Annotated in this window: 109 protein-coding genes, 2 tRNA genes and 2 pseudogenes; 60 read left to right on the forward strand and 53 right to left on the reverse strand. The window is 69.3% G+C overall.

Annotated elements, in window-relative coordinates; translation table 11 throughout:
* Positions 1 to 148: 148 nt before the first annotated feature.
* The gene (locus tag ABD401_RS00635) at positions 149 to 1,654 is read right to left on the reverse strand and encodes an ABC transporter substrate-binding protein (RefSeq protein WP_344600497.1); all 1,506 of its coding nucleotides are present in this window, start codon (positions 1,652 to 1,654) and stop codon (positions 149 to 151) included.
* 348 nt (positions 1,655 to 2,002) lie between these two features.
* On the opposite strand from ABD401_RS00635, the gene ABD401_RS00640 reads away from it, so the two are divergent.
* From ABD401_RS00640 to ABD401_RS00665, 6 genes are all read left to right on the forward strand, one after another.
* Positions 2,003 to 3,295 (forward strand): hypothetical protein, encoded by a 1,293-nt coding sequence (locus ABD401_RS00640; protein ID WP_344600499.1) that lies wholly within the window; start codon positions 2,003 to 2,005, stop codon positions 3,293 to 3,295.
* 42 nt (positions 3,296 to 3,337) lie between these two features.
* Positions 3,338 to 3,691: a hypothetical protein gene (locus ABD401_RS00645; RefSeq protein WP_344600501.1), complete on the forward strand. Its 354-nt coding sequence runs from the start codon at positions 3,338 to 3,340 to the stop codon at positions 3,689 to 3,691.
* A 110-nt stretch (positions 3,692 to 3,801) separates the two neighbouring features.
* Entirely contained in the window at positions 3,802 to 4,215 is a 414-nt protein-coding gene (locus ABD401_RS00650) for a hypothetical protein (protein ID WP_344600503.1), read from the forward strand.
* Positions 4,212 to 6,146: a branched-chain amino acid ABC transporter permease gene (locus ABD401_RS00655; RefSeq protein ID WP_344600505.1), complete on the forward strand. Its 1,935-nt coding sequence runs from the start codon at positions 4,212 to 4,214 to the stop codon at positions 6,144 to 6,146. The genes ABD401_RS00650 and ABD401_RS00655 overlap by 4 nt, the downstream gene beginning before the upstream one ends.
* Positions 6,143 to 6,961, forward strand: coding sequence for an ABC transporter ATP-binding protein (locus tag ABD401_RS00660; RefSeq protein WP_344600507.1), 819 nt, complete (start codon positions 6,143 to 6,145; stop codon positions 6,959 to 6,961). The genes ABD401_RS00655 and ABD401_RS00660 overlap by 4 nt, the downstream gene beginning before the upstream one ends.
* A complete protein-coding gene (locus ABD401_RS00665; protein ID WP_344600509.1) occupies positions 6,958 to 7,665 on the forward strand; it encodes an ABC transporter ATP-binding protein in 708 nt (235 codons plus the stop codon). The genes ABD401_RS00660 and ABD401_RS00665 overlap by 4 nt, the downstream gene beginning before the upstream one ends.
* A 10-nt stretch (positions 7,666 to 7,675) precedes the next feature.
* Here ABD401_RS00665 and ABD401_RS00670 read toward each other — a convergent pair whose 3' ends face one another.
* Genes ABD401_RS00670 through ABD401_RS00700 form a run of 7 tightly spaced genes read right to left on the reverse strand, consistent with a single transcriptional unit; the run spans position 7,676 to position 14,813 of the window.
* The gene (locus ABD401_RS00670; RefSeq protein WP_344600511.1) at positions 7,676 to 8,875 is read right to left on the reverse strand and encodes a DUF445 domain-containing protein; all 1,200 of its coding nucleotides are present in this window, start codon (positions 8,873 to 8,875) and stop codon (positions 7,676 to 7,678) included.
* A 43-nt stretch (positions 8,876 to 8,918) separates the two neighbouring features.
* Positions 8,919 to 10,064, reverse strand: coding sequence for an acyl-CoA dehydrogenase family protein (locus ABD401_RS00675; RefSeq protein ID WP_344600513.1), 1,146 nt, complete (start codon positions 10,062 to 10,064; stop codon positions 8,919 to 8,921).
* 56 nt (positions 10,065 to 10,120) lie between these two features.
* Positions 10,121 to 11,629 (reverse strand): AMP-binding protein, encoded by a 1,509-nt coding sequence (locus tag ABD401_RS00680; protein WP_344600515.1) that lies wholly within the window; start codon positions 11,627 to 11,629, stop codon positions 10,121 to 10,123.
* Positions 11,626 to 12,666 carry an alpha/beta hydrolase gene (locus ABD401_RS00685; RefSeq protein WP_344600517.1) on the reverse strand — a complete coding sequence of 347 codons (1,041 nt, stop codon included), beginning with the start codon at positions 12,664 to 12,666 and terminating at the stop codon, positions 11,626 to 11,628. Before ABD401_RS00685 ends, ABD401_RS00680 begins: the two co-directional genes overlap by 4 nt.
* Positions 12,663 to 13,436, reverse strand: coding sequence for an alpha/beta fold hydrolase (locus ABD401_RS00690; RefSeq protein WP_344600731.1), 774 nt, complete (start codon positions 13,434 to 13,436; stop codon positions 12,663 to 12,665). The genes ABD401_RS00685 and ABD401_RS00690 overlap by 4 nt, the downstream gene beginning before the upstream one ends.
* Before the next feature lie 12 nt (positions 13,437 to 13,448).
* Complete coding sequence (locus ABD401_RS00695) at positions 13,449 to 13,673, reverse strand: hypothetical protein (protein WP_344600519.1); 225 nt, start codon at positions 13,671 to 13,673, stop codon at positions 13,449 to 13,451.
* Positions 13,674 to 13,709: 36 nt separating this feature from the next.
* Positions 13,710 to 14,813 carry an LLM class flavin-dependent oxidoreductase gene (locus ABD401_RS00700; RefSeq protein WP_344600521.1) on the reverse strand — a complete coding sequence of 368 codons (1,104 nt, stop codon included), beginning with the start codon at positions 14,811 to 14,813 and terminating at the stop codon, positions 13,710 to 13,712.
* Positions 14,814 to 14,948: 135 nt separating this feature from the next.
* Between ABD401_RS00700 and ABD401_RS00705 the strand changes: the two genes are divergently transcribed.
* Positions 14,949 to 15,800, forward strand: coding sequence for a MaoC/PaaZ C-terminal domain-containing protein (locus ABD401_RS00705; RefSeq protein ID WP_344600523.1), 852 nt, complete (start codon positions 14,949 to 14,951; stop codon positions 15,798 to 15,800).
* On the opposite strand, the gene ABD401_RS00710 is transcribed toward ABD401_RS00705, so the two are convergent.
* Genes ABD401_RS00710 through ABD401_RS00730 form a run of 5 tightly spaced genes read right to left on the reverse strand, consistent with a single transcriptional unit; the run spans position 15,797 to position 18,900 of the window.
* On the reverse strand, positions 15,797 to 16,513 hold the full coding sequence (locus ABD401_RS00710) for a FadR/GntR family transcriptional regulator (RefSeq protein ID WP_344600525.1): 717 nt from the start codon (positions 16,511 to 16,513) through the stop codon (positions 15,797 to 15,799). The two genes, ABD401_RS00705 and ABD401_RS00710, sit on opposite strands and share 4 nt — an antisense overlap.
* Positions 16,513 to 17,295, reverse strand: a complete 783-nt coding sequence (locus ABD401_RS00715; RefSeq protein ID WP_344600527.1) for an SDR family NAD(P)-dependent oxidoreductase — start codon at positions 17,293 to 17,295, stop codon at positions 16,513 to 16,515. The genes ABD401_RS00710 and ABD401_RS00715 overlap by 1 nt, the downstream gene beginning before the upstream one ends.
* The gene (locus tag ABD401_RS00720; RefSeq protein WP_344600529.1) at positions 17,292 to 17,633 is read right to left on the reverse strand and encodes a carboxymuconolactone decarboxylase family protein; all 342 of its coding nucleotides are present in this window, start codon (positions 17,631 to 17,633) and stop codon (positions 17,292 to 17,294) included. The genes ABD401_RS00715 and ABD401_RS00720 overlap by 4 nt, the downstream gene beginning before the upstream one ends.
* 4 nt (positions 17,634 to 17,637) lie before the next feature.
* The gene (locus ABD401_RS00725; RefSeq protein WP_344600531.1) at positions 17,638 to 18,462 is read right to left on the reverse strand and encodes a mycofactocin-coupled SDR family oxidoreductase; all 825 of its coding nucleotides are present in this window, start codon (positions 18,460 to 18,462) and stop codon (positions 17,638 to 17,640) included.
* 3 nt (positions 18,463 to 18,465) lie between these two features.
* A complete protein-coding gene (locus ABD401_RS00730) occupies positions 18,466 to 18,900 on the reverse strand; it encodes an SRPBCC family protein (RefSeq protein ID WP_344600533.1) in 435 nt (144 codons plus the stop codon).
* Between the two features lie 197 nt (positions 18,901 to 19,097).
* Between ABD401_RS00730 and ABD401_RS00735 the strand changes: the two genes are divergently transcribed.
* Positions 19,098 to 19,709 (forward strand): TetR/AcrR family transcriptional regulator, encoded by a 612-nt coding sequence (locus ABD401_RS00735; RefSeq protein ID WP_344600535.1) that lies wholly within the window; start codon positions 19,098 to 19,100, stop codon positions 19,707 to 19,709.
* Positions 19,710 to 19,732: 23 nt separating this feature from the next.
* Here ABD401_RS00735 and ABD401_RS00740 read toward each other — a convergent pair whose 3' ends face one another.
* The 3 genes from ABD401_RS00740 to ABD401_RS00750 are packed head-to-tail and all read right to left on the reverse strand — an operon-like array spanning position 19,733 to position 23,358.
* Positions 19,733 to 21,217, reverse strand: a complete 1,485-nt coding sequence (locus ABD401_RS00740; protein WP_344600537.1) for an aldehyde dehydrogenase family protein — start codon at positions 21,215 to 21,217, stop codon at positions 19,733 to 19,735.
* An 11-nt stretch (positions 21,218 to 21,228) separates the two neighbouring features.
* Entirely contained in the window at positions 21,229 to 22,449 is a 1,221-nt protein-coding gene (locus ABD401_RS00745; protein ID WP_344600539.1) for a CaiB/BaiF CoA transferase family protein, read from the reverse strand.
* Positions 22,450 to 22,452: 3 nt separating this feature from the next.
* The gene (locus ABD401_RS00750; protein ID WP_344600541.1) at positions 22,453 to 23,358 is read right to left on the reverse strand and encodes an SDR family NAD(P)-dependent oxidoreductase; all 906 of its coding nucleotides are present in this window, start codon (positions 23,356 to 23,358) and stop codon (positions 22,453 to 22,455) included.
* A gap of 140 nt (positions 23,359 to 23,498) precedes the next feature.
* Here ABD401_RS00750 and ABD401_RS00755 point away from each other — a divergent pair, with 140 nt between their 5' ends.
* The 24 genes from ABD401_RS00755 to fabG all read left to right on the forward strand — a co-directional run bounded on the left by ABD401_RS00755 (position 23,499) and on the right by fabG (position 50,199).
* The gene (locus ABD401_RS00755) at positions 23,499 to 24,641 is read left to right on the forward strand and encodes an amidohydrolase family protein (protein WP_344600543.1); all 1,143 of its coding nucleotides are present in this window, start codon (positions 23,499 to 23,501) and stop codon (positions 24,639 to 24,641) included.
* Positions 24,642 to 24,650: 9 nt separating this feature from the next.
* Positions 24,651 to 24,851 carry a hypothetical protein gene (locus ABD401_RS00760; RefSeq protein WP_344600545.1) on the forward strand — a complete coding sequence of 67 codons (201 nt, stop codon included), beginning with the start codon at positions 24,651 to 24,653 and terminating at the stop codon, positions 24,849 to 24,851.
* A gap of 7 nt (positions 24,852 to 24,858) precedes the next feature.
* A complete protein-coding gene (locus ABD401_RS00765) occupies positions 24,859 to 25,833 on the forward strand; it encodes a phosphotriesterase family protein (protein WP_344600547.1) in 975 nt (324 codons plus the stop codon).
* Positions 25,823 to 26,452, forward strand: coding sequence for an SDR family NAD(P)-dependent oxidoreductase (locus tag ABD401_RS00770; RefSeq protein ID WP_344600549.1), 630 nt, complete (start codon positions 25,823 to 25,825; stop codon positions 26,450 to 26,452). Before ABD401_RS00765 ends, ABD401_RS00770 begins: the two co-directional genes overlap by 11 nt.
* Positions 26,453 to 26,619: 167 nt before the next feature.
* Positions 26,620 to 27,819: a cytochrome P450 gene (locus ABD401_RS00775; RefSeq protein WP_344600551.1), complete on the forward strand. Its 1,200-nt coding sequence runs from the start codon at positions 26,620 to 26,622 to the stop codon at positions 27,817 to 27,819.
* A 7-nt stretch (positions 27,820 to 27,826) separates the two neighbouring features.
* Positions 27,827 to 29,032, forward strand: a complete 1,206-nt coding sequence (locus tag ABD401_RS00780; protein WP_344600553.1) for a cytochrome P450 — start codon at positions 27,827 to 27,829, stop codon at positions 29,030 to 29,032.
* Positions 29,029 to 30,435 (forward strand): amidohydrolase family protein, encoded by a 1,407-nt coding sequence (locus ABD401_RS00785; RefSeq protein ID WP_344600555.1) that lies wholly within the window; start codon positions 29,029 to 29,031, stop codon positions 30,433 to 30,435. Before ABD401_RS00780 ends, ABD401_RS00785 begins: the two co-directional genes overlap by 4 nt.
* Positions 30,432 to 31,622 (forward strand): FAS1-like dehydratase domain-containing protein, encoded by a 1,191-nt coding sequence (locus tag ABD401_RS00790; RefSeq protein WP_344600557.1) that lies wholly within the window; start codon positions 30,432 to 30,434, stop codon positions 31,620 to 31,622. Before ABD401_RS00785 ends, ABD401_RS00790 begins: the two co-directional genes overlap by 4 nt.
* A gap of 2 nt (positions 31,623 to 31,624) precedes the next feature.
* Positions 31,625 to 33,799: an acetate--CoA ligase family protein gene (locus tag ABD401_RS00795; protein WP_344600559.1), complete on the forward strand. Its 2,175-nt coding sequence runs from the start codon at positions 31,625 to 31,627 to the stop codon at positions 33,797 to 33,799.
* Complete coding sequence (locus ABD401_RS00800; protein ID WP_344600561.1) at positions 33,799 to 34,782, forward strand: SDR family NAD(P)-dependent oxidoreductase; 984 nt, start codon at positions 33,799 to 33,801, stop codon at positions 34,780 to 34,782. Before ABD401_RS00795 ends, ABD401_RS00800 begins: the two co-directional genes overlap by 1 nt.
* A complete protein-coding gene (locus tag ABD401_RS00805; RefSeq protein ID WP_344600563.1) occupies positions 34,779 to 34,982 on the forward strand; it encodes a ferredoxin in 204 nt (67 codons plus the stop codon). Before ABD401_RS00800 ends, ABD401_RS00805 begins: the two co-directional genes overlap by 4 nt.
* On the forward strand, positions 34,979 to 36,640 hold the full coding sequence (locus ABD401_RS00810) for an AMP-dependent synthetase/ligase (protein ID WP_344600565.1): 1,662 nt from the start codon (positions 34,979 to 34,981) through the stop codon (positions 36,638 to 36,640). The genes ABD401_RS00805 and ABD401_RS00810 overlap by 4 nt, the downstream gene beginning before the upstream one ends.
* Positions 36,637 to 37,398 carry a hypothetical protein gene (locus ABD401_RS00815; RefSeq protein WP_344600567.1) on the forward strand — a complete coding sequence of 254 codons (762 nt, stop codon included), beginning with the start codon at positions 36,637 to 36,639 and terminating at the stop codon, positions 37,396 to 37,398. The genes ABD401_RS00810 and ABD401_RS00815 overlap by 4 nt, the downstream gene beginning before the upstream one ends.
* Positions 37,395 to 38,909: a flavin-containing monooxygenase gene (locus ABD401_RS00820; RefSeq protein WP_344600569.1), complete on the forward strand. Its 1,515-nt coding sequence runs from the start codon at positions 37,395 to 37,397 to the stop codon at positions 38,907 to 38,909. The genes ABD401_RS00815 and ABD401_RS00820 overlap by 4 nt, the downstream gene beginning before the upstream one ends.
* Positions 38,906 to 39,790 carry an HpcH/HpaI aldolase/citrate lyase family protein gene (locus ABD401_RS00825; protein WP_344600571.1) on the forward strand — a complete coding sequence of 295 codons (885 nt, stop codon included), beginning with the start codon at positions 38,906 to 38,908 and terminating at the stop codon, positions 39,788 to 39,790. Before ABD401_RS00820 ends, ABD401_RS00825 begins: the two co-directional genes overlap by 4 nt.
* A complete protein-coding gene (locus tag ABD401_RS00830) occupies positions 39,790 to 40,230 on the forward strand; it encodes a Zn-ribbon domain-containing OB-fold protein (protein WP_344600573.1) in 441 nt (146 codons plus the stop codon). The genes ABD401_RS00825 and ABD401_RS00830 overlap by 1 nt, the downstream gene beginning before the upstream one ends.
* Positions 40,231 to 40,295: 65 nt before the next feature.
* Positions 40,296 to 41,387: a thiolase C-terminal domain-containing protein gene (locus ABD401_RS00835; protein WP_344600733.1), complete on the forward strand. Its 1,092-nt coding sequence runs from the start codon at positions 40,296 to 40,298 to the stop codon at positions 41,385 to 41,387.
* 35 nt (positions 41,388 to 41,422) lie between these two features.
* The gene (locus tag ABD401_RS00840) at positions 41,423 to 43,066 is read left to right on the forward strand and encodes an AMP-binding protein (protein ID WP_344600575.1); all 1,644 of its coding nucleotides are present in this window, start codon (positions 41,423 to 41,425) and stop codon (positions 43,064 to 43,066) included.
* A gap of 19 nt (positions 43,067 to 43,085) precedes the next feature.
* The gene (locus ABD401_RS00845; protein ID WP_344600577.1) at positions 43,086 to 45,188 is read left to right on the forward strand and encodes an acyl-CoA dehydrogenase family protein; all 2,103 of its coding nucleotides are present in this window, start codon (positions 43,086 to 43,088) and stop codon (positions 45,186 to 45,188) included.
* Positions 45,188 to 46,144 carry an alpha/beta hydrolase gene (locus ABD401_RS00850; protein WP_344600579.1) on the forward strand — a complete coding sequence of 319 codons (957 nt, stop codon included), beginning with the start codon at positions 45,188 to 45,190 and terminating at the stop codon, positions 46,142 to 46,144. Before ABD401_RS00845 ends, ABD401_RS00850 begins: the two co-directional genes overlap by 1 nt.
* A 137-nt stretch (positions 46,145 to 46,281) precedes the next feature.
* Positions 46,282 to 47,412 carry a cytochrome P450 gene (locus ABD401_RS00855; RefSeq protein WP_344600581.1) on the forward strand — a complete coding sequence of 377 codons (1,131 nt, stop codon included), beginning with the start codon at positions 46,282 to 46,284 and terminating at the stop codon, positions 47,410 to 47,412.
* Positions 47,409 to 48,341, forward strand: coding sequence for an LLM class flavin-dependent oxidoreductase (locus tag ABD401_RS00860; RefSeq protein WP_344600583.1), 933 nt, complete (start codon positions 47,409 to 47,411; stop codon positions 48,339 to 48,341). The genes ABD401_RS00855 and ABD401_RS00860 overlap by 4 nt, the downstream gene beginning before the upstream one ends.
* Complete coding sequence (locus ABD401_RS00865; protein ID WP_344600585.1) at positions 48,338 to 49,465, forward strand: CaiB/BaiF CoA transferase family protein; 1,128 nt, start codon at positions 48,338 to 48,340, stop codon at positions 49,463 to 49,465. Before ABD401_RS00860 ends, ABD401_RS00865 begins: the two co-directional genes overlap by 4 nt.
* Positions 49,462 to 50,199 carry a 3-oxoacyl-ACP reductase FabG gene (gene fabG / locus ABD401_RS00870; protein WP_344600587.1) on the forward strand — a complete coding sequence of 246 codons (738 nt, stop codon included), beginning with the start codon at positions 49,462 to 49,464 and terminating at the stop codon, positions 50,197 to 50,199. The genes ABD401_RS00865 and fabG overlap by 4 nt, the downstream gene beginning before the upstream one ends.
* A gap of 668 nt (positions 50,200 to 50,867) precedes the next feature.
* Here the strand turns inward: fabG and ABD401_RS00875 are convergent.
* The 3 genes from ABD401_RS00875 to ABD401_RS00885 all read right to left on the reverse strand — a co-directional run bounded on the left by ABD401_RS00875 (position 50,868) and on the right by ABD401_RS00885 (position 53,797).
* Positions 50,868 to 51,989, reverse strand: a complete 1,122-nt coding sequence (locus ABD401_RS00875; RefSeq protein WP_344600589.1) for a tyrosine-type recombinase/integrase — start codon at positions 51,987 to 51,989, stop codon at positions 50,868 to 50,870.
* A 162-nt stretch (positions 51,990 to 52,151) separates the two neighbouring features.
* Positions 52,152 to 53,633, reverse strand: a complete 1,482-nt coding sequence (locus ABD401_RS00880; protein ID WP_344600591.1) for a tyrosine-type recombinase/integrase — start codon at positions 53,631 to 53,633, stop codon at positions 52,152 to 52,154.
* A gap of 91 nt (positions 53,634 to 53,724) precedes the next feature.
* Positions 53,725 to 53,797, reverse strand: a tRNA-Arg gene (locus ABD401_RS00885).
* Between the two features lie 84 nt (positions 53,798 to 53,881).
* Here ABD401_RS00885 and ABD401_RS00890 point away from each other — a divergent pair.
* Positions 53,882 to 54,319: a nitroreductase family deazaflavin-dependent oxidoreductase gene (locus tag ABD401_RS00890; protein ID WP_344600593.1), complete on the forward strand. Its 438-nt coding sequence runs from the start codon at positions 53,882 to 53,884 to the stop codon at positions 54,317 to 54,319.
* A 36-nt stretch (positions 54,320 to 54,355) separates the two neighbouring features.
* Here ABD401_RS00890 and ABD401_RS00895 read toward each other — a convergent pair whose 3' ends face one another.
* From ABD401_RS00895 to ABD401_RS00925, 7 genes are all read right to left on the reverse strand, one after another.
* Entirely contained in the window at positions 54,356 to 54,736 is a 381-nt protein-coding gene (locus tag ABD401_RS00895) for a response regulator (protein ID WP_019873327.1), read from the reverse strand.
* 27 nt (positions 54,737 to 54,763) lie between these two features.
* A complete protein-coding gene (locus tag ABD401_RS00900) occupies positions 54,764 to 56,986 on the reverse strand; it encodes a PAS domain-containing sensor histidine kinase (RefSeq protein WP_344600598.1) in 2,223 nt (740 codons plus the stop codon).
* 156 nt (positions 56,987 to 57,142) lie between these two features.
* Positions 57,143 to 57,307 carry a GPGG-motif small membrane protein gene (locus tag ABD401_RS00905; protein WP_019873325.1) on the reverse strand — a complete coding sequence of 55 codons (165 nt, stop codon included), beginning with the start codon at positions 57,305 to 57,307 and terminating at the stop codon, positions 57,143 to 57,145.
* A gap of 124 nt (positions 57,308 to 57,431) precedes the next feature.
* Entirely contained in the window at positions 57,432 to 58,268 is an 837-nt protein-coding gene (locus tag ABD401_RS00910) for an oxygenase MpaB family protein (protein WP_344600600.1), read from the reverse strand.
* Between the two features lie 14 nt (positions 58,269 to 58,282).
* Complete coding sequence (locus ABD401_RS00915) at positions 58,283 to 59,155, reverse strand: SIMPL domain-containing protein (protein ID WP_344600602.1); 873 nt, start codon at positions 59,153 to 59,155, stop codon at positions 58,283 to 58,285.
* Positions 59,156 to 59,246: 91 nt separating this feature from the next.
* Positions 59,247 to 59,675 carry a PPOX class F420-dependent oxidoreductase gene (locus tag ABD401_RS00920; RefSeq protein ID WP_344600604.1) on the reverse strand — a complete coding sequence of 143 codons (429 nt, stop codon included), beginning with the start codon at positions 59,673 to 59,675 and terminating at the stop codon, positions 59,247 to 59,249.
* A gap of 30 nt (positions 59,676 to 59,705) precedes the next feature.
* Complete coding sequence (locus ABD401_RS00925) at positions 59,706 to 60,614, reverse strand: NAD(P)/FAD-dependent oxidoreductase (protein ID WP_344600606.1); 909 nt, start codon at positions 60,612 to 60,614, stop codon at positions 59,706 to 59,708.
* Positions 60,615 to 60,698: 84 nt separating this feature from the next.
* On the opposite strand from ABD401_RS00925, the gene ABD401_RS00930 reads away from it, so the two are divergent.
* The 4 genes from ABD401_RS00930 (at position 60,699) to ABD401_RS00945 (ending at position 62,656) form a co-directional block, all read left to right on the forward strand.
* Positions 60,699 to 61,298 (forward strand): helix-turn-helix domain-containing protein, encoded by a 600-nt coding sequence (locus tag ABD401_RS00930; RefSeq protein WP_344600608.1) that lies wholly within the window; start codon positions 60,699 to 60,701, stop codon positions 61,296 to 61,298.
* The gene (locus tag ABD401_RS00935; protein ID WP_344600610.1) at positions 61,298 to 61,912 is read left to right on the forward strand and encodes a hypothetical protein; all 615 of its coding nucleotides are present in this window, start codon (positions 61,298 to 61,300) and stop codon (positions 61,910 to 61,912) included. The genes ABD401_RS00930 and ABD401_RS00935 overlap by 1 nt, the downstream gene beginning before the upstream one ends.
* A 199-nt stretch (positions 61,913 to 62,111) precedes the next feature.
* Positions 62,112 to 62,504 carry an STAS domain-containing protein gene (locus ABD401_RS00940; protein WP_344600612.1) on the forward strand — a complete coding sequence of 131 codons (393 nt, stop codon included), beginning with the start codon at positions 62,112 to 62,114 and terminating at the stop codon, positions 62,502 to 62,504.
* Positions 62,501 to 62,656: a hypothetical protein gene (locus tag ABD401_RS00945; RefSeq protein WP_344600614.1), complete on the forward strand. Its 156-nt coding sequence runs from the start codon at positions 62,501 to 62,503 to the stop codon at positions 62,654 to 62,656. The genes ABD401_RS00940 and ABD401_RS00945 overlap by 4 nt, the downstream gene beginning before the upstream one ends.
* A gap of 16 nt (positions 62,657 to 62,672) precedes the next feature.
* Here ABD401_RS00945 and mscL read toward each other — a convergent pair whose 3' ends face one another.
* From mscL to ABD401_RS00975, 6 genes are all read right to left on the reverse strand, one after another.
* Positions 62,673 to 63,083, reverse strand: a complete 411-nt coding sequence (gene mscL / locus ABD401_RS00950) for a large conductance mechanosensitive channel protein MscL (RefSeq protein WP_344600616.1) — start codon at positions 63,081 to 63,083, stop codon at positions 62,673 to 62,675.
* Positions 63,084 to 63,122: 39 nt separating this feature from the next.
* Positions 63,123 to 63,791, reverse strand: a complete 669-nt coding sequence (gene cpaB / locus ABD401_RS00955; RefSeq protein WP_344600618.1) for a Flp pilus assembly protein CpaB — start codon at positions 63,789 to 63,791, stop codon at positions 63,123 to 63,125.
* Entirely contained in the window at positions 63,788 to 64,633 is an 846-nt protein-coding gene (locus ABD401_RS00960) for an S-methyl-5'-thioadenosine phosphorylase (protein ID WP_344600620.1), read from the reverse strand. The genes cpaB and ABD401_RS00960 overlap by 4 nt, the downstream gene beginning before the upstream one ends.
* Positions 64,634 to 64,708: 75 nt before the next feature.
* On the reverse strand, positions 64,709 to 65,023 hold the full coding sequence (locus ABD401_RS00965) for an FmdB family zinc ribbon protein (RefSeq protein WP_344600622.1): 315 nt from the start codon (positions 65,021 to 65,023) through the stop codon (positions 64,709 to 64,711).
* A 47-nt stretch (positions 65,024 to 65,070) separates the two neighbouring features.
* Positions 65,071 to 66,603: a potassium/proton antiporter gene (locus tag ABD401_RS00970; protein WP_344600624.1), complete on the reverse strand. Its 1,533-nt coding sequence runs from the start codon at positions 66,601 to 66,603 to the stop codon at positions 65,071 to 65,073.
* On the reverse strand, positions 66,600 to 67,238 hold the full coding sequence (locus ABD401_RS00975) for a 5-formyltetrahydrofolate cyclo-ligase (RefSeq protein ID WP_344600626.1): 639 nt from the start codon (positions 67,236 to 67,238) through the stop codon (positions 66,600 to 66,602). The genes ABD401_RS00970 and ABD401_RS00975 overlap by 4 nt, the downstream gene beginning before the upstream one ends.
* Positions 67,239 to 67,334: 96 nt before the next feature.
* Between ABD401_RS00975 and galU the strand changes: the two genes are divergently transcribed.
* The 7 genes from galU (at position 67,335) to ABD401_RS01010 (ending at position 72,215) form a co-directional block, all read left to right on the forward strand.
* Positions 67,335 to 68,231, forward strand: a complete 897-nt coding sequence (gene galU / locus ABD401_RS00980; protein ID WP_344600628.1) for a UTP--glucose-1-phosphate uridylyltransferase GalU — start codon at positions 67,335 to 67,337, stop codon at positions 68,229 to 68,231.
* Positions 68,228 to 69,469: a molybdotransferase-like divisome protein Glp gene (glp, locus tag ABD401_RS00985; RefSeq protein WP_344600630.1), complete on the forward strand. Its 1,242-nt coding sequence runs from the start codon at positions 68,228 to 68,230 to the stop codon at positions 69,467 to 69,469. Before galU ends, glp begins: the two co-directional genes overlap by 4 nt.
* The gene (gene moaC, locus ABD401_RS00990) at positions 69,466 to 69,954 is read left to right on the forward strand and encodes a cyclic pyranopterin monophosphate synthase MoaC (protein WP_344600632.1); all 489 of its coding nucleotides are present in this window, start codon (positions 69,466 to 69,468) and stop codon (positions 69,952 to 69,954) included. The genes glp and moaC overlap by 4 nt, the downstream gene beginning before the upstream one ends.
* Positions 69,951 to 70,427 (forward strand): MogA/MoaB family molybdenum cofactor biosynthesis protein, encoded by a 477-nt coding sequence (locus ABD401_RS00995; RefSeq protein WP_344600634.1) that lies wholly within the window; start codon positions 69,951 to 69,953, stop codon positions 70,425 to 70,427. The genes moaC and ABD401_RS00995 overlap by 4 nt, the downstream gene beginning before the upstream one ends.
* Positions 70,423 to 71,043, forward strand: coding sequence for a GNAT family N-acetyltransferase (locus tag ABD401_RS01000; protein ID WP_425566031.1), 621 nt, complete (start codon positions 70,423 to 70,425; stop codon positions 71,041 to 71,043). The genes ABD401_RS00995 and ABD401_RS01000 overlap by 5 nt, the downstream gene beginning before the upstream one ends.
* A 113-nt stretch (positions 71,044 to 71,156) precedes the next feature.
* A complete protein-coding gene (locus tag ABD401_RS01005; protein WP_344600636.1) occupies positions 71,157 to 72,005 on the forward strand; it encodes a hypothetical protein in 849 nt (282 codons plus the stop codon).
* A 136-nt stretch (positions 72,006 to 72,141) separates the two neighbouring features.
* Positions 72,142 to 72,215 (forward strand) — tRNA-Ala (locus ABD401_RS01010).
* Between the two features lie 15 nt (positions 72,216 to 72,230).
* Here ABD401_RS01010 and ABD401_RS01015 read toward each other — a convergent pair.
* The 3 genes from ABD401_RS01015 to ABD401_RS01025 are packed head-to-tail and all read right to left on the reverse strand — an operon-like array spanning position 72,231 to position 75,014.
* Complete coding sequence (locus ABD401_RS01015; protein WP_344600638.1) at positions 72,231 to 73,133, reverse strand: enoyl-CoA hydratase; 903 nt, start codon at positions 73,131 to 73,133, stop codon at positions 72,231 to 72,233.
* A gap of 2 nt (positions 73,134 to 73,135) precedes the next feature.
* Positions 73,136 to 74,212 carry an LLM class flavin-dependent oxidoreductase gene (locus ABD401_RS01020; protein ID WP_344600640.1) on the reverse strand — a complete coding sequence of 359 codons (1,077 nt, stop codon included), beginning with the start codon at positions 74,210 to 74,212 and terminating at the stop codon, positions 73,136 to 73,138.
* A gap of 25 nt (positions 74,213 to 74,237) precedes the next feature.
* Positions 74,238 to 75,014 (reverse strand): SDR family NAD(P)-dependent oxidoreductase, encoded by a 777-nt coding sequence (locus ABD401_RS01025; protein ID WP_344600642.1) that lies wholly within the window; start codon positions 75,012 to 75,014, stop codon positions 74,238 to 74,240.
* A 270-nt stretch (positions 75,015 to 75,284) separates the two neighbouring features.
* On the opposite strand from ABD401_RS01025, the gene ABD401_RS01030 reads away from it, so the two are divergent.
* Together ABD401_RS01030 and ABD401_RS01035 are read left to right on the forward strand one after the other, a co-directional pair.
* A complete protein-coding gene (locus ABD401_RS01030) occupies positions 75,285 to 75,671 on the forward strand; it encodes a nuclear transport factor 2 family protein (RefSeq protein WP_344600644.1) in 387 nt (128 codons plus the stop codon).
* 90 nt (positions 75,672 to 75,761) lie between these two features.
* On the forward strand, positions 75,762 to 77,012 hold the full coding sequence (locus tag ABD401_RS01035; protein WP_344600646.1) for a PucR family transcriptional regulator: 1,251 nt from the start codon (positions 75,762 to 75,764) through the stop codon (positions 77,010 to 77,012).
* A 16-nt stretch (positions 77,013 to 77,028) separates the two neighbouring features.
* Here the strand turns inward: ABD401_RS01035 and ABD401_RS01040 are convergent, their stop codons facing one another.
* From ABD401_RS01040 to ABD401_RS01080, 9 genes and pseudogenes are all read right to left on the reverse strand, one after another.
* On the reverse strand, positions 77,029 to 77,808 hold the full coding sequence (locus ABD401_RS01040) for an enoyl-CoA hydratase/isomerase family protein (protein WP_344600648.1): 780 nt from the start codon (positions 77,806 to 77,808) through the stop codon (positions 77,029 to 77,031).
* Positions 77,809 to 77,810: 2 nt separating this feature from the next.
* On the reverse strand, positions 77,811 to 78,560 hold the full coding sequence (locus ABD401_RS01045) for an SDR family NAD(P)-dependent oxidoreductase (protein ID WP_344600650.1): 750 nt from the start codon (positions 78,558 to 78,560) through the stop codon (positions 77,811 to 77,813).
* Positions 78,561 to 78,563: 3 nt separating this feature from the next.
* The gene (locus ABD401_RS01050) at positions 78,564 to 79,373 is read right to left on the reverse strand and encodes an enoyl-CoA hydratase/isomerase family protein (RefSeq protein ID WP_344600652.1); all 810 of its coding nucleotides are present in this window, start codon (positions 79,371 to 79,373) and stop codon (positions 78,564 to 78,566) included.
* A gap of 40 nt (positions 79,374 to 79,413) precedes the next feature.
* Positions 79,414 to 80,561: pseudogene (locus ABD401_RS01055) on the reverse strand (acyl-CoA dehydrogenase family protein).
* Positions 80,548 to 81,798, reverse strand: coding sequence for a CaiB/BaiF CoA transferase family protein (locus ABD401_RS01060; RefSeq protein WP_344600654.1), 1,251 nt, complete (start codon positions 81,796 to 81,798; stop codon positions 80,548 to 80,550). Before ABD401_RS01060 ends, ABD401_RS01055 begins: the two are co-directional and overlap by 14 nt.
* On the reverse strand, positions 81,788 to 82,615 hold the full coding sequence (locus ABD401_RS01065) for an SDR family NAD(P)-dependent oxidoreductase (protein ID WP_344600656.1): 828 nt from the start codon (positions 82,613 to 82,615) through the stop codon (positions 81,788 to 81,790). Before ABD401_RS01065 ends, ABD401_RS01060 begins: the two co-directional genes overlap by 11 nt.
* 28 nt (positions 82,616 to 82,643) lie before the next feature.
* Positions 82,644 to 83,057 carry a MaoC/PaaZ C-terminal domain-containing protein gene (locus ABD401_RS01070; protein WP_344600658.1) on the reverse strand — a complete coding sequence of 138 codons (414 nt, stop codon included), beginning with the start codon at positions 83,055 to 83,057 and terminating at the stop codon, positions 82,644 to 82,646.
* Positions 83,054 to 83,512: a MaoC family dehydratase N-terminal domain-containing protein gene (locus ABD401_RS01075; protein WP_344600660.1), complete on the reverse strand. Its 459-nt coding sequence runs from the start codon at positions 83,510 to 83,512 to the stop codon at positions 83,054 to 83,056. Before ABD401_RS01075 ends, ABD401_RS01070 begins: the two co-directional genes overlap by 4 nt.
* Complete coding sequence (locus ABD401_RS01080) at positions 83,512 to 84,693, reverse strand: lipid-transfer protein (RefSeq protein ID WP_344600662.1); 1,182 nt, start codon at positions 84,691 to 84,693, stop codon at positions 83,512 to 83,514. Before ABD401_RS01080 ends, ABD401_RS01075 begins: the two co-directional genes overlap by 1 nt.
* Before the next feature lie 98 nt (positions 84,694 to 84,791).
* On the opposite strand from ABD401_RS01080, the gene ABD401_RS01085 reads away from it, so the two are divergent.
* The 4 genes from ABD401_RS01085 to ABD401_RS01100 are packed head-to-tail and all read left to right on the forward strand — an operon-like array spanning position 84,792 to position 89,869.
* Positions 84,792 to 85,898, forward strand: coding sequence for an NDMA-dependent alcohol dehydrogenase (locus ABD401_RS01085; RefSeq protein ID WP_344600664.1), 1,107 nt, complete (start codon positions 84,792 to 84,794; stop codon positions 85,896 to 85,898).
* Positions 85,899 to 85,926: 28 nt separating this feature from the next.
* Positions 85,927 to 87,474: a long-chain-fatty-acid--CoA ligase gene (locus ABD401_RS01090; RefSeq protein WP_344600737.1), complete on the forward strand. Its 1,548-nt coding sequence runs from the start codon at positions 85,927 to 85,929 to the stop codon at positions 87,472 to 87,474.
* Between the two features lie 57 nt (positions 87,475 to 87,531).
* Positions 87,532 to 88,707 carry a TetR/AcrR family transcriptional regulator gene (locus ABD401_RS01095; RefSeq protein WP_344600666.1) on the forward strand — a complete coding sequence of 392 codons (1,176 nt, stop codon included), beginning with the start codon at positions 87,532 to 87,534 and terminating at the stop codon, positions 88,705 to 88,707.
* Between the two features lie 52 nt (positions 88,708 to 88,759).
* Complete coding sequence (locus ABD401_RS01100; RefSeq protein WP_344600668.1) at positions 88,760 to 89,869, forward strand: LuxR C-terminal-related transcriptional regulator; 1,110 nt, start codon at positions 88,760 to 88,762, stop codon at positions 89,867 to 89,869.
* On the opposite strand, the gene ABD401_RS01105 is transcribed toward ABD401_RS01100, so the two are convergent.
* Positions 89,866 to 91,152 carry a cytochrome P450 gene (locus tag ABD401_RS01105; RefSeq protein WP_344600670.1) on the reverse strand — a complete coding sequence of 429 codons (1,287 nt, stop codon included), beginning with the start codon at positions 91,150 to 91,152 and terminating at the stop codon, positions 89,866 to 89,868. The two genes, ABD401_RS01100 and ABD401_RS01105, sit on opposite strands and share 4 nt — an antisense overlap.
* A gap of 41 nt (positions 91,153 to 91,193) precedes the next feature.
* Complete coding sequence (locus ABD401_RS01110; protein ID WP_344600672.1) at positions 91,194 to 91,418, reverse strand: ferredoxin; 225 nt, start codon at positions 91,416 to 91,418, stop codon at positions 91,194 to 91,196.
* Positions 91,419 to 91,909: 491 nt separating this feature from the next.
* Between ABD401_RS01110 and ABD401_RS01115 the strand changes: the two genes are divergently transcribed.
* From ABD401_RS01115 to ABD401_RS01145, 7 genes are all read left to right on the forward strand, one after another.
* A complete protein-coding gene (locus tag ABD401_RS01115; protein WP_344600674.1) occupies positions 91,910 to 93,481 on the forward strand; it encodes an ABC transporter substrate-binding protein in 1,572 nt (523 codons plus the stop codon).
* Between the two features lie 151 nt (positions 93,482 to 93,632).
* Complete coding sequence (locus ABD401_RS01120) at positions 93,633 to 93,965, forward strand: hypothetical protein (RefSeq protein ID WP_344600676.1); 333 nt, start codon at positions 93,633 to 93,635, stop codon at positions 93,963 to 93,965.
* A gap of 88 nt (positions 93,966 to 94,053) precedes the next feature.
* A complete protein-coding gene (locus ABD401_RS01125; RefSeq protein WP_344600678.1) occupies positions 94,054 to 94,458 on the forward strand; it encodes a hypothetical protein in 405 nt (134 codons plus the stop codon).
* Complete coding sequence (locus ABD401_RS01130; protein WP_344600680.1) at positions 94,455 to 96,563, forward strand: branched-chain amino acid ABC transporter permease; 2,109 nt, start codon at positions 94,455 to 94,457, stop codon at positions 96,561 to 96,563. The genes ABD401_RS01125 and ABD401_RS01130 overlap by 4 nt, the downstream gene beginning before the upstream one ends.
* The gene (locus tag ABD401_RS01135; protein ID WP_344600682.1) at positions 96,560 to 97,342 is read left to right on the forward strand and encodes an ABC transporter ATP-binding protein; all 783 of its coding nucleotides are present in this window, start codon (positions 96,560 to 96,562) and stop codon (positions 97,340 to 97,342) included. The genes ABD401_RS01130 and ABD401_RS01135 overlap by 4 nt, the downstream gene beginning before the upstream one ends.
* Entirely contained in the window at positions 97,335 to 98,033 is a 699-nt protein-coding gene (locus ABD401_RS01140; RefSeq protein ID WP_344600684.1) for an ABC transporter ATP-binding protein, read from the forward strand. Before ABD401_RS01135 ends, ABD401_RS01140 begins: the two co-directional genes overlap by 8 nt.
* Positions 98,030 to 99,388 carry a hypothetical protein gene (locus ABD401_RS01145; RefSeq protein ID WP_344600686.1) on the forward strand — a complete coding sequence of 453 codons (1,359 nt, stop codon included), beginning with the start codon at positions 98,030 to 98,032 and terminating at the stop codon, positions 99,386 to 99,388. Before ABD401_RS01140 ends, ABD401_RS01145 begins: the two co-directional genes overlap by 4 nt.
* A 65-nt stretch (positions 99,389 to 99,453) precedes the next feature.
* Here the strand turns inward: ABD401_RS01145 and ABD401_RS01150 are convergent, their stop codons facing one another.
* The 3 genes from ABD401_RS01150 to ABD401_RS01160 all read right to left on the reverse strand — a co-directional run bounded on the left by ABD401_RS01150 (position 99,454) and on the right by ABD401_RS01160 (position 102,202).
* On the reverse strand, positions 99,454 to 100,137 hold the full coding sequence (locus ABD401_RS01150; protein WP_344600688.1) for a hypothetical protein: 684 nt from the start codon (positions 100,135 to 100,137) through the stop codon (positions 99,454 to 99,456).
* A 149-nt stretch (positions 100,138 to 100,286) separates the two neighbouring features.
* On the reverse strand, positions 100,287 to 100,961 hold the full coding sequence (locus tag ABD401_RS01155) for a LuxR C-terminal-related transcriptional regulator (RefSeq protein WP_344600690.1): 675 nt from the start codon (positions 100,959 to 100,961) through the stop codon (positions 100,287 to 100,289).
* A complete protein-coding gene (locus ABD401_RS01160; RefSeq protein ID WP_344600692.1) occupies positions 100,958 to 102,202 on the reverse strand; it encodes a sensor histidine kinase in 1,245 nt (414 codons plus the stop codon). The genes ABD401_RS01155 and ABD401_RS01160 overlap by 4 nt, the downstream gene beginning before the upstream one ends.
* Positions 102,203 to 102,309: 107 nt before the next feature.
* Here ABD401_RS01160 and ABD401_RS01165 point away from each other — a divergent pair, with 107 nt between their 5' ends.
* Entirely contained in the window at positions 102,310 to 103,089 is a 780-nt protein-coding gene (locus ABD401_RS01165; protein WP_344600694.1) for an ABC transporter ATP-binding protein, read from the forward strand.
* Complete coding sequence (locus ABD401_RS01170; protein ID WP_344600696.1) at positions 103,086 to 105,047, forward strand: FtsX-like permease family protein; 1,962 nt, start codon at positions 103,086 to 103,088, stop codon at positions 105,045 to 105,047. Before ABD401_RS01165 ends, ABD401_RS01170 begins: the two co-directional genes overlap by 4 nt.
* Positions 105,048 to 105,190: 143 nt before the next feature.
* On the opposite strand, the gene ABD401_RS01175 is transcribed toward ABD401_RS01170, so the two are convergent.
* From ABD401_RS01175 to ABD401_RS01190, 4 genes are all read right to left on the reverse strand, one after another.
* Entirely contained in the window at positions 105,191 to 105,649 is a 459-nt protein-coding gene (locus ABD401_RS01175) for a hypothetical protein (RefSeq protein WP_344600698.1), read from the reverse strand.
* Between the two features lie 77 nt (positions 105,650 to 105,726).
* Complete coding sequence (locus ABD401_RS01180; protein WP_344600700.1) at positions 105,727 to 106,086, reverse strand: cupin domain-containing protein; 360 nt, start codon at positions 106,084 to 106,086, stop codon at positions 105,727 to 105,729.
* A gap of 26 nt (positions 106,087 to 106,112) precedes the next feature.
* Entirely contained in the window at positions 106,113 to 106,649 is a 537-nt protein-coding gene (locus ABD401_RS01185; protein WP_344600702.1) for a DUF488 domain-containing protein, read from the reverse strand.
* A complete protein-coding gene (locus tag ABD401_RS01190) occupies positions 106,646 to 107,269 on the reverse strand; it encodes a TetR/AcrR family transcriptional regulator (RefSeq protein ID WP_344600704.1) in 624 nt (207 codons plus the stop codon). The genes ABD401_RS01185 and ABD401_RS01190 overlap by 4 nt, the downstream gene beginning before the upstream one ends.
* A 76-nt stretch (positions 107,270 to 107,345) precedes the next feature.
* Here ABD401_RS01190 and ABD401_RS01195 point away from each other — a divergent pair.
* Positions 107,346 to 107,717 (forward strand): annotated as a pseudogene (locus tag ABD401_RS01195) (PEP-utilizing enzyme); the annotation flags it as partial.

The following is a 107,717-nucleotide window of genomic DNA, read 5'->3' on the forward strand; positions in this document are numbered from 1 at the left end:
CGCAACTCCAGCGCCCGCGGCATGCTCTTCTACCGCCTGCTCCAGCAGGCCGTCGCCACTGACCCACATCCGTTGAGCGAACTGATCGTCAGTTCCCCGGACTGGTAAGGCTTACTGCACTCAAGCAGATATGCAGACCGCCCGATCGTTACGAGGCTCGGGGGGCCGCGCAGTTGCGCTTGAAGTTGTCAGGACTGATGAACTTCCCGCCCTTGATCTGAACCGACCAGTAACACAGGCGCTTCGCGGCGATCTGGTCCTTCTTGAAGGTCAGCGGCGCGGTCGTGCCGTTGAAATCGTCATCCTTGATCTTCCAGAGCCCTTCCAGCAGTGCCTGACTGGCCTGCTGCTGGGTCAGGTTCGTCGTCGGCGCGCCGCTCAGTCCCTTCGCGAACACCTGAGCGGCGACCCACCCCATGATCGAGGCGGCGCTCGGCGCAATCCCTGGGGCATAGCGGGCCAAGGTGTCCTGGTAGCGCTTGACCTCGGGGTTCTGGGTGGCGAACCAGGGGATCACCGACTGACTGACGATGAGGCCCTCCATGGTGGCGTCCTTCACCAGGTACGGCGCGCCGACCACGTGGGTGGTTGCGAAGACCGGCTTGTAGCCGATGCTCTGGCACGATCGGCCGACCCGTTGCAGGGATGCCGTGTCGGTGCCGACGTAGAAGACCTCAGCACCGGAGGTCTTCGCGTTCTGGCAGCTAGCCGTGTAGTCCGGCTGTGTGATCGAGACCTGGCCGCGGTAGGTCAGTTCCAGTCCGTGGCGCTCGGTGAACTGTTCCGCCAGGGCATAGACGCCGGAGCACAGCGCAGCCTCGATGCAGCTGATAGTGGCGATCTTCTTCTTGGGTGCGGCCACGCCGGCGACCGACGCGAAGGTCGCCTCGAAGATGTCGGGTCCCGACGTCGCTTGCGGGAAGTACATGGGGCTCTCGTAGAACCAGGACTCCGTGGTGGTGCTGCCGATCGTCGGGATCCGCTTCTTCGTCAGGTAGTCCTTGGATGCGCCACCGGTGATCGGAGCAACCGTGTAGACGAAGGCGCTCACCCCTTGCTGCTCGACGAGTTGCTGGACCAGTGCCTGATGCTTGGCCGGGTCGCCACCGTCGTCGGCGATCGTGTACTTGATCGGGTGGCAGTTCAGGCCGCCGTTGGCGTTGATCATCGCGGCCCAGGCAGCCACGGTGCGGGGGCCGTCCTGCACCACCGCGCCGATGACGCCCGACTGCTGTCCGATCGAGGCGATATGGATGGTGGACGACGACCCCGTGCAGGCGGCCGGGCTGGTGGCTCCGGAGGTCCCGCCGCCCTTGTTCTGACCCGGCTTGCCGCCACCAGGGTTGGTGGTTCCGGGGTTGGTAGTACCGGCGCCGCTCGCCGGCATGCCGGCGGACCCGGCACCAGGTGCCGTCGTCGCCGCGGGAGCGGCACCGGCGGCCGCGTTACTGGTGCCCGTCGGCGTGTCCACCGCGCCGGGAACCGCGCCCGCGACCACGCCGCCGGTCTGATCGGAACCCGCGTTGGCGACGGCGCCGGCCACCTCCCCGCGCTGGGCCTGCATCAGCTCGGTCTCCTCGAGCCGGTTACCGCACGCAGTCATCAGAAGGGTCGTGGCGGTCAGGGCCGCTACGAACTTCGCCGTCGAAGTCATGTGGTCGCCAAATCGTCGAGGCTCGCAAAAATTGGTCGGTCCAATAGACCAATAGTGAGGTCGATGCTACGTCTCGGGGCTGAGGTGTCAAGCGCCGCAACCCCCGTCGAGCTCCGATCGGCCCCGCAGGATCCTCCCCTACAAGGAAGTAATAATCTCCTCCCAGCAACCTATTTGTGACCTCGGCCACCAGATTTCGGGTTCAATGGTGCTCAGTTGCGGGCGGCGAGGGCTCGGTCGACTCCGAGAGGGGCGACGCGGCCCGTTGCCACGTCGCATCGACCCGCGTACGCTTCCGAGTACCAAGTGGTCCAACCAATGGTCCTGTTGGTGGTGAGGAGAAATCCCGTGTCCGAATCGAATCGCGCGCGTGGGCGCCGCACGCTGATGCGACGCACCGCGGTCGCTGGTGTCATCCCGGTCAGCATCGGGGCGTTCCTCTCGGCCACCGCTCCGGCTGCAGATGCGGCCAACCCGGCCTTCAACGCGGCCGCTGCCGCCACCGGGGTGCAGATTACGGAGACCTTGCCCGGCTTCATCGGCACCTCGACGCCCTTCGACGGCGGTGGGCCGACGGCGCAGGCGGTACTGAGTTCCTTCGAAGGCGGGCGCGGGTACGCGACCTTCCCGGACCCGGGTGGATTCCTCCCCACTCTGCCGGGCCTGGGAGCTGGTCTCTTCTCGGCCGGCGCTGCCGGGCTCCCACCGATCCCCGTCCCGTTCGAGGTACCGGCGTACCCCTTGGCGGTCACGACCAATTCCTCCACTCCTGAGCAGGAGATCGGCGCCGGTCCCTACAAGCTGACCTCCAGCACCGACTCCACCTCCAGCGAGTCCTTCGCCTCGGCCGGCTTTCAACCCGCCGGTCTGGGCAACGTCGCGCTGGTGACGTCGCGCGCCGCCGTGAACAAGCAGTTGGACGGCAGTGTGGTCTCGACCTCGACGGTCGTCATCCAGGGCCTGGCCGTAGGTCCGATCAGCTTCGGGGAGATCCGGTCGGTCGCCAGCCAGAAACTCGATCCGAGCGGTCTGGTCACGCCGAGCAGCTCGATGGAGATGTCCGGGGTCAAGATCGGTGGACTGCCCGTCGGGCTCACCGACCGCGGTTTCACCGGGACACCGGGCCAGGGCCCGCAGCAGATCAATGAAGCCTTCGCCGCGTTCATGGCCGGCACCGGTCATCAGGTGACGGTCGTCGCCGCGCAGAAGACTCCGACCTCGATCACCGCGCCGACGATCCAGATCACCGGGCCGCTGGAGCTGCCCGGCGTGACCACGGGGCCCGGAACGTACACGATCAACCTCGGTCTGGCGACGGCGTCTCTGCAGGGAACCCAGCCCACGGGGGCCGGGAGCGGCGACGCTGGAGCAGGTGCGGTCCCGGTCGGGGTCGACGGCTCCGCTGCGCCGGGTTCGACCCTGCCGGTCCCCGGGCTCGACGCGGCAGCCGGCTTCCTCCCGTCCGCGTCGCTGCCCGATGCTGCGGCGCTGCCGGCGCAGGTGCCGACGCAGAACTTCGTCCCGGCCGTCGCCGGAGGTGACCTGAGCAGCGCTTGGGACATCAACGGGCTGTACCTGATGGTGGTCTTCGGTGCCGCGGTCGCCGGCGCGAGTGCCGTCGTCATCCGCCGCTGGGGATAAGCCGTCCTCGGTCATTGCACCGTCCGATCAGATGGGAACACCATGAACGACCTCGTTCGCTGGCTCCGGCACCAATGGGACCGCGCCGCTGCGGTCGCCTTGGTCGTGATCGCCGGTGTCCTGTTCCTCCTCGGATGGGTGGGGATCAGCGACTCGGCGCTGGCCACGCAACAGATCCCGTACCTGGCCTCGGGTGGACTTTTCGGACTGATGGCGTTGGGTGTCGGTGCGACCCTGTGGCTCTCGGCCGATCTGCGGGACGAGTGGCGGAAGCTGGATGAGATCAGCGAGCAACTGGGCGATGCCGTCGCGGCGCTGGCGGGTGTGGACGGGGTCGAGGTGTCGGCGGGCCGACCCGCCCCGGCAACCCGGGCCGGCGCTCACTCATCAATCTGATGGCGACTCACGTCGTGGCGCAAACCGGAGCTCGGAGCGCGCGGTCGCGGGCTGCACGGGTCACGGCCACCACCAAGGACCCGCTGTGGAGTCCCCGACATCTGGCGGTCGTGGTCGCGCTGAATGCGCTCGGAGGCGTGGTCATCGGGTTCTCCTGGTATCAAGGCAGCGGTGAGGCGCACACGGGAGACATGCTCGACTGGCTCAACGTCGGCATAGCCGGGCTGATCGTGCTCGGGGCCGCGAACGCGCTGCACGTTCTCCGTGGCCGCCGGACCGTCGCCGCGGTGCGGGTCGATCTGCTCGGGCAGGTTCCGCGGTTCACCGGAACGCGGCCTCTCGCACCGGAGCTCCGGCCTGAGGAGGGGGTGTCCCTTCCGGTGGGCGTCGTCGTCGCCGCCGAGGGTATGAGCCACTACCACCTGCCGGGCTGTCCGCTCGCCGTCGGCAAACCCACGGTGCGCGGCTCGCAGGGGGAATTCGCCCAGGCCGACCTCACCGCGTGCGAGGTGTGCGAACCATGAGTGAACTCGCTCCCTACATCGTCCTCGGCCTGGTGTCCGGGTCCCTCTACGGCTTGGCCGGTATCGGGCTCGTCCTCACCTACCGGACCTCAGGCGTCTTCAACTTCGGCCACGGCGCCATCGCAGCGGCCGCCACCTACAGCTTCTACAGCCTGCACGTGAACCACGGCTGGTCGTGGCCGCTCGCGGCTCTTGTCACCGTGGGTCTCTTCGGCGTGGTCGGTGGTCTGGTGCTGGACCGGCTGACCATGCGTTTTGCGGGCCTGCCCCAGATCATCTCCGTTGCGTTGACCGTCGGGGTCTTCCTCGGCGTCACCGGCTTCCTGTTCGTCCAGTACGGCGCGACGCAGCGGCTCTTCCCGCAGTTCCTGCCGCAGAAGAGCTACGAGATCTCCGGCGTGCTCGTGACGCAGGCCCAGCTGATCTCGGCCGGCATCGCGCTGGCCGCCGCCATCGGCCTCTACGTGTTCATGCGGACAACACGGTTCGGCATCTCGATGCGCGCGGTCGTCGACAATCCGACCCTGATCTCGCTGTCCGGGGATCGGCCCTCGCGTATCCGCTACGTGTCCTGGATGATCGGATCCTCGTTCGCTGCTGTGTCCGGCATCCTGCTCGCGCCGACCCTGGGCCTGGACGCGGCGCTGCTCACCTTCCTGGTCGTGCAAGCCTTCGGTGCGTGCGCGATCGGTGGATTCAGCAGCCTGCCGCTCACCTTCGCCGGCGGGCTCGTGGTCGGGGTCGCGTCCAGCGTCTCGACCAAGTACTTCAACTCCGCGCCCTGGAGCGGTCTGCCCTCCTCGATGCCGTTCGTCATCCTGATCATCGCGCTACTGGTGATCCCGGCGCGCAAGCTGCCCCAGCAGAAGCTGTCCTTCCAGCAGCTCGCATCGGCTCCCAAGCGGTACAGCCGTAACACCAACCTTGCGGTGATCGCGGTGGCGGCGGCTCTCCTGATCGCCCTGCCGCAGTTCGTGGGCAGTTACCTGCCCGTCTGGATCAATGCGCTGACCTACGCGGTGCTGTTCAGTTCGCTGGCCCTGCTCGTCTGGCTGTCCGGGCAGATCTCGCTGTGCCAGCTCTCGTTCGCCGCGCTCGGCGCCACCACGATGGCGCACCTGGTCGGCCGCGACGTGCCGTGGCTGCTGGCCCTCCTCATCGCCGGCCTGGCCTCGGTTCCCGTCGGCGCGCTGATCGCGATCCCGGCAATCCGACTGTCCGGCATCTACCTCGCACTGGTGACCCTCGGCTTCGGCATCCTCATGCAGAGCGTCGTCTTCCAAAGCGAGCTGATGTTCGGTCGCGATCCGACGATCAGCTCACCCCGGCCGGACTGGGCCTTCCTGGACGGCTCGAACGACAAGGAGTTGTACTACCTGTACCTGGCTATCGCGGCCGTGGCATTCGGCATCACGTATGCGGTCTCGCGCGGCCGCCTGGGCCGGGTGCTGCGGGCGATGGCGCAGGCCCCGACGATGCTCAACACCCACGGGTTGTCCACTCCGGTCACCCGCCTGATCGTGTTCTGCCTCTCGGCGTTCATCGCGAGCATCGCGGGCGCCATGATGGTCACTCAGTACGGCTCGGTGTCGGGTACCACGTTCCCGCCGATCAACTCGTTGCTGTTGCTGACGGTCCTGGTTCTGTGTGGCACCTCAGTGCTGATCTCGCCGATCCTGGCGGCGCTGTTGCTCGCCGTCCTGCCGGGCTACGTCAACGAACTCACCCAGGACAAGCAGTCCCTGATGTTCGGTCTGCTTGCGATGGGCGCCGCGCTCGTGTTGGCGCGCCGCCCCCAGCTGGTCAGTTGGTTCGGTTCGGCGGCGCGGGAGACCGAACATCGCGCTGCTCGGAGCCCGGTGCGGGACCGCGCGCAAGTGCCCCGGCCGGCGCGCGAGCCGGCGCGTGAGTTGACGGGGAGCCGATCATGACTGTTGCTGCGGAGAGTGTCGGCGTCGCCGCGGACAAGCACGGGTTGCCTGAGGGACTGGCCGTTCGCGACGTCCGGGTTGTCTACGGCGGTCATGTGGCCGTGTCCAAGGTCGACCTCGACGCTCCGCTCGGGCGCGTCACCGGCCTGATCGGACCGAACGGCGCGGGCAAGACGACGACCTTCAACGCATGCAGTGGCCTGCTCAAGCCCACGAACGGGACCTTTTCGTTGCTCGGGTCGGATGTGTCGCGCATCGGTGCCAGTGGACGCGCGCGACGGGGCCTCGGACGCACCTTCCAGCGTGTGGAGGTGTGCGAGGCGATGGACGTCCTGACCAATGTCGCGCTCGGTCTCGAAGCGCGCACGATCGGCCGCAACCCGCTCCGTCAGTTCGGTGGTGCGCGAGCGCAGCAGCGCCAGATCATCGAGACCGCCGAGCAGGCGCTGCACCGGTGCGGCATCGCCGACATCGCCGACCGCCCGGTGGGGATGCTCTCCATCGGGCAGAAGCGGTTGGTCGAGCTGGCCCGCGTACTCACGGGCGGCTTCCAGGTGATGTTGCTCGACGAACCGTCCTCCGGTCTGGACGAGGAGGAGACCAAACGCTTCGGTGAGGTGCTCCGCTCGGTGATGAACGAGCGGACCGGGATTCTGCTCGTCGAGCACGACATGAGCCTGGTCATGCAGCTGTGCGAGTACATCTACGTGCTCGATTTCGGGAACCTCATCTTCACTGGCTCGCCCGGAGAGGTCCGCGACTCCGAAACCGTTCGCACCGCGTACCTCGGGGAAAGCGCGGAGGCAACGTCGTGAGGCTCGAACTGTCGGGAATCACCACCGCCTACGGCAACACCGTCGCGCTGCGCGATGTCGACCTGGTCGTGCCCAGTGGGCGCGTGGTCGCGTTGCTCGGTCCGAACGGAGCGGGCAAGACCACACTGCTCTCGACGGCGTCCGGCCTGCTGACACCCCGCTCCGGTCAGGTCTACCTCGACCGCGCCGAGGTGACTGGCCGATCGCCGGACTGGCGCGTGCGCCATGGCATGTGCCACATCACCGAGGGTCGCTCGGTCTTCCCCGGGATGACAGTGCGGGACAACCTTCGACTGTTCCAGCGGCCGGGGGACGACTCCGATGCCATCGAGCGTGCGATCTCGGCGTTTCCTCGGCTCGGACAGCGGTTGAACCAGATCGCGGGAACGATGAGCGGCGGCGAACAGCAGATGCTCGCGACCTCGAGGGCGTACGCCCAGAAGGCGCCGCTGGTGCTCCTCGATGAGGTCTCGATGGGCCTTGCCCCGGTCATCGTCGACGAGATCTTCCACTTCCTGAAGATGCTCGTGGCCGAGGGCACCAGCCTGCTGATCGTCGAGCAGTACGTGGCCCGGGCGTTGGCGCTGGCGGATTATGTCTACCTGCTTGCGAAGGGCCGGGTCATGTTCGCCGGAGATCCGTCGGAGTTGCAGGGGACGGACATCTTCGAGCGTTACCTCGGCGAGGAGATGGTCGGGGCCTGATCGCCCCGAATCACTTCAGGAGCAGTTGCACCTGGAGTTCACCGATCAGGAAACCGAGAAGCCCGCCGACAGCGACGAGTTTCCACTCGGCTTGGCGAAACGCTGGACGGAGCAGGTTCTCGTACTCCTCGTCGGTCATCTGACTCATCTTGGATTTGATCACTCCGCTGATGTCGAGGGCTTCCGCTGCGTACGCACCGACCTCGTCGAAGGCGCCGCGCATACGCGCGACGGCGGAGTGGACGATGTCCTCGCGCATCTGCTGGTAGTGACGTCCGCCGACGGCCAGGACGACCAGCGGCTTCGCGAGGCCCATCTGAGCGTTGACGGCGGAGTCGACCTCGCGTTCGATCAGCGAAAGAAGACGGTCCGCCTGCGGCCCGGTAAGCATGGCGTCGATGAGGTTGGCGGGCGTGAGGATCTCCTCGGCGAGTAGTCGCGAGTAGTCGTTGATGACGTGCACGCGCCGGCGGTGGAAGACCCCCTGCAGCCGTACCGGGCCGATCCGCCTCGGCTGCACGGGCCGGAAGATCATCTGCAGCGCCAGCCAGTCGCTGGCCAGGCCGACGAACGCACCGAAGATCGGAACGATCCACGTGTTGTGCGTGTAGTACCAGACCCCGGCCTGGACGGCGCCGAGGACCAGACCGAACGGTGCTCCGATCCGGATCATGAACGTGAACTCGTTCGTCCCGATCTGGCGGAGCAACTTCACCAACGTGGCGGGGTTACGGGTGAGGGCGTCCACCGCGACCGCGCGCAGGTCGATGATCTTGTCCGGGTCGCGCTGCAGGTCGAGGACCAGGCGCTCGACCATCTTCGGTGCTTGCCGCTGGACGGACCAGATCACGGCCTTGCGCCCGACTTCGGGCATCGACTCCCAGACGAGTGGCTGATGTCGCGTCATGAACTCGCGCGTCAGTTCGTCGATGGTCCGGCGCATCGGCTCCTGCAGCTGCGCCGTGAGGTGCTTCGCATCGACGCGTTCGAACAGTTCCCGGGTGGTGAGCAGGCGGGAGAGCATGATGTCGGTGAGCGTGGTCGCCATTCGGGGGGCGTACCGGGGGATGACCCCCTGCCAGCCGAGGGCCGGGGGGATCCCCACGAAGGTGAGCGGCCGGAACATCATCTCGACCGCGACCCGTTTGGTGATGTAGCCGATCGCAGCGGCGATCAGGGGCATGGAGGTATAGATCACCCACGCGGGCACGGGGACCTCCGCGACGTGGGGATTCGCCTACGGGTGAACGGGGTCATAGCCCGAGCCGACGACCGATCAGTTCTTTCATGATCTCGTTGGAACCGGCCCAGATCTTGGTGACTCTGGCGTCCGTCCACGCGCGCGCGACGCGGTACTCGTCCATGTACCCGTATCCGCCGTGCAGTTGGACGCACGTGTCCAGCACATCGTTCTGGACCTGTGCCGTCCACCACTTGGCCCTGGCTGCGTCGAGGGGATCGAGCGCATGGGTGGAGCGGGCCGTGAGACACGAGTCGACGAAGGCCTGCGTGACCTCGACCTTGGTGTCCAGTTCTGCGAGAACGAACTTGTTGTGCTGGAAGGAGCCGATGGGCTGGCCGAACGCGGAGCGTTCGCGGGCGTAGGTGACCGTTTCGCTCAGGATCTGGGCCGCGTTGGCGATGTTCATCACCGCGCACCCGAGTCTTTCCTGCGGGAGTCGGTTCATCATGGCCGTGAATCCGGCCCCGACCTCGCCGATCCGGTTGCTGTCGGGTACCCGCACGTCGGCGAAGAACAGTTCAGCGGTGTCGGCCTCGTGTTGTCCGACCTTGTCGAGCTTGCGTCCACGGTCGAAGCCCGGCATCCCGGACTCGACGCCGAACAGCGTGATGCCCCGCGCACCCGGTTCGGGTCCGGTCCTCGCGGCGACGACGACCAGGTCGGCACCGACGCCGTTGGTGATGAAGGTTTTCGCGCCGTTGAGGATCCAGTCACCGCCGTCGCGGACCGCGGAGGTCCGTAGGGCCGCCAGGTCCGTACCTCCGGACGGCTCCGTCATGGCGATGGCGGTGATGAGCTCGCCGGTGCAGAAGCGCGGTAGCCACCGCTGCTTCTGCTCGTCCGTGCCCAGTTCGACCAGATAGGGCGCAACGATCCCGGCGTGGATGTCGAGCGAGGACGCGTACGCGACGGCCTGCTTGGCCAGTTCCTCGATGAGCACGGCGTTGAAGCGATAGTCCGTGCTCCCGCCGCCCCCGAACTGCTCCGGAACGGCCAGCCCGAGGAAGCCTTGTCGTCCTGCCTCGCGCCAGACCTCGCGGGGGATCAGACGCTCGCTGCGGATCTTGTCCGCCTGGCCACGGATCGTACGGTCGACGAACTCGGCGACGCTGGCCCGGAACGCCTCGTGGTCCGGGTCGAAGACAGTCCTGTGCATGGGTGCTCCCTGTTGCCCTCGGCATGAGGTTCGCGGCGGATCGGAGGTCCTGGTCGCTAGTCGGTGGACGCGAACAGTTCGCGAGTCAGTTCGTGCCGGCGGACCTTGCCGTTCGGGTCGCGCGGGATCGCGTCGACGTGGACGAACTCGCGAGGGCATTTGAAATCGGCAAGTCCAGCGCGGCAGTGGCGGGTCAGCTCGTCGTCCGGCGTGGGCTCCCGAAGCTCGACGACGGCCACCGGGATCTCGCCCTCCCGTTCGCTCGGGCGGCCCACCACGACGCAGTCCACCACCGCGGGGTGGCTTTCGAGGACCAGTTCGATCTCGCGCGGATAGATGTTCGTCCCGTTCCAGAGCAGAAGGTCCGCGGAACGCCCGGTCAGATAGAGATAGCCGTCGGCGTCGAGGTGACCGATGTCGCCGAGAGTGAACGCGTCGGCATGCCAGGCCGTCGCCGTCCTGTCGGCATCGCGGTGGTAGTGGAAACGCGTGGGCGCCGGAGTCCTCAGATAGACAAGGCCGTCCTGGCCAACGGGCCGGGACCGACCGGCCTCATCCAGGATGCGGATCTCGCTGCCCGGCCAGGCCGTCCCGACGCTGCCCTCGTGGGCGAGCCAGTCCTGGGAGTAGATCCGGGTGCCGCCGCCCTCGCTGCCCCCGTACACCTCGGCAACCTCGCCGGGAACAAGGTCGATGATCTGACGCTTGACGGCGGGCGGGCACGGCGCGCCGCCGTGAACGATCAGGCGGAGACTGGTCAGGTCCGCGCGGCGCCAGCACGACCCAGGGAGGTCCAGCAACCGGATGAAATGCGCGGGCGTCAGGAACGACACCGTGATCCGGTGCTCCCCGACGAGTCGCAACGCCTCGGCCGCGTCCCACTGCGGCATCACCACGACGGTGCCGCCGACGTACAGAGTCGTCCCGGCGTACCCGCCCGGCCCGGCGTGATAGGCGGGTCCGGCGAGCAGGTAGCTGTCGGCGGCGGTCAGGTCCCACAGGTCGGCGATCGCATTCTCGAACGCGGCCATCAGCTTGGGGTCGAAGCCGCCGTGCACGACCCCTTTGGGCCGGCCCGTGGTCCCGGATGTGTAGTACATCCAGCGCGCGACCGGCCACCCCGCCAGCGGCGTCGTGGTCTCGCCGGCCAGAACATCCGGCAGGTCGTCGGTGGTCATGACGGTGCAGTGCGGCACCTCGGTCAGGGCCGATCGAACGAGAGGGACCAGGTCCGGGGTCGTGACCAGGACCGCGGCCCCGGAGTCCCGCAGGATGTAGGCGACCTCGTCAGCCTTGAGGTGCCAGTTGACCGGCACGTAGGGCGCGCCCGCGTTCGCGGCTGCCTGCGCAGCGACGAAGAACTCGATCGAGTTCGGGAGCATCACCGCCACGGGGGCGTCCGTACGCACTCCCAGGCGCAGGTAGGCGTGGGCCAGCCGGGTTGATTCCTCGTGCAGCTCGACGAACGTACTGTTCCGACCCGTGGCCGGCTCGGCGAGGGCGAGGCGATGCGGCGTCGCCGCCGCGTGGGCAGCCAGACCACGAACGCCGACCGACGCGTTCATCGCACCCCCCCGTCGGCTTCGACGTAGGAGCGCGCCCAGTCGATCACCGCGCGCTGATACTGCCGCGTGCCGGGCGCCGTCGTCAGGCTGTGACCCGCCCCGGGGAGGACGAAGACCTGGAGCCGGGCCGCGGCCGAGAACCAAGGAGCCTCGGCGGACCGGACGGTCGCGGCGCTCGAGCAGTCGGTGCCGGTCGGCGGCGTCCCGCACATGATGCGATCGGCCTCGCCGACCGCCAGCAGGACCGGAACGTCGATGAGCCCCGTCGTGGGCAGCAACTCGATGAGGACACCCGCATCGGGAACATCGGTCGCGGGAAAGACCCCGCGGGTCAGTTCCTCGGCAGCGAGCACGTCGGGCTCGGTCGTGAGCGCGTTGAAGAACCGGGCGCGGGCACCGGGAACCGTTGTCAGGTAGCCCGGGTCAAGGCCGCGATCGGCGAACTTGGGGTCGGACGCGGCCGGCGCGAATCCGCGGGTGAACAACGCAACTGTGTCGACGGGATCGAAGCGGTGGAGGAGCCCGGTCAGCACCACACCGTCGATGCCGTCGTACCGCGCGGCGGTCAGGGCGACGATCGTGGACCCGAGCGAGTGCCCCACGAGCACCACACGCGAGTACGCCCGGCCCACGCGTCCTTCACGCAGCGCGCTGACCACCTGATGAAGCGCAGCGGCCTCGACCGATGCGTTGAGGCGAGGGCTCAGCGGGGCCGAACTGTCGGCGTTCCCGAACGGATCGAGGGCGAGGGTAGCGAAGCCCGCCTGTGTGAGCGAACGAACCTGCGAGTACGTGCGCGGCCGGACCGGGAAGTCCCAATAGCTGCTGTCGTAGGAGGCGCCGGGAAACAGAACGAGAACCGTTCCTGCGTCCCCGGGGTCGCAGAGAGTGGCGGACAACTGCTCCTGAGTGCCCGTCACCTGGACCGGCACCTGGGTCTGCCGGCACTGCGTTGTCGGCGTCGAAGCCTGGGCCGCCGTTGGCGCCAGCGACGCGGTCAGGGCCGTCACCACGGTGAGGGCGAGGCCACGGATCATCGCACGCTGTCCAGTACCAGCCGCGCGATCGCCCGGGCATCGTCGAACGGGGTGAGATGGCCGGCGCCGGGGATGACCGACAGCCGGACGTCGCTGATGCCCTCGGTCAACGTCGAGCTCGTGGCCAGGTGAAAGTCCGATTCGCCCATCGCAAGGTGCGTGGGGCATCGAATGTGCTCGAGGCGTGGGACGGGGTCGAACGCGGCCATGGCCCACCAGGAGCTCAGGAACCAGCGACCGCAACGCTGCAGGTCCTCCATCCGGCGGGCGGCGACCTCGGCGCTGGGTGGGCGGGCCGTGCCGGCCAGACCGAAGTCCGGGCCGGGCCGGCCGGACGGTCCCAGGCGCTCCGCGATCGAGATCAGGCGCTCGGTGCGCTGCGACTCCAGGTGCCATCCCGGGCAGCCGTTGAGGACCAGCGATGACACCAACCCGGGACGACGGGCCGCCACGTCCAGCGCGATCAGTGCGCCGAGTGAACAACCGGTGAGGGTGACCGGGTCGATCCCCAGGTGCTCGACCAGTCCCGCGACTGCGTCGGCGTGCTCCGGAATGGTCAGATCTCGGCGCGGGTCGGAGGAGGCCCCGTGACCGAGCAGGTCGATCGCGACCACGTCGACCTCGGCGGCGAGGATCGGAATGACGCCGTCCCACAGGTGCGTGGATGTACCGACAGCGTGGATCAGAACGACCGATGGCCGGGCAGGGTCGCCCTCCCGTCGATAGGAGAGTTCGCCTAGCCCGGCCGTCCAGCTGCCGGTCGCGTGCACCAACGACCTGTGCTACTCGCCGGCGTGCAGGTCGTGGAGATCGAAGACCTGGTTGGCGAGCGCCAGGATCTCGTCGGACAGCGGCAGCTCGCTGTAGTCCCCGGTGCGGACCGCGCGAGCCTCCGCCTCGTCGAGTTCGTATTCCCGGATGACCTTCTCCGGGAACCAGACCATCTTGCCGCGGAACCCCGGTTCCTGGGATGCCCGCGTGACCACCTCACCGAAACGGTTCGACACCTGCGTCTCGCTCCTACTCTCCGAGTTGATGGCGGATCAGACGCCGGTGTAGCGATCGCCGCGGTTGACGAAGACCTCCGCATTGGCGGCGCGCTCCTCCGGGGTGCTGACGCGCGGCTTGATGCTCTCCATCTCCGGCATGAGCTCCTCGGTGAAGAGCTTCATCGAGCGCTGGACGACGTCGTGCGGAACGCCACCGAAGTCGAACAGGGCGTTGATGTAGCTGATGCCCACCTCGGCGTGCGCGCGGATGATCTCCAGACACTCCTCGGGGGTGCCGACGATGAGACGCTGCTTCCAGATCTCGTCGTTGGGCTCGCCCTTGAACGGGGGAGCAGGGTTCCGGCCGCCGGGCGGGTTGGTGCCGCTGGTCAGGTCACGCGACACCCGGATCTGCCACTTCGACTCGCGGATCGCCAGGTCCACCTCGGACGGGTCGTTCGTGCAGAGGATGAACTTGTTCACCGAGCGGTGGATGCCTTCGGATGACCGGCCGAGCTCGTCGAAGCAGGCGTCGATGAATGCATTGCGCTGCTCGAGTTCGTCCAGCAGGGCCCCGGTACCGGTGCACAGGTGGTAGCCCATCTCGACGGCGCCCCGGATCGAGGGCGGAGTCGTGGCCGCCATCCAGAACGGAATCGGGTTCTGGACAGGACGCGGGAAGACCGTGGTCTCCGGGATCTGCCAGTGCTTGCCCTCGAAGGACCAGTCGTCCTCCGTCCAGCACTTCTTCATGATCTTCAGGGACTCGGCGAACATGCCGCGGTTGTTGGCCAGATCCGCCCCGAACACCGCGAACTCCAGCGGCTGGTAACCACGACCGATGCCGATATCGACGCGTCCCCCGCTCACGCAGTCGAGGAACGCGATGTCCTCGGCGAGCCGGACCGGGTGCCAGAGGGGGAGGACCGCCACCGCGGCGCCCAGGCGAATATCCGGAGCCCGCCGGGCGGCCTCGGCCATCATCATCAGCGGGTTCGGGCTGTAGCCGTAGTCCGAGAAGTGGTGCTCGGTGAACCACACGCATTCCATCTGTGCTTCGTTCGCGTACTCGACGAGGCGGTAGATCTCCTCGTAGCGCTCGACGAAGGACTTGGTCGGGTCCGGCGTAGGAGCGAGGAACAGCGGGGCGATCTTCACGGCGGACTCCTTGGTTGGACCGGTGTTGCTTCATTGGTTGTGTGGACCACTGGTCCAACCAATCTATTGAAGTAGCGCTATCTTGTCAACGAGAGTAGGACTCTCCCCGCGACCCCGACAGAAGGAGAACCACGCATGCCGATCGACCCCGAGAAGGCGCTGGGGGCCGAGGCCGCTCCGGTCCGGACGACGTGGCAGGCCACCGACGTGATCCTGTATCAACTCGGGCTCGGGGCCGGCCGGGAGCGACCGACCGACCCGGCGGAGTTGCGGTACGTGTACGAGCAGGGCCTCACCGTCCTGCCGACCTTTGCGGTGGTGCCGGGGCTCAAGGCGATCGGCGACCCGAACGACTTCCCCGGTATCGACTTCGACCTGAGCCGGCTGCTGCACGCCGAGCACGAAGTACGCGTGAACGGCCCCATCGCCAAACGCGGGTCAGTGACGTCGACGACGCGGGTAGCCGAGGTGTGGGACAAGGGCAAGAACGCGCTCGTGGTCCTCGAGGTCAACTCGGCGGACGAGGACGGGCAGGTGCAGTTCATCAACCGGCTCACGATGTTTCTTCGAGGTGAGGGCGGGTTCGGCGGGGAGCCCGGGCCCGACACGACGGTTGCGGTCCCCGACCGGTCCCCGGATCACACGCTGCGCTCATCCACCGACCCGGCGCAGGCGCTGCTCTACCGGCTCTCCGGTGATCTCAACCCGCTGCACGCCGATCCCGAGTTCGCCCGGAAGGCCGGGTTCGAGGCCCCGATCCTGCACGGACTGTGCAGCTACGGCGTCGTCGGCAAGGCCGTTGTCGACGCAGCGCTCGGCGGCGCGGTCGAGCGTGTCCGCGCCTACCGCGCCCGCTTCAGCGGCATCGTCACCCCGGGCGACGTCCTCACCACTTCGGTGTGGGAGGACGGTGACCGGTTGTTGTTCACGTCGAGCGTCGGCGACAGGCCGGTGCTGACCAACGGGGTCCTCGAGGTGGTGGTCTAGCGACCGACCCAGGAGCGGGTGATCGCCCCGCCGAGATGCGTGGCCATCGCGGCGGCGGCGCGCTCCGGGTCCTGGGCCTCGAGCGCTGCCAGAAGCTCCCGGTGCTCCGTCTGCGAGGCCTTGCCCTCCCAGGCCGGGTCGGCGTGGCGGGTCTGGCTCATGAGGTCGACCACCGGGCGTAACGCCATGAGGAAGAACGGGTTGTGCGTGGCCGTGGCCACGAGCAGATGGAACTCGTCCGCGAGCTTGAGGTAGGTGTCCCCGCTGTCAGGATGCTCCATCGCCTCGATCAACTCGCGCATGCGTGCGAGCTCGACGTCGGTGCGTCCCGTCGCGGCGTGGTAGGCCACCGCGGGTTCGAAGGCCCGCCGCACCTCGAGGATCTGGTCGACCGCAAGGTCGGAGAGCTCGAAGTGCAGGGCAATGGCTACATCGATGCTGCTGGCATCGAGTTGGACGTACCAGCCCGATCCTGCGCGTGACTCCAGGACGCCGCGGGCGGCGAGACCCCGCAGCGCGTCCCGCAGGGTGGTGCGGGACACCCGCAGCGCACTGGCCAGTTCCCGCTCGGCCGGCAGTCGGTCGCCGGGTAGCAGTTTGCGGTCCGACAGCAGCGAGAGGATCTTGTGCTGAATCTCGTCGGGCACCGACTTCACGACGATGGGCTCCGAGAAGTTCAGACGCGCCTCACTCGTCGTGTTGCCGCGCGCCATCAGTGCAACCCTTCTCCCGCCAGTCGTCGCCCTGCCAGCAGAGCGCCGTCCACCAGCAACTCGGTGCCTGAACAGTAGGCGCTGTCGTCGGACGCCAGGAAGGCGACCGCAGCGGCGATGTCCGACACCGAGCCGACACGGCCCAAGGGTATTTGCTGGGCGCAGCGATCGAGGGAAGCCGCGTCGAGACCGGCCTCGGAGAGCATGGGGGTGTCTATGTAGCCCGGATGTACCGAGTTCACCCGAATCCGGTGTGGGGCGAGTTCCAGCGCCGCCACCTTGGTCAGCCCGCGCATCGCGAACTTGCTCGAGATGTACGCGCTGATGCCCGGGACACCGACGAAGCCGTCCATCGAGGAGATGTTGACGATCGAGCCGCCGCCGCTCCGGGACATCGCGGGAACAACGGCCTGGATCCCCAGGAAGGGGCCGGTCTGGTTGACGGCCACCACCTGGGCATACGCAGATGCGGACGTCGTCGGGTCGTCGTCGGCCAGTGGTGTTCTCAGGCAGATCCCGGCGTTGTTGACGAGGATGTCGAGCCGGCCCCACTCCTCGACCGCCGCGGTGACCGTGACCGCCCACCCGCCGGGGTCGGTGACGTCGAGGTGGTGCGGGAGCGCCCGACCACCGAGTGACGCGGTGACCTTGGTGGCCTCCTCGTCCCGGAGGTCGGCTACCACCACCCGGACACCCTCCTCGATCAGGCGCTCCGCGATCGCGCGACCCATACCCCGGGCCCCGCCGGTCACGATCGCAACCTTGCCGTCCAGACCTCTCATGCGCCCTCCCGATACCTGACGAGCGATCGGATGCCATGCATCAGGACGGGAGCTCCGCCGGGCACGAATGCCGCCTGCAGTCCCTCCACCAGCTCCGCCTCGGACAGGCCGGCCCCCAGGGCCCGGCCGATGTGGTTGGCGATCGCGTCCTCGGGAGCACGCAACAGCGCCAGCATGCAGATGACAATCAGCTCGCGGTACTTGTGGGGGAGCGCGAGGCCCTCGTCCCCGTCGAGAGCGAGGGCCATCCGCACGACGGCGTCGTAGCGCTCGAAGAACTCCGGTGCCGCCTCCGCCAGATAGGAGTGCGAGGGGTGTCGGAACTCCTCGTCGGACACGGCGTCAGCGAATCGTGAAACCGGCGTCGACCGGCATCGTGATGCCGGTGACGTACTGCGCCTCGTCGGAGACGAGCCAGGCGATGGCGTTGCTGATGTCCTCGGGTTCGACCATGGCGACCGGGATCAAGTTCTGCATGCCCTCGGCCTCCTTCGGGTGCTCCATGACGAAATTGAGGAAGGCTTCGTTGGCGACCATCGGAGTGTTCACCCCGGTCGGGTGCACCGTGTTCACCCGGATGAAGTGGGGCGCGAGGTCGATCGCCAGGGCCTTCATCAGCCCGACGACGCCGTGCTTGGACGCGGTGTAGCCCAGTGAGCCGGCAGTGCCGGTTCCCATCCCCTTCAATCCGGCGGTGGAGCTGGTGATCACGATCGCGCCGCCTTGGCCGCGCTCGATCATGTGCGGGATCGCCGCCCGGCACGTGTTGTAGACGCCGGTGAGCATGACGTCGATCGAGTCGAGCCACGCCATGTCGTCGTCGGCGTGCTCGCCGACCATCGTGGCGATCCCCGCGTTCGCCAACACGATGTCGACGTGGCCGAACTCTGCGAGCCCGCGCGCCAACACTCGCTGCACGGCGACCGTGTCTCGGACGTCCGCCTGCTCGGCGACGATCCGGCGGTCCAGCGCCTCGACGGCCTTGATGGTCTGTTCGAGGTCCTCCGGGGTGGCCAGGGGATAGGCGCAGCTCTCCAGTTGGGCGCAGATGTCGAAGCCGATGATGTCGGCGCCTTCCTCGGCCAGGCGGATCGCGTGACTGCGGCCCTGGCCGCGAGCGATGCCCGAGATGAAGGCGACCTTGTTCTTCAGGCGTGGACGCGCCACGGCTCAGACCTCGGCCTGGGACTTGATGCCCTTGATGTAGTCGTTGACGGCCTTCTGGATCATCTGGTCGATCATGAACTCGGGCAGCTTCCACTTCACCCCGAGCAGCATCTCGACGTTCAGGTTCGTGCTGCCGTCCCCGTTGTCGGTCAGGGTGTAGGTCGCGTCGTTGGCGGTGATCATGTCGCCGTCGACGAGCTTCCACTCGAACACGTTCTCCGCGGGGTAGCGGTAGTCGAGGGTGTAGTTCGCCTTCATCCCCATCGCGGTGACGTTGACGCGCACCGTCTGAGGACGCCCCTGCTCGTCGGTGGCGAGGAGCTCGACTTCGTCGACCTCCTTCTGCCACTGGGGGTAGGCCTTGACGTCCGTCAGAACCTTCAGGATCGCGCTCGGCGAGGCGTCGACGGTGGCTGTCCGGCTGACGGGCTGGCTCATGCCGCTCCTTGGAATTTCGGCGCCCTCGCGCCGTCGCAAGCGGTCTACCTGCGTGTTCTTCCCCGCGCGGACCAATGGGGCGGGCTGTCTCGATAAAGTAGACCGCTTGCTCTACCTGGTCAAGAGAGGAACACTATCTAACCGCGATGGCGACCCGAATCCGAGCGACGGCGACGACCGCGGCGGGGACGCCGCGGTTGCGGCGGTCGACGTCCGAGGTCCGCGAACTGCTGTTGAAGGCGGCGCACGACTGTTTCCAGGACAAGGGCTACCACGCGACGAGCACCCGGGAGATCGCGCAGCGAGCCGGTGTCACCGAGCCGATGCTGTTCCGGCACTTCGGCAGCAAGAGCGCGCTGTTCGAACGCGCGGTCTTCGACCCGTTCGTCGAGTTCATCGCCGACTTCATCGTCCGCGCTTCCGATCTCGACGCCGCCGCCGCGAAGGCGCCGCAATTGGCGCGACACTTCGTGGGCGGCTTTTTCCGGATCTTCGTCGACCATCGAGACCTGATCGTCACGATGCTCGGCCAGCAGGACGAGGGGGGTCAGCCCCGCCTGGCGGCGAGTGTCGCGCTCGATGCGCAGTTCGACGCCTTCGCCGAGGTGGTCGACAGCTTCGTGTCCGTCGAAGGTGAACAGATCATGGACGCCGGACTGGCGATCCGCTTCACCTTGTCATTCCTGCTGGGCACAGCTCTGGCCGACGGTCACCTCTTCTCGCTCTCCGAAGGCGACCGGAGCCCTGACGAGGTGGTTCAGGAGATGACCGACTTCGTGCTTCGGGCGATCGGGCACCGCATCGTGTAGCAGCCGGTATCGCAGAGCAGCCGTCACTGCGGGCCGATGTACACGTTCTTGGTCCGCAGGAACTCCTTGAGGCCTTCGTGCCCGCCTTCACGACCGAAGCCGCTGGCCCCGACCCCGCCGTAGGGAGTGTTCGGGGTCAGGAAGCCCATCATCGCGTTGATCGAGACAGTGCCGGAGCGGAGCTGGGCGGCCATCTCGTGAGCTCGCGTCAGATCGTTGGTCCAGACGTAGCTGACGAGGCCGTAGCGGGTGCCGTTGGCGAGCTTCACGGCATGGTCGTCGTCGCGGAACCTGGTGATCGACAGCACCGGGCCGAAGATCTCCTCCTGCGCCAGTGGGGAGGAGTGGTCGACGTCGGCGAAGACCGTCGGGGTGAGGAAGAACCCGTCGGGATTGGCATCCGGCCGCGAGCCGCCGTACAGCAACCGTCCGTTTCCCTCGGCGCGGGCCCGCTCGATGATCGCCTCGACCCGTTCGCGGTGGGCGGCGTTGATCATCGGCCCGACCATGGTCTCGGAGTCGAACGGATCCCCGAGGGCGATGCACTGCGCCGTGGCCTCGGCCATCGCGACGGCTTCGTCGTAGATGTCGGTGTGCACGAGCAGTCGTGACGGGCAGGCGCAGAACTGACCGGACAGCATGGCCGAGGTGATGACGGCCTGAGGGATCACAGCCGCCAGCGTCACGTCCGGGAACACGACGTTCGCCGCCTTGCCCCCGAGCTCCATCACGGTCGGCACGACGTTCTGGGCCGCCGTCGCGAGAATCTTCTGACCCGTCGCCGTCCCGCCCGTGAAGCTGATCTTGTCGATGCCGGGGTGCCGCACGAGTGCGTCGCCCGCATCTGCGCCACCGACCACGACGTTGATCACGCCCGGCGGGAAGCCGGCCTCGATGGCGAGCTCGGCGAAGCGAAGCGTCGTGAAGGGTGCGAACTCCGACGGCTTGAGCACCACGCAGTTGCCGGCGGCCAGGGCGGGTGCGACCTTCATGCCCAGCGTGGTCACCGGGCCGTTCCAGGGGATCACGACCGCGATGACGCCGAACGGCTCCGGAACGGTGTAGTCGAAGCCGCCGTAGCCGAGCGGTCGCAGGCTGGTGCCCTCGATCTTGTCGGCCCACCCGGCGTAGTAGGTGAACCAGTCGGCCGGCCCGTAACCGGCGAGGAGGCCGCTGAACGCGGAGGGGACCGCGTTCTCCAGCGTCGCGATCGTCGCCATCTCGTCCGCGTGCTCGCGCAGCAGATCGGCGAGCTTCAACAGCATCGTGCGTCGCCGGTCCGGACCGAGAGTGCCCCAGGTCCGGAAGGCCGCGCGGGCGTCACGAACTGCGTGGTCGACGTCGTCGGCCGTGCCCAGTGGCACGACCTGCTGCAGACGACCGGTGGTCTGGTCGTGGTGCGCGTACTCGCCACCCGCCGTCCGGTCCACCCAGTCGCCACCGATGAACAGACCGGCCCGGAGCAGCCGGGCTGCCTCGTCGGCGCTGGGCCGGCCGGTATGAGTCACGGTTGTCGGTGTCACGGCTGGCTCCCGTCGTCGGCGGCGAACACGGCACCTGCGGCGATGAGCCCCGCCCGGGCGTTCTCGTCGAAGCCCAGGCCGTCGAGCACGTCGTGGGTGTGGGCGCCGAAGGCCGGGGGCGCGATCGTGATCGCGAACTCGGACTCCGGCAGGCGTACCGGGGGCCGCACGTAGTGCACGTCTCCCGCTGTGACGACCATGTGGCGGGCGTGGACGTGCGGATGGGTCGGAAGCTGGTCGGGGTCGCTGACCGGGGCCGCCGGCACCCCGGCCGCGAGAAAGGCCTCCATCCACTCGGCCAGGGTCCGGGTACGCATTACGGTCTCGATGTCGGCGCGCAGCGCCTCGTCGGCCTCGGCGTCCGTGTCGCCGAAGTCCATCGTCTGCGACCAGGTACCGCGTTCGGCCCACTCCGGGCGCTCGACCACGGCGCAGAACCGCTGCCAGAGGTGCTTCTCGACCGGGAAGATCAGAAGCACCTGGTCGTCGCGGGTGCCGTAGACATTCGAGCGGGCGCCCATGCCGCCGGTCGTGGAAGCGCCGATCGCGGCGTCGGCGCTGCCCAGATTCAAGGCGGCGAGAAAGCGCTGGTTCGAGGCGAGGCCGGCGTCCCAGCCGGCGACGTCCAGATACTGCCCCTGTCCGGTACGGCCGCGCTGGACGAGGGCCGCTGTGATCGCGGTGGCCGCCTCCAGGCCACCGAGTTCCATGCTGTGTCCCACGGTCGAGTACGCCGTGATCTCGGGTCTTCCGGTCGGGCCCCGCATGATGCGGATCTCGCCCGCCGCGGCGTCGACATTCATACTGTGCGAGGGCAGGGGCGCGTAGGGCCCGTCCTGCCCGTATGCGGTCACCGAGCAGTACACCAGGTCCGGCTTGATCTGACGTAGCGTCGGATAGTCGAGGCCGAGCTTCACCTGTGCGTTCGGGGGAGAGTTCTCCACCACGACATCAGCGGTGGCGACCAGCTTGTGCAGCACCTCCCGCCCGGCGTCGGTGCGCAGATCCAGGCCGATGCTGCGCTTGTTCCGGTTCAAGGTGAGGTAGGCCATCGAACCGGCGTTGCCGACGAACGGGGGCAGGCCGCGGAGGTAGTCGCCGGCCGGGGGCGCCTCGACCTTGATGACGTCGGCACCGAGGTCGGCCAGGCGGCTGGTCGTGAGCGAGTACAGCTTGGTCAGGTCGACGACGCGGATCCCCGCGAGCAGCGGCAGCACCACCTAGTCCCGGCCCCCGGCGCGCTCGATGAGCGGCAGGATCGCAGCGGCGTCGGTCAGGACCTGGTACCCGTCCTGGTTGCGGATCGCGGCCATGTTGTCCCGGACCTCCTCGACGCTCGGGTAGCTGCCCAGGCCCGGCGACCAACCGGGTGCGACGCCGACGAAGACCTGGGCGAACCACCCGTTCCCAGCGGTGTAGACCTCGTGGGTCGCCGTGCACTCCTCGGAAACCAGGTAGAGCGAGAGCGGTGCGATCTGCTCCGGCGCGTACGGGCCCATGCTCTCCGGCATGTCCTCGGTCAGCCGGGTCCGCGCCAACGGTGCGATCACGTTCGAGGTGATGCCGTGGCGGGCACCTTCGATGGCGACGACGCTAGACAGCCCGACCAGGCCCATCTTGGCCGCGGAGTAGTTCGCCTGGCCGAAGTTGCCGAACAGGCCGGCCCCGGACGCCGTGAACAGCATCCGTCCGTATCCCTGTTCCTTCATGGCGGCGAAGGCGCGCTGAGCCACATGGAAGGAACCGGCCAGATGGACGTCGAGCACCAGATCGAAGTCCTCGGCCGGCATCTTCGCGAGGCTCTTGTCGCGGAGCACGCCGGCGTTGTTGATCACGATGTCGACCTTGCCGAAGTGCTCCAGCGCCAGCTCGACCACCCCGGCGCCGGCGGCCGGAGTTCCGATCGGCTCGCTGTGCGCGACCGCCTCGCCACCGGCGGCCACGATCTCCTTGGCCACGAGTTCGGCGACGCTGGCCGAGCCCCCCCTGCCGTCCTGCTCGGCCCCGGCGTCGTTGACGACGACCTTGGCGCCACGGCGGGCAAGTTCGGTGGCGTACGCCTTCCCGAGACCTCGTCCTGCGCCGGTGACGACCGCTACCCGGTCCTGAAACGAGATCTCCGCCATGGCCGAGCCGCCCTTCGGTTGTGAGCACGCGGTTGTGCACGCGGGCCTGGAATTCCTTGACTCCTCGTAAGGTAGTAGCACTATCCTCAGGGGTGCAACTGGTCGACCCCCCAGCCCGCCCACTCTCCTCGGAGGCCCAGATGCCGCTGCAGCCGCACATGAAGTTGCTGTCCGTCGACGATCACCTGATCGAGCACCCGAACGTCTGGCAGGACCGTCTCCCGGCGAAGTACCGGGACATCGGCCCGAAGATCCGAGAGCTGCCGCGGGAGGGTAAGGCTCCGACGCAGTGCTGGTTCTACGAGGACCGGCCCTACCCCTACATCGGCCTCAATGCGGTCGCGGGCAAGCGGCTCGAGGAGTACGGCCTGGAGCCGTACCGGTACGACGAGATGATCCAGGGCTGCTGGGACCCCAAGGCGCGGGTGGCGGACATGGACATCGACGGCGTGCACGCCATGGCGTGCTTCCCCTCGTTCCCGCGCTTCGCCGGAACGGTGTTCCTCGAGGCCCAGGACAAGGAACTGGCGCTGCTGTGCGTCCAGGCCTACAACGACTTCGTCCTGGACGAATGGTGCGCCGCCGCCCCCGACCGGTTCATCCCCGTCGTCATGATCCCCTTGTTCGACCCCGAGTTGGCGGCGGCCGAGATCCGGCGCTGCGCGGCCAAGGGCGCGAAGGCGATCACGTTCCCGGACAGCACCGCCGCCCTCGGGCTGCCCTCGATCTACTCGGGACACTGGGACCCCGTCTTCGGCGCCGCCGAGGAGACCGGGATGCCTATCTGCGTGCACTTCGGCAGCGGCGGGCTCCCGCCGATCGTGGCCAAGGACGCGCCTCTCGCCGTGATGATCTCGGTGATGGCGACCAACTCCATGCACGCGACCAGCGAATACCTGTTCTCGCCGGTGTTCCACAAGTTCCCGAACCTCAAGGTGGGACTGTCGGAAGGTGGCGTCGGTTGGATCCCGTATCTGCTGGAGCGGGTCGACGGCACCTGGGAGAAGCACCGGCACTACCAGAACATCAACAAGGACGTCCGGCCGTCGGAGCTGTTCCACAAGCATTTCCACGGGTGCTTCATCGACGACGCGACCGGGGTGAAGAACCGGCACGACATCGGCATCGAGAACATCACGTGGGAGTGCGACTACCCGCACTCGGACTCCTGGTGGCCGAAGAGCCGGCAGCGGGCCGAAGAGGTGTTCGCCGACGTCCCGGACGACGAGGTCCACGCGATCGTCGAACTGAACACCCGTCGGCTCTACAACTTCTCGGGCTGAGAGCCCGCCGTGCCTGACGACGACCCCCGCAGCGACTGGCACGAGCAGGATCTGCTGACCAACAGCGAGGCCGACGAGCGTCTCGTCGCCGAGGGTGCGGAGTCCCGCGATCAGCTCGCCGGGATGGCCGCCGACGACCCGCGCCGGCCCTTGCTGGAGCGGCGGATCGAGGCGATCGACGAGGCGCTCCGGCAGATCCGTGCCCGGTGACGGCCCGGTGCTGGTCCCGACCGTCACCGGGCCGGTCCCACTCTCGGAGCTGGGGCGGGTCCTCATGCACGAGCATGTTTTCGTGCACACGGCGGAGATCGCACGCGACTACCCCGACCTGACCTGGACCGATCGGGATGCGGTCCGGGAAGCGGCAGTCGAGCGATTGACCGAGCTCTCCGGTCTCGGTATCGACACCATGCTCGACCTCACCGTGCTCGGCTGCGACCGGTCGATCCCGGACATCGCCTGGGTGGCCGAACGCGTCGCCGTCCGCATCGTCGTCGCCACCGGGCTCTACACCCTCGACGATCTGCCCCGGTTCGTCGCGGCCCGGCCGCCGGAGCCGGGGCAGCGTGACGTCCTCACGGAGATGTTCGTCCGTGACATCACGGTCGGCATCGGCGACACCGGCGTGCGGGCAGGTGTGCTCAAGTGCTGTATCGACAAGCCGGGACTGACGCCGGGCGTCGAGCGGGTGCTGAGGGCCACCGCCCACGCGCACCGGGAGACGGGTGTGCTGATCTCGACGCATACGGATGCGTCGAGCCGGAGCGGACTGGTCCAGCAGCAGGTCTTCACCGAGGAAGGCGTCGATCTCGCTCGGGTCGTCATCGGGCATTCCGGGGACAGCACGGATCTCGACTACCTGATGCGACTGATGGATGCCGGCTCGACGATCGGATGTGACCGGTTCGGGCTGTACCGGGCGGGGATGCCCACCCTCGGCGAGCGGCTCGATGCGATCGCGTCACTGTGCGCTCGCGGTTACGCGGACCGCATCGTGCTCTCGCACGACGCCCACTGCCACAGCGACTGGGTGCCACCGGACATTCGCGAAGTCCTGCCGGACTGGAACTATGCGCACATTCCGGCCGCCGTGCTCCCGGGCCTGCAGGAGCGTGGAGTGACGGATACTCAGATCGATCAGATGCTGCGCCTGACGCCCCGGCGGCTGCTCCCGGCGTCCGATGCCTACTGACCTCGATCTGGCCGGCCACACCGCCGTCGTCACCGGGGCCGGACGCGGTCTCGGGCGGGCCTATGCGCTGCGCCTTGCCGAACGCGGAGCCGCAATCGTGGTGAACTCGCTGACGGACCGGTGCCGAGTCGTGGCCGAGGAAATCCGTGCCGCCGGGTGGCGGGCGGTCGCGGTTGAAGGGGACGTGGCGGAACCGGAGACGGGCCGGCGACTGAGCGAGGCCGCGCTCGACGAGTTCGGCTCGCTGGAGATCGTGGTCAACAACGCGGGGCGGATCTCACCGGGGCGCTTCGAAGACCTGTCGGTCGGGCAGTGGGACGACCTGATGGGCGTCCATCTGCGGGGCGCCTTCTTGGTGACGCAACCCGCATGGCGGGTGATGCGGGCGGCGGGTTACGGCCGCGTGATCCTGACGAGCTCGTCCTCCGGGTTGTTCTCGCACCAGGGGATGGCCAACTACGCGACGGTGAAAGCCGGTCTGTACGGCATGACCAAGGCGCTCGCGTTCGAGGGGGCGGAGTTCGGGATCAGGACGAATGTGCTGCTGTCGCTACGCGCGGGTGTTCGTGGCGGTGGCCGACGGCTGGTTGCCCGACGACCCCGAGCGGGTGTCCGCTGAGTCGGTCGCGGCGAACCTCGATGTGATCCGGGGTGTCGAGCGGCATTCGATACCGGCGTCCCTGTTCGACGAGGTCGCCGCCGTGCTGGACCGCATTCCCTCGTGGCGCTTGTGGGAGCTAGGAAGTAGCACTATCTTATGACCAGGCGAGGGGAACAGGAGTCACGATGACGACGACGGCGCACGATGGGTGCCCGCTCTGGGACGCGCCGATGGAGCGCGGCACCGCAAACGCCGCGTTCGACGCCTACTCCGAGATCGGGAACCAGCAGGTGCTGGGCCCCGTGCTCCGGGCGACCGAGGGCGATGGCTACTACATCCTTACGCGTCACGACGACATCGTGACCGCGTTCCAGCGACCGGAGCTGTACTCGAGCCGCCGCCTGCAGCCGGGCCCTCCCATCCCGTTCCAGATGATCCCGATCATGCTCGACCCGCCCGAGCACACGAAGTGGCGTCGGGCGCTCGGCTCCTACTTCACACCGAAGCGGGCCGAGGAGTTGCGCCCACGGGTCCGCGCCGTCGCCAACGAGTTGATCGACGCCGTGGCGGAGCGCGGCGAGTGTGACTTCGTGGAGGCCTTCGCGAGTCGGCTCCCGACGATCATCTTCCTGGAGTTCATGGGGTTGCCGGCCGACGAGCTCGAGAAGTTCCTCGCGTGGAACGCGCGAGCAATGACGGGTGCGTCGCCCGAGGACCCCACCGGGTCCGAGCAGATCACCGCGGTGCTCGATGTGATCGAGTACCTGTGGCAGGTCGTCACGAATCGCCGCGCCAATCCCGAGAGTGGCGGCGACGACCTCCTCAGCCAGTCCGCCCACTGGCTCGTCGACGGTGAACCGCCGAACGACCAGGACCTGCTCATGTGCTGCCTCAGCATCTACATGGCCGGCCTGGACACCGTGAAGAGCATGCTCTCCTACTTCTTTTTCCACCTGGCGACCAATCCGGTGGACCGTCAGCGCATCAGCTCCGATCCCACGGTGATCCCGGCAGCCATGGAGGAGATGCTGCGGGCCTTCCCGATCATCAAGGTCGGTCGGGAAGTGACCACCGACCACGAGATCGGCGGCTGCCCGGTCCGGGCCGGCGAGGTCGTCATGCTGCCGACGATGGCGGCCGGTCGCGACCCCGAGCGCTACCCCGACGCCGCCAAGATCGACTTCGATCGGGACGACGTCCGGCACGCGACCTTCGGAGCGGGACCGCACCGCTGCATCGGATCGCACCTGGCCCGCGTCGAGCTTGCCGTCGCACTGGAGGAGTGGCACCGGCGGATCCCGGACTACAAGATCTCCGACGTCGCGTTGGTGCGTGAGAAGGTCGGCCAGGCCGTCGGCCTCGAGACGCTCCCGCTGGTGTGGTGATGCGGCCGTGACCTCCCCGACGACGCCCCGGTTCGGCGATCCGGTCGACGACCCGAACCGCTATCACGCGCAGCTCCGTTCCTGCCCGGTGCAGGTCCTGGAGGGCTTCGATCACCCCATCTACATGGTGAGTCGGCACGCTGAGGTGCACGGCGTGCTGCGCGACCCCGCGGTGTGGTCGAGCAAGTTCGGAAACTTCCCCCGCTTCGTGGACCAAGCCGGTCTGCGCGGCGACCCGCCGGAGTCGGCGATGCTGCGGCGACTCGTCGTTCCGATCTTCAACGCGAAACACATCAAGACCCTGCAGGAGGAGGCCGAGGCGACCTGCCATCGCCTCATCGATGATTTCGCCTCGTCCGGCCGTGCCGAACTCTCCGCTGTGTACGCCTCAATCCTTCCGATGAACCTGATGTGCCGATTGCTCGGCGTGGAGCGCGAGCGGATCGAGGAGTTCAAGCAATGGATGGAGGCCTGGCTCTCCGCCCTGGAGGTCAACGACCTGCAGGCCGAGGAGCAGGCTCGGCTGAAGGCGTTCGGCTACTTCGTCGAGCGGATGGCGGCGCGGCGCAAGGAGCTCGAGTGCGAGCCCGAGGAGGCGCCGACCGATGCCATGGGCATCTTCGTCACCGCCCAGCACCCGGAGGGTCGGCCCTACCGCGACGAGGAAATCCTCCCGCTGACCCTTCTCCTGCTCTCGGGGGGAAGTGACACCACCAAGTATCTGATCCTCAACACGCTCAATCGGTTGCTCGAGGACCGGTCGCGGTGGGAGTCCGTGCTCGCCGACCCCGCTTTGGTGGAGGTGGCGATCGAGGAGACGCTTCGGTTCGACGCCCCCGTCGCCAGCGTGTTCCGGGCCAACCTGGCCGAGCAGAACCTCGCCGGAGTGGACATCCCGATCAAGAGCAAGGCCCAGTGCATGATCGGTGCAGCGAATCGTGACCCCGAGGTCTTCGAGGACCCCGACTCCTACCGCCTCGACCGCGACCTGCGTCACCTGCGGGCCAAGACCCTGGCCTTCGGCCACGGGCCCCACACGTGCGTCGGTGCGTCGCTCGGACGCCTCGGGGCGACCACGGCCGTCCGCGTCCTGACGGAGCGTCTGCCCGGGCTGCGACTCGCCGCCCCGGCTCCCGCGGCCAAGCCCTACGTCATTCCCCAGAGCATCCCGGCCGGACTCCTGAGCCTGCATGTCGAATGGGAGCGCGCATGACCATCGAGGTGCGCCCGCCCAACTTCCTGCGTCGACTCGGAACCGACGAGTACGCCCCGCAGCCCTTCACGCCCAGGGACCGGCAGGTCGTCGCCGCGACCATCGAGCGCCTGACCCTCGCCGCGGAGCGGCACCACGTGCCGGGACCGTTGTATGCCCAGGGTCGCACCGCAACCGCGGCCGGACTCCTGGAGCTCAACCGCTCGGCGGGCACGTCCTTCTTCGATGTTCCGGCTGAAGCGGTGGACGAACACGAGGCGGCGATGGCCGCCTTCGCCAAGCCGTTTCCTGTCATCGACGTCCAGACGCACTACCTGGCCCCGCACGCGTCCACGGACGCGTGGAAGACCGGTGCGCTGCACCGCATGTACTCGGCGCTGATGCCGGGGTGGTGGACCGAACTCGACGACATCGTCGCCTTCACCGCGGCCGACTACATCCGCAACGTGTTCGTCGAGTGTGAGAACGCGGTAGCCGTCCTGACCAGCGGGCCTGGGCTCACGCCCCAGGATCGGGCGCTGTTCAACGACGAGATCTTCGCGACCAAGGCGCTGGTCGAGGAGTTCGCGGGCCCGGGTCGGCTGCTCAACCACGTCGTCGTGCACGCCGATGTCGCCGCCGAGATCGAGGCGATGGAGTGGTGGGCCAAGGAGTACGACCCTGTGGGCTGGAAGGTCTACACCCCGGGGCGCATGACCGCCGAGGGTTGGGCCGGTGGCTGGATGCTCGACGATGAGCAGTACGGTCTCCCCTTCCTGCAGCGGGCGCACGATCTCGGGGTCAAGCTGGTCTGCGCCCACAAGGGCATCTCGGCGTTGGCCGACAACGGCTCTCCCCGTGACATCGGTCCGGCTGCCGCGGCGTTCCCCGACATGAACTTCGTCATCTACCACTCTGGGTTCGAGTTCGGCCCGCCGATCGACGATTCGCCGGCGGAGGGGCCGTACACGGAAGCGACGGCCCACCTCGGTGCGAACCGGCTCATCACCACGGCGCTGGAGAACGGGATCGGCCGCGGCGGCAACATCTACGCCGAACTCGGCACGACCTGGTTCTCGCTGCTGCGCCGGCCCCGCGAGGCCGCGCACCTGCTCGGCAAGCTGATCGCCCACTTCGGCGCGGACAATGTGATCTGGGGGACGGACAGCATCTGGTACGGCTCGGCGCAACCGCTCATCGACGCCTTCCGCTGCTTCCAGATCCCGGACGACATGTGCGCGGAGTTCGGCTACGAGCGCCTGACCGACGAAGTAAAGGCGAAGATCCTCGCGGGCAACGCGAGCCGGATCTATGGCATCGACCTGGACTTCGCCGCGGACATCGCCGCGCGGGACGACCACGCCTGGGCGAGAGCCCTGCTCGAGGAGCAGACGATCGCCACCTTCCCGGGGAGTGCTTCATGACCGCCGGCGAGATCGAGTTCGAGCCGCTCGACACCTCCGACCTCGACCGATGGGTGGGGCAGCCGATCGGCGGCCCGCGTCTCAAGGAACCCATGACCGCGATGGACATCCGGCGGTGGGTTCAGGCGATGGAGAACCCGAACCGGCTCCACTTCGACGAGGCGTTCGCGGCGGAGAGCACCTTCGGCCGACTTGTGGCCCCGCAGTCGTTCACGATGTGGTGGTGCCGGGGCCAGGGTGGATTCTCGGCCGCGTTCGGCGAGATTCCCGGGGCGCACCTGTCCGAGGTGGCCGACGAATGGTGGTTCTACGGTCCCCGGTTGTATCCCGGTGACCGCGTCCGCTGCGATCGGATGCATTTCGACTACCGCGTGACGACAACGGGCTTCGCGGGGCCGTCGGTGTTTCAGCGCGGCGATACCACCTACATCAACGACCGCGGCGAGATCGTCGCCAAGCAGCGGAACACCATGCTGCGATTCCTCCCCGCGAATGCCCGGAAGATCGCTGAGGCGGCCCGCGCCGCCGGCGGAGCCGGCAGCCCGGATGTTGTGGCGGACCGTGCGAAGGTCGGCGAGGAGAAGCTCGCGTACTACCGCACGTTCGCCGACCACGTGCAACGCTGTGGCAAGGGCGTGAGTGTGGGCGATGAGCTGCCGCTGGGCGTGATCGGCCCGCACAGCGTCGCATCATTCACGACGCAGTGGCGGGCCCGCCCGGACAACGTCTGGGGCGTGCTCACCGACGACATCGCGCTGCCCCTGGGCTACCCCACCGCGACGTCGTCGCCGGACATGGTGGTCGATCCCGCGGTCGCGGCGATCGACCCGGGCCGGGCCGACGGGCTGTACTACGGACCGGCGTCCACCCACGTGGACCTGGAGAAGGCCCGCGCCATCGGGATGCCGCGCGAGTTCGGCTACGGCTACGCCATCTCCGCCTGGACGATGGACTACATCGGGAACTGGGCCGGAGAGCTCGGTGCCATCACGCACAGCAAGTTCCGTAACCAGGCCCCCGCGCTGGCGGGCGACGCGACGTACCTGCGCGGAACGGTCAAGGCCGTGAGTGACGATCCGCTGGTGGCGGGTGCTGCCCGGGTCACGGTCGACGTCTCCCTGCGATCCCAGAACGAGGTCGGCATCGGCGTTGCGACGTTCGAGGTTCGGCTGCCGTGGTCGATCTGACGATGCCTACGTCCATCGCCCGCCTCCGGGCGGCCGCCGCGCCTTTGCCGGACTCCGAGCGGTGGTTGGTTCCGGAGTCCGTCGTGAAGGATGTGCTCGAGGAATCGGGCGTCGCGGTCCCGCGGCGACTCACTCTGCCCGCGACCGCTGCGCCCGACGCGTTCCGTGCCGGCCTGCCTGAGGTCGGCGAGCCGGCCGTTCTCAAGGCGTGGGGTGCGGGGGTCGTCCACAAGACCGAACTCGGGGCAGTTGACGTCGGCGTGGACGCGGACACGATCGACGCGGCCGTTCTCCGGATGCGTCAGCGTCTGTCGCAGCACGCACTCGAACCGGACGGGTTCCTGCTGGAGCAGCTCGTCCCGGCGGGCGTCGAGGTCCTGGTAGGCATCGTCGACGCGGCGGCGTTCGGGCAGGTCGTCGCGCTCGGGCTCGGTGGCACCGCCGTCGAGGTCCTCGACGAGGTCGTCACCCGGCTCTGCCCGATCACCCGCGAGGATGCCGCCGCGATGGTGGCGTCGTTCCGTGGATCTGCGCTGCTGCGTGGCCACCGGGGCCAGGCCCCCGTTGACGTCGACGCGCTCATCGACTTGCTGTACGCCCTCGCCGGCCCCGACGGCGTCGCTGCCCGACTCGGCCCGGCCCTGGCCGAGCTCGAGTGCAACCCGGTGCTGGTCAGCGACCGGGGCGCGTTCGCTGCCGATGCGAGGCTGATCCTTCACGCCGAGACCGAGGCGGCCGAGGAACCGATCAAGCCGTTCGGCCTGGAGGGGCTGTTCGCTCCGCGATCGGTCGCCATCGTGGGTGCGTCCACGTCCAAGACCACCGTGGCCAATCGCACCCTGCGCAATTACCGGGCCCGCGGGTGGACCAGATCCCTCTACGCGATCCACCCCACCGCCGCGGAGATCGAGGGAGTGCCGGCGTACGCGTCGGTGGCGCAGATTCCGGAACCGGTCGACTATCTCGCCCTCATGGTCCCCGCCGCTGCTTGTCCCGAGATCGTGCGCGCCGCGAAGGGCCGCGCGCGGTTCGTGCACGTTCTCAGTTCCGGTTTTGGAGAGACCGGGGGCGAGGGAGCGCGCCTGCAGGACGATCTCCTCGACGCCGTGCGGGACTCCGCCGTCCGGTTGATCGGCCCGAACAGTCTCGGCGTATTCTCCGCCGGCTCCGGACAGACGTGGGGTGGCGGCCTTCCGCGCGAGTCCGGGCGGATCGGCGGCGCGTTCCAGAGCGGCGGCGTCTCCACATCCGTGCTTCAGATGGGACCGGCCGCCGGCGTGCACTTCGGCAAGGCCGTGTCGACCGGTAATGGCATCGACGTCACGGTGGGCGAGGTTGCGTCCTACTTCCTTGACGACCCCGACACGGACGTCATCGCCCTGTATGTCGAAGGCGGCGCCGACCGGCAGCTGGTCGATACGCTCCGTCGCGCGCGTGGCCGCAAACCGGTCGTGGTCCTGGCGCCCGGCCTGACCGACGCCGGCGCCCGAGCCGCCGCGTCCCACACGGGAGCACTTACCGGGGGCCGGCGCGCCTGGGCTGCCGTCGAGACCTCGACGGGTGCCGTGATCGTCGAGACCATCGAGAGCTTCCTCGCGGTCCTCGGACAGGTCGTGGCGCATCAGGCCATCGACATCTCTGCCGAACCGTCGACCCTGATCGTCGGTAACGGCGGCGGCGCCTCGGTCATGGCGGTCGACGCCTGCGACGCGGCCGGCCTCCCGGTCCCCCCGTGCGTCGAGGCCGCCGAAGCGCTCGGCACGCTCGGCCTGACCAGCGGTGTCAGTTTCGCCAACCCGGTCGACGTCCCCATCTTCCAGGGCACCGCGCCGGAGCTTCTTGCCGACGTCGTGCGCGCGGCACTCGGTGCCCAATCGTTCTCCGACGTGTTGCTGCACGTCGACGTGGCCCCGTACTACGCCCTCGGGAACTATCGCGACGACCTTCCCGGATCGACGCATCTCCTGCAGGTCGCCGCGGCGCTGACGCCGCTCGCGCGATCGGGGCGGCTCAGTGTGGTGGTCCGCAACCTCGACTGCGCCCCGGCGGCCGATGCCGATCAGGTCCGCTCGGCCTTTCGCGCGGCAGGCGTTCCCGTGCACCGGACCTTCGCCGAGGCGGCGGGGGCGATCGCCGCAGTTCAGCGTCTGAGCGCCGACCGGAAGGGAGTGAGCTGATGGGCATGCTCGAGGGAAAGGTTGTCTTGATCACCGGGGCGGGCCGCGGGATCGGGCGTGGGCATGCTCTGACCCTGGCCGCCCACGGCGCGAAGGTGATCGTCAACGATCTCGGAACGAGCCTGACCGGAGAGGGCGCGGACAAGGGACCCGCTCAGGAGGTCGTGGACCTCATCGCAAGCCGTGGCGGCGAGGCCGTGGCCGACGTCGAGGACATCTCGACCTGGGACGGTGCCGCGAACGCGGTCGCTCACGCGGTGGAGCACTTCGGTCGTCTCGACGGGCTGGTGAACAACGCGGGTATCGCGCGTCCGTCGGACATCGCCGACCTGACCGAGGCCGACTTCGACGCCTTGATGGGCGTTCATCTGAAGGGCACTTTCGGTTGCACGGTCCATGCCTGTAAACACTGGCGCGGGCGCGCGGATGCGGGGGAGCGGGTGCGTGCTTCGGTGGTGAACACGGCCTCCGACTCGGCCTTCTTCTCGACCCCGAGCGACTCGGCCTATGCCGCCATGAAGGCGGGCATCCAGCAGCTCACGATGTGTGCCGGGCGGGAGACCGGTGCGTACGGAGTACGGATGAACGCGGTGGCGCCGCGGGCGTACACGCGCATGGCTCGCTACCTGATTCCCGGATTCGAGATCCGCGAGGCCGACTCCTACACCGGGGAGGAATCGCCGTTCGACCCTTCGAACGCCTCGCCCCTCGTCGCGTGGCTGCTCTCCGACGACTCGGCCCATGTGACCGGTCTGCTGTTCCGGACCCTGGGGGGCGGGTTCGCCCGCGTCTCGGGGTGGCAGATGGAGCCGATCATCTTCCCGAAGGATGGAAGCAGCCACTTCGCCGTGGAGGAGATCGGTCGAGTCCTCAACACCGAGGTGTTCGGCTGCGCCGTCCGCGACATTCCGATCGACTTCGCCCCAGGGGATCCGCGGGCCGCCGCCGGTACCAAGGATTCCGCGGCCGGTAGGCGTTCATGAGTCCACGGGTCACGGTGGATCTGTCGAAGTGCGCCGGGCACGCGCTGTGCCTCGCGGCGGCGCCCGACGCGTTCGACTACGACGAGACGGAGGGCAAGGCGATCGTCCTGCCCGAAGCAGCCGACGCCGACGAGGAGTCCCTGGAGCAGGCTGCCCGCGGCTGCCCCGAGCGCGCAATCACCGTCGCGGGCTCGCCATGACCGACCGCCATGTCCTGCCGGTCGAGGACCCGGTCGAAGCGGCGGCGATCGTCGCCGAGATCCGCGATTGCACCCTGACGGACGTCCTCGCGCGTACCGCTGCGCGGTGGAGCGACCGTCCGGCGCTGACCTGGACCGGACACGACGGCCTGGAGGTCACACGCACCTGGGCGGAGGTCCGCTCGGAGATCACCGACCTGGCCGCCGGTCTGATCGCGCTGGGCCTGCCGGCCGGTCGAACGGTGGCATTGATGGCGCCCAACTGCGGCGAGCACGTGCTGCTCGACCAGGCGGTCGTGCATGCCGGCGGCCTTCCGTTCACCGTGTACGCCACTTCCTCGCCCGAGCAGGTTGCCTGGTTGGCTCAGCATTCCGACACGGACATCGCGTTGCTGCACGGACAGGACCAGCTGACGCGGTGGGCCGGTGCCCGGCCACGCCGGACGGTCGTCGTTGACCCGGTCACCGCCGGCGGCCACCCGACCTACGACGAGCTGCGAGCCATGGGACGCGAACTCCTGGCCTCCGACCCGGGTGTGGTCGACCGGCGCCGCAACGCTCTCGCGGCCGAGGACCCGGTCGCGCTGGTCTACACCTCCGGGACCACGGGCCGACCGAAGGGTGTCGTGCTCAGCCACCGCAATGTGCTCTACAAGGCGGAGGCCTGGCGGCGCAGCACCGGCGTCGGGCCGAATCCGGTCTCGATCTCCTACCTGCCGTACGCCCACGTGTCCGAACGGGTCAACGGGTTGTACGTCCCGTTCCTGCTCGGCGGGCACGTGCACTTCTGCGGTTCCCTCGAGGAGTTCCCCGAGCTCCTCGCGCGCGTGCGACCTCATAGCCTGACCGCGGTGCCGCGGATCTGGGAAAAGGTGATCGCTCGGGCGGAGTGCATCGGCGCGGCATCGCCCGAGCGGATGCTCGCGGTCACCGGACTCGACCGCGCGGTCTGCATCGCCAGTACCGCCGCTCCGGCGTCGCCCGCGGTCGGGGAGTTCTTCGAGCGACTCGGCCTACCCGTCGCCTCGGTGTACGGCATGACGGAAACCACCGGAGGCATCACGGCCAATCGGCCCGCGGCACATCGGCCGGGGACCGTGGGGCGGCTGGTCGCCGGTTGTGAGGCACGGATCGCAGGCGACGGCGAGCTGCTGGTCCGCGGGCCGCTCGTGACTTCCGGCTATCTGGGCGACCCGGACGCCACCGCAGAGTTCCTCGACAGCGACGGGTGGGCACACACGGGCGATCTCGCGGCCGTCGAGGACGGGTACCTGCGGATCGTCGGCCGCAAGAAGGACCTCTTGGTGACCGCCGGCGGGGAGAACGTGGCGCCGTTGTTGGTGGAGAATCTGCTCCAGCAGCATCCGGCCGTCGCCCAGGCGATGGCGTGCGGCGACGGGCGGCGCTACGTCACCGCGTTGATCGTCCCCTCCGCCGGTGCGTCCGAGGAGGATCTGGCCGCAGCGGTTGCGGCGGCCAACGAACGACTCGCCCGGGTGCAGCAGATCAAGACCTGGCGGACGGTGGACCGCCCGTGGACCGTCGAGTCCGGCGAACTCACCCCCACGCTGAAGCTGCGTCGCCAGGTCGTGGCCGCTCGCTGCGCCCACCTGGTCGAGGACATGTACGCGACGGAATCCATGGCGGTGACGCAATGAGCAGGTACGAGGTCAGGCTCGGCAGTGCGCTCATGACCTTGACCGACCCCGACCGGGGCGCGGAGATCGCGTTCAACCGCTGGTACGAGCGGGACCACTTCTACGGTGGCGCCGTCCTGGGCCCGGGCGTGCTCGCCGGCGCCCGGTTCCTCGCCCGCGACACCGAGAAGATGATGCGCATCGTCCCCGAAGGGGACGATCCCGACCGCGGCACGATGCTCGCCCTGTACTGGCTGGCCGACAACGGCGGTGACTACTGGCGGTGGTGCACGGGCAACGTCAACCTGCTCGCGGTCCAAGGACGGATGACCGCTCCCGGACAGGTCCGCGACATGCGCTGGCTGCCCGCCCCGTGGGCGGAATCCGCGGCCGTGGACGGCGTCCCCGCCGCGCTCGCCCTCGATCGGCGGTTTCCCGCCGTGGTCGTGTCGATCGTCGAGAGTGAGGCGCGCACGGCCGAGGACCTCGACACGGCCTACCGCGAAGAATGTGCCCGCAGTCTCTGCTCCGAGCCGGGAGTCGCGCTGGTGATCGGTGCGAGTCCACAGGTCATCGATCTCCGGACCGGTCCGACGCCGGGCGCCAGGGCCGAAACGGCCGCCGTCTGGTTCTTCGAGGACCAGCTACGGCTGGCAGCCTTCATCGACGCGCACGAGAAGGCGGTCGCCGACCTGGGTGAAGCGCGGACCGTCTGGCTCTCGCCGTTCGTCGCAACCGTCCCCGGCACCGACACCCACCTGGACCGACTGTGGCTGTGACCGGGGTGAAAGGGCGCACGGCGCCCAGCGTCATCGTCATCGGTGCCGGCCTGGGCGGCATCGCGGCCGGCGTGTTCGCGCGCAAGGCCGGCGTCACCGATCTGACGATCTTGGAGAAGTCGTCCGGGCCGGGAGGGACCTGGCTGGACACCCGGTACCCGGGCGCCGCCTGCGACGTGATGTCACACCTGTACTCGTACTCGTTCGCGCAGAAGAAGGACTGGTCGCGCACGTGCGCGCCGCGTGACGAGATCCTCGCCTACATCGAGGACGTCGTCGACCGGTTCGACCTCCGACGGTTCTGTCGTTTCGACACCGGCGTCCGGAGTGCCGTCTGGTCGACGGACTCAGCTCGGTGGACGGTCACGACGCAGGCCGGGGAGGAGCTCAGCGCCGATGTGCTCGTCACCGCCGTCGGGCTGTTGAACGAGCCCAAGTACCCGGACTGGCCCGGCTTGGAGTCGTTCACGGGCCCGGTCATGCACACCGCGCGTTGGCGTCGCGAGCTGAGTCTGGACGGTTGCCGAGTCGCCGTGGTCGGTACCGGGTCGTCGGCGGCTCAGGTGGTGCCCGCGCTCGCCCCGCAGGTGAAGCACCTGACGGTCTTTCAGCGTGAGCCGGGCTGGGTGCTCCCCAAGGACGACCGGCCGTTCACCGAGGAAGAGCTGCAGGAGTTCCGGACGTCGCGCTGGGCGGCGCAGCGCCGGCGGTGGAAGCTCTACTGGCTGAACGAACGCGGCGTCCTCGCCCTGGACCCGAAGACCAAGCGGCACGCCATCGCCACACAGATGGCCGTGGACTGGCTGAACAAGACCGTCAAGGACCCGGCCACCCGGGAGAAGCTCCTGCCCGCCTACCCGTTCGGGTGCAAGCGCCCGGTCGCCGACCGGATCTACTACGACACCTTCAACCGACCGAACGTCGATCTCGTACCCCTGCCGGTGACAGCCGTCCGACCCCACGCTCTGGTCACCGACGACGGAGCCGAGCACGAGGTGGACGCCGTTGTTCTCGCGACCGGCTTCCAGGCCACGGAGTTCCTGCACACCGTCGAAATCATCGGTGAGGACGGCGTGCGTCTTCAGGAGGTCTGGGACAAGGCAGGGGGAGCGGAAGCCTTCCTCGGCATCAGCGTGAACGGCTTCCCAAACCTGTTCATGCTCTACGGGCCCAACACCAACTCGGCCAGCAACTCGGTCATCTTCAACCTGGAGTGCCAGGCCCGGTACATCGCGTCGGCGATCGGCTCGATCGCCCGGCGCCGCGGGGCGATCGAGGTCAGGTCCGGCGTTCAGGATCGGTACAACCGGTGGCTGCAGTCGCGCGTGCCGGCCAAGACCTGGGAGTCCGGCTGCCAGAACTACTACCACTCGGAGACGGGCAAGCTCGTCACGAACTGGCCCGGAAGCTCCGTCCTCTACTGGGCGATGACGAAGCTCCTGCGCCCCACCGTGCCGGGGCTCTACCGCACCCGGCGAGCGCACCGGCGGAACCGGGTGACCGCACCATGACCAGGACACCCTTCGCGGTCACCCGCAGCACGCTCTTCGTGCCGGCAACCCGTCCCGACCTCGTCGAGAAGGTTGGCCGGTCCGGTGCCGACGTCGTGGTGCTGGACCTTGAGGACACCGTCCCGCCCCCGGCCAAGGCAGGGGCTCGCTCCGCGCTGCCCGCCTTGATCGACCTGCTCACGAGCCTGGCGACCGGGACCCGGATGGTCCGGGTGAATGCGCCCGACAGTCCCTGGATCGGAGCGGACCTCGACGCCCTCGCCGCCGGGGCGCTGGCGGGCCTCGACGGTCTGGTCGTGCCCAAGGTCGACGGCCCGGGATCGCTGGATCAGCTGACCAAGCTCGCGGATCGCGCGGGATTGCCGGAGCTGCCGATCCTGGCCGGTATCGAGAGCGCACAGGGGGTGTCCCAGGTTGAGGCGATCGCACCGAGGGTCGCAGCGGTCTATTTCGGCGCCGAGGATTTCGCCGCCGACATGCGCGGTCGGCGGACCTCGCACAACACCGAGGTGCTCTACGCCAGGTCTCGGGTGGCGCTGGCCGCTCGCGTCGCTGAGATCCCGGCGCTCGATCAGGTGTTCTTCGACGTCGGCGACGAGGCCGGCTTCCGTCGCGAGGCCGGGGCGGCTCGCGACCTCGGCTATTCCGGAAAGATGTGTCTCAATCCGCGCCAGGTGCGCTGGTCGAACGAGATGTGGACGCCCACGCCGGCCGAGACCGACTGGGCGGTGCGCGCCATCGCTGCCTACGACGAGGTGACCACTCGGGGCGAGGGCGTGGCCTTCGTCGACGGCCGACTGATCGACCTGCCGGTGATCCGGCTGGCCCGGGCGGTGCTGGCCGCGGCGCCACGGGTAACCACTGAGGAGCAAGGAGCCTGATGCCCGCCGAGACCGCGCAGCCGCACAAGGACCACAAGGCCGTGCCGAAGCCGACCCCCGAGACCAAACCGTTCTGGGACGCGTGTGCCGAGGGCGAACTGCGGCTGCAGTACTGCACCGCGTGTGAGGGTCACTACTTCCCGCCGCGGTTCTTCTGCCCGACGTGCCTCTCACGAGACGTCGAGTGGCGCGCCGTCAGCGGGCGGGGGCGCCTCTACTCCTATGTGATCAACCAGTCCTTCGCCCCGCCGGGTTGGGAGACGCCGTATGCGATCGCGCTCGTCGAACTCGAGGAGGGCCCCCGGCTGATGTCGAACATCCTCGATGTCCCGCAGACGCCGGAGGCCCTGGTGCTGGACATGGAACTGGAGGTCACCTTCGAGGTTCGGGGCGGCGTCGCAATCCCGCAGTTCCGCCCGGTGGCGGGGGGTGCCGCGTGAGCATCAAGAACAAGGTGGCGATCGTCGGCGCGGCCGAGAGCACCGAGATCGGAAAGGTCCCGGGCATGTCCGCGATGCAATTGCACGCGGACGCTGCCATCAACGCGATTGCGGACTGCGGCATCGACCCCCGGGACATCGACGGACTTGCCTGCACGCGAGTCGAGTACTTCGCCCCCATCACGCTCGGCAGCTATCTCGGTCTCACCCCGCGGTGGGTCGACTCGACCTTCATCGGCGGGTCGTCGTTCATGGCGTTGGTGGGTCACGCCTCGGCCGCCCTGGCCACGGGTCAGGCCAACGTCGTGCTCATCACGCATGGGGAATCCGGGCGCTCGAACGTCGTGAACACCCCTTACCCGTTCCACGAGGACATGTGGGAGGCGCAGTTCGAGCGTCCTTACGGGACGCACACCGCGCACACCATGTTTCCGCTCGGGGTGCTCCGTTACATGAAGGACCACGGCCTCACGCCCGAGCAGATGGCGTCGGTCGCGGTCAGCACGCGGGCGTGGGCGACACGGAATCCGCGGGCCTGGCTGCGGGACCCCATCACCGTCGAGGAGATCCTCGCGTCGCCCTACGTCGCCTACCCGGTCCACAAGGCCGAGTCGTGCGTGATCACCGATGGTGGTGGGGCGCTGATCCTGACGACGGCGGAGCGGGCCCGGGACCTCGACCTACCCCACCCACCGGTGTACGTCGTGGGGGCGGGTCAGTCGACCGAGAGCCCGATGATCTCGCAGATGGCCGACCTCACGACCTCGCGCGCGTTCCGAGTCTCGGGGGCGGCGGCGTTCGCGGAGGCCGGCATCACTCCCGCCGATGTCGATCACCTCATGGCCTACGACCCCTTCGCCTTCGTGCCGTTGTACGCGCTCGAAGACCTTGGCTTCGTCGCCCGGGGGGAGGCCGGGAAGTTCGTCGAGGCAGGAGGTACCGCTCCCGGTGGAACCCTCCCGATGAACACCAACGGGGGCGGCCTGTCCTACACCCACACCGGCATGTACGGGATGTTCGCGATCCAGGAGTCGGTTCGGCAACTTCGCGGGACGGCGCCCGCGCAGGTCGAAGGCGTCGAGGTGAGCGTCTGCCACGGCGTCGGGGGCATGTACTCATCCGGCGCGACCCTGGTGCTGAGCAATCGCCTGCCCTGACTTCCCCCACCCACGAACGCGAGAGAGGAACTGCGGTGCCTCATATTGACGGCGGCTGGAACAGCGCACCCATCGGCGGCTGGATGCTCGGTGAGGAGGACGCGATCGTTCCCTTGCTGCAACGGCGACTCGACACGCACGGGGACAAGCTGTTCCTCGACTTCTCGGGCGAGCAGTACACCTACGCGCAGGTCTACGCCGAAAGCGCGCGGCTCGCGCGCGGCCTTCGAGCGCAGGGAGTCGGGCGCGGCGACACGGTGGCCTCGCTCCTCGACAACGGGCCGGACGCCGCCTTCCTGATGATCGCGGTGCACCAGTTGGGCGCGATCTACGCTCCGATCAACACGGCTTTCAAGGGTGAATACCTCCGCCACCAGGTGGCTGACTGCTCGACGCGCATCCTCGTCACGGAGAGCGATTACGCGGAGCGGGTCTTCGCCATCGTCGACCAGATTCCCGACGTCGAGCTGCTGCTCCACCGGGGCGATGTCCCCCAGGGCGATCCGGGCAAACTTCGGGTGGAGTCGATCGATGCCCACCGCCTCGACGGTGCCGAGGACCCGAGCGTCGAGGTGCTGCCGTCCGACACGGCCTTCATCATCTACACCGGCGGGACCACCGGCCCGTCCAAGGGCTGCGAACTCAGCCATGCGTACGCGATCCGGATGTCCGCGGCCGCCAACTGGGTCTCCCAACGCCAGGAGGACGAGCTCAACTGGAACCCGGCGCCGCTGTTCCACATGAACGCCGTGACCTCGATCATCGGCAGCGCGCTCGTCGGTGGCGCCGCCTCCATCGCTCCCCGCTTCTCGGTGTCCGGGTTCTGGCGGGAGATCGAACGCACGGGCGCGCGCGTGGTGAACCTGCTCGGCGTCATGATCCCGCTCATCGCCGGGATGGACGACACCGAGGAGATGGCTCGCTGCAAAGGACAGATCCGTGCGGTGGCGGGCGCACCGTTCAACCCGAAGACCGAAGCCGTCTGGCGTGAGCGGTACGGCGTCGCCCTGGTCGGGAACCCGTTCTACGGCCTCACCGAATGCGCGCCGCTGACCGTGATGTCGCTGAGCGAGAACAAGCCCGGTGCGTGCGGGCGTCCCGCGGACGACCTGGACGTCCGCATCTTCGGCGACGAGGACCAGGAACTACCGCCGGGCGAGGTCGGCGAGATCGTATGCCGCGCCCTTCGCCCGAACACCTTGTTCAAGGGCTACTGGCGCCGGCCCCAGGCAACTGTCGACGTCATGGGTAATCAGTGGTTCCACACCGGCGATCTCGGCAAGTTCGACGACGAGGGGTGGCTGTACTTCGTCGACCGGAAGAAGGACTATCTGCGCCGCGGCGGCGAAAACATCTCCAGCGTCGAACTGGAGATCTCCTTCATGCAGCACCCGGCGGTCGCCGAGGTCGCCGTGCACGCCGTGAAGTCCGAGCTGTCCGAGGACGAGGTCAAGGTGACCGTTGTGCGCAAGTCCGACGCAGCGGTGACCGAAGAGGAGCTGTGCCTGTGGAGCGTCGATCGGCTGCCCTACTTCGCCGTTCCGCGCTACATCGAGTTCCGTGACGCGCTGCCGAAGAACGGCGTCGGCCGCATCACCAAGTACCAGCTCCGCGACGAGGGCGTCACGGCCGCGACGTGGGATCGCGTCGCCGCCGGCGTGACGTTCGAGCGTCGCTGAGTAGCTGTCAGGAGATTTCATGTCGATCGCTCTCACCGACGATCACCGCGATCTCGCGGGCGTCGTCCGGAAGCTTCTCGCCGACCGGGGCGCCGCTGCAGCGGCGCGCGCTCTGTTGGACGCGGACGTCGACGCGCAGGCGCCGTTCTGGTCCGAACTCGCCGGTCTCGACCTGCTCGGGCTGCACGTCGACGCCGAGAACGGCGGAGCCGGGTACTCGTTGCTGGAAACGGCGATCGTGGTCGAGGAAGCCGGCCGGGCGATCGCACCAGGCTCGCTGCTGCCGACCGTGTGGGCGTCGGCCGTACTGGCAGCTGCGGGCGGCTCAGCGGTCCTGCCGGATCTCGCGACGGGCAAGACGGTCGGCGCCGTGGGGATTCCCGGGCGCGACGGGAGCTGGCTGGTGCTCGGTGGCGAACTCGCCGAGGTCTTCTTGCTGCCGGTCGACGGCGACATCGTCGTCGCGGACCGCGACTCGGTCTCCGTGACGCCGTCGCCGAGTCTCGACCGGACACGGCGGACCGGCCGGCTCCGCCTGCACCGCGACGTGGGGGAGTTGCCGCGTTTGGCGGGTGCCGCCGCCGCCGCCGTCGCCCTGGGACGGGCTTTGGCCGCAGCGGAAGCCTCGGGTATCGCGACCGCCTGCCTCCAGATGGCCACGGAGTACGTCAAGATCCGCGAACAGTTCGGTCGGCCGGTCGGCACCTACCAGGCGGTGAAGCACCACGCCGCGAACATGCTCGTCGATGTCGAACTCGCGACGGCTGCGGCCTGGAACGCCGCGCGGTCTCTCCAGGGCATCGACCGGCCCGCCGAACTTGCGGCGGCGATCGCGAGCACGCTGGCGCTGCCGGCGGCTGTCCGGTGCGCACAGGTCAACATCCAACTGCACGGCGGCATCGGTTTCACCTGGGAGCACGACGCTCATCTGTATCTCCGTCGCGCCGCCACTCTGGTCGCCTTGTTCGGGCCGGCCGAGACGCTGGCGGCGGAGGTCACCCACGCGATGGCTGCCGGCGTCACGCTCCGGACCGACGTGGAACTTCCGCCCGAGGCCGAGCAGATCCGTGAGACGGTTCGGGCGTTCCGTCGCGAGGTGGAGGAGTTGCCGGCCGAACAGCGGCATGACCTCTGCGTCGCTCGCGGGTTCGCCGTGCCGTCCTGGCCGGAGCCCTGGGGACGCGGGGCCGGCCCCGTCGAGCAGATCGTCATCAATCAGGAGCTCGCCGGCCTGGACCGCCACGACTACGAGATTGGAGGTTGGCTGCTCCGGACCATCCTCGCGGCCGGAACCGAGGAGCAGATCCAGCGCTTCCTGCCTCGGGGCTTGTCGCGCGAGGACCGGTGGTGCCAGCTGTTCAGCGAGCCGGGCGCGGGTTCGGACGTCGCCGCTGCCAGCACCCGGGCAGTGCGGACCGCGGGTGGCTGGATTCTCAACGGCCAGAAGGTGTGGACCACCTTCGGCACGGTGGCCGACCGCGGCCTGGCCACGGTCCGGACGGATCCCGACGCACCGAAGCGCAAGGGCATCACGATCATGCTCATCGACATGCACGCTCCCGGTGTCGATGTCCGCCCGCTGCGTGAAGCCACCGGTGACGCCATGTTCGCCGAAGTGTTCCTCACTGACGTCTTCGTCCCGGATGCCGACGTTCTCGGCGCCGTGAACGAGGGCTGGAAGGTCGTGATCTCGGCCCTGGCCAATGAACGGTCCGACATCGGTGGGAGGACCACCGACGGGCCAGTCGCGCTGCTGGACCTCCACCGCCGGTACGGCGACCAGCCCGGGGCCGCCGCCGGCATCGGGGCGTTGCTGGCGGAGCAGGAAGGCATTGCCCTACTCAACCTCCGCGTCGCGGAGCGAGCGGTGGCCGGATCTGCCCCCGGTTCCGAGGGCAACGTCTCGAAGTTGCTCTTCACCGAGCACCACCAACGCGTCGCCGATCTCGGACTCGCCCTCGCCGGCCCCGAGGCCGCCCTGTCGGACGGGTGCGCCGGGGACATCGCGCACGCCCTGATGTGGACGCGCCTGCTCACGATCGGAGGCGGCACGGCCGAGATCGTGCGGAACACCATCGCCGAGCGGATTCTCGGCCTGCCCCGCGACCCGTTGATGGACTGATGATGACCGCGTTCACCTACGGCGACGGTGTCGTGGCAGCGCTCGCGCAGATCGCTCTGATTGCCGAGGAATCACCACCCGCAGACGTCGCCGGCTCGCGTGCGTTCTACCGGAAGATGGCGCGCCTGGGCGGCGCGCCGCCGCACCTGGACGAGGTCCGGGACCACAGCGTCGAGACCCCGGGCGGTCCGCTCGGGCTCCGCGTCTACCGTCCAGGACCTGGGCCCCTGCCCGCCCTGATCTTTCTTCACGGCGGGTGGTTCTTCCTCGGCGACCTGGAAACCCACGACACCCTCTGTCGGCAACTCGCGGCCGCGGCGCGCTGTGTCGTCATCGCCGTCGACTACCGGCGGGCACCCGAGCACCCTTGCCCCGCGGCCCCTGACGACTGCTTCGACGCCGCCCGCTGGGTCGTCGATCACGCGAACGACCTCGGCGTCGACGCGGCGGCGCTGGCGATCGGCGGCGACAGCGCCGGCGGCGCGCTTGCCCTCGTGACCGCCCGCCGTGCCCGGGACGGCGGCGGACCCACGTTCTGCGCCCAGCTTCTGTTCTATCCGGTGATCAGCTCCGGTCAGAACAGTGCGTCCTGGCGGGAGTTGCCCGATGCGCCGATCGTCAACGCGGACCGGGCCCGGTTCGCCTGGTCGATGTACCTGCCTCCCGGTCATGGTGCGCCACCTGCCGACGTCGCACCGGAGGCGATCCAGGACCTCACCGGTCTGCCGCCGACGACGGTGATCACGGCCGAGTACGACCCGCTGCGAGCCGAGGCGGAGGAGTTCGGGGCGCGTCTGCGCGACGCGGGCGTCGAGGTGGCGGTGCGACGCTACCCGGGGATGATCCACGGCTTCGTCGGTCTGGCCGGGGTGATCCCGGCCGGGCGCGAAGCGATCGACGAGGTGGCGACCACGCTACGAGCCGCCTTTGCCGCAACGACGGGAGCAACGACATGAGGATGCATCAGGATTCGTCTGCGGTCACCGACGAGGACGATCCCTTCGCGGCGTTCGACCTGGCGGTGGGTGTCGGAAAGGTCCAGAACCCCTACCCGCACTTCGCGCAGATGCGGGAGCAAGCCGCGGTTCACCGCGTGGCGCTGCGGGCGCGCGAGGCGGTCATCGGCGGAGCGGCCAAAGGCGGCTCACCCGACGCCGAGCTCTACGGTTACACCGTCGTCCGCTATCCCGAAGCGCTGGGTGTGTTGCGGGACGACGCCACCTTCTCCTCGGCGGGGTATCAGGCGTCGATGGGCGTGATGCTCGGCCACAGCATCGTCAGCATGGACCGACCGGAGCACACCCACTACCGGGGGCTCATCCAACAGGCGTTCAGCCGGGGCGCCATGCACCGGTGGGAGAGCGAGCTGGTCCGCGAGATCGTGGACCGACTGCTGGACCCGATTGTCGAGGCCGGCGGCGGGGACATCGTCAAGGCGGTGACCTTCCCCCTCCCCATGCAGGTGATCGGCGGGATGTTCGGCCTTCCCGATGCCGATCTCAACTCCTTCCACCGCGAGGCCATCGCGATGGTGAACATGGGACACGACTGGGACCGTGCCCTCCAGGGATCCCGGTGGCTGCACGACTACTTCCTTCAACTCATCCAGCAGCGACGGGCGGAGCCGGGCGGCGGGGACATCATCAGCGTCCTGATCGCGGCCGAGGAGGACGGCCAACGCCTCGACGACGAGGAGATCATCGCGTTCCTCCGCAACATGCTGCCGGCGGCCGCCGACACGACCTACCGGGCCACCAGCAATTTGCTCCAGGGGCTGTTGCGCCGGCCGGAACAACTCGAAGCGCTGCGGACGGACCGCTCGCTCATCCCGAAGGCGATTGAGGAAGGCCTGCGCTGGGAGTCTCCCATCACCGCCATCGCCCGTACCGCGACCAGGGACGTTGAGGTCGGCGGCACCGACATTCCCGCGGGTTCGATGGTGACCGTCAGCATCGGGGCCGCCAACCACGATCAGGAAAGGTGGGGTCCGACGGCCGAGGACCTCGACATCCGTCGCCCGAGCATGGCGCACCTCAGCTTCGCGAACGGCCCCCACGTCTGCCTCGGCATCCAGCTGGCGCGGATGGAATCCCGTGTCTTCTTGGAGCGGGTTCTCGACCGGATGCCCCGCCTGCGGATGGATCCTGACGTCGATCCGGCCCGCAGTGAGATCTCCGGTCTTGTGTTCCGCAGTCCGGCGGAACTCCGGGTGGTCTTCGGGTGACCCGAGCGGGGCTCTATTACGACCTGCGCACTGTCACCGCCGCCGACCTGGTCGATCGCTACGCGCTCGCGTTGACTCAGATCGAACGATCGGACCGCGTCGGGTTCGACCTCGTCCGCCTGCCGGAGCACCACGGATCGGATGATTCCTATCTCCCCGCGTCGCGGGTCTTCGCCGCGGCGGTCGCCGCCCGCACAACCAGGGTGCGGATCCAGTTGTACGCCGTGCTGCTGCCGCTGCATCACCCCGTCGCGCTGGCGGAGGAGATCGCGGTGCTGGACCTCCTGAGTGCCGGACGCCTGGAGGTTGTCGGAGCCGCGGGATACCGGCCCAGTGAGTACGAGATGTTCGGCGTCGATTTCACGCGCAGGGGCGAACTGGTCGAGGCCGGTATCGAGGTGCTGCGACGGGCGTGGACCGGTGAGCCCTTCGAGTTCGGAGGTGCGCACGTGCAGGTGCTTCCCCGGCCCGCCCGGCCCGGTGGTCCTCCGATCCTGCTCGGCGGGACGTCCCCAGCCGCGGCTCGCCGCGCCGCGCGCTGTGCGGACGGATTCCTCCCCAACGCGGCCGTCTACGACGCCTACCTCGATGCGTGCCGCGCCATGGGAAAGTCGCCGGGACCACGACCGCCCCGCCAATCCCCGTTCCTCTTCGTCTCCGACCGGCCGGAGCGAACCTCGGCCGCAGTGCAGCCGTACATCGATCACGAGGTGCAGACCTACAAGTCCTGGCACGCGGCCATGGACCTCGATCGCGCCGCCGGGCAGTACCGGGTGGTCACGCCGGACGAGGCGATCGAGCTCGCGCGTCAGGTGGACCTGCTGATGCTGCATCCGATGGTCGGCGGGCTGCCGGCGCAGCTATCGGAAGAGTGCTTCGACGCGTTTCTGCGCCGGGTGTGGCCGGCAATTCTGGAGGAGCAGCAATGACGGGACCTCTGAGCGGGCTCCGAGTGGTCGAACTGGGCGGAATCGGGCCGGGCCCGCATGCCGCGATGATGCTCGCCGACCTCGGTGCGGACGTGGTCCGGATCGAGCGCGGCGACCCGTCCGGCCCCCGCGCCCCGCAGCCGTGGGACGGCGTGCTCCGCGGCCAGCGCCTGGTGGTCGCGGACCTGAAGAGCGACGCGGGTCGGGAGACGGTCCTCCGCTTCGCCGACGCCGCGGACGTCCTAATCGAGGGGTTCCGCCCCGGAGTGGCGGAACGCCTGGGGCTCGGCCCGAACGACATGTCGGCCCGGAACCCCCGGCTCGTCTACGCCCGGATGACCGGGTGGGGGCAGGACGGACCCCTCGCCCAAGCCGCCGGTCACGACATCAACTACATCGGGCTCACCGGAGGGCTGGACGCGTTCCGGGTCGACGGGGGCCGACCAGTCCCGCCCCTGAATATGTTCGGCGACTACGGGGGCGGTTCGGCGTTCTTGGTGGTCGGGGTCATGTCCGCGTTGTGGGAGCGGGAACGGTCCGGGCAGGGCCAGGTGGTCGACGCCGCGATCCTGGATGGCAGCAGCGTCCTGCTCCAAGCCATCTGGGCACTGCGGGACGGTGGAATGTGGAGCGATCGGCCGGGCACGAATGTGCTCGACACCGGTGCACCGTTCTACGACACCTACGTGTGCAAGGACGGCAAATACGTTGCCGTGGGTGCCCTCGAGCCGCAGTTCTTCGCGGCGCTGGTCGAGGGACTCGATCTCGCCGGTGAGCAGTTGCCCGCTCAGTACGACCCGGCGGGGTGGCCGACGCTGCGTGAGCGCTTCGCCGCCACCTTCGCCACCCGCACGCGCGACGAGTGGGCCGACCTGTTCGCCGGACGCGACGCCTGCGTCACCCCGGTGCTGACCTTTGCGGAGGTCGCGCACCACCCGCACGTACGGGCGCGCGGTTCCGTGGTCGAGGTCGACGGCACGACGCAAGCCGCGCCGGCACCGCGGTTCTCCCGATCAAAGGTTTCAGCCCCTCCGGGCCCGCCGCTGGTGACCGAACCGGCGACGATCCTGGCGGACTGGCGGCACGACTCAGCTGGCGAGCGGACGAGGAGCAGCACAGCATGAGTGTTCACTTCGACTTCACCGGCCGCGTGGTGCTGATCAGCGGGGGCGGCCGGGGTATCGGCGCCGCCCTGTCACGCGCGTTCGTCAACGCCGGCGCGACCGTGGCGATCGTCGACCTGTCCCTCCACAACCTCGACTCAGATCTGGCGCAGGCGAGAAATGTGCGCATGTTCGCCGGCGACGTTGCCAGCGCTGGGGACGTCATCCGGATCGTCGACGCCGTGGTCACCGAGTTCGGTGCCCTCGACGTCCTCGTCAACAACGCCGGGATTACCCGTGACACCGTCGTGTGGAAGATGTCGGATCAGCAATGGGCGGACGTGCTAGCCGTGCACTTGACCGGGTCGTTCAACCTGTCCCGGGCCGCGATCCCGCACATGCGCGCGCGGTCATACGGTCGGATCCTCAACGTCACCTCCTATACCGGACTGCACGGCAACGTCGGTCAGGCGAACTACGCCGCTGCCAAGGCGGGGCTCATCGGCTTCACCAAGACCGTCGCGAAGGAGGTCGCGCGCTTCGGCATCACGGTCAACGCCATCTCGCCGAATGCGGCGACGGACATGGTTACGGCCATCCCGGCGGAGAAGTTGGCGGAGCTGACCCGGGCCGTGCCCCAGGGTCGCTTCGCCGAGCCGGCCGAGATGGCCGCCGCGGTTCAGTTCCTCGCGTCCGAGCAGGCGGGATACATCACCGGTGTCGTCCTCCCCGTCGACGGCGGACTTTCGATGTAAGCATCGGGTCGCGCGACCCACAGAACGCCATCCGACAGGCGGGGTGGCTTCTGCGGAGCCGGCGAGAAGAGGTTCCGTGAGCCCTAGCGTCGCGGTGACCGAGTGGCTGGAGTGCTCATCATCGATCCGCTGACGACGATCATGAGCGTATGACGGGCTGAGTGCCAACTGCGTGCCCTCGCAGAAGGCGGTCCCGTTCGCGGGATTGTCGGGGCGTGGCGCTCGTTTGGCGGGATCTGACGCTAGGTCAGGCTGGTGGCGTCCGTGATCCTGCTGTCTGGCTGTGCGCGGTAGTTCCCGGCTGTGTAGGGCTAGCCGTGTCCTATACGTGTCCAAGTCGCGGGTCGCGGCGGGAAACGTGCAGGTCATCGGGGGTTCGGGAGCGTTCTGTAAATCCGTCGCCAGAGCTAGCCAACTAGTGCGGAACTGAACGACCCGATCCGGCCGCCCTCCGATGCCGCTGTTCCGGGCCTCCGCTGGGCAGCAGCGGAGTCGGGCTCATGCCCAACCCTGCGTTCGGTGCGGCGCTCTAGTAGCAGTTCTAGTAGCAGTTCGTCTGCGTGCGCGCCGATCCGTGGGCGTCCGGGTGGTGCGCTGGCCAGCACTAGCGGACCTCGATGGACGGCTATGGACGGGGAGCGGCGACCTTGCACCTCGCTGCGAGGGGCTCATGTCCCGCGACGCCCGCGCGTGCGTCGGAACGCTTCAAGCGCGCGGTCGTCGGCGTCGGGCAGGGTGTGCAGGTATTTCTGGGTCGTCTGAATCTGGCTATGGCCCATCCGCTCCATAACGGTCTTGAGGTCCGCGCCGCCGGCGAGGAGCCAGGACGCGTGCGCGTGGCGGAGATCGTGCATTCGGACGTGGTGACCAAGTTGCGCTTCCTCCAGCGCGGGTAGCCAGACCCTGGTGCGGAACGTATTGCGCGATACAGGGTTGCCGCCGGCCATTTCGGTCGACGGGAAGAGTAGGTGATCACGGTCGATGCCGAGATGCTTGATCCTGGCGGCGAGTACATCGAGCAGGTCTTGGCTGACTCTGATTGTGCGAGGTTCGTCGTCCTTGGGGTAGGGCTTGACGATCATGCGTTCGCCGGTGGGGGAGGTCTTCTTCGACACCTCGACGATGGTCTCCTCAACGGTCAGGGTTCGTCGGAGGAAGTCGAGGTGTCGGGGGCGGAGAGCAACGAGTTCGCCCCACCGCAGGCCGGTCTCGATCGCGGTGAGGACGAGCGGTTGCCATCGTGCAGGGACCGCGGAGAGCAGATGCTCGAACTCCTCCGGGGTGACCGTGGGCATCCTGCGGGCGACAACCTTGGGCAGCTCGGTCTCGGAGCACGGGTTGAACGAGATGATTCGGTCTCGGACGGCCCGCTTGAAGATGCTGTGCAGCATGACGTGGTACTTCACCACGCTACGGGGTGACAACCCGTCAGCTACGGCTTTGGTGACCCAGCCCTGCACAGTGGAGGGCAGGATCTTCGCCATCGGCAGGTCGCCGAAGTAGGGCAGGAAGTGCTTGTCCAGGTACGAGCGGTAGCCCGCCTTGGTGCTGACCTCCAGGTGCCGGCTCGGCCACCAGGTCTGTTCCACGTAGTTGCGGAAGGTGACCTTGCCCGCCGTGCGGTCGTACCAGGCGCCCGATTCGACACTGCTCTCTGCGCGTCGGGCAGCCGCACGGGCGTCGCGTTCCGAGCGGAAGGTGCCCGCCGAACGTTTCCGTCCGGTGGGGTCGCGATAGATGGCTTGGAAGCGCGGGCCGCTGTCGCTCCGCCGCTTCATCACCCACGGCATGCCCACACCCCCCTCGCGCCGGTGTAGGCAGAATGTAGGCAAACGTAGGCAGACTCAAACGGATCTCGGCGGACTCGGGCGGACGGCGAATATGCCCCTGACCTGCATGGATAGCTGACTTTTATGCTGAGCTGTGTGCGCGATCAGCGCCAGAAACTCGGCTCACAACCCAGAGGTCGGGACCCTTCCCTGGTCCGATGTGCCAGGCGAAAATGACGTGGCATCAGGTCTCGTCCGAGGCTCCTCGGTGGCAAGAACCACCGCCCTCCGGCCTCGCTCTGCGGACAGCAGACCCTCGTCTTTGAGCATGGCGATGGCTCGTGCGACCGTGTTTGGTGCCATGTTGTGCTCGGCCGCCAACTCGGCGAGGGTCGGCAGCTGAGTACCGGCCGGCAGGGCGCCAGACAGAATCGAGTTTCGAAGGTCCGCGGCGAGTTGCTCGTACGGTGACTGCGGTCGGCGGAGCGCGGGCTCGGGTCGCGGAATCAGAGCCGCGATTTTCTCCGCCGCCCGACGGTCCGCGTCGGCGCTCCACCCGGCGTAGGTCCGCAACGTGGTGGTGCCGCCGCTGCCATGGCCGAGCCGACCGGCGACGGTACGCACGTCCACGTTGGCGGCGATCAGTTCGGTGGCGGAGTAATGCCGAAGCGAGTGAAGTCGGGTGCTGCGCAGCCCCAGCTTTCGGGCGAGCTTGCGGTATCGCTGGGTGACACTCGAGGGCGTGAGCGGCGAGCTCCCGTCGGGGGCGCGGGAGAAGACGAAGGAGTCGCGGGACCACGCGACACCGATCGACGCGCACGCAGCCTGCCGGCGCGCGCGAAGGTCCTGCAGTTGTTCGATCGAGTTCTGATCCAGCGCGACTCGACGCGTCTGGTTCGTCTTCGTCCGCTTCTCGACGTTTCCCCAATGGCTTCGTTCGATCGTGATGAGGCCGTCGTCCAGGTTGATGTCGGTCCATCGCAGGGCGCAGAGCTCTCCACGGCGCCAGCCCAGCAGCATGGTCAGGAACAGCAGGAGCGCCCAATCCGGGTCCCGCGACGCTTCGGCGAGTAGCGCTCGGGCCTCCTCGGCGGACGGGGGGTCCGGTTCGTTCCGGTGGAAGGCGGGCGGCTCGGCCAGCTCTGCCTCGTTGATGGACAGGAACTTCCAGCGCACGGCGCGGTCGAGGACGGAGCGGATGATGAAGTGCACCTTGCGGACGGTGTTGGGAGCCAAAGGCTCGCACGTGTGACCGGCCTGTGGTCGGTCGCTGCACAGGGAGCGGCACCTCAGAAGGCGCGAGTACAGGATCTCCAGCCCCTCGGCGGTGATCTTGTGCACCGGCTTCTTGCCGAGCGTCGGCAAGATGTAGAGCCGGATCAGCTGTTCGTTCCGCTCCCGGGTGCTGGCCTCGTGGCGGACCACTCCGAGCCATTGGTCGATCGCCTGCGCCATGGTGATCGCCGCCCGGGGCTGGCGTCGCTCATGGAGCTGGTTGAGCAGACGAGCCAGCTCTGCCTTCGCTTCGGGCTTGGTGCGGGCTGTCGCCCGCAGGTACATCTGCCGACCGGTCAGGGCGTCGCGGCCGGCGTAGACGCGCACGCGATACCGGCCTGAGGGGAGCAGCTCAATGCTCCCCTCCGCACGCCCCCGGACCACTGCCACCTCTGCAGGTTACGACAGTTCATGCCACGTTTCATGCCACGCGACCCGGCTTGGTGAACTCTACTGGAGTGAAACTGCAGGTCAGAGGCCGTGCCCCCGGGCAGATTCGAACTGCCGACACCCGCTTTAGGAGAGCGGTGCTCTATCCCCTGAGCTACGAGGGCGGGGACGGCCAATCCTGCCACGGGCGGGTGCGGGCTCGCCGCAGCGGCGGGAATGTGGGGGTGGGGGTTCGTGTTTCTCCGCGCATGAGCAACTCGACGGCGGCTGAACTCAGCCCGACCCCGTGGGTCCGGGACCAGACGGAACAGATCCTTCGGACCGGCACGACCGACGGGGTGACGGTGATGGACCGCCCGGTCGTCCTGATCACGACGACGGGGGCGAAGAGCGGGAAGCAGCGCTACGTCCCGCTGATGCGGGTCGAGCACGAGGGCCGGTACGCGATGGTGGCGAGCAAGGGCGGGGCGCCGGAGCACCCGGCCTGGTACGCGAACGTGCAGGCGAACCCCGAGGTGGCGCTGCAGGACGGCACGACCGTCGGGACCTACCGCGCCCGGGAGGTCAGCGGCGAGGAGCGCGCGCAGTGGTGGGAGCGCGCCGTCGCGGCGTACCCGCCCTACGCGGAGTACCAGGAGAAGACCGACCGGCTGATCCCGGTCCTGGTCCTCGACCCGGTTCGCTGACCGACCGGTCCAAATTCGCGCAGGCGTTCAGACGGTCTACCAGCCGTCCCCGTCGTCGGTGGGCAGCGCCCGGTCGATGGCGGTCAGCAACGCGGAGGCGACGAACGGCTTGGTCAGGTAGGTCGCCCCGAGCTCGCGGCCGGCGTCGATGCTCTCCTGCTGGACGCGGGCGCTGAGGAAGATGGCCGGGAGGTCGGTCATGCCCTCGCGCTTGCGGAGCTCGGTGAGCAGTTCGAAGCCGGTCATCATCGGCAGCCCGACGTCGAGGATCGCGACGTCCGGGGGAGTCTCGCCGAGGACCTCGAGGGCCTGCTGCCCGGAGGTCGCGGTCAGCACCTTGTGGCCGGCGTTGCGGCACCGGGCGGTGACAAGGGCGAGGATGTCGGGGTCGTCGTCGACGACGAGAAGGCGTGCCATGTCAGATCTCCTTGGAATGGATGTCGCTCAGGCCAGAACAACGTCGGCGGGGACGGGCAGCAACGGCAGTTCGACGGTGACGGTGGTCCCGACCCCGACCAGGGACGCGACCGAGATCGAACCCCCGTGGGCCTCGACGATCGACTTCACGATCACCAGGCCCAGACCCGTTCCCTGAATCGCGTTCTCCCGCGCCGCCGACGACCGGAAGAACCGCGTGAACAACTGCTCCTGCTCCTCCTCCGGGATGCCGATCCCGGAGTCGGAGACACTCAGCCGCGCCAGCCCGTCGACCGCGGCGCCCACGATCGACACGCGGCCGCCGTCGGGGGTGAACTTCACCGCGTTCGTCACCAGGTTGAACAGAACGCGCTCCAGCTGACCCGCATCGCCGAGCACCGACCCGATGTCCTCCGGGACGTCGACGACGACCTCGAGTTCCCGCGCCCCGAGGATCGGCACCACCGTGCGCTGCACGTCGGCCACGACGGTCGCCAGGTCCACCGGTTCCGTCACGGGTTCCGTCTGCCCCGCCTCGATGTGAGAGAGCGTCAGAAGATCCTCGATCAGCGCCAGCAACCGCCGCGAGTTCCGCTCGACTACCTCGGCCAGCTGCAGCTGCTCGACGTTCAGCGGCCCGCCGTCGCCCTCCACCAGCATCTCGAGGTACCCGATGATGCTCGTCAGCGGCGTCCGCAGCTCGTGCGAGACCGACGAGACGAAGTCCGACTTCGCCTGGTCGAGCTCCCGCAGCCGCCGGATGATCTCCAGCTCCTGCTGATACGTCTGCGCCTGCAACAACGCGGCGCCTACCGTCCGCGCGATCGCCGACACGATCGCCACCTCGTTGCCCGTCCAGTTCCGCGGCCGCGTCGTGTTCACGACCAGCCACCCGACGAGCCGCGACCCCACCCACATCGGGCAGCCGAGGTAGCCGCGGATCCCGAGCACCTCGCTGAGCTCCGCCGCCTCACCCGGCCGCAGCCGCGCGTCGTCCTCGACGTCGAAGACCACTAGCGCCGTGTCGTCCCCGTGCGTCCGTCGCGACAACCTCGCGATGCCCGCCGGTGGCGCCACCGAGTGCGTCAGTGCCGGCAGTCCCTCGCGCACCCAGGACTGCGCGATCACGCCGACGGGGTCGTCCTCGCTCGCCAACCGGATCACGACCCGGTCCGCGTCGAGCCGCTCGCCCAGCGCCGTCACCGCACGCTGCTGCACCGACTCCGGGTCCAGGTCCTGCCGGATCGCGTGCGTCAGCTCGTTGATCAGACCGGCGCGCTGCGCCTGCTCGCGCACCTTCGTCTCGTTACGCCGCTCGTCGGTGACGTCGCACGCGATCGCGATGAACCCGACCGGCACCGCGTCCGGCCCGCGCACGGCCGACACCGTCACCGACACCGTGATCCGCTCACCCGTGCTGCGCACGTAGGTCCAGTCACGGACGTCCGCCTCACCGACCCGCGCCGCCGCCACCAGCACCTCGAAACCCGCCGGGACGTCGAGCTCGGCCGCCCGCGCCGCGAGCTCCGCCGGGTCGTGCAAGAACGTCGGCACGCGCCCGAGAACGTCCTCCGGCTCGTAGGCCAGCATCCGCGCCGCACCCTCGTTGAAGACGGTGATCGCGCCGTGCGCGTCGGTCGCGATGATCGAGAACTGCGTCGCCGCCTCGACGAGACCGACGAACTGGTCCCGCGCCTCGCGCGCCCGCCCCTCGGCCTCGCCGTGCCCGCGCGCACTCTCGCGCAGCCGGCTCACCACCGCGCTCACGTTCAGTCCGATGAATCCCGCGATCGCGGTGTTCAGCGCCATGCGCTGCCACTCCGACGCGGTCCCGCTCCCGACCAGGGGGACGGCCAGCACCACGCCGATGCCGGCGATGCACGCCATCACCTCGCGCCGGGTTCCGTGCATCGCGAACAGCATCAGCGGCAGGAAGATCAACGCCGTGAACGGGGACCGCAGGTCCCCGGTCGCCTCACGCAGCACTCCCACCAGCGGCAGGGTGGCCATGGCGAGCAGTGACTGCGTCCACCGCGGCAACCGGTCCCACGGGAGCAGGAACGCCCCCAGCACCAGGAGCAGATAGCTCAGCGCGACGCCGGCGTAGAGCCAGGCGTCCTCGCTCCGCACGTTGAAGGCACCCACGAACAGCGCGCCCGACGCGACCACCGAATACGGCACGATGCGCGGCACGAGGCCGCGCTGACTGAAGGGCCCGCGCTCACGCGCGTCGCCGAGTGGGGTGGCCACGTCCTGAATTTCGGCCGAGCGCGGACGAAGCTGAAGGAAACCCGATACCGGGCACAAAGAAGGACCCCGGCACTCGGGCGGGAGTGCCGGGGTCAGCCGGATTACCTGACGGTTCGTCTGATCCTGTCCCGTTCCGTCCGGAACGGGGATGTGCAGTTACACGCTGGCGCTGCTGCGCGACCGGAAGATCGAGTACCCACCCGGGCCGATCGCGAGACCCACGACGATGAGGAGCACCCCGAACAGGATCTGGCCCTGAAGCAGGTTGACCACGCCGCCGACCACCAGGAGAACCGCAAGGATCCACAGTAGAAATGCCATGCCAGGAGGATTCCCGCGCCGCAAAGCGTGAAACGGCCTCAGATGTTGACCAGCGTCACGGTTGAACCGCGGGATCGGGACGATCCGGACATCGGCGCCGGCCGGCGGGCCGGGAAAGCCCAGCTCAGCGCGTCGCCCAGCGGATCCCGCGCACCAGCGCGTGCCCGCCGAGCGGCACCGCGGTGGCCTCCGCGAGCGGCAGCCGAGGCAGCCACAGCTCCCGGCTCGCCCACCCGGGCAGCAGCGCGACCGCGTTCGCCGCGAGCACCGCGTACGGGGGTCGCGCCACCCAGGGCAGCGGGGGAGTCAGCAGCAGGAACCGGGCCGCGTCCCGGGCCTCCTTCGTCCCGGTCAGCTCTGCCCGGTACGAGTCCAGGCAGGCCGTCAACTCGGCGACCGTCTCCGGCGGCGCCGGCACCCCCAGCTTGCGCGCGATGAGCGCCGTGTCCGCGACGTACCCGTCCGCCTCCGCCGCCGTCAGCGGCTGGGAGCCGAACCGCTGATGGGCCGTCAGGAAGCTGTCGATCTCCGCCACGTGCACCCACTGCAGCAGGTGCGGGTCGCTCGCCGCGTAGGGCCGGCCGTCCGGTGCGGTGCCGCGCACCCGCTCGTGGATCGACCGCACCTGGTCCACCGCGGCCTGCGCGTCCTCGACCGCGCCGAACGTCGTCGTCGCGAGGAACGCGCTCGTCCGGTGCAGCCGCCCCCACGGGTCACCGCGGTAGCCCGAGTGCCCGGCCACGCCGGCCATCGCCAACGGGTGCAGCGACTGCAGCAGCAGGGCTCGCAGACCACCGACGAACATTGCCGCGTCGCCGTGCACCCGCCGGATCGGCCGGTCCTCGGCGAACCAGCGTGGCCCGGGCGTGCCGAGGATGCGCTCGCGGCGGGCCGGGCCCTCCGGCCCGGCCACGCGCGCGAAGATCAGGCCGCCGACGCGGCTACGCAGATCCGTCCCCACGCCTCGACGGTAACTCAGCTCAGTTCCCACACCACCGTGGTCGTCACGCCCACCTGCTGGCTGCCCGGCGCCAGCGGCACCGACGACACGCCGCCCGCGTCCCGCGCGGCCGCCACCGGGTACGGGTACCCGCCGCCACCGTCGTACCCCTCGCTCACCGAGACCACCCGACCGAGGCGGCCGTCCGCCAGGCGCGCGTACTGCTCGGCCTTCTCCTTCGCCGCCGCGAACGCCTGGTCCCGCGCGTCCTTCGTCAGCTTCTCGGTGTCGGAGAACTCGAACCAAACGCCGTTGATCCGCGTCGCGTTCCCGCCCGCGGCCGCCGCCTCGGAGATCACCTTGCCGGCGGTCTCGAGGTTGCGGAGCTTCACCGACAGCGACTGGTTCACCTCGAACCCGTTCGGCGCCGGCGGCATCGGCATCACGGCCCGGCCGGACTCCGGCACCGCGATCGAGGGAGCCGGCGCCACCGGGTCGGCGGCCACCGCGGGCGCGTCGCTCATCGGCGCGGGCATCGGCTTCGAGTCCGCGTACGGCTCGATCGGCCCGTAGTGCTGGTTGATCGAGAGCTGCGAGGTCTGCATGTCGGCGTCCTTCACCCCGTGCTTGGCGAGGACGTCCTTGATCCGGCGGATGTCGGAGTTCGCGGCGTCGAGGGCGGCGTTGACGTCGTGTCCCGAGCGCTGCACCCCGAGGTCGAGGCGGACGACGTCGGGCGTCCCGCTCGCGTACCCGGCCCCGGAGACGGTGACGGTCCGCGCGTCGGACTCCCCGCCGGTCGCGGCGACCGACCCGGAGCTCCCGGACACGACCGCCCCGGCGGCGACGGCGGCAACGACGACGGCGGCAGCCGCACTGAGCGATGCGCGGCGGAACGAAACGGACATCTCGGCTCCCTGATCGGCGGGCGGGACGCGCCGGTGGCACCCGGCGTCAGGACACGGACGCAGGAGGAGCCGAAAACGTTCGCCGAGCGAGCTAGCCCGGCAGCTGCCCGTACGCGTGGGTGATCGCGAACGAGAGGACCTGCCGCCGCTCGGAGACCATCGCTGCGCGGTACTCGTCCCAGTTCGGGTGCTCGCCGGACAGTCCGCGGTACAGCGCGACCAGCGCCTCGACGGTCGGGTCGTCCGGCGCGGTCGCGACCGGGCTCAGCGCGGCCTCACCCTCGACCACGACCCACGACCAGAAGTCCTTCGACGCGACGTGCAGGCTCACCCGCGGGTCCCGCTCGGCGTTGCGGGTCTTCGCCCGGTCCGCGGTGACGGAGATCTGCACCCGCCCGACCTCGGCGTCGTAGCGGTAGATGATGTTCGACAGCTGCGGACGACCGTCCCGCTTCAGCGTGACGAGCACGCCCATCCGGTGCGCGGTGAGGAAGTCCAGCTGGGGCTGCGAGATCGCCATGCGCCCATCCTTCCCCCGATCAGCGACGACTCAAGCCGCCACCGCGTCCGCGACCTCCTCCGCCACCAGGTCCGCGTTCAGCATCGCCGCCGCCGCAACGCCCTCACCCGCGGCCACGATCACCTGCGCCCGCGGGTTCGCGACGTTGCCCGCGACCCAGACGCCGGGCACCGTCGTCTGCCCGGTCGCGTCCGTGACGACCCACCCGTCGGCGTCGACCTCGCATCCGAGGTCGCGGAGCAAGGCGTCGTTCGGCTCGAACCGCGGCGCGGCGAAGACGGCGTCGACCGGCACCACGCGCCCGTCGACCTCCAGCCCCACCAACCGGTCGTCCGCGACAACGGTCCGCGTCACCGCGCCCTCGACGACCTCGATCCCGCGCGCCGCGTACCCGGCGGCGTCCGCGGGCGGGACCGACCCGGCCGGCGCGAACAGCACGACGTCGGCCGACCACTGCCGGATCAGCTGCGTGTAGTGCGCGGTCATCGGGCCACCGCCGAGAACGCCGAGTCGCTGGTCCCGCACCTCGTAGCCGTGGCAGTAGGGGCAATGCAGGACGTCGCGGGCCCACCGCTCCCGCAGCCCCGGGATCTCGGGCAGGACGTCCCGCAGCCCGGTTGCCACCAGGAGCCGCCGCCCCCACACCGAACGGTCGCCCTCAAGCGTCACCCGGAACCGCTTGTCCTCGCGCTCGATGCCGGCGACCACGGCCGTCGTGATCTCCCCGCCGTAGCTCTTCACCTCCGCGCGCCCGAGTTCCAGCAGCTCCGCGGGGGACTCACCGTCCCGCGAGAGGAACCCGTACATGTGCGCGGCCGGCGCGTTGCGCGGCGCCCCGCCGTCCACCACGAGGACGGTCCGGCGCGCCCGGCCCAACGTCAGCGCCGCCGACAGCCCGGCCGCTCCGCCACCGATGATCACCACGTCGTATTCGCTCATGATCCGACGGTGCCCCCACCCGTCGCCAGAACGACAACCCTTGTTGCTGTTTCCGGGAAGCGCCCGGTGGGCAAGGATGACCCCATGACCGACCCGAACCAGGCGATCGCCACCGCCCTCGAGCAGGTCGGTTCCCGCCTCAAGCTCCTGCGCACCCAGCGGGGGATCACCCTCACCAGCCTCGAGGCGACCACCGGCATCTCCAAGAGCACCCTGTCGCGGCTGGAGTCCGGCCAGCGCAAGCCCAGCCTCGAACTGCTGCTCCCGCTCGCCTCGGCCTACGGTGTCCCGCTCGACGACCTCGTCGGCGCCCCCGAGGTCGGCGACCCGCGCCTGCGTCTGAAGCCGGTGAAGGTGCACGGCCGCACCGTCGTCCCGCTGACGCGGATGCCCGGCTCGATGCAGGCCTGGAAGATGATCATCCCGGCCGCCCAGTCCAAGCCGGGGGAGCTGCGCACCCACGACGGCCACGAGTGGATGTACGTCCTGTCGGGCCGGGTGCGGCTGCTGCTCGGCGACCAGGACCTGGTGCTCACCACCGGCGAGGTGGCGGAGTTCGACTGCCGCGTCCCGCACTGGTTCGGCAGCGCCGGCAGCGGCCCGGCCGAGATCCTCAGCCTCTTCGGCCGGGAGGGCGAGCGAATCCACGTCCGCGCCCGCACCCGCCGCACGAGCGCTGACTGATGGCCCGTCACGAACGACTGGTCTTCGACGGCTGGATCGCCGGCCTCGGGACCGCGTCGGGAACCCGGCTGGTGATCGGCCGGTGGCCGCGCAGCCCGTTCGGGGGCTTCACCGACGTCATGATCGAGGACGCGGCCGGCCACCGGCGCCTCCTCGCCCCGCGGCCGGAGATCGCGGACTTCGTCGCCGCCACCTACACCTTCGACGCCGTCGAGATCGCCCATGTCGGGGTCACCCGGACCCGCTCCGAATGGGCGCTGACCGCCGGGCCGCTGAACGTCGCGTTCGAGATCGGCCGCCGGACCCCGCTCGGCTACCTGCTCCGCGCCGTCCCGCCCCCGCTCGCCCGGCGCCCGGCCTGGATCTCCGCGATCGACCGCCCGGCCCGGCGTCTGTTGCCCGGCGTCCGGACCGTCGGCAGCGCCGGCAACGGGCGCCGCGAGTACTACGGCGCCCAGGACCTGCGCCCGATCACCGCCGCGGTCGCCTGGCTCGACGGCACCGGCCTCGGGCCGCTCGCCCCGATCGACCCGCCGGTCCGGTTCGGTTTCGGGTCGGTCCCGCCCGCTCCCGCGCTCGTCCGCGTGACCACCACCGTGACGATCCCGCGGTAGCGAGTACCAACCGCACCGGCTTCGTCGCGCTCAGTGAGCGTCAATGCCGGGTTTGCCCGCTTTGGTTCCGGCGTCCGTCACGCCGAGCAAAGCGCCGTCCAAGGCGGTGAGAAAGCCCGAACCCGCTTCGGCGTGTCGCCACATCATGAAGACCTGTCTTGCTCCTTGCCCGCCAGTTCCCGCCCAGAAATGAGGAGCCGTGGACGCCAACTTCGCGGTCCGCCGCGCTGGTGGTGTGGTCGTCGTGGCGCTGTTCGGCGACTACGACCTCAGCCGTGCCGCCACCCTGCACACCCAGTTGCTCGACGTGCTCCGCGCGCGTCCGACGGGCATCGTTATCGACTGTTCCGAGGTCACCTTCTGCGACCTGGCCTGCCTGCGCACGATGGCCAACCTCGGCCGTCGCTCGATCGCGGTCGGCACGTGGATGCGGATGGCCGGCCCGTCGCCGATCGTGCGCCGCCTGCTGGAGATCACCGGCCTGTGCACGTCGCTGCCGTGCTACACCGACGTCGAGGCCGCCCTGCGCGGCAAGGGCCGCGCCGCGGTTCCGGCCGGTCGTGGGGCCGAGGCTACGGCGGTTGCGTCGTGAGCGTCGCCTTCGCCGTCGTCATGCCGTTCCTGATGCTGGCGCTCGTGTTCTTCCTCGCGGACATCGAGTCCCGGCACCTCACCCAGCGCACGCGGATCGCCGACCGGCCCGCGACGGACTCCGCCGAGGGCCAGGCGCCGGCGACCGCGTGAACGCCGGGGGAGTCGGCTAGCGGATCGAACCCGACCCGGGAGCGCGGTTCGCGAGCAGGTCGCGGATCTCCTGCAGCAGCAGGATGTCGTCCGGGATCGCGGCCGGCTCCGGCTCGGCGACCTCGCCGCGCTGGCGCTTCTCGTTCAGCGTCTTCAGTGGCAGCACGAAGATGAAGTAGACGACTGCCGCAGTGATGACGAACGTGATCAGCGCGTTCGCGAAGTCGCCGAAGAGCAGACGGTTCTCGTCGTCGAGCTTGACCGTGCCGCCGGTCAGGCCGCCACCCATCACCACCTTGATGATCGGCTCGATGAACGACGTGGTGAACGCGGTCACGAGCGCGGTGAAGGCGGTGCCGATGACCACAGCGACCGCGAGGTCGGCGACGTTTCCGCGCATCAGGAAGTCACGAAAACCCTTGATCACAGCTGCTCCCGGCGTCTTGAGGGGGATTCTGTCGGCCCGTCAGGGCGAACCCACGCTATCGGTACGGAGCGCGATGGAAAGGTGACGCGTCGCGCCGGCGGCGGCCAATCGTGAGGCCTGCGCCTCATTCGCGGCCACGAGAACGAGTGCACCGTCGAGACTCGCGCGGCGGGAGTTCGGCACCGCGAGCACGCGCACCCCGCTCGCGACGACCTCGGCCGTGCCCAGCCCGACCGGGCGGTCGAAGCCCTCGTCCCGCGCGGCCGCGAGGACGTCCACGACCGCGCCCGCACGCAGCACGGAGGCCATGCCGGCGTCCGCGATCCGCACGCCGACCGCGAGCAGGCCCGGTTCCACCGTCGCCGGCCCGACGACGCGGACGTCGGTGATCGCCTCACCCCGTCGCACGGGTGAGGTGAGCAGTCGCCCGCGGGCCGCGGACATCTCGGTCAATGCCCCGTCCGGCACGGACTCAACCGGCAGGTCGGCGAGCACGACGTCGTCGGCGCCGAGCGGGACGCCCCAGCGCAGGTCCCGCGCCGCGACCAGCACCGGCACCGTCGGCTCCGGCCCGGGCGCGAGCACCGGCAGCGCCGCGAGCACCGCCACCCCGGCGCACGACCCGGCGAGCAGTCCCCGGTGCCGCGCGAGCAGCATCCGCGGCGTCGACGACAACGGCCCCCCGGCCGCCGGCCGCTGCCACGTCACGGCAGCTCGATCCCAAGGTTCAACCCGTCGAGCGCCGAGCCGCACGCGCAGGTCCGCTCGGTCGGCAGCGCAGCGACGACGTCCATCAGCACCGTCCGCAGGCGGCCGACGTTCTCCTTGAAGACCGCGAAGACCTCGGCCATCGTCACGCCCTCGCCGGTCTCGATCCCGGCGTCGAGGTCGGTCACCAGCGCCATCGGCGTGTAGCAGAGCGCGAGCTCCCGGGCGAGCGCCGCCTCGGGCATGCCCGTCATGCCGATGATCCGCGCGCCGGCCGCCGCGTACCACTGCGACTCGGCCCGGCTGGAGAATCGCGGCCCGTCGATCACGACCAGCGTCGCGCCGTCGACCGCCGGCCAGCCCGACGCCGCCGACGCCTGAAGCGCGGCCGCCCGCCCGGCCGGGCAGTACGGGTCCGCGAACCCGACGTGGACGACCCCGGCCGGCGGTCCGTCGTAGTAGGTCCGGTCGCGGCCGGAGGTCCGGTCGAGAACCTGGTCGGGCACGACGAGCGTCCCGATCGGCAGCTCGTGCGTCAGCGACCCGACCGCCGCGGGCGCCAGCACCTGCCGCACCCCGACCGCACGCAGCGCCCACAGGTTCGCCCGGTACGGGATGCGGTGCGGCGGCCACCGGTGGTCCGCGCCGTGCCGGGGCAGGAACGCCACCCGACGGCCGGCGATCTCCCCGACGACGAGCGGATCGCTCGGCGGCCCGTACGGGGTTGCGACGTCGACGGTGACGGCGTCGTCGAGGAACTCGTAGAGCCCCGACCCGCCGATGACGCCGATCTCGGCGCGGACGTCGGACGGGCCCGAGGGGGACATGCTCGTGTCGGTCATGGGCGAGGAGATTAGCCCCGCCCGCCGGTCAGACCCCGGAGTTGTCCACAGGCCTCGATCCGGCGTCGAGTCGGGTCAGGCCGCGGACTCGCTCTTCGGCGAGGACGAGCCGGCGGACGACGAACTCGACGAGTCGCTCGACGACGAGCTCGAGGAGTCGCTCGACGAGCTGCCGGACGAGTTCGACGACGCGGGCGTGGACGAGCTGGTGGAGGACCGGGAGTCGGTCCGGTAGAAGCCCGAGCCCTTGAAGACGACGCCCACCGCGGAGAAGACCTTGCGGAGCTTGCCGGTGCAGTTCGGGCACTCGGTCAGAGCGCTGTCGCTGAAACTCTGCACGGCCTCGAACTCGTGCCCGCACTCCGTGCACGCGTACTGGTAGGTCGGCACCGACGTTCCTCCTGGCACTCTCCGGCTGAGACTGCTAATTGTGCACGCTAGGAGCGGTTCCGGTCCACCCACCCGGCCAGGCGACCGTGCTCACTCACCGCGCGCAGGCGCTCCTCGGTGGCCCGCCGGATCGCCGTCGGGGTGACGACGAGCAGCTCGTCGCCCCGCTGGATGCGGGTCGTCCCGCCCGGGACCAGGGAATTTCCGCCCCGCACGATCAGCGACACGCTCGCCCCCTGGGGCAGCCGCAGCTCGAAGACCTCGACGCCGTGCATCTTCGACTCGGGAGGCACGCGCATCTGCAGGACCTGGGCGCCGAGGCGCTCCAGGGGCGCGGCCTCCAGGTCCAGGTCGACCGGTTCGGCCTCGGCGACCACCCCGAGCCGCCGCGCGGCCAACGGCAGGGTCGGGCCCTGCAGCAGGGTGTAAATCACGGCCAGGACGAAGACGATGTTGAACAGGCGTTCGTTGTCCGGCACGCCCTCCACGACCGGGATCGTCGCGACGACGATCGGCACCGCCCCGCGCAGGCCGGCCCAGGACAGGAAAGCCTGCTCCCGCCACGGCCACCGGAACCAGACCGTCGAGGCGAACACTGCCGCCGGCCGGGCGACGAACAGCAGCACGAACCCGACCGCGATCGCGGGCAGGACGTCCGACCCGAGCTCGTCGGGGGAGACGAGCAGGCCGAGCAGGACGAACAGCCCGATCTGCGCCAGCCAGGCGAGACCCTCGACGAACCCGCGCGTCGCGGGCCGGTGCGGCAGCCGCGAGTTCCCGAGGATCACGGCCGCGATGTAGACCGCGAGGAAGCCGCTGGCGTGGATCATCGAGGCGCCGCTGTAGGCGAGCACCGCCAGCGCGAGCACCGCGATCGGGTACAGACCCGAGGACGGCAGCGCGAGCCGGCGCAGACCGGCAGCGCCGAGGAACCCGGCGGCGAGCCCGACGACGAGGCCGACGCTGAGCTCGTAGACGAGCAGCCCGACCAGGTGGGGCAGGTCGCCCGCCCCGAACGCGTCGGTGGTCGAGAGGGCCACGGTGAGGATGACGACGGGGGCGTCGTTGAACCCGGACTCGGCCTCGAGCACGCCGACGAGCTTGTGGCGGACCGTCAGCAGGCGGAGCACGGAGAAGACCGCCGCCGCGTCGGTCGAGGACACGATCGCGGCGAGCAGGAACGAGACCTGCCAGTTCAGGTCCAGCAGGTAGTGCGCCGCGGCCCCCGTGATCAGGACGGACACCCCGACGCCGACCGTGGCGAGCAGCGCCGCCACCGGCACCGCCGGGCGCATGTTGGCCCAGTTCGTCGTGATGCCGCCCTCGGCCAGGATGATCACCAGCGCGGCGTAGCCGAGGGTTCGGGTGAGGACGTCGTCGCTGAACTCGATCCCGATGACGTCCTGCCCGAGCAGCACGCCGAGCCCGAGGTAGAGCAGGAGGCTGGGGAGCGACGTCCGGCTCGCGAGCCGGACCGCGATGATCGCGACGATCAGCACCGAGGAGCCGACGAGCAGGCCGATGTTGAGTTCGTCCAGGGTCAGGGCGCCCTCGCCCCCGCCGCCCGAGCCGAGGATCACGGCGCCTCCCCGGCCGCGCCGACGCGGGTCCAGCCCGCGGGGGTGAGGACGGCGTCGACCGGCGCGTCGTGCTCCGCGGCCGGCACCGAGTCGAGCAGCTCGCCGGTGTGCAGGACGACCGCGACCCGCGCCGCCGGGTGAACGGCGCGCAGGGCCCGGTCGTAGGAGCCCCCGCCGCGGCCGAGCCGGTGCCCGGCCCGGTCGGCGGCGAGGCCGGGGACGAGGACGAGGTCCGCCTCGGCAAGGTCCGCGGTGTTCGGGCCGGCGGGCTCGACGGTGCCCCGCGGGCCGGGGACCAGCGCCTCCGGACCGGCGTAGGTGCCCCAGTCCAGGTCGAGGTCCGCCCGCAGGGCGGGGAGCAGGACGCGGGTGCCGGCCGTCCGCAGGGCCTCCAACAGGGGCCGGGTGCCGGGCTCGGTGCCGGTCGAGACGTAGAGGGCCACGGTGCGCGCCGGTCCGCCGACCTGCACCGGAAGCGCGGCGAGGGTGCTCATCGCGTGGTCGCGGATCGCGTCGGCCGCGGCCGCGAGGGTCGCTGGGTCGAGGGCGCGGCGGTCGGCGAGGATCTTGGTGCGCAGGGCAGACTTGGCGGCATCGACGTCATCCCGAGACCCGGTTGCACCGCCAACCGCCATCTCGCCTCCGTCCCCCGGGCCGCTCCGGGCGCCGATCAAATCCTTCCGTACGAGCGGTGCCCGCGTCATACCGGTCCTGCTCGGTAGCCTGCGGGCATGACCTCCCGCATGACCAAGGCCGTCATCCCGGCCGCCGGCCTGGGCACGCGGTTCCTCCCCGCGACCAAGGCGACTCCCAAGGAGATGCTCCCGGTCGTCGACAAGCCCGCGATCGAGTACGTGGTCGAAGAGGCGGTCTCCGCCGGCCTGCGTGACGTCCTCATGATCACCGGCCGCAGCAAGCGTGCCCTCGAGGACCACTTCGACCGCAACTACGAGCTCGAGACCAAGCTCGCGGAGAAGGGGGACACCGCGACGCTCGCCCGCGTCCAGGCCTCCAACGACCTCGCGACCATGCACTACGTCCGCCAGGGCGAGCCGAAGGGGCTCGGGCACGCGATCCTCTGCGCGGCCGAGCACGTCGGCGACGAGCCGTTCGCGGTGCTCCTCGGCGACGACCTGATCGACCCCCGCGACCCGCTCCTGACGCGGATGATCGAGGCGCAGGCCCGCTACGGCGGCTCCGTCATCGCGCTGATGGAGGTCGCGCCCGAGCAGATCCACCTCTACGGCTGCGCCGCGATCGAGCCGACCGACTCCGAGGACGTCGTCCGCGTCACCGACCTGGTCGAGAAGCCGCCGCGCGAGGAGGCCCCGAGCAACCTCGCGATCATCGGCCGCTACGTCATCGAGCCCGCCGTGTTCGACGTCCTGCGGCGGACCCCGCCGGGCCGCGGCGGCGAGATCCAGATCACCGACGCGCTCCGATCGCTCGCCCTCGGCGACGGTGGCGGGCCGGTGCACGCGGTCGTGTTCCGCGGCCGCCGCTACGACACCGGCGACCGGCAGGACTACCTGCGCACGATCGTCCGGCTCGCCTGCGAGCGGGAGGACCTCGGCCCCGAGTTCCGGTCCTGGCTCGCCGACTTCGTGGCCAAGGAGATGGCGCAGTGAGGTCCGTCGAGGAGTACCTCGTCCACGTCCTGGGACAGCTGACGCCGATGCCGGTGCTCGACGTCCCGCTCACCGAGGCGCACGGGTGCCTGCTGGCGAACGACGTCCACGCGCCGCTCGACCTGCCGCCGTGGGACAACTCGGCGATGGACGGCTACGCGGTCCGCATGGCCGACGTCACCGGCGCCTCGCCGGAGTTCCCGGCCGAGCTCGACGTCATCGACGACATCGCCGCCGGCGCCGTCTCCAGCCGGGTGATCAAGCCCGGCACCTGCGCGCGGATCATGACCGGCGCTCCGATCCCCGAGGGCGCCGAGGCGATCGTCCCCGTCGAGCAGACCGACCGCGGCACCACCCGCGTCGCGATCCGGGCGGAGCCGGGGGAGGGCCAGTTCATCCGCGTCCGCGGCAGTGACGTCGCGGTGGGGCAGGCCCTGCTCGCCGCCGGCACCGAGCTCGGGTCCGCGCAGATCGGACTGCTCGCCGCGATCGGGGTCGCCCGCGTCGAGGTGCACCCGCGGCCGCGCGTCGTCGTCATCTCGACCGGCAGCGAACTGGTCGAGGCGGGCAACGCCCTCGGTCCGGGTCAGATCTACGAGTCGAACAGCTACATGCTCGCCGCCGCCGCGCGCGAGGCGGGCGCCGTCGCCTACCGCGTCGGGATGGTCCACGACGACGAGGACGCCGTCCTCGCCACGATCGAGGAGCAGACCACCCGCGCCGACCTGATCATCACCTCGGGCGGCGTCAGCGCCGGTGCGTACGACGTCGTGAAGGGTGTGCTCTCGCAGCTGGGCACCGTCGACTTCGAGGGCATCAAGATGAACCCCGGCAAGCCGCAGGGCTTCGGGTTCATCGGCGGCGACGGCCGGTTCGGCACCGGGACGCCGATCTTCACGCTCCCCGGCAACCCGGTCTCCTCGTACGTCTCGTTCGAGGTCTTCGTGCGCCCGGCCATCCGCCGGCTGCGCGGCCTGACGCCCGAGCGGCGCCCGATGACGCAGGCGACGCTGACGGTCGACCTCACCTCGCCCGCCGGCAAGACACAGTTCATGCGCGGCTGGGTCGTCCCCTCCGGCGCCTACGGGCTGCCCGAGGTCCGGCCGGTCGGTGGCCCGGGCTCGCACCTGCTCGCGGGGCTCGCCCAGTCGAACTGCTTCATCGTCGTGCCGGAGGACGTGACCGAGGTCAAGGCCGGCGAACAGGTCAACATCCTTCGGTTCGGAGCCCCCGCATGAGTGACCGCTTGACGCACGTCGACGCCAAGGGCGAGGCCCGCATGGTCGACGTCTCCGCCAAGGACGTGACGGTCCGTCAGGCGACGGCGACGGGCCGGGTGTTCGTGTCGCCGACCGTCGTCGGGCTGCTTCGTGGCGAGGGCGTGCCGAAGGGCGACGCGCTGGCGGTCGCGCGCATCGCCGGCATCCAGGCCGCGAAGAAGACCCCCGACCTCGTGCCGCTGTGCCACCCGCTCGCGATCCACGGCGTGACCGTCGACCTCTCGGTCTCCGACGACGCGGTAGAGATCTCCGCGACCGTCCGCACCGCCGACCGCACCGGCGTCGAGATGGAGGCGCTCACCTGCGTCGCGGTCGCCGGCCTCACGGTGGTCGACATGGTGAAGGCCGTCGACAAGGGCGCGGTGATCACCGACATTCGGATCGAGGAGAAGACCGGCGGGAAGTCTGGCACTTACAGGCGCGTCGAGCAGGGCGACTCGTGAGCTCGCCCCGGGCGCTGGTGATCACCTGCTCGAACCGGGCGGCGGCCGGGGTGTACGAGGACCGCGGCGGGCCGATCCTGTCCGCGGGGCTGACCGAGCTCGGGTTCGCCGTCGACGGCCCGCAGGTCGTGCCCGACGGGGAGCCGGTGTTCGAGGCGCTGACCGCGGGGGTCGCGGCCGGGTACGACGTCATCCTCACCACCGGCGGCACCGGCCTGACGCCCGGCGACCACACGCCGGAGGTCACCCGCCGGGTGATCGAGCGCGAGGTGCCGGGGATCGCGGATGCGATCCGTCGGCATTCCCAGGACAAGGTGCCGACGTCCATGCTCAGCCGTGGACTCGCGGGCGTCGCCGGGCAAACCCTGATCGTGAACCTGCCCGGCTCGCCGGGTGGCTGCAAGGACGGGATCGCGGTGCTCTCGCCGATCCTGCGGCACGCGGTGGATCAGATCGGGGGAGGTGACCATTAACAAGACCTGGCCGGTGCGACTCGTCGAGGGTCCGGTCGCCCTGCGCCCCCTGCGGATGCGCGACGGCCAGCCCTGGCACGAGCTCCGCCGCGCCAACCACGCCTGGCTCGCGCCGTGGGAGGCGAGCCGTCCGGTCGACGAGGCGCCGGAGATGACGTTCGCCCACATGGTCCGCCGCCTGCGGGCCGAGGCGCGGGCCGGCCGGACGATGCCGTTCGCGGTGACCTACGCGGGGAACTTCGTCGGGCAGCTGACGGTCTCGGGCATCACGTGGGGTTCGCTGTGCGCGGCCCACATCGGCTACTGGATCGACAAGGGCCACGCGGGCCGGGGCATCATGCCGACCGCCGTCGCGTTGGCCACCGACCACTGCCTGCTGACGATGGGCCTGCACCGGATCGAAATCTGCATCCGGCCCGAGAACGCGAACAGCCGCCGCGTCGTCGAGAAGCTCGGCTTCCGCGAGGAGGGCCTGCGCCCGGCCTACCTCCACATCGACGGCGCGTGGCGCGACCACCTCGTCTTCGTCGTCACCGCGGAGGAGGTTCCGGGCGGTCTGCTGCCGCGCTGGCGGGCGTCGATGGTGTCCGGCCGCCCGTCGCCGAGAGAGCAGTAGATCCGTTTTCGGACGTTCCGTCAGGCCCGAAACCTCTCTAGTCACATCTGTCCCGCGCGACACGCGGCGAGCTTCCCGGATCGCAGCCCTTTGCGGCCCTAACTTTGGGGGTCATGAGCGGAAGCGGCCTTCTCTACGCAGCGGTGCTCGGCGCCTGGGCCGTGTTTCTTCTGACGCGGTGTCTGAAAGTGACGCCGACCGACATCGACTGCGGAGTTCCGGAGGGGACTGTGCTGCGACGCCGCGGCGAGCCGGACCCGGCCGCCGGTACCTACTCGATGCTGCGCCCGGCCGTCCCACCCGCGGCCGAGCCCGTCGTGAAGTCCGGCGTCCGTCCCGTCGAGGTCGTCACGCGACCGCGTGTCAGCGCCGCGACCGCGCGCCGGCGTCGTCGGGTGCTCGGCACCCTCGTCTCCGTGTTCGTCCCGCTGCTGACCGCGAACCTGCTCGGCCTGATGCCGCTGTGGCCGGCCGCGATCCCCGCCGCCCTGTTCGTCGCGTACCTCTACGAGGTACGGGTCCGGGCGAAGAAGGCGCGCGTGACCCGCGTGGCCGTCGCGCCCGTCGCCGCCCCCGCCGGCCCGGCGCGGATCCCCGCGCAGCGCGGCACCCGGAGCCGCCCCGCCGACACCGACATGACGTGGGACCCCTGGCCCTCGGTCGAGGTCGAGGAGACCAAGCCCGGCCCCGTCGCCGACATTGCCGACGGCTGGGAGCCCCGCCCCGTCCCGCTCCCGACGTACGTCACCGCCCCCAAGGCCCCCCACGTCGCCCGCCGGATCGACGTCTCCGCCGGCCGCCCCTGGGCCGTCGCCGACGAGGACGACGAGGCCACCCAGGAGTTCCCCGCCCTCACCGACGAGCTGATCGCCGAGATCGAGGCCGAGATGGCCGACCAGGCCGCCGGCGAGACCTCCGCCGACGAGGACGAGATCGAGATCCCCCGCGCCGTCGGGGAGTGACCCGACTTCTCCTGCCTGGCGCGCCCATCCCGGGCTCGGGATACCCGCGCCGCGCCGGAGAAGATGAGGTCCGCGCCCCGGGGTCCGGCCCGCGTCGAGCACTCCAGGGCCAGTGATAATCTTTCTCCGCACTTCGGGGGCTGTGGCGCAGTCCGGTAGCGCACCTCGTTCGCAACGAGGGGGCCAGGGGTTCAAATCCCCTCAGCTCCACCGCGTTAGTGCAGGTCAGGGGCCAGTTTCGGAATCTCCGAGCTGGTCCCTGACTCGTTGGTGCCCGGGCGGCACGATTCGCGATGCGTCGGTGGCGAACGGCCCGAGACCCGCGGGGTCGAGGAGCGAGCCGAAGCGCTGCATGTTGTGGGAGTGCGCCAGCTGGTGGAGCCCGAACGCGGTCTGGAGCGCGGTCCACTGGCCCTGGGCGTCGAGTGCCTGGTTGACGGCCTGCTTGGCGAGTTTCAGGCCCATGGACGGTTTGGATGCGATCGCGCGAGCCAGGTCGAGAGTGAACTCGTCGAGTTCGGGCCGGGGGACGACGTGGTTCACCATGCCGAGGCGGTGGGCCTCGTCGGCGGTGACAGCGGCGCCGGTGAACAGCATTTCCTTGGCCTTGCGGGGCCCCAGCTCCCAGGGGTGGGCGAAGTACTCGACGCCACCGACTCCGAACGCGACCACCGGATCGGAGAACTGAGCGTTGTCGGCCGCCACCACCAGGTCGCAGACCCAGACCAGCATGAGGGCGCCGGCGATCGCCTTGCCCTGCACCGACGCGATGGTCGGCTTCGGGAAGTTGCGCCACCGCCGGCACAGTCCGAGATAGATCTCCTCCTCGACGGCCATCCAGCCCTCGGCGCCGGGAAGCTCGAACCCACCCCAGCAGCTCACCGGCTCGAACGGCGTCATCGGCGAACCCGCGTCGCGCAGGTCGTGGCCGGAGGAGAAGTGGGGCCCGTCGGCCGCGAGCACGACCACCTTCACGTCGTCGTCCGCGCCCGCCTCGTCGAAGGCGTCGTTCAACGCATAGAGCATGGCCTTGTCCTGCGCGTTGCGGGTCTCGGGGCGGTCGAGGACGATGCGGACCACACCGTCCTTGAGGTCCTCGTAGCGAACGCCGTCGCGTGCGGTGTCCATGACTAGAGGTGAGCCACGCGCGGCATGACCTCGTTCGCCATCAACTCCATCGACCGGAACCAGGGGCCGGGGTCATCGAGGTAGTCGTAGCCGAGCTGCAGCAGCGTTCCGAAGCCCCCGGTGGTGGCCGCCAGCCGCTCGATCCGAGACACGACCGTGTCCGGAGTCCCGACCAGCCAGCAGTTCCGCGCGAGGTAGTCGCCGTTGACATCCTCATCGGGTACGTCCGGGTCGTGCTTGACCAGCGAGATCATCCCGAAGGACCGAAGGACCGGCAGGACGTACTCGTCGGCCATCCGACCCATGCTCGCGGCCGCCCAGCCGATAGCTTCCTCATCGGTGTCGGCGACGAAGACGTCCCGCACGACCCGCCAGTCGGATCGCTGTGCGACCCGACCGGCCTCGGTCGCTCCCGCTTCGACCATGGGCCAGTGGCCGGCCACGTAGGCGTCACCGAGGTTGAGGCTGAGCGGCATGAAGCCACGCTGCCCGCAGACCCGCAGGGTGTCGGACTTGGGGCTCAGCGCGGCGATCCCGATCGGGGGGTGCGGCGTCTGGAACGGGCGGATGTGTGACTGCATCAGCCCGTCCAGCATCGGCTCCGGGCGGGTCACGGTCCAGAAATCCCCCTTGAACACGAAGGGGTCCGGGTCGGTCCAGAACTTGAGGAGAATGTCGAGGGCCTCCCACATCATCTTCCGGTTCACCCCGGCCATGCCGTCCACCTGGAACAGCGCCCAGTCGGACGGGATCCCGCCCGCGCCGACACCGAGCATGAGACGGCCCTGCGCGAGGTGATCGAGGTAGGCGACGCGATGGGCCAGCTCGGCCGGATGGTGGTACGGCAGCAGGTGCGCTCCGGGCGCCAGGACGATCCGGCTCGTCTCCATCAGTGCCTGAGCGATCATCAGATCGGGGGCCGGGCACGGCTCCCAGGCCACCGTGAAGTGTTCGCCGACCCAGGCCTCGGTGTAGCCGAGTTCGTCGGCCCGGCGGATGACGTCGAGATCCCAGCGCGTCCCGTCGGCCAACGGCCGCTCCGGCGGGTGCGACGGCATGAGGAACATCCCGAGTTTCATGACTATCTCCCGGCTCGTTCGAAATTCAGGACAGGCAGGCGCTGGTGCCACCGTCGATGACGAAGGTGGTTCCGGTGGTCAGGCTCGCGTCGTCGGAGGCGAGGAAGGCGATCGTTCCGGTGACGTCGGACGGTTGACCCATCCGGCCCTGCATCCGCTCGATCATCGGTATTGACGCACCGTCAGCTCCGAGCATCTGGTCGAACACGCTCATTGCCCGGCGCTGCATCGGGGTGTCGATGAACGCCGGGCAGACGACGTTCACCCGGATGCTGGCCGCCCGAAGCTCGATGGAGGCGGTCTTCGTCACCATGATGACGCCGGCCTTGGAGGCGCAGTAGGCGGTGAGACCCGGAAAGCCCACCACTCCGGCGAGTGAGGACATGTTGATGATGCTGCCGCCCCCGGTCATGGCGGCGGCGGCGTACTTGGTGCCGAGCCAGGTGCCCAGCAGATTGATGCGGAGCACCCGTTCGAAGTCGGCTTCGAGCATCTCCGTCACCGCGGCGAAGTGCTCGACCCCGGCGATGTTGACCATCACGTCGAGCTTCCCGAAGCGGGTCACCGCCGCGGTCACGGCCTGCTCGACGTCGTCGGCCGACGAGACGTCTGCCCCCTGGGCGTCGGCGGTGCCGCCGGCGGCCGTGATCTCGTCCACCGTGGCGAGTGCACCTTTGTCGTCGATGTCGACGCAGAAGACCTTCGCCCCGTCGGCGGCCAGGCGGTGGGCCGTCTCCCGGCCGATCCCGCCGGCGGCCCCGGTCACGACGGCGACCTTGTTCCGCAAGCTCTCGTAAGGCATGTCCGAACCTCCCTCGATCCTCGGCCAACCATCGGGGCCCGAGCGGTCGCTGTCATTGGCTCGGTCGGTGCATTGCGCTGATGCCGCTTGTCCCGATGGGAGCGGGGTCGGAACCGCGCGGTGCGTGATGCGTCGATCGGGCTTTGGGCCGACGCGACAAACGCCGCCGGCGATTACTCCCGAACAGGCAAAAGACGGGCCCGCGCGCAGGTGGTAGCAATTCGAACGACGGCCGGACGAGGACCGTCAACCGTCGATCTGGGAGGAACTTTGACAACCAACGAGCAGGTCGTCCGAGGCTTCTGTGAGGCCTGGCTGCGCCGCGATCTCGACGAGATTCTCTCCTACGTGACCGACGACATGATCTACCACAACATCCCGGTCCCGGTGGTCGAGGGACGGGAGAACGTCGCCCTGGTGTTCAAGTACTTCCTGGAGCTGATGCCCCACATCGACCTGGAGATCACCAACCTCATGGTCGAGGGCAACAAGGTATTCACCGAGCGGATCGACCGGATGACCGCCGTCGCGGGCGGGCACACCGACCTTCCGGTGGGCGGCTACTTCGAGATTCGCGACGGGAAGATCGCCGTGATGCACGAGTACTTCAACCTGGCCACGTTCGAGGACGAGGTCGGGTTCAAGCTCACCGGCTGATCCGCGGATCTCGGGGCGGAGGGGCGGTCCGTGTGTGGTCCATGGGCCGTCCCGTCCGTATCATCGGGGACAACAGATGGGATCCTCGACGTGGTACGTGATCTGACCCGCAGTCACCCGAGGTGCAAGGACGAACTCGACCGCCTTGCCAAGATTCTGGTCTCCGACCTCGACCGGGTCTCGGCGGCCGTCGTCACCCGCGTGCTGACCGAGATCCCCGAACTCGGGAGCCCCGACAGCGAGACGTCGTGGGAGACCACGATGGCCAGCGGGATCGGCAACATCGGCGCCCTGATGTCGATGATGACCTACGGCGTCCCGGCCAACGCCGGGATCGAGCCGCCCGAGGGCGCGCTCGAGTTCTTCCGGGCGATGATCGGCCGGGGTGCGGACATCACCGCCATCCTGCGTGCCTACCGGATCGGCCACGCCGAACTGTGGAACCAGTGGATGCGGGTCGTCTCGGAGGGGATCGAGAACCTCGAGGACCTGCCCGAGATTCTGACGGTGTCGTCAGCCCACATGTTCAGCTACATGGACTCGGTCTGTGAGCGGCTCGTGGCGGAGTACGAGCCCGAGCGTCGCCGTCAGCTCACCAGCGCCGCCGCGCAACGAGTGGCCACCGCCCAGGCGATCGTCGCCGGTGAGGACGTCGACGTCGACTCCGCCGGCGCGCGGCTCAACTATCGGCTCCGTCGTCACCATGTCGCCCTCGTCCTGTGGCCCGCGTCCCGGCGCGTCGAAGCTCAAGGCACCGAGGGCCTGGAGCGCTACGCCTTCGCACTCGCCGAGGAACTCGGGACAGAGTGCCCGCTGCTCGTTCCCGCCTCGCGAGGTTGTGTGTGGGCCTGGCTCGGCGCAGCCGATGCCCGCCGGCTGGCCCCGGTGATCGCCGCCGAGCCGCCGCCCGCCGGTGTGGCCGTGGCCGCGGGCGCCGTCGGTCACGGGCTCGAGGGCTTCCGGGAGAGCCACCGTCAGGCCGTCGAGGCCCGCCGTGTGTGCGGGCTGCGGGAACGCCCTCCGACCGATGTCGTTCACTACCGCTCGGTCTCCCTTCTCGCCGCCCTGTGCACCGATCCCGCGTCCGCGCAACGATTCCTGGTGTCGGAACTCGGCGAGCTGAACGGCCCCGACGAGGCCACCCGACGGCTGCGGACGACGCTGGGCACGTTCCTGGAGGTCGGCAGCAGCCACGCCCGGGCGGCCCGCGTACTCGGCATCCATCAGAAGACGGTCGCCTATCGCGTGCACCGGGCCGAGGACCTGCTGGGCTACCGCATCACCGACCGGCGGGCCCCGCTGGAGGCGGCGCTGCTGCTGTCGGCGTTCCTGGAGGGATGACGGACCTCGGCGCACGTCACCGACCGGTGAAGTCCGGGCGGCGCCGGGCGAGGAACGCCGCGAACCCCTCACGTCCGTCCGCGGACGCGAACAGCGCGGTGGAGGCCCGGCGCTCCGCGACGATGCCGTCGGCGAGGTTCATGGTGGCGGTCGACGCCAGGAGTTCCTTCGCCGCGGCGTGCACCAGCGGTGCCCCGGCGGCGAGTTCGTCCGCCAGAACGGCGACGTCGGTGAGCAGGGCGTCCTCGGCGACGATGCGGTTGACCAACCCGAGCGCGAGGGCGCGTTCGGCCTCGATCAGGTTGCCGAGCATGAGCAGCTCCGCCACGACGCCGGGCGGCACGAGGCGCGGGAGACGCTGCGTACCGCCGGCGCCCGGCAGGACGCCGAGCTTCGCCTCGGGGAGGCCCAGGCGCGACCCCGGCGCGGCGACCCGGACGTCGCAGGCCAGAGCGAGTTCGAGACCGCCGCCGAGCGCGAGGCCGTGGATTGCGGCCACCACGGGCAGGCGGCTGGCGGCCAGCCGATCGAGCGCCGCCGCGAACACGGTGATGAAGGTTTCGAACTCGGAGGCATCGGCGAAGCCGCCGAGCTCTGCGATGTCGGCGCCGGCGCAGAACCCCCGTCCCGCGCCGGAGATGACCAGCGCCCGGACGGTCGGGTCCGGTTCGATCTCGTCGAGGTGCGCCACCAGGTCGGCGCAGGTGCCGGTACCGATCGCGTTGAGCTGGTCGGCACCCTCGAGCCGGATCCAGGCGACGGCGCCCTTGCGGGTCAGCGATGTCGTGGTGGCCATCGCTACCCGGCCATCGTCAGGCCGCCGCTGACCGACAGCGTCTGGCCGGTGATGAAGGATGCGCCGGGTCCGGCGAAGAAGGCCACAGCCGGGGCGACGTCCTCCGGGGCGCCGATGCGCCTCATGGGAACGGCCTTCGCAAGGGCGTCGTACATCTTCTGGTTGTGATCGGCCACCTGTTGCAGCAGCGCTGTGTCGGTCGGTCCGGGGCAGACGGTGTTGACGGTGATCCCCTTGGACGCGACCTCGCGGGCGAGCGCCTTGCCGAACGCGATGATGGCCCCCTTGGTACCGGAGTAGACGACCTCGCCCGAGGAGCCGACCCGTCCGGCGTCGGAGCCGATGTTGATGATGCGCCCGAAACCCTGCTCGAGCATCGCGTCGAGGACGGCGCGCGTGACGATCACGGTGCCGAGGTAGTTGACGTCGACGATCGTCCGCCACGTGGCCTCGGTGGAGTCGACGAAGCGCTCGATCTTGTCGATGCCGGCGTTGTTCACCAGGATCCCGATGGGGCCCAGCTCGCGCGTGGCGCGGGCCACGAGGTCGGCGACGGCGGTGCTGTCGGAGATGTCGGCGGAGTAGGCGCCGTGACCGTCGCCGAGGTCCTTTGCCGTTGCCGCGGCGGCCTCGCCGTCGAGGTCGCACACGGCGACCGTGGCCCCCGCCGCCGCGAGAGCGCGGCAGACGGCTCGGCCGATCCCGCCGGCGCCACCGGTCACCAGGGCCACCCGGCCGCTGAGGTCACCCATGGCTCAGGCCCCCGCCGTCGCCGTGGCGAACACGGGCGCACGCTTCTCGAGGTGCGCCGCCAGGCCCTCGCGCACCTCCGGCCCGCCGAAGCCGAGGAACTCCAGGCCCAGTGACGCCTCGAAGGCCGGCCCCAGCATGCGGTACCAGTGGTTGAGGCTGTGCTTCGTCCACCGGATGGCGGTTGGTGCACCCTCCGCGAGCTGCGTCGCGATGCGCGTCGCCGTCTCGACGACCACGTCGTCGTCGACGCACTTCGAGACCAGGCCGATGCGCTCGGCCTCCTCGCCGCGCAGGGGTTCACAGGTCAACAGGTAGTACTTCGCCTTGGCCATGCCGGCGAGCAACGGCCAGCAGATCGCAGCGTGATCACCGGCGGCGACCCCCAAGCGCGTGTGCCCGTCGATGATCCGGGCCGTCCGTCCGACCACCGAGATGTCGGCGAGCACCGCCACGACCAGACCCGCGCCCACCGCCGGGCCGCACACGGCGGAGACGATCGGCTTGGAGCAGTTGAGAACGTTGAAGACCAGGTCGCGGGCCTCGCGCATGATTCGCATCCGGCTGGCGTAGTCGTTGATCATGTTGTCCAGCAGCTCGAAGTTCCCGCCCGACGAGAACGCCGTACCGGCGCCACGAACCACGACGGCGCGGACGTCGTCGTCACTTTCGACAGCCGGCCAGACGTCGGCGAGGTCGCGGTGCATCTGGGGCCCGACGGAGTTGAGTCCCGGCGCCTCGAGCACGATCTCCAGCACCCCCGCCTCGCTGCGGGAGAACTGCAGACTGGGGAACTCGGAGTACCAGTGCGACATGTGGCTGCCTTTCGCTGAGCGTGCTGAAGAAGGGGCCGGCTCAGGACCGGGCGGCCCGGACCATCTGGCCGGCGATGACCAGTTGCTGGATCTGAGAGGTGCCCTCGTAGATGCGGAACAGCCGTGCGTCGCGGTACAGCCGCTCCACCGCGACACCGCGCATGTATCCGGCCCCGCCGTGGATCTGGACCGCGCGGTCGGCGACCCGGCCGACCGCCTCGCTCGCGAAGTACTTGCTCGCCGCCGGGCCGAGCTTCACGTCGACGCCGTCGTCGAAACGGCGTGCTGTGTCGAGCACCAGCGCTCGCGCCGCCATCGTGTCGGTCTGGGAGTCGGCCAGCATCGCCTGCACCAGTTGGAACTCGGCGATGGCCTTGCCGCCCTGCTGCCGAGCCAGGGCGTAGCTCAACGACTCGTTCACGAGTCGCTCGGCCATGCCGACGCAGAGAGCCGCGATGTGCAACCGGCCGTGCGCCAAAGCGCGCATCGCCGTGACGTAGCCGGCCCCTCCTCGCCCCCGATCATCGCCTCGTGGGGCACTCGGACGTCGTCGAGCATCACGTCGGCACACCACGCGCCGGCCTGGCCCATCTTGCGGTCCTTCGGGCCGATGCTCACTCCGGGCGTGAGCCGCGGCACCAGGAAGACCGAGACGCTACGACTCGGCGGGCCCGTGGGCGAGGTCCGCGCGAAAACCAGAATCACGTCGGCCACCGGCGCGTTGGTGATGTAACGCTTGGAGCCGTTGATCACCCAGGAGTCGCCGTCGCGCACGGCGCGGGTGGTGAGACTGCCGGGGTCCGACCCCGCTTCGGGCTCGGTGAGGCCGAAGGAGGCAACCCACTCGCCGCTCGCGAGCCTGGGCAGGTAGGTCTCCCGCTGCGCCGGCGTCCCACCTTCGAGCAGCGTGTGGCCGGCAATGCCGTTGTTGGTGCCGAACAGTGACCGGAACGCCGGCGTCGTCCAGCCGAGCTCCATGACGAGTTGAGCCTCTTCGTGCATCGACAGCCCGAGGCCGCCGTACTGCGTCGGGATGGCGAACCCGTACAGCCCCATCCGCTTGGCCGCTTCCACGACCTCGGCCGGGATCTCGTCCTTCTCGTCGATGCTCTCCTCCAGGGGAACGACCTCCTGGCGGACGAAGCGCCGCACTTCCTTCAGCACTGCGCGCAGTTCATCGGCTTCCACGGTCGTCTCCTGTCTGGTCGTTCCCGTCGGGGGCCGGCCCCACCACACCTGCCGCCACCAGGGCGGCGATCTCGGCGTCACTTCGGCCGAGCCCCCGCAGGATCGCGACGGTGTGGCTGCCGACGTCAGGGATCGGATCCATGCGGTGGGTCCACCCCGTCGCGACGGGAGGGGGCAGCAGGGACCGGATCGGGCCGACGGGCGAGTCCACCGCGCGCCAGCGGTCGCGTGCCTCGTGCTGAGCGTGGACGAGGAGCTCCTCCGGATAGTTCACCCGGCCGCAGGCGATCCCCGCCGCGTCGAGCAGCTTCACCGCCTGATCCAGCGTCAGCTCGCGCAGCACGTTGGCGCAGACCTCGGTGACCTCGCCGCGATGAGCCGTGCGTGCCGAGCTGGTGGCGAACCGTGGGTCGGCGACCAGGTCCGGTCGCCCCAGCACCTGGGTCGCCAGGCGTGACCACTCCCGGTCGTTCTGGACCGCCACCACGACCTGGCGGCCGTCGACGGTCGGGAAGGCCTCGTACGGCGAGAGCGAGGGGTGACTGACCCCGTTGGGAACGTGCCGGCGACCGCTGCCCTGCGTGAAGTAGATGCTGTAACCCATCCACTCGGAGATCGCGTCGAAGAGGCTGACCGAAATGGCCCGGCCCTCGCCGGTCCGCTCGCGTTGGTAGAGCGCGGCGAGGATGCTGCTGAACGCGTAGATACCGGCGCTGAGGTCGGCGATCGGGATGCCCGGCTTGGCGGGACGGTCCGCCCAGCCGGTCGTCGCGATCGAAGCGCTCTCGGCCTGCACTACCAGGTCGTACGCGCGCCGCTCGCCGTACGGACCACCTTCGCCGTAGCCCGAGACGTCGCACGCGATCAAGGAGGGATACCGCTCCACGAGTTGCGCCGCCGAGAGGCCGAGCTTCGCCGCACCGCCCGGCGCCAGGTTCTGCACCACGACGTCGGCGCCGGCGATCAGGTCCTCAAGAATCGCCCGCCCCTCGGTCGCCGCGAAGTCCAGCGCCAGCGACTCCTTGTTGCGGTTGATCCAAACGAAGTGAGAGCCCATTCCGGCCACCTCGTCGTCGTAGTCGCGCGCGAAGTCGCCGCCGCCCACCCGTTCCACCTTGATCACGCGGGCACCGAGGTCACCGAGGTGGCGCGTCGCGAACGGCGCGCTCACCGCCTGCTCGATGGCGACGACGACGATGCCGTCGAGGGGACCGGAACGGCCCTCGTCACATGTCAAAACCGCCGCCGCAGAGCAACGTCTGCCCGCTGACGTAGTCGGATTCCGGGAGGCAGAGGAGGTAGACCGCGCCCGCAGCCTCCTCCGGTGTGCCGCCGCGACCCAGCGGGATCATCTGCTCCAGTGCGGAGACGAGGGCGGGACTCATCCCGACCGCGATCTCGCGTCCGTCGACGTCGATCGTGGCGCCGTCGGTCGCCGCGGCGGTGAGGCGGGTCTTGATGAAACCGAACGCCACGGTGTTGACCGTAACGTTGTACCGGCCCCATTCCTTGGCCATGGTCTTCGTCAGCCCGAGGACACCGGCCTTGGCCGCCGAGTAGTTCGCCTGGCAGGCGTTGCCTCCCGTACCCGCGAGCGAGGAGATGTTGACGACCTTGCGGCAGCGGACCGGGTCCCCGGCGGCCTTCTCCGCCTTCGCGGCCGCCGCGATCACGGGCTGCGCCGCGCGCAGGATGCGGAACGGCGCCTTGAGGTGCACGTCGAGGATCGCGTCCCACTGCTCGTCGGTCATCTTCTGGATGACCGAGTCCCAGGTGTAGCCGGCGTTGTTGACCAGAATGTCGACGCCGCCGAACTCGTCCACCGCGGTCGAGACGAACCGCTCGGCGAAGCCGTCGGTGGTGACGCTCCCGGCACAGGCCACCGCTCGGCCGCCCGCCTCTTCGATCGCGGCGACCGTCTCCTTGGCGGGCGCGTCGTCGAGGTCGTTGACGACCACGGCGGCGCCGTCCGCAGCCAGCTTGAGCGCGATCTCGCGGCCGATGCCGCGGCCAGAACCGGTGACCAGGGCGACCCGGCCGTCCAACTTGCCCATGGGAATCTCCAGAAGAAGTGAGGGATAATCAGGCGAGCGCGACGACAGCGCTGCCCGCGAGGGTCGTCGTGCCGTCGGGGAGAGCGGCGATCAGCTCAAGAGTCGCGCGGCGTTCTCCGTCGACCTCTTCGATGGCGACCACTTTCGCCGTGCAGGTCGGCTCGGCCTCCACGGGAGTGATCGCGGCGAACCGCACTCCGTAGGAACGGAGTCGTTCCTGCGGTGCGATGTCGGTGAGCAGCCGGGCCAGGTAGGCCATCGAGAGCATGCCGTGGGCGAAGACGTCGTCCATGCCGGCTGACTTCGCGATCAGGTGATCCAGGTGGATCGGGTTGGTGTCCCCGGAGGCACCGGCGAACAGGGCCAGGGTCGTGCGGGAGATCGGGGGGATGCGCAGGGCCGGCAACTCGGTGCCGACGCTCGCGTCGTCGAGAACGGTCATGCCGCCACCTCCGGGTGCCGAACGACGAGCGTGAGGGTCAGGTCGGCGACCAGCGAGCCGGACTCGTCGGTGACCGCGGTCTTCTTCACGACGAACTCCAGGGCGCCGCCGCGCTTGGTGTAGACCTCGGCGATGGTCGAGGTCGCGGTCAGGCGCTCGCCCGCGTACGCCATGCGGTGGTAGGAGAAGTCCTGCCCGCCGTGCAGCACGTATCGCAGGTCGATGCCGAGATCGAGTCCCCATTGAAAGGCGTTCGGCAGCTCCTGCTCGATCGCGAACAGGAAGGTCGGGGGGACCGGCAGGTCCCGATGACCGGCGTTCTTCGCTGCGTCCAGGTCGGAGTAGACCGGGTCGAGCTGGCCGGTCGCGCGTGCGAACGCGACCAAGCGGCCCCGTTCGATGTCCATGCTCACTGGTTCGAGGACCGTCCCGATTGCGGCCGGATCGACACCCATTACGCCACCTTCTGGTAGAGGGTCACGACCGCGGCACCGCCGAGGCCGATGTTGTGTTGGAGCGCGTGCTCGAGGTCGTCGACCTGACGTCGACCGGCTTCTCCGCGCAGTTGCCAGACCAGCTCGGCACACTGAGCGAGCCCCGTCGCGCCGAGGGGGTGGCCCTTGGACAGCAGCCCGCCGGACGGATTGGTGACGACTCTTCCGCCGTAGGTGTTGTCACCCTCGAGAATGAACTTCTCCGCGGTGCCCTCGGGCGTCAGGCGGAGGGCTTCGTAGGTGAGGAGTTCATTGACCGTGAAGCAGTCGTGCAGTTCGACGACTCGGATGTCCTCGGGGGAGACCCCGGCCTTCTCGTAGACCTGATCAGCGGCCTTGCGAGCCATGTCGTAGCCGGCCAGCCGCATCATGTCGGTGGAGAAGCTGGACGGCAGATCTGTGGTCATCGACTGGGCCGCGATCGTCACGTCTGCACGCACGCCGTGCCGTGCCGCGAACGCCGGCGAGCACAGGACCGCCGCGGCCGCGCCGCAGGTCGGCGGGCAGCAGTGCAGACGGGTCAGTGGCCCGTACATGTGCGGAGCGTTCATGACGTCATCCACGGTGATCGGGTCGCGGAAGACCGAGTACGGGTTGTGGGCGGCGTGGGCCCGGGCCTTGACGGCAATCCGGGCGAGGGTGTCGTCGGCCAGGCCGTACTTCTCGCGGTAGGCCTCGCCGGCGCCGCCGAAGTACTTGAGCGCCATCGGCGCATCGCTCGGCGGGCGCAGTCGGTCCGTGGTCTCGTCGAAGCGGCCGAGCGGGCTCGGTCGGTCGTCCCAGTGGGACGTGAGGGCACCTCGCTGCATCTGTTCGAACCCCAGCGCGAGCACGCATTCGGCGGCGCCGGACTCGACGGCCTGGCGGGCCAACCAGAGCGCGGACGAGCCCGTGGCGCAGTTGTTGTTGACGTTCACCACGGGGATCCCGGTCAGCCCGACGTCGTAGAGCGCGTGCTGACCGCAGGTGGAGTCGCCGTACACGTAGCCGACGTAGGCCTGCTGGATCGCGGTGTAGTCCAGGCCGGCGTCGGCAAGGGCGGATCGGACCGCCTTCCCGGCCATCACGGGGTAACTCTCGACTCTGCTGGGCGTGGCGAAGGGGACCATTCCCACTCCGGAAACGCGCGCTCCGTCAGACAATCTCGGCCTCCGGTACTAGCGGTGATTCAGTTACAGTGCCACACTAACTGAATCTTGACTAGTAGCGATCTGGTTGTGGCTCGGAGGGAAGAGGACGGATGAAGACGAAGGCAGCGGTGCTCTGGGGGCTGGGTCAGAAGTGGGAGGTGGAGGAGGTCGAGCTCGACCCACCGAAGCGCGGTGAGGTGCTCGTTCGACTCGCAGCCAGCGGGTTGTGCCACTCCGACGAGCACCTGGTCACCGGTGACATCCCGATTCAGTTCCCGGTGCTCGGGGGGCACGAGGGAGCGGGAGTCGTGGTCGAGGTCGGAGAGGGAGTCGTCGAGGTCGAGGTCGGCGATCACGTGGTGCTGAGTTTCCTGCCGACCTGCGGTCGGTGCTCGTACTGCGCGCGAGGGATGACGAATCTCTGCGACCAAGGCGCCTCAGTCCTGCTGGGCCCGCAGCTCGACGGCACCTACCGGTTCCACGCGCGCGGCCAGGACGTCGGGCAGATGTGTCTGCTCGGAACCTTCACCGAGCACACCGTCGTCCCGGTCGGTTCCGTCGTCAAGATCGACAAGGACATCCCGCTGGTCAATGCTGCCCTTGTCGGTTGTGGCGTGACGACGGGCTTCGGCACCATGGTGCGGACCGGTGAGGTCAAACCTGGGGACACCGTCGTGGTGGCGGGGATCGGTGGCATCGGGATCAACGCGGTGCAGGGCGCCCGCATCGGCGGCGCGCGGCACATCGTCGCGATCGACCCGGTGGAGCTCAAACGGGAGAAAGCACAGGAGTTCGGCGCGACTCACGTCGCCGCCAGCATCGACGACGCGTGGCCCGTCGTGGCGGAACTGACGCGAGGGCAGCTTGCGGACGTCTGCGTCCTCACCATGGATGTCGCCGAGGGCGACGTCATCGCGCCCGCACTCGCCCTCGTCGGCAAGCGGGGCAAGGTCGTCGTCACCGCCATCGGGAACCCGGCCCAGATGGACGTGAAGACCAACCTCTTCGAGCTGACGTTGTACGAGAAGCAGATCCGGGGTTCGCTGTTCGGCTCCTCGAACGCGCAGCACGACGTTCCGCGGCTCCTGGAGATGTACCGGAGTGGGGTGCTCAAGCTCGACGAGCTGATCACCACGACCTACTCGCTGGACGAGGTCAATCAGGGCTACGACGACATGAAGTCGGGCCGTAACCTCCGCGGCGTCATTGTTTTCTGATCCGCACCTTCGGTGATTGGCGGTCACAATGAACATCACGCAGCATCTGCAGCGCAATGCCCGGCACTCCCCGGACTGCGAGTCGACGATCTGTGGTGATCGGGTGCGGAACTGGGCCGAGACGCGAGAACGCGTCGCCCGTCTGGCGGGCGCACTGCGTTCGCTCGGCATCGGGTCGGGTGACCGGGTTGCGATCCTGTCGCTGAACTCCGACCGTTACGTCGAGTACCTGTTCGCGGTGCCCTGGGCCGACGCGGTCATCACTCCCGTCAACATCCGCTGGAGTCCGGCGGAGATCGCCTACTCCTTGGTCGATTCCGGGACCGGCACGTTGTTCGTCGACGACGCCTTCGCCCCGATGGTTCCGGCGTTGCGCGAGCAGGTGCCGGGACTGCGCACCGTGGTGCACTGCGGTGACGGGCCGACTCCGGAGGGCGCGCTGGACTACGAACGGCTGATCGTCGAGCACGGCCCCGTCGAAGACGCTCGTCGGGCGGGGGACCAGCTGGCCGGGATCTTCTACACCGGCGGAACGACCGGGCATCCCAAGGGGGTGATGTTGTCGCACGCCAACCTGGTGATCTCCGCGATGGCGGCTGCCGCGGCCGGTGAGTTCCTCACTCCGGGCGGTCGCACCCTCCACGCCGCGCCGATGTTCCATCTCGCCGACCTGTTCACCGTGCTGATCCGCAACATCCTCGGCGGCACCCACGTCACCGTGCCGTTCTTCGAGCCGGCTGCCGTTGCGCAGACGGTCGAGAAACACCAGGTGACCGACGTGCTGCTCGTGCCGACGATGATCCAGATGCTGCTCGACGCGCCCGGCGCCGCCGAGGCCGACCTCAGCAGCCTGCAGCGTCTGATCTACGGTGCCTCACCGATCAGTGACTCCTTGCTCTCCCGCGCCCAGGCGGCGCTGCCCGGTGTCCGATTCACCCAGGCGTACGGAATGACGGAGCTGGCTCCGTTGGCCACCTACCTGTGCGCCGAGGATCATGCCGATCCGGTGTTGCGCCGCTCCGCCGGTCGGGCCGGCCCGAACGTCGAGGTCCGGGTCGTCGACGCCGAGGACCAGGAGGTGGCGCCGGGCGTCGTGGGCGAGGTCGTGGTGCGGGGCGGCAATGTGATGCTCGGCTACTGGAACCGCCCCGCGGAGACGTCTGACGCGCTCCGCGGGGGCTGGATGCACACCGGAGACGGTGGGTACCTAAATGATCGCGGTTTCGTGTTCCTCGTCGACCGACTCAAGGACATGATCGTCAGCGGCGGAGAGAATGTGTATTCCGCCGAGGTGGAGAACGCTTTGGCGACACATCCCGCGGTGGCTCAGTGCGCCGTGATCGGGGTGCCGGACCCGGAGCTGGGGGAGCGGGTTCACGCCGTCGTGGTTCTGGTCCCCGGTGCGACCGCCACCCAGGAGGAGCTGCGGGCGCACTGCAAGGCACTCATCGCCGGCTACAAGGCTCCGCGCACCAGCGAGTTCGTCGATGCCATGCCGCTCTCCGGTGCAGGCAAGATTCTCAAGCGTGAGCTGCGGGCGAAGCACTGGCCCGAGGCAGGACGTGCCATCGGTTGAGTGGCGAGCAGTGTCCGATAATGACCGGGTCCGGGGCCGAGCGAAGGGAGGTGTCGTATGGCGTCGCCCTCGGCGGGAGCGACTGCTCCTGATCGCAACACCAGGCCGCGCAATCGACGCGAGCTCCTGCGCACGGCAGCGGCCGAGTTGTTTGCCCAGCACGGTTACGCCAATGTGTCGATGGCCGACGTTGCCGCGGCGGTGAACGTCGGTACGTCGGCGGTCTACCATCACTATTCCGGCAAGGCCGAACTGTTGTACGACGCGATCGACGGTTCCTTGGAACGTGCGGCGTCCAGTCTGCCCTCGACTCCGGTGGGGGAGCTGTCGGAGGCCGCCGGCATCCTGGCCGCGCTGATTCTCGACGACCGCGCGCTCGGGGTGCTGTGGCAACGGGAGTCCGGCAACCTGGGAAGCGCCGAACGAGCCCGCCTGGGGAAGAAGTTTCTGCACCTCAACACGTGGCTGGTCAACGAGCTCCGAGCCTTCCGGCCTGAACTGCCTGCCCATCAGATGGAGCTGCTCGCCGTGTGCGCGTTGCAGGCGATGACCAGTGTGGCCTTCCATCACCTGTCCCTGCCCCGTCGCCAGTACGAACGTCTCCTCGCCGACCTGGCAACCCGGGTGATGTCGATGGATCCGCCGCCCGCCGGCCCCAAGGCACGACCGCGGCGGGCCGCACCGGTCACAAGGGTGGACGAGATCATCGACGCCGGGATCAAGCTGTTCGCCCGGAAGGGCTATGCCGACACGAGCATCGACGACATCGGTGCCGCCGTCGGCATCGCCGGTCCGACCATCTACAACCACTTCGCGAGCAAGCACGACATCCTCGTCGCGGCGCTGCTCCGCGGGCACGACCAACTGCAGGAGATTCTGCGGGCGGCGCGCGCCGAGGGCGTCGGTCCGGGGAACGTTCTACGCCGGCTCAGCGACGCCTATGTCGACCTGGCGTTGGATCAGACCGATCTGATCGGGGTGTTGAGCAGCGAGTCGGTGCACCTCGGTGACGAGGCGGCCAGCCGCCGGGTTCATGAGATCCAGCGTGCTTACATCCAGGACTGGGTGGCAATCGCTCGGGCCCACAATTCCACCGACTCGCCGACGGTGGCCCGGATTAAGGTGCAGGCAGCGCAGATGATGGCCAACGACGTCGCCCGCGCCTCCCGGCTGCGCCGAGTCCCCAATCTACGCACCACAGTCCGCGAAGCTGCCTGGCTCGTGCAGCAGTAGGGAGCGCATCGATGGGTACCGGCTCGGAAATGTGCTGCAGTAGGTTGCCGCGATGAGCGAGTCGCAGACCGACGCGCAGATCGCGCAGGCTGTCGAGGCCGTCCGGATCCTGGGCCGGGACGGCTCCGAACCAGGTGAACTCATCGACGTCCTCATCGAGGAGTTGCAGCAGCGATTGCCCGCGCTCGACTCGGACCTCAGCGCGGCGTTCTCCGCCCTCGTCTCCATGTACTCACTGCAGGTCGAGCGGTCCGCGGCGGAACAACAGCGACGCAGCGAGACTCTCGCGCGGCTGCACGACGCGATGATCGCGTTGCGCCCGTTCGACTCTCCGCAGGAGCTGCTCGAACGCTCGACCATGGAGGCGTGTCACGCCTGTGGGTTCGACCGGGCCGTGCTGCTCCGCGTCGAGGGCTCGACGCTGGTTCCCGAGAGCGTCTACATCGAAGGCGACCCGACTCGCGCAGCCGAGCTGCTCGCGGCGAGCCGGGCAGCCCCCATGCCGCTCCAGATGGGAATCAACGAGACGGAGGCGCTGCGCCGCCGTCGCCCGCTGATGGTGCGGGACACCGCCAAGGACCCCGGCGTGCCGGAGATGGCCTTCGTCTACGGGACCACGAGTTACGTCGCGGCGCCGATCATCCCGGAGGGCCGGGTGATCGGATTTCTGCATGCCGACTACTGCCACCACACGAGCCGGGTGGTCGACGAGTTCGATCGCGACGCCCTCTTCGCGTTCGCCGAGGGTTTCGGCTTCGCCTACGAGCGGGCGACGTTGCTGCACCGTCTCCGGGCGCAGGGCGCCGAGGTCCGAAGGCTGCTCTCCTCCGCCGAAGCGGTGGTTCGATCCCACGCCGAGGCGGAGTTGGAGCTGGTTCGCATGGGAGATGCCGGCCTTGCCTCGGCCCGCTCCACCGCCGGACTGATCGCCGCGCCCACGTCCCTCCAGGAAGTGCTTACCCGCCGCGAGTGCGAGGTGCTCCGCCTGCTCTCCGCCGGGCACAGTAACAGCACCATCGCCGAGCAGTTGGTCGTCTCGGAAGCGACGGTGAAGTCGCATGTGCAGCGGATTCTGCGGCGGTTGAACGTGCGCAATCGGATCGAGGCCGCGGCGGTCTACCACGGTCTGACCGGCGAGCGGAACGTGCGCGCGGCGCCCTAACGCCAGGCCGACTCGGGGGTCCAGGTCGCCGGCAGACGCTTGATGCCGTTGCTGAAGTTCCCGATGAGGAAGTCCGGCTCGGAGGCGTGGATGTCCGGGATGCGGGTGTAGACCTCGCTGAGCAGTGACTTCAGCGTGGTCCGGGCCAACGCGGCACCCAAACAGTAGTGCGGACCGCCACCGCCGAAGGTGATGTGCGGATTCGGGCTGCGCTCGATGTCGAACCGGAAGGGGTCCTCGAAGACGTCCTCGTCCCGGTTGCCGGAGCAGTACCAGAGGACGACGTTGTCACCGGCCTTGATCTCCTGCCCACGGACGACGGTGTCCTGGGTCGCGGTGCGGCGCATGTGGTTCAGCGGGTGGGAGCAACGCAGGATCTCCTCGACGGCACCGTCGATGCGTCCGGGAACGTCCTCCACCAGGAGCTTGCGCTGGTCGGGATTCTGGGAGAAGAGGTGGATCGCCTGGGCGCTGGCATGGCGGGTGGTGTCGTTGGCGGCGACGCCTACCATGACGAGAAACGCGCCGATCTCGTCGTCGGTCATCCGCTTGCCGTCGAACTCGGCGAGCGCCAACCACGTCATCAGGTCGTTGCCCGGATTCGCCCGGCGCTGAGGAACGATCTCCGCGGCGGTCTGGTGAATCTCCGTCATCGCTTCGGCGAGGATCTCCAGCCCGGTCTTGTCACCGCAGGTCTCGGGGTCGGTGAACGCCAGCAGGCGCTGACACGCCTCTACCGTCCGATCGCCCATCTCGCCGTCGGGCATGCCGAACATGCTGCGGAAGATGCGCGCCGGCAGCACCTTGGAGACGAGGACGGCGAAGTCCCCTTCGCCGAGGTCGGCGATCTCGTCGATCAGGTCCCGGGCGTGGCCCTGGATCCATCCCTCCAGGGTGCGCATGTTCTTGGGCTTGAACGCGTCCATCGTGATTCCGCGTAGCTGGGTGTGGCGCGGCGCGTCCATCGCGATGAACGACTGCACCAACTCCGTCAGCTCCGGGGCGAAGCTCTCCATGATGACGCCGTCGGCGGACGAGAAGACCTCCGCGTTGCGACTCGCCGCCCGAATATCCTCGTGCTTGGTCAGGGACCAGAACCCCTTCGTGTTGAGTTCCGGAGGGAGCAGGTCCGACTCGACCGGGCGGCTCCACGGGACGGGGTTCTCCCGGCGCAGCACAGTGAACGCAGCGTCCCGTTCGGCGGCCGGCAAGGCCCAGAAGCTACGCGCGCTCAGATCAATTTCCCCGTGGGTGGTCAGGAGAGCCGGGGCGGTTGTGGTCATGGTGGTCCTTTCGCGCACGAGGCGGACAGGCAAGAGGGGAGTCAGTCCACGATCTCGAGTGCGCCCATCGGGCACATGGAGACCGCGCGTTGCACGGCGGGCCGCAGGCCCTCGGCGGGTTCGGGATCCAGGAGGATCACCTTGAGCGACGTCTCGTCGACGTCGAAGACCGTCGGGGCGGCCAGCAGACACTGGGCGTGGCCGGCACACCGGGCCCGGTCCGCCTCGACCCGCAGGTGACCTGTCAGAGCGTCTCTCGTCGACACGCACGCCTCCGTTGGCGTTGGGCGATTGGCGGTGGGTGGATCGGAGGAGAACCCTCCGTCCGCGCCACGATCCCCCATCGCATGCGACCGGAGAATCCGTCGGTGTGATGAAAAGCGACCCCCGGTTGGCGGGTCGCGTGTCTCTTCCCCGTGTCGTCACGTACTCGCCGTCAGGCGTCCCGACGCTGACGTCAGCCGGCGACGCCAACGGCAGGGGATGAGCACAGTCCGTCCAAAGGATGAGGATTTGCCCCATCGAGACGGATGATTTGCGTCACACCCGGCCCTAATACTTAGCGTGTTCGCAGGTCGGGCGGGTGTTGACCCTCGTCTCGCCTTCCGCGCCCGCTCAGGAGGCCCCACGTCGTCGCCTCCGCTGGCCCGCGCCCCGGTCCCGGACTTCCGTCGTCCTTCAAGAGATGAGCTGAGCGATGACCGCCCCTCCTCCACACCACATGCGCAGCACCAACGGCCTCAAGCGGGAGGCGTAGATGGCTACCCGAGGCTTGGCGCGATCGCTGATCGCCCTCACGGCGAGCGTCGCCCTTCTCGCCGGATGCGGTGGTTCTGCCATCGACACCGCGGCGGACCCAGGCCTGCCCATGGCGGACACCTCCACCACGGGCACCGATGTCGCCGCAGGTACCGACACCGCGGCCGTCCCCGAAGCGGCGGGAGAGGACACGACCACGCCGGGCTCGGCCACGACACCGGGCGACGCGCCGGCGAGCGCTGCGACGGCCGACAAGACGGTTGCCTCCACGACAGGCAAGGCGCCTGGGGCCGGGGCCGCAGCCGCGGCTGGGTCGAGCGGAGCGGGGTCCGCCGCGGGGAAGACCGCCACGATGTCCGCGGTCGAGAAGCTCGTGGCCACCGCCCCGATCTTCGGCGGCAACGGACCGTGCAAGCCCGCGACGCTCTCGCCGGTCGCCATCGGCAACGTCAGCACGCTGTCCGGAGTCATCGGAGAACTGATGAGCCCGGTCCGCTCCGGGCTCGAAACCTTCGTTGCCTCTCAGAACGCCTGCGGCGGTTTGAACGGGCACCGGATCGAGTTGTTCATCGGCGACGACCAGGGTGACCCCGCGACCGCGTCGGCGAGGGTTCAGGAACTGATCCAGACGAAGAAGATCATGGCCTTCGTCGGTCACATCCAGGTGCTGACGGTCGACGCGATCGTGCCGATCATCAACAAGTACAAGATCCCCGTCATCGGTTCGGACCTGACCAGCAACACGTGGTTCACGAACCCCCTGATGTTCCCGATGGGGTCGGGCATCCAGTCGACGGCCTACGGCTACATCAAGGCGGCGGTCGACTACTTCAAGGTGAAGAACATCGGCCAGCTGTGGTGTCTCGAAGTGCCCCGCGCCTGCGAGCAGCACGACCGGGCCTTCAAGGAACTCGCACCGATGCTGGGTGCAACGGTGAAGAAGACGATCCAGGTCTCGATCACGGCGCCGTCGTACGTCCAGGAATGCCTGGCGATGAAGAACGCCGGCGTCGAGGCGATCGGTCTGACGTTCGATGCTGCTTCGCAGCACCGCGTGGCCCGCTCGTGCGCCCAGGTGGGCTTCTTCCCGAAGGTCATGCCGTATCCGCTCGGTGTCGGCAACGAGAAGCAGTTCCTGCAGGGCAACAAGTGGTTGGGCAACGCCTACGTCTCGATGAACCACTTCCCGTGGTTCATGAACGACACCCCCGCGCTGAAGTACTGGCACGCGTCGATCAACAAGTTCAACCCTGGCTTCACCAACGGCGGCGCCGCGGTGATGGGTTGGTCCAGCGGTGCGCTGCTCGTCGCGGCGTCGGCGGGGCTGTCGGCGGAGAACCCGACGACGCAGCAGCTGCTGGACACGCTCTGGACCTTCAAGGGCCAGAAGTGGACCACGTTGGGCGGACTCACGCCGCCGCTGACCTTCGTCAAGAACGGGAACCCGCGGGTCCCGTACTGCCTGTGGACGGGGATCTCGAACGCCGACAACACCGGCTGGGCGAGTGGCACCTCGAAGCCCACCTGCACCGATCTGATCGCCCCGAGCGACCCGCAGTACAAGAAGTAATTCGCTCGGCAACAGCCGTGGGTCTCGGTCTTGAGCTGGGGAACCGAGACCCACGGCGCCGTCTGCCCGTCCCACAACAGTCGCGCTAGCTCTCGGAGTAGTCATGGATGTGAAGGTCCTCAGGAGTCAATGGGATCGGTCCGCCGCCATCGTGTGCACGCTGGCGGGTGCGATCTGTCTTCTCGCCGGGTACGCGGGTGTCGCGGATTCGCAGTACCTCGCCGAGCAGACGCGCTACATCGTCTCGGGCGGGATCGGCGGAATCTTCCTGCTCGGCGTCGGGGCGACCTTGTGGATCTCCGCCGATCTGCGCGACGAGTGGCGCAAGCTGGACCGGATCGAGCGCGCGCTCGGCGACGGCGTGCTGAAGTGGTCGGACGAGTCCGTCAACGGTGCGTCCCACGGAACGCCGCCGGCCTCTGTGGACATCACGACCGAGCAGGCGGGATTGGCTCACGCGGCCAACTCGCGTCACCATGCGTAGCCAGCAGCTGGGGCATCCCGATCGGCGACGGGCCCTCATGCCCGTTGGCTCAGCGGACATGGCGTCGCCATCTCCGTGGACGTCCCAGATGTACCTCGGCTACGCCGTGCTGGCCGGGCTCGGCGCGGCGCTGTTCCTCACGGGCACGGGGATGGTCAGTAGCGAAACCGTCTACGACGACCAGGTTCCTGGCATTGACCTCGCCATCCTCGGCGCCGTTCTGGCCAACGCGGCCGGGGTGCTTCTGCTGCTCGCGGGTCGCCGTTCCGTGACGGCACGTCGGATCGCTGTGCTCGGAGCTGTACCGACTACCCAGGAGCGGACCGCCGTTGTCGCGGCTCCCGCGAGCTCTGTCCTACTGACCGGGGGAGAAGGCTTGGCTCACTTCCATCGGGCGGACTGCGCGATGGCGGCGGGCCGTGACTGGCCGGCTCTGGACCGGTCGGCGCACGAGCGCGCCGGCCGAACGGCATGCGGGGTGTGCAGGCCATGAACGAATTCCTGAACTACCTGGTCCCCGGGATCGCGGACGGCTCGGTTTACGCCCTGGCGGCACTCGGGCTGGTCCTGACCTACAAGACCTCTGGAGTGTTCAACTTCGCGCACGGCGCCTTGGCGGCCACGGGCGGCTACGTGTTCTACGAGGGCTACGTCGAGCAGTCCTGGCCCTGGCCGCTGGCCTTTCTGATCTCCTTGCTGGTGGTCGGCGTGCTCGGGGGTCTACTCCTGGAGCGTCTGGCAACGCTGCTGTCCTCGGCTCCGACCGTCACCACGGTCGTAGCCACCGTCGGTCTGCTCGTGCTGCTCCAGTCCTTGATGACGGCGATCTACGGCGCATCGGACAAGAAGAGCGGCGACTTCCTTCCGACCAACGGACCTCGAGTCGGGGACGTCACCATCTCCTACGGCGACATGATGATCACGGGGTTCTGCCTCGCCACGTCACTCGCACTGTTCGCCTTCTTCGGCCGGACGCGGATGGGGCGGGCGATGACTGCGGTCGTCGACGACCCGGACCTGTTGGCACTGCAGAAGTCCAACCCGTCGGCGGTCCGTCGGCTGTCCTGGGTGCTCGGCGCGTGCTTCGCGTCGATCTCCGGCATGCTCCTGGCGCCGAAGCTGGGTGTGTCGGTCAACGTGCTGGTGCTGATCGTCATCGCGGCGTACGGCGCGGCAGCGCTGGGTCTGTTCGAGAACCTGCCGCTCACGGTGGCGGGTGCCTTCGTGATCGGCATCCTGGTCAACTACCTGCCTTCGCTGACGCAGCAGACGGACTCCCTGTTCCTGAAGTCGATGCCGCGCAACGTGCCTTTCATCGTGCTGCTGCTGGTGTTCCTGCTCGTGCCGTCGCGGAAGCTGACGGAGCGTGGGGTGCGCAACGCCCGGCGTCTCAAGACACCGAAGGCGTTCCCGGTGCCCGTCACTGCGACCGGCCTGGGGGCGCTGCTGCTGGTGCTGATCGCGGTCCCGCACCTGGTTGCCGACACCGACGTGACCGTCTACAGCGGCTTCATGGCCTACGCGATCATCTTCTTGTCCCTCGGGATGCTGCTTTACATGTCCGGAATGATCTCGCTGTGTCACCTGGGCTTCGCCGCAATCGGCGCGACGGTCTCGGCCAAGTTGATGACGCTCGGATTCTTCGGGTGGATGCCGCTGGTCGGTGACAAGACGGTGTCCTGGCCCGTCGCTGTCCTGCTGGGCGGTCTGGTGGCGGTCCCGTTCGGGGCGGTGGTGGCCATACCGGCGATCCGCCTGGCGGGCATCTACGTCGCGGTCGCCACCTTCGGCTTCGGCATCCTGTTGCAGCAGGCGTTCTACTTCGCACCGGTCATGTTCGACCGCGCCGCGCTCGTGCAACATCCCCGGCCGGGTGAGGACTTCATCGTCCCGCCGACGCAGAAGCGGACGGAGGCCGTGGAAGGAACCGCGGCGTCGTTGTTCGGGATCGACTTCAGCGACGAGAAGAACTACTACTACCTCGCCCTTACGGTCTTCGTGCTCATGGCAGCGATCGTTCTGCTGCTCCTGCGGAGCCGGCTGGGAACGCTGCTCCGGGCGATGGCGGACTCGCCGGTGGCACTGGATGCCCACGGCGCCAACACCAACGTCATGCGCATCGCGGTGTTCTGCCTGTCGGCCTTCATGGCCGGCGTCGGCGGTGGCGTGCTGGCGGGGGTCACCCAGTCGGCCAGCGGAAACCCTGGCGGGACGTTCGATTACACGGTCTCGCTGATCTTCGTCGCGATCCTCGGATTCTGCGGTCGGCGACCGATCCTCTCGCCGCTGCTGGCGGCGTTCGCGTACCAGGTCATCAAGATCTATCCGCCGTTCGACAACCCGACGATGATCGACTATCGCGGCGTCATTTTCGGGGGTCTGGCGATTTTCGTCGCGGTCGCCCCGGCGCTCAATCTCGGCTCGCTGCTGGGCCGGCGCGGGATCGAACGCACGCCGGAGGGCGGGGGCGGTGGTGGTAGCCCCGTGCGGGAGCGGTTGAACCCGACCCCCGTGCGACCGGTCACCATCCGCATACCGGAGCTCGAGCCCGCCCTCGTCGGGAGCGGTGCGGCTCGGACGAAGGGACACGAGGCATGAGCCGGCAGACCTCGGGCGTGGACCTGGACGTCAAGAACGTCACCGTCCGGTTCGGTGGCATCACGGCGGTGAACGACGCGACGCTGTACGCGAAGGGCGGCCAGATCACCGGCCTCATCGGCCCGAACGGGGCCGGGAAGACGACCTTCTTCAACGCGTGCACCGGTTGGAACCAGCCGCAGACCGGGACGGTGCGCCTGGGGAACCAGGACCTCCACGGTCACCGGTCCTCGCACCGGGCGCACCACGGACTCGGACGGACCTTCCAGCGGATGGAACTCTTCGAGAGTCTGACGGTCCGGGAGAACGTGCGGACCGGCCCGGCCGCCTTCTACTCGAGCTTCCGGCCACTGGGTCTCCTCTACTCCAACCGGAAGGAGACCAGACAGATCCGTCAGCGCGCGGACCAGGCGATGGAGCACTGCAGCATCACGCACCTCCGCGACAAGATCGTGGGCGATCTGTCGACCGGCCAACGCCGCTTGGTGGAGTTGGCTCGGGCAATCGCTACGCCGTTCAAGTTCCTGCTGCTCGACGAGCCGTCCTCAGGCCTGGACGTCCAGGAGACCCACGCCTTCGGTGCGGTGCTCACGAACTGGGTCCGCGAGACCGGGAACGGGATTCTCATCGTCGAGCACGACATGGCATTGGTCTCGGAGATCTGCCAGCAGATCTACGTGCTCGACTTCGGCAAGATCATCTACCAGGGCACTACCAAGGAAGCCCTGAGCAGCGACCTGGTGAAGGCCGCCTACCTCGGGGAGGTCTCCGTTGCTTGAGCTGAGGAACATCACGGCCGGCTACGACAACGGCACGGTGTTGCTGGACGTCAGCCTGACGGTTCCCGATCGCGCCACCGTCGCGCTGTTGGGTCCGAACGGCGCCGGCAAGACCACTCTGCTGCGGGTGGCCTCGGGGCTGCTCAAGCCCTACTCCGGCCAGATTCTGATCAATGGTCAGGACGTGACGGGGGACCCCGCCTTCAAGGTCTCGCGGAAGGGCATCATCCACGTGCCGGAGGGGCGAGGAATCTTTCCGTCCCTGACGGTGAGCGACAACATCCTCTTGCAGTCTCCGGCCGGACAGTTCAAGAAGGGGTTCAGAACGGCGACGAGCACGTTCCCGCGCCTGCAGGAGCGCGCTCGGCAGATCGCCCGCACGTTGAGCGGCGGCGAGCAGCAGATGCTCGCGCTCTCCCACGCGTACGTCAGCGATCCCCAGGTCGTTCTGCTGGACGAGGTTTCGATGGGCCTGGCGCCCAAGATCGTTGAAGAAATATTCGACTACTTGGCCGATCTCGGGAGGCAGGGCGTCGCCCAGTTGCTCGTCGAGCAGTACGTGGGCCAAGCGCTGAGGATGGCCGACTACGTCTACATCCTCGACCGTGGACGCATCAGCTTCGCCGGTGAGCCCGGCGAGATCTCGGAGGAGACAATCATGAACAGCTACCTCGGGTCGTTGGCATCGTGAGGGCGCCCCGATGGGCTCTCGCCCTTACCGTTCTCGGGACCGCCGGCACCGCGGCCGTGGTGGTCGGTCTCCCGGGGTCAGCATCCGCCGACGACACCCGATTCAATCTCGAAGCGCGCGGCGACGCGTTCTACTTCGAGGTCAACGGGGACGAGATCCCGGCCTCTCCGAAGAACGACGCGGGCTCACTGACCGCCTCGGCCGAGACCACCAATTCGGGCGGCAGCAAGGGCTTTGCCGGGTCGCCGTACTTCGGCAACACCGTCCAGACGCTGCCCGGCACCATCAACGGTGTGCCCAACCAGTTCGGTGCTGCGGAACTGCAGATACCGTTCGCCGTGATGCCCGGGTACGTGCAGACGGCATCCTCGGGCACTCCGGAGGCCGAGGGGGAGTTCGGGTACGGTCGGGTGAAGTCCGCCAGTACGACGACGTCATCCACGTCCTCCGCCTCCTACGGCGCGCCCGCGGAGATCGCTGCTCCGAACCAGCAGCAGACGGCCAACGCTGCCACTGCGGTTCAGGGCAACGCGGTTTCGGCCGTCGCGTCCGGCAGCTCGTCCGGCTTCGTGTCCGGCCCGCTGGAAGTCGGCAATTCGACCGCGATCGCGTCCATCACCCAGACCGTGAACAAGCCGGCGCTGATCGAGGCCAAGACCTTCGGGCGGTTCTCTGTCAACGGTCAGGAGTTCGGGTTCGACCAGAACGGATTCCGCTACGCCGGCCAGGGTCAGGACAGCAAGGAGGCCATCGCCCAGGCCAACAGTGCGCTCAAAGCAGCGGGCATTCAGATCGACCTGGCTCCGGTGATCACCGACAAGGACGAGACCGGGAAGACCACCTACACGATCGGTGGTCTGCTGGTCACCACGACGCAGACCAGTCCGAGCGGGTCGGGCGGCTCGTTCCAGGTCACCTACATCCTCGGGCGGGCCAAGGTCGGCGCGGCGATCGCCAAGCTGGGCTTCGGCTCCTCCGGCGGCAGCACCTCGGCGGGGGTGGGCAACAGCACCAGCGCTGACACCAGCACAGACGGGAGCGCGGCGGGGGCCACGACGGATTCGGCGGCCTTCGGCTTCGACCCCGCCGCTCTGCCCGCCGATCTCGCGGCGTCCGCTGCCGCGGTCCCGACCGAGCTCGCCGTCATCACCGACACAGGCGCCGTTGCTCCGGTGGTCGGCGACACGCAACTGGCGTACGCGGACACCGTGAAGTCGCTCGGTTTCGCGCCGCGGCCCGGCCAGACCGGGAACGGTTCCGAGTTGCTCTACGGGATGCTGATCCTGGCAGGCGTCGGAGTCCTCGGAGGGCACTTCCTCTTCAGCCGGTTCGCTGTCGCGGTCAAGGGGGCCTGACCGCTCGAACCGCTTGGCCGGGGCCGTCTTCCGAAGTTCGGAAGGCGGCCCTTTTCGGCCGAGGTTCAGCGGACGGCGCGCACCCGCTTGACGTTCTTGGCGAGCAGCGCCAGAGCCTGCTTGAGGTTCGGGTCGCCGCCGTCGTAGCGGGCGGGGCCGACGTTAAGTTGGGTCTGGCCGACGAGGGCGTTGAGGTCGTAACCGACGATCAGGAATGCGATGTCCTCGTGGGTGACGATGAACTCGTATGCGTACCCGAAGGCGACGTCCGCGCCGGGGACGGCGATCTTGATCGCCTTCACCTTGATGCGCTGCACGACTCCGCCGTCCCGCTCGACCGAGGTGGTCATGGCCCTCTTCAGGCACCGCGGGGCCTTCTCGGACTGCGCGAGCTTCGCGTCCGCCCTGGCGGCTTTGACGGTCGCGATCACTGTGGCGCCGGAGTCGATGGTGTACGCGCCCTTCGACAGCGTCGGCCCGTCCTTGCTCAGCACCTCCTTCGGCGCCTTGCCGCCGAGGCACTTGTAGAGCGCCTTCTCGATGCCGCCGTCCGCGGGGTCGGCGACGTACTTCTCCGCGGTGAAGCCCTTGACGTCGGTCTTCTTCACGACGCCCGCGTTGACGATCTTGCGCGCCTTCGTCTTGGAGATCCCGGTCGCCTCCGCCGCGGTCGGTGCCGCCTCCGCCGCGGCCGGAATCAGGAACGCGGCGAGCACCACGCCCGTCGTGAACAGGGTGGGTGTACGCATGGCAGCTCCTCGTCGTCGCGGTGAGAGCGCCAGACTTTCGCTCCGCCACGATCGGCGCAAGAGGCTCTTGCGTCCGACGATGTGGCTGCTATTGCGACCACATCTTCGGACGTCAGCCTGCAGTGGAGATGGCATCCCCACTGCAGGGGTCAGCCGGCGCCGCGGAGGTAGGTGAGGACGGCGGAGACGCGGCGGTCGGAGTCGGGGTCGAGGTCGAGCTTGGCGAAGATGTTGCCGACGTGCTTGCGGACCGCGGCCTCGCTGACGAAGAGCTGGGAGGCGATGGTCGGGTTGGTGTATCCCTCGGCCATCAGGCCCAGGACCTCGCGCTCCCGGTCGGTCAGCGCGGCGAGGGGGCCGTCGTCGCGGCGGCGGGCGAGCAGGTGCCGGACGACGTCGGGATCGACGACGGTCCCGCCGGCGGCGACGCGGTCGAGGCTGTCGAGGAACTCGCGGACGTGCCCGACCCGGTCCTTGAGGAGATAGCCCATGCCGGCGTGACCGCTCTGCGCGGTGGAGTCGAGCAGGTCGCCGACGTAAGCCTCGGCGATGTACGCGCTCAGCAGCAGGATCGCGATCCTCGGGTGCTGCGCGCGGATCGTGACCGCCGCGCGCAGGCCCTCGTCGGTGTGCGTCGGCGGCATCCGGATGTCGGTGACCACGACGTCCGGCTGCAGGCGCTCGGTGAAGGCCAGCAGCGCGTCGGCGTCCGGCACCGCCGCGACGACCTCGTGCCCCGCGGCGGTGAGGATGCCGACCAGACCCTCGCGCAGCAGCGCCACGTCCTCAGCGAGCACGATGCGCAGCGACTGACGGTCCGTCATGCCGGGCATGTCATCCTCACGGTCGTCGGTCCGCCGGGCGGGCTGCTGACCTCCAGCGTGCCGTCGATCGCCTCGACGCGTGCAGCCAGGCCCGCCAGGCCGGTGCCGCGGGCCGGGTCCGCGCCGCCGCGGCCGTCGTCGACGACCGTCACCGTCAGTTCGCCGTCGACGACCCACGCGTGCACCTGCACCGACTGCGCTTCGGCGTGCCGGGCGACGTTCGTCAGCGCCTCGCTGACGAGGAAGTAGGCGGCCGTCTCGATCGGCGCCGACAGCCGGCCGGACAGGTGCAGGTCGGTGCGGACCGGGACGGCGCAGCGGTCCGCGAGCTCGGCGATCGCGGCGGCGAGCCCGTGGTCGGTGAGCACCTGCGGATGGATGCCGCGGACCGTCGCGCGCAGGTCCTCCAGCGCCTCCTCGGCGAGGCGGTGCGCCTTCTGCACCTGCGCGAGCGCCGGCCCCTGGACGAGGGAGAGTTCCGCCTGCCCGAGCGCCATCGTCAGCGCGACCAGGCGTTGCTGCGCGCCGTCGTGGAGGTCGCGCTCGATGCGCCGGCGCTCGGCCTCGAACGCGTCGACCAGCCCGGCCCGCGAGCGCCGCAACCGGTCGACGGCCTCGACCAACCGGGCCTCCGGCGGGTCGAGCAGCTGCCGGGTCAGGGCCGCCTGCCCGCTCGCGAGTGCGGTGACCAGGTAGGCCGCCCCGACCGCGGCGAGCACCCCGACCCCGACCGCCGGCCAGGCCTCGGCGCCGGAGTCGATCCGCCAGCCGGCGACCTCGACCGCGTCCATCTCCACCAGCGCGGGCGCGAGGACCAGCACCACCGGCACGGTCAGCGCGAACGTCAGCACGACGGCGTCGACGACCCACAGCACCGTCGCCAGCAGCGCCGCGTAGCCGATCTCGGGCCAGGCGACCGGCAGCGTCCGCCACGTCCGGACCCGCTCACGCAGGGAGGCGGCGCGCGCCGGTACCGACGGAAGGACCAGCCGCAACCGGGCGCGCTCGAGCTCGCCCACGACCGTCGTCACCAGCGGCACGTTGGCGAGCAGCAGCAGGCCGATCACCAGGACGGCGGTCAGCACACCGAGACCCACGACGACCCCGAGGACCACGAGCGTCAGCACGCCGATCGGGACGGTCGAGAGCAGGTAGCCCAACGAGCGCCACGGCCACACCGAGGTCAGGAACGCCGTCGGCCGGCCGCGGACGGCAGTCCAGGCGTCGGGGGAGCGGGGCACTGATCGAGCGTAGAAGCGAACGCGCCTGTTCGCGGTAGCGCACGCGCTACCTCGATCGTGGCGCGCAGGCCCGTGTGTGCGCCCGCGAGGACGAGTGCACTGGATTCATGCCGCTTCCGACCTTCGCCCGCACCGCCGCTGCCCACCACGCCGACAGCCTCGACGGGCCGGCCGTCGCGCTCGACGCCGTCACCCGCGTCTACCGCTCCCGCGCCGGGAGCGTCGAGGCGCTGCGCGGGGTCACGCACGCGTTCGCCCCCGGGACGTTCACGGCGATCATGGGCCCGTCCGGCTCCGGGAAGTCGACGTTGCTCCAGATCGCCGCCGGGCTCGACGCCCCGACCCGCGGGCGGGTCAGCATCGCCGGGACCGACCTCGGTCGCCTCGACGCGACGGCCCTGACGAAGTTCCGCCGCACCGCGATGGGTTTCGTCTTCCAGTCCTACAACCTGCTCGACGCGCTGACAGCGTTCGACAACGTCGCGCTCCCGGCGCGGCTCGCGGGGCAGCCGGTCGATCGCGGGGCCGTTCTGAACGCGCTCGACCGCGTCGGCCTCCGTGACCTGGCCAAGCGCCGCCCGCCGGAGCTGTCGGGGGGTCAGCAGCAGCGCGTCGCGATCGCCCGGGCGCTGCACACGCGGCCCGCCGTCCTGTTCGCCGACGAGCCGACCGGCGCGCTGGACCGCACCACCGGCCGTGACGTCCTCGCCCTCTTGCGGAACCTGGTCGACGACGGCCAGACCGTCGTCATGGTCACCCACGACCCGCTCGCGGCGTCCTACGCCGACCAGACGCTCTTCCTCGCCGACGGCCGCATCGTCGGGCACCTGCGGGACGCCGACGCGGACACCATCGCCCGCCGCATGAACGAGCTGGAGCGGGCATGACCGCCACCGCGCTGCGGCTGGTCACCGGTCCGCTGACCGGCCCGATGAGCCGGCTCTCCCGGCAGACCGTCCGCGTCTCGTGGCCCGCGTACCTCGGGGCGTTCGTCGCGCTCGTCAGCGGCATCGTGCTGATCGCGACCACGGTCAACCTGCTCGCCTCGGTCGACGCGACGCTGTCCCGCCTCGGCCCCGCGGCCACCGAGGACCAGCGCCGTGAACTCGACGACCTCACCTCGATGCTCGGCATCATGTCGGCGATCTCGCTGTTTCTGGCGGTCTTCGTCGTCGGCTCGACGTTCGGGTTCGTCGTCGCCACGCGCCGCCGGGAGCTCGGGCTGCTGCGGCTCGTCGGCGCGACCGGGCGTCAGGTGCGCCGGCTCGTGCTGGGGGAGTCGCTCGCCGTCGCGGTCGCCGCGTCCCTGACGGGGTGTCTGATCGCGACGCCGCTCGCCGGGCCGGCGCTGGCCCTCGTACGGCACATCGGGCTGGCCGATCAGCACCTCGTGGCGCCCTCGCCCTGGCTCGCGTGGTCGATCGCGGCGCCGACGGGGATGGCCGTCGCCCTGCTCGGGGCGTGGCGGTCCTCGCGACGGGCGGCGAAGGTCCCGCCGACGGCCGCCTTGCGCGAGGCGGTGATCGAACGCGGCCGGCCCAGTCTCGCGCAGTGGATCGTCGGGAGCCTCTGCCTCGGGGGCGTCGTCGCCACCGCCGTCGTCGCGGTGATCTACGCCGACCGCACGGGCCCGTTGTTCGCGTTGATCGCCGCGGTGCTGCTGCCGGAGTTCGTCGTGATCGGGCTGATGTGCTTCGGTCCGTTCCTGATCCCGCGCGTCGCCGGGCTGGTGGCACGGCCGTTCGTGGCGCGTGACGTCGCGGCCCGCATCGCGCGCGACGAACTGCGCGCGGGTGTGCGCACGACGGCCTCGGTGGCCGCGCCGGTGCTCGCCATCTCCGCGATCGCCGGGTCGATGCTCCTCGCGCTCAGCTTCACCGCCGACTGGACCTCCGCGCTCGACCGCGCACACCTTCGCGCCCCGCTCGTCGTCCAGACCGACGGTGACCAGCAGGCCCTGACGCGGGTGCGGGACAACCCGGCGGTCCGCCTCGTCGACCAGCGCCACGTCGTGCCGATCCACGTCGACCTCGACGGGTTCGAGCGCGAGGACGTCGACGCCGTCGACGTCGCGACGGCGACCGTCGCGCGTGGCCTACGTGCCACGAAGGGGAGCATCGACGACCTGCACGGCCGCGCGGTCGCGGTCTCCCGCAGCTGGACCACCGACGCGGGCAAGGGCCTCGGCGGTTCTCTGACGGTCCGTCTGAACGGCGAGGAGCAGCGGCTGCGGATCGTCGCGGTCGTTCCCGACGCCCCCGACCTCTACGGCGACATCCTGCTGCCGGCCGACCTCGTCGCCGACCAGGTCGACGCCACGCCGCCGTCCGAACTGTTCGTGATGCTCCACGACCGGGCCGACGCCGAGGCGGCGCGTGCCGCGCTGGAGCGGGACCTCCCGGGAGCGACCGTGTTCACCGGCGACGAGTGGATCGACGCCGTCACCGCACAGACGCGACGGGCGAACAACCTCGGGCTGACGATCCTGCTCGGGCCGGCGGGGTTCTACGCCGCGATCGCCGTCGTCAACACGACCCTGATCGGCGCGACCCAGCGCCGCCGCCAGGTTCGGACGCTGACCCTGCTCGGCGCGACCCCGGACCAGCTCCGCCGCGCCGCGATCTGGCAGGCCGGGTTCATCACCGCCGCCGGCCTCGTCCTCGGCGGGATCACCGCGGTGGGGCTCGGCCTCCTCGTCCGCCACGCGATCGCCACCGACCTCGTCGGGACCGGTGTCACGGCGGCCGTCACGGTCCCGTGGCTCCCGCTGCTGGGGATCGTCGCGACCTGCGGCCTCCTCGCGACCGCCGCCGCCCTCGCCGGCGCCCGCCACCCCGCCCCCTGAAGATGACATCTCCAACGAGACCGGGGTCCTGCGGTGGAGATGTCATCTTCAACGAGATCGGGGTCCTGCAGTGGAGATGTCATCTCCAACGAGGCCGGGGTCCTGCACTAGAGATGTCATCTCCAGTGCAGGGGCGAGGGGGCTCAGTGGCGGAGGATCGCCGGCCGGGTGAGGAGGGGGTCGGGGTCGTAGGTCGCGGCGAGGCGGGCGAGGGTGAGGGCGGCGAGGAGGAGGCCGAAGTCGCGGAGGGCGACGTCGTAGAAGTCGCCCACCATGAGCAGGTCGACGATGATCCCCAGCAGCCACGCGGCGACGAGGAACGATCCGAAGCGCGGGCGCAGGAACACGACAACGCCCGCGACGATCTCGATCACGCCGACCGCGTACATGAGTTCGGTCGCGTCGCCGGGAAGCCAACGGACGAGGTCGTCGGCGAGGTAGATCTCCCACTCGACGAGGACGTCGAAGAACTTGTCGAGCCCGAAGGCGATCGGGGCGACGGTGAACGCGAGGCGCAGCATCCAGAACGCCTCGAAGCCGGCGTCCCGCTCCGTCGTCAGCCGGCCGCGCGTAAGTGCGGGCCGGCCGCTGGTGGTGGTCATGGAACGTCCTTTCCCGAACACAGTTCTCGGACGGACTTCTTCCGTCAATGAGATTGTGTTTTAGAAAGGTGGCGGTCTTACCCCGAGAACGGCTCCAGCGTCAGGGCCTGCCGGCGCTGATGGACGGTCAGGTAGCGGAGCCCGTCCGGGCCTGCGGTGAACTGGCGTCGCGATCCGCGGGGGAGCCACACCAGCGCGCCCGGCTCCAGGGCGATCGGCCCGCGGTCGGTCCCGAGCTCCCCGGACCCGTCGAGAACGTGCACGAGGACATCGAGCGGTGGACCGTCGTGCGCGTCGATCCCGCCGCCCGGCGGGAGGACGATGACGTTGGAGTCGAGGTCGCGCCGGCTCTCCTGCAGCTTCCAGGCCGCTCCGGCCGTGACCGTCGGCTCCAGTCGTCGCGTGTTGACCAGTACCCGTGGCTCGTCCGCATCCATGCGGGCAAGCTACGCCGCCGACCTGGTCACGGGTCCGCGGGCTCGTCCGGGACCGCGTCGTAGACGACGTGGTCCCCGGCGGGCCGAGCGCCGGTGGTCACGGGATGGGCCACGAGCCGCCCGTCGTGGAACAGGTGCTCGACGGAGATCCCGGACACCAGAACGAGGTGGTCCGCGAGCAGCCGGCGGTGGCAGCGCCACCACACCGACTCCGAGCACATCACCAGGGCCGCGCTCGAACCGGCGAGCTCCAGGAGGTCGCCCACCGCCGCCGAGAACTCCGCCGTCTCCATGTGGTCGGCGTACGCCCGGAACTGCAGGTTGTGCAGCGCGACGTGCGGCGAATCCGGGTCCGGTCGCCGCCGCCCGCCGAGCTCGGCCACCCACCGGTAGTCGATCCCCGCCGCCGGGAGCCACTCCGCCATCCGGTCCCGCCCCACGTGTGGGTGTCGCCGGCTGCCGGGGAACCGTCGGACGTCCACCACGTGGGTGATCCCGGCCTCGCGGAACAGGTCCGTGAGTTCGGCCTGAGTGGCCGTGCCGTGCCCGGCGGTTCGGATCACCGGCCGCCCGGGCCGGCGACGGCACGGCCCGCGGGACTGGCCACCGGGGCGAGGATGCCCGGTGCGAGGAACCGGGTCAGCATCCGCTGGACCTGCGTGCGGTCCGCTCCCGCCGGCCGCACGCAGAGCGAGACGTGGACGAAGGTCAGCCAGGCCACGAGCTCGGCCCGGTCGGTGTCGGCCGGCAGGTCGCCGCGGTCGGCGATGCGGTCGAGGATCGGGGCCCAGTACTCGTGCTGGACCTCCGCGACGCGGTCGGAGCGCTCGATCACCTCGCTCGCGGTGCGGAAGTCCGTGGGGTTCAGCAGGATCTCCACGTAGCTCGACCGGCGCGCCGACGCCAGCAGCTCCAGCTCCGCCTCCACCAGGAGCTCGGGTGACGGCAGGTCCAGATCGAGGCGCCGTCGGGCCCGGGCGTTCACCCGGCGGGCCTCGTCGAAGATCACCTCGGCGATCAGCGCACTCTTGTTGGTGAAGTAGTTGTAGACGGTCTTACGGGAGACGTCAGCCGCGTTGGCGACGTCGTCCATGGTCGTGCGGCGCAGGCCGTAACGGGAGAAGCACGCGACGGCAGCCTTGAAGATACGGCCGCGTTCGGCGGCGAGATCCGGGGTGGTCATCGAACCCCAGCCTAGTCGCGGCGGTCCGGCGGCGAGGGGTTACACAAAACACACTATTTGTGTAACGTGCAGCGTCATGGTCGACGACCCGATCGATACCCGGACCGGCCCCACCACCTTCTGGACGCGCGTGAACGCGGCCGAGGCGCTGCCCGGCGTGATCACGCCGCTGACGTGGACGCTCTACGCCCCCGTCGTGGAACGCAGCATCCGCACCGCCTTCTGGGAGCTCGGCGTGCTGCGTCGCAGCGAGATCACCTGGCCCGCCGATCCGGACGAGCGCTTCATCGGGATCTTCCGTGGCCGCGCGGCGATCAACCTCGACCAGTTCCGGGCGATGGCCGACCGCAGCCCCGGCCAGTCCGGCGACGCCCTCGAGCGCGAGTTCTTCGGCACCGTCCGGCCGGGGATCCAGTCCGCGCCGATGCGCCGGCGCTACCCGGTCGTC

The organism is Sporichthya brevicatena (assembly GCF_039525035.1).
GTDB lineage: Bacteria > Actinomycetota > Actinomycetes > Sporichthyales > Sporichthyaceae > Sporichthya > Sporichthya brevicatena.

Excerpts from the sequence above, each read along its gene's own strand:
- ABD401_RS00770 (WP_344600549.1), top strand. The coding sequence starts at position 25,823 with ATGCCTACTGACCTCGATCTGGCCGGCCACACCGCCGTCGTCACCGGG.
- ABD401_RS00635 (WP_344600497.1), bottom strand. The coding sequence starts at position 1,654 with ATGACTTCGACGGCGAAGTTCGTAGCGGCCCTGACCGCCACGACCCTT.
- ABD401_RS01115 (WP_344600674.1), top strand. The coding sequence starts at position 91,910 with ATGGCTACCCGAGGCTTGGCGCGATCGCTGATCGCCCTCACGGCGAGC.
- ABD401_RS01025 (WP_344600642.1), bottom strand. The coding sequence starts at position 75,014 with ATGCCTTACGAGAGCTTGCGGAACAAGGTCGCCGTCGTGACCGGGGCC.
- fabG (WP_344600587.1), top strand. The coding sequence starts at position 49,462 with ATGAGTGTTCACTTCGACTTCACCGGCCGCGTGGTGCTGATCAGCGGG.
- ABD401_RS00800 (WP_344600561.1), top strand. The coding sequence starts at position 33,799 with ATGGGCATGCTCGAGGGAAAGGTTGTCTTGATCACCGGGGCGGGCCGC.
- ABD401_RS01050 (WP_344600652.1), bottom strand. The coding sequence starts at position 79,373 with ATGTCGCACTGGTACTCCGAGTTCCCCAGTCTGCAGTTCTCCCGCAGC.
- ABD401_RS01155 (WP_344600690.1), bottom strand. The coding sequence starts at position 100,961 with ATGACGGACCGTCAGTCGCTGCGCATCGTGCTCGCTGAGGACGTGGCG.
- ABD401_RS01045 (WP_344600650.1), bottom strand. The coding sequence starts at position 78,560 with ATGGGTGACCTCAGCGGCCGGGTGGCCCTGGTGACCGGTGGCGCCGGC.
- ABD401_RS00655 (WP_344600505.1), top strand. The coding sequence starts at position 4,212 with ATGAGTGAACTCGCTCCCTACATCGTCCTCGGCCTGGTGTCCGGGTCC.
- ABD401_RS00685 (WP_344600517.1), bottom strand. The coding sequence starts at position 12,666 with ATGATCCGTGGCCTCGCCCTCACCGTGGTGACGGCCCTGACCGCGTCG.
- ABD401_RS00830 (WP_344600573.1), top strand. The coding sequence starts at position 39,790 with ATGCCCGCCGAGACCGCGCAGCCGCACAAGGACCACAAGGCCGTGCCG.
- ABD401_RS01075 (WP_344600660.1), bottom strand. The coding sequence starts at position 83,512 with ATGGGTGTCGATCCGGCCGCAATCGGGACGGTCCTCGAACCAGTGAGC.
- ABD401_RS01070 (WP_344600658.1), bottom strand. The coding sequence starts at position 83,057 with ATGACCGTTCTCGACGACGCGAGCGTCGGCACCGAGTTGCCGGCCCTG.
- ABD401_RS01090 (WP_344600737.1), top strand. The coding sequence starts at position 85,927 with ATGAACATCACGCAGCATCTGCAGCGCAATGCCCGGCACTCCCCGGAC.
- galU (WP_344600628.1), top strand. The coding sequence starts at position 67,335 with ATGACCTCCCGCATGACCAAGGCCGTCATCCCGGCCGCCGGCCTGGGC.
- ABD401_RS01005 (WP_344600636.1), top strand. The coding sequence starts at position 71,157 with ATGAGCGGAAGCGGCCTTCTCTACGCAGCGGTGCTCGGCGCCTGGGCC.
- ABD401_RS00960 (WP_344600620.1), bottom strand. The coding sequence starts at position 64,633 with ATGACCGACACGAGCATGTCCCCCTCGGGCCCGTCCGACGTCCGCGCC.
- ABD401_RS00675 (WP_344600513.1), bottom strand. The coding sequence starts at position 10,064 with ATGCACAGGACTGTCTTCGACCCGGACCACGAGGCGTTCCGGGCCAGC.
- ABD401_RS00645 (WP_344600501.1), top strand. The coding sequence starts at position 3,338 with ATGAACGACCTCGTTCGCTGGCTCCGGCACCAATGGGACCGCGCCGCT.
- ABD401_RS01100 (WP_344600668.1), top strand. The coding sequence starts at position 88,760 with ATGAGCGAGTCGCAGACCGACGCGCAGATCGCGCAGGCTGTCGAGGCC.
- ABD401_RS01125 (WP_344600678.1), top strand. The coding sequence starts at position 94,054 with ATGTACCTCGGCTACGCCGTGCTGGCCGGGCTCGGCGCGGCGCTGTTC.
- ABD401_RS01175 (WP_344600698.1), bottom strand. The coding sequence starts at position 105,649 with ATGACCACCACCAGCGGCCGGCCCGCACTTACGCGCGGCCGGCTGACG.
- ABD401_RS00975 (WP_344600626.1), bottom strand. The coding sequence starts at position 67,238 with ATGGCGGTTGGCGGTGCAACCGGGTCTCGGGATGACGTCGATGCCGCC.
- ABD401_RS00920 (WP_344600604.1), bottom strand. The coding sequence starts at position 59,675 with ATGGCGATCTCGCAGCCCCAGCTGGACTTCCTCACCGCGCACCGGATG.
- ABD401_RS00930 (WP_344600608.1), top strand. The coding sequence starts at position 60,699 with ATGACCGACCCGAACCAGGCGATCGCCACCGCCCTCGAGCAGGTCGGT.
- ABD401_RS01130 (WP_344600680.1), top strand. The coding sequence starts at position 94,455 with ATGAACGAATTCCTGAACTACCTGGTCCCCGGGATCGCGGACGGCTCG.
- ABD401_RS00680 (WP_344600515.1), bottom strand. The coding sequence starts at position 11,629 with ATGAACGCGTCGGTCGGCGTTCGTGGTCTGGCTGCCCACGCGGCGGCG.
- ABD401_RS01165 (WP_344600694.1), top strand. The coding sequence starts at position 102,310 with ATGCCGCTTCCGACCTTCGCCCGCACCGCCGCTGCCCACCACGCCGAC.
- ABD401_RS00815 (WP_344600567.1), top strand. The coding sequence starts at position 36,637 with ATGAGCAGGTACGAGGTCAGGCTCGGCAGTGCGCTCATGACCTTGACC.
- ABD401_RS00915 (WP_344600602.1), bottom strand. The coding sequence starts at position 59,155 with ATGTCCGTTTCGTTCCGCCGCGCATCGCTCAGTGCGGCTGCCGCCGTC.
- ABD401_RS01020 (WP_344600640.1), bottom strand. The coding sequence starts at position 74,212 with ATGAAACTCGGGATGTTCCTCATGCCGTCGCACCCGCCGGAGCGGCCG.
- ABD401_RS00850 (WP_344600579.1), top strand. The coding sequence starts at position 45,188 with ATGATGACCGCGTTCACCTACGGCGACGGTGTCGTGGCAGCGCTCGCG.
- ABD401_RS00835 (WP_344600733.1), top strand. The coding sequence starts at position 40,296 with ATGTCCGCGATGCAATTGCACGCGGACGCTGCCATCAACGCGATTGCG.
- ABD401_RS01095 (WP_344600666.1), top strand. The coding sequence starts at position 87,532 with ATGGCGTCGCCCTCGGCGGGAGCGACTGCTCCTGATCGCAACACCAGG.
- ABD401_RS00865 (WP_344600585.1), top strand. The coding sequence starts at position 48,338 with ATGACGGGACCTCTGAGCGGGCTCCGAGTGGTCGAACTGGGCGGAATC.
- ABD401_RS01105 (WP_344600670.1), bottom strand. The coding sequence starts at position 91,152 with ATGACCACAACCGCCCCGGCTCTCCTGACCACCCACGGGGAAATTGAT.
- ABD401_RS00750 (WP_344600541.1), bottom strand. The coding sequence starts at position 23,358 with ATGGCGGAGATCTCGTTTCAGGACCGGGTAGCGGTCGTCACCGGCGCA.
- ABD401_RS01180 (WP_344600700.1), bottom strand. The coding sequence starts at position 106,086 with ATGGATGCGGACGAGCCACGGGTACTGGTCAACACGCGACGACTGGAG.
- ABD401_RS01150 (WP_344600688.1), bottom strand. The coding sequence starts at position 100,137 with ATGCGTACACCCACCCTGTTCACGACGGGCGTGGTGCTCGCCGCGTTC.
- ABD401_RS00795 (WP_344600559.1), top strand. The coding sequence starts at position 31,625 with ATGCCTACGTCCATCGCCCGCCTCCGGGCGGCCGCCGCGCCTTTGCCG.
- ABD401_RS00730 (WP_344600533.1), bottom strand. The coding sequence starts at position 18,900 with ATGAGCCAGCCCGTCAGCCGGACAGCCACCGTCGACGCCTCGCCGAGC.
- ABD401_RS00785 (WP_344600555.1), top strand. The coding sequence starts at position 29,029 with ATGACCATCGAGGTGCGCCCGCCCAACTTCCTGCGTCGACTCGGAACC.
- ABD401_RS01040 (WP_344600648.1), bottom strand. The coding sequence starts at position 77,808 with ATGGCCACCACGACATCGCTGACCCGCAAGGGCGCCGTCGCCTGGATC.
- ABD401_RS00790 (WP_344600557.1), top strand. The coding sequence starts at position 30,432 with ATGACCGCCGGCGAGATCGAGTTCGAGCCGCTCGACACCTCCGACCTC.
- ABD401_RS01065 (WP_344600656.1), bottom strand. The coding sequence starts at position 82,615 with ATGGGCAAGTTGGACGGCCGGGTCGCCCTGGTCACCGGTTCTGGCCGC.
- ABD401_RS01085 (WP_344600664.1), top strand. The coding sequence starts at position 84,792 with ATGAAGACGAAGGCAGCGGTGCTCTGGGGGCTGGGTCAGAAGTGGGAG.
- ABD401_RS01170 (WP_344600696.1), top strand. The coding sequence starts at position 103,086 with ATGACCGCCACCGCGCTGCGGCTGGTCACCGGTCCGCTGACCGGCCCG.
- ABD401_RS00890 (WP_344600593.1), top strand. The coding sequence starts at position 53,882 with ATGAGCAACTCGACGGCGGCTGAACTCAGCCCGACCCCGTGGGTCCGG.
- ABD401_RS00660 (WP_344600507.1), top strand. The coding sequence starts at position 6,143 with ATGACTGTTGCTGCGGAGAGTGTCGGCGTCGCCGCGGACAAGCACGGG.
- ABD401_RS00775 (WP_344600551.1), top strand. The coding sequence starts at position 26,620 with ATGACGACGACGGCGCACGATGGGTGCCCGCTCTGGGACGCGCCGATG.
- ABD401_RS00825 (WP_344600571.1), top strand. The coding sequence starts at position 38,906 with ATGACCAGGACACCCTTCGCGGTCACCCGCAGCACGCTCTTCGTGCCG.
- ABD401_RS00845 (WP_344600577.1), top strand. The coding sequence starts at position 43,086 with ATGTCGATCGCTCTCACCGACGATCACCGCGATCTCGCGGGCGTCGTC.
- ABD401_RS00895 (WP_019873327.1), bottom strand. The coding sequence starts at position 54,736 with ATGGCACGCCTTCTCGTCGTCGACGACGACCCCGACATCCTCGCCCTT.
- ABD401_RS00925 (WP_344600606.1), bottom strand. The coding sequence starts at position 60,614 with ATGAGCGAATACGACGTGGTGATCATCGGTGGCGGAGCGGCCGGGCTG.
- ABD401_RS00810 (WP_344600565.1), top strand. The coding sequence starts at position 34,979 with ATGACCGACCGCCATGTCCTGCCGGTCGAGGACCCGGTCGAAGCGGCG.
- ABD401_RS00715 (WP_344600527.1), bottom strand. The coding sequence starts at position 17,295 with ATGAGAGGTCTGGACGGCAAGGTTGCGATCGTGACCGGCGGGGCCCGG.
- ABD401_RS01190 (WP_344600704.1), bottom strand. The coding sequence starts at position 107,269 with ATGACCACCCCGGATCTCGCCGCCGAACGCGGCCGTATCTTCAAGGCT.
- ABD401_RS00935 (WP_344600610.1), top strand. The coding sequence starts at position 61,298 with ATGGCCCGTCACGAACGACTGGTCTTCGACGGCTGGATCGCCGGCCTC.
- moaC (WP_344600632.1), top strand. The coding sequence starts at position 69,466 with ATGAGTGACCGCTTGACGCACGTCGACGCCAAGGGCGAGGCCCGCATG.
- ABD401_RS00755 (WP_344600543.1), top strand. The coding sequence starts at position 23,499 with ATGCCGCTGCAGCCGCACATGAAGTTGCTGTCCGTCGACGATCACCTG.
- ABD401_RS00710 (WP_344600525.1), bottom strand. The coding sequence starts at position 16,513 with ATGGCGCGCGGCAACACGACGAGTGAGGCGCGTCTGAACTTCTCGGAG.
- ABD401_RS01135 (WP_344600682.1), top strand. The coding sequence starts at position 96,560 with ATGAGCCGGCAGACCTCGGGCGTGGACCTGGACGTCAAGAACGTCACC.
- ABD401_RS00875 (WP_344600589.1), bottom strand. The coding sequence starts at position 51,989 with ATGCCGTGGGTGATGAAGCGGCGGAGCGACAGCGGCCCGCGCTTCCAA.
- ABD401_RS00805 (WP_344600563.1), top strand. The coding sequence starts at position 34,779 with ATGAGTCCACGGGTCACGGTGGATCTGTCGAAGTGCGCCGGGCACGCG.
- ABD401_RS01015 (WP_344600638.1), bottom strand. The coding sequence starts at position 73,133 with ATGGACACCGCACGCGACGGCGTTCGCTACGAGGACCTCAAGGACGGT.
- ABD401_RS00905 (WP_019873325.1), bottom strand. The coding sequence starts at position 57,307 with ATGGCATTTCTACTGTGGATCCTTGCGGTTCTCCTGGTGGTCGGCGGC.
- ABD401_RS00705 (WP_344600523.1), top strand. The coding sequence starts at position 14,949 with ATGCCGATCGACCCCGAGAAGGCGCTGGGGGCCGAGGCCGCTCCGGTC.